At 52.3% G+C, this 115,343-nt stretch carries 92 protein-coding genes, 4 tRNA genes, 2 pseudogenes and 2 riboswitches (1 of these 100 running past the window's edge); of the genes and pseudogenes, 49 read left to right on the forward strand and 49 right to left on the reverse strand.

Translation table 11 applies throughout. The features are described from left to right. The coding region (locus tag C3F13_02975; protein PWB55654.1) for an oxidoreductase at positions 1–300 on the forward strand (300 nt) is incomplete at its 5' end. A 466-nt stretch (positions 301–766) separates the two neighbouring features. Continuing rightward, complete coding sequence (holA, locus tag C3F13_02980; GenBank protein PWB55655.1) at positions 767–1,969, forward strand: DNA polymerase III subunit delta; 1,203 nt, start codon at positions 767–769, stop codon at positions 1,967–1,969. Here holA and C3F13_02985 read toward each other — a convergent pair. The 5 genes and pseudogenes from C3F13_02985 to C3F13_03005 all read right to left on the reverse strand — a co-directional run bounded on the left by C3F13_02985 (position 1,959) and on the right by C3F13_03005 (position 6,063). Continuing rightward, entirely contained in the window at positions 1,959–2,204 is a 246-nt protein-coding gene (locus C3F13_02985; protein ID PWB55656.1) for a hypothetical protein, read from the reverse strand. The two genes, holA and C3F13_02985, sit on opposite strands and share 11 nt — an antisense overlap. Before the next feature lie 419 nt (positions 2,205–2,623). Further along, positions 2,624–2,725: pseudogene (locus C3F13_02990) on the reverse strand (pyridoxamine 5'-phosphate oxidase). After that, positions 2,710–3,444, reverse strand: coding sequence for an SAM-dependent methyltransferase (locus C3F13_02995; GenBank protein PWB55657.1), 735 nt, complete (start codon positions 3,442–3,444; stop codon positions 2,710–2,712). The pseudogene C3F13_02990 and the gene C3F13_02995 overlap by 16 nt, the downstream one beginning before the upstream one ends. Positions 3,445–3,625: 181 nt before the next feature. Then, positions 3,626–4,864, reverse strand: coding sequence for a hypothetical protein (locus tag C3F13_03000; protein ID PWB55658.1), 1,239 nt, complete (start codon positions 4,862–4,864; stop codon positions 3,626–3,628). A 65-nt stretch (positions 4,865–4,929) separates the two neighbouring features. Further along, positions 4,930–6,063 (reverse strand): aminotransferase, encoded by a 1,134-nt coding sequence (locus tag C3F13_03005; protein PWB55659.1) that lies wholly within the window; start codon positions 6,061–6,063, stop codon positions 4,930–4,932. Here C3F13_03005 and C3F13_03010 point away from each other — a divergent pair. Next, on the forward strand, positions 6,024–7,808 hold the full coding sequence (locus tag C3F13_03010; protein PWB55660.1) for a hypothetical protein: 1,785 nt from the start codon (positions 6,024–6,026) through the stop codon (positions 7,806–7,808). The two genes, C3F13_03005 and C3F13_03010, sit on opposite strands and share 40 nt — an antisense overlap. A 24-nt stretch (positions 7,809–7,832) precedes the next feature. On the opposite strand, the gene C3F13_03015 is transcribed toward C3F13_03010, so the two are convergent. The 5 genes from C3F13_03015 to C3F13_03035 form a co-directional block, all read right to left on the reverse strand. Continuing rightward, positions 7,833–8,303 carry a hypothetical protein gene (locus C3F13_03015; protein PWB55661.1) on the reverse strand — a complete coding sequence of 157 codons (471 nt, stop codon included), beginning with the start codon at positions 8,301–8,303 and terminating at the stop codon, positions 7,833–7,835. Between the two features lie 10 nt (positions 8,304–8,313). Then, the gene (locus C3F13_03020) at positions 8,314–8,967 is read right to left on the reverse strand and encodes a hypothetical protein (protein ID PWB55662.1); all 654 of its coding nucleotides are present in this window, start codon (positions 8,965–8,967) and stop codon (positions 8,314–8,316) included. A 101-nt stretch (positions 8,968–9,068) separates the two neighbouring features. Then, positions 9,069–10,415 carry a hypothetical protein gene (locus C3F13_03025; protein PWB55663.1) on the reverse strand — a complete coding sequence of 449 codons (1,347 nt, stop codon included), beginning with the start codon at positions 10,413–10,415 and terminating at the stop codon, positions 9,069–9,071. Positions 10,416–10,651: 236 nt separating this feature from the next. Beyond that, positions 10,652–11,287, reverse strand: a complete 636-nt coding sequence (locus tag C3F13_03030) for a hypothetical protein (GenBank protein ID PWB55664.1) — start codon at positions 11,285–11,287, stop codon at positions 10,652–10,654. A 79-nt stretch (positions 11,288–11,366) separates the two neighbouring features. Next, positions 11,367–12,275 (reverse strand): signal protein PDZ, encoded by a 909-nt coding sequence (locus C3F13_03035; protein ID PWB55665.1) that lies wholly within the window; start codon positions 12,273–12,275, stop codon positions 11,367–11,369. A 235-nt stretch (positions 12,276–12,510) separates the two neighbouring features. Between C3F13_03035 and C3F13_03040 the strand changes: the two genes are divergently transcribed. Further along, the gene (locus tag C3F13_03040) at positions 12,511–14,730 is read left to right on the forward strand and encodes a hypothetical protein (GenBank protein ID PWB55666.1); all 2,220 of its coding nucleotides are present in this window, start codon (positions 12,511–12,513) and stop codon (positions 14,728–14,730) included. Between the two features lie 41 nt (positions 14,731–14,771). On the opposite strand, the gene C3F13_03045 is transcribed toward C3F13_03040, so the two are convergent. Both C3F13_03045 and C3F13_03050 read right to left on the reverse strand, forming a co-directional pair. Then, a complete protein-coding gene (locus C3F13_03045; protein ID PWB55667.1) occupies positions 14,772–16,952 on the reverse strand; it encodes a hypothetical protein in 2,181 nt (726 codons plus the stop codon). Positions 16,953–16,987: 35 nt separating this feature from the next. Continuing rightward, complete coding sequence (locus tag C3F13_03050) at positions 16,988–17,839, reverse strand: hypothetical protein (protein ID PWB55668.1); 852 nt, start codon at positions 17,837–17,839, stop codon at positions 16,988–16,990. A gap of 192 nt (positions 17,840–18,031) precedes the next feature. Between C3F13_03050 and C3F13_03055 the strand changes: the two genes are divergently transcribed. Continuing rightward, positions 18,032–18,508 carry a heat-shock protein Hsp20 gene (locus C3F13_03055; protein ID PWB55669.1) on the forward strand — a complete coding sequence of 159 codons (477 nt, stop codon included), beginning with the start codon at positions 18,032–18,034 and terminating at the stop codon, positions 18,506–18,508. A 118-nt stretch (positions 18,509–18,626) separates the two neighbouring features. On the opposite strand, the gene C3F13_03060 is transcribed toward C3F13_03055, so the two are convergent. Next, the gene (locus C3F13_03060) at positions 18,627–19,196 is read right to left on the reverse strand and encodes a hypothetical protein (protein ID PWB55670.1); all 570 of its coding nucleotides are present in this window, start codon (positions 19,194–19,196) and stop codon (positions 18,627–18,629) included. Positions 19,197–19,351: 155 nt separating this feature from the next. Here C3F13_03060 and C3F13_03065 point away from each other — a divergent pair, with 155 nt between their 5' ends. The 5 genes from C3F13_03065 (at position 19,352) to C3F13_03085 (ending at position 24,038) form a co-directional block, all read left to right on the forward strand. Continuing rightward, positions 19,352–20,050 (forward strand): lipoyl(octanoyl) transferase, encoded by a 699-nt coding sequence (locus C3F13_03065; GenBank protein ID PWB55671.1) that lies wholly within the window; start codon positions 19,352–19,354, stop codon positions 20,048–20,050. 56 nt (positions 20,051–20,106) lie between these two features. Continuing rightward, positions 20,107–21,120 (forward strand): nucleotidyltransferase, encoded by a 1,014-nt coding sequence (locus C3F13_03070; protein PWB55672.1) that lies wholly within the window; start codon positions 20,107–20,109, stop codon positions 21,118–21,120. Continuing rightward, a complete protein-coding gene (locus C3F13_03075) occupies positions 21,120–21,335 on the forward strand; it encodes a hypothetical protein (protein PWB55673.1) in 216 nt (71 codons plus the stop codon). Before C3F13_03070 ends, C3F13_03075 begins: the two co-directional genes overlap by 1 nt. 14 nt (positions 21,336–21,349) lie before the next feature. After that, the gene (locus C3F13_03080) at positions 21,350–22,513 is read left to right on the forward strand and encodes an aromatic amino acid aminotransferase (GenBank protein ID PWB55674.1); all 1,164 of its coding nucleotides are present in this window, start codon (positions 21,350–21,352) and stop codon (positions 22,511–22,513) included. 238 nt (positions 22,514–22,751) lie between these two features. Continuing rightward, positions 22,752–24,038 carry a glutamate dehydrogenase gene (locus C3F13_03085; GenBank protein ID PWB55675.1) on the forward strand — a complete coding sequence of 429 codons (1,287 nt, stop codon included), beginning with the start codon at positions 22,752–22,754 and terminating at the stop codon, positions 24,036–24,038. Positions 24,039–24,243: 205 nt separating this feature from the next. Here the strand turns inward: C3F13_03085 and C3F13_03090 are convergent, their stop codons facing one another. Beyond that, positions 24,244–25,983, reverse strand: coding sequence for a hypothetical protein (locus C3F13_03090; GenBank protein PWB55676.1), 1,740 nt, complete (start codon positions 25,981–25,983; stop codon positions 24,244–24,246). Further along, entirely contained in the window at positions 25,980–28,949 is a 2,970-nt protein-coding gene (locus C3F13_03095) for a hypothetical protein (GenBank protein PWB55677.1), read from the reverse strand. Before C3F13_03095 ends, C3F13_03090 begins: the two co-directional genes overlap by 4 nt. Positions 28,950–29,367: 418 nt before the next feature. On the opposite strand from C3F13_03095, the gene dnaN reads away from it, so the two are divergent. The 3 genes from dnaN (at position 29,368) to C3F13_03110 (ending at position 33,681) form a co-directional block, all read left to right on the forward strand. Further along, positions 29,368–30,501, forward strand: coding sequence for a DNA polymerase III subunit beta (gene dnaN / locus C3F13_03100; protein ID PWB55678.1), 1,134 nt, complete (start codon positions 29,368–29,370; stop codon positions 30,499–30,501). Positions 30,502–30,629: 128 nt separating this feature from the next. Further along, complete coding sequence (locus C3F13_03105; protein ID PWB55679.1) at positions 30,630–32,957, forward strand: hypothetical protein; 2,328 nt, start codon at positions 30,630–30,632, stop codon at positions 32,955–32,957. Between the two features lie 64 nt (positions 32,958–33,021). Next, positions 33,022–33,681 carry a deoxynucleoside kinase gene (locus tag C3F13_03110; protein ID PWB55680.1) on the forward strand — a complete coding sequence of 220 codons (660 nt, stop codon included), beginning with the start codon at positions 33,022–33,024 and terminating at the stop codon, positions 33,679–33,681. Positions 33,682–33,782: 101 nt separating this feature from the next. On the opposite strand, the gene C3F13_03115 is transcribed toward C3F13_03110, so the two are convergent. Next, the gene (locus C3F13_03115) at positions 33,783–35,486 is read right to left on the reverse strand and encodes a M3 family oligoendopeptidase (GenBank protein ID PWB55851.1); all 1,704 of its coding nucleotides are present in this window, start codon (positions 35,484–35,486) and stop codon (positions 33,783–33,785) included. A 78-nt stretch (positions 35,487–35,564) separates the two neighbouring features. After that, positions 35,565–36,527 (reverse strand): hypothetical protein, encoded by a 963-nt coding sequence (locus tag C3F13_03120; GenBank protein ID PWB55681.1) that lies wholly within the window; start codon positions 36,525–36,527, stop codon positions 35,565–35,567. Between the two features lie 128 nt (positions 36,528–36,655). Here C3F13_03120 and C3F13_03125 point away from each other — a divergent pair, with 128 nt between their 5' ends. From C3F13_03125 to C3F13_03150, 6 genes are read left to right on the forward strand one after another with little or no spacing between them, the layout of a single operon-like run. Further along, positions 36,656–36,958: a hypothetical protein gene (locus tag C3F13_03125; GenBank protein ID PWB55682.1), complete on the forward strand. Its 303-nt coding sequence runs from the start codon at positions 36,656–36,658 to the stop codon at positions 36,956–36,958. A gap of 27 nt (positions 36,959–36,985) precedes the next feature. Next, entirely contained in the window at positions 36,986–37,942 is a 957-nt protein-coding gene (locus C3F13_03130) for a hypothetical protein (GenBank protein PWB55683.1), read from the forward strand. Between the two features lie 57 nt (positions 37,943–37,999). After that, complete coding sequence (locus tag C3F13_03135) at positions 38,000–39,451, forward strand: hypothetical protein (GenBank protein ID PWB55684.1); 1,452 nt, start codon at positions 38,000–38,002, stop codon at positions 39,449–39,451. Then, the gene (locus tag C3F13_03140) at positions 39,448–40,116 is read left to right on the forward strand and encodes a DedA family protein (GenBank protein PWB55685.1); all 669 of its coding nucleotides are present in this window, start codon (positions 39,448–39,450) and stop codon (positions 40,114–40,116) included. Before C3F13_03135 ends, C3F13_03140 begins: the two co-directional genes overlap by 4 nt. 33 nt (positions 40,117–40,149) lie before the next feature. After that, positions 40,150–40,986 (forward strand): biotin--[acetyl-CoA-carboxylase] ligase, encoded by an 837-nt coding sequence (locus C3F13_03145; protein ID PWB55686.1) that lies wholly within the window; start codon positions 40,150–40,152, stop codon positions 40,984–40,986. A gap of 14 nt (positions 40,987–41,000) precedes the next feature. After that, the gene (locus tag C3F13_03150) at positions 41,001–41,237 is read left to right on the forward strand and encodes a hypothetical protein (protein ID PWB55687.1); all 237 of its coding nucleotides are present in this window, start codon (positions 41,001–41,003) and stop codon (positions 41,235–41,237) included. Positions 41,238–41,280: 43 nt separating this feature from the next. On the opposite strand, the gene C3F13_03155 is transcribed toward C3F13_03150, so the two are convergent. The 4 genes from C3F13_03155 to C3F13_03170 form a co-directional block, all read right to left on the reverse strand. Further along, positions 41,281–43,752, reverse strand: a complete 2,472-nt coding sequence (locus C3F13_03155) for a DNA gyrase subunit A (protein PWB55852.1) — start codon at positions 43,750–43,752, stop codon at positions 41,281–41,283. 177 nt (positions 43,753–43,929) lie between these two features. Then, entirely contained in the window at positions 43,930–45,360 is a 1,431-nt protein-coding gene (locus tag C3F13_03160; GenBank protein PWB55688.1) for a dihydropyrimidine dehydrogenase, read from the reverse strand. A 74-nt stretch (positions 45,361–45,434) separates the two neighbouring features. Then, the gene (locus C3F13_03165; protein ID PWB55689.1) at positions 45,435–46,685 is read right to left on the reverse strand and encodes a dihydropyrimidine dehydrogenase; all 1,251 of its coding nucleotides are present in this window, start codon (positions 46,683–46,685) and stop codon (positions 45,435–45,437) included. 184 nt (positions 46,686–46,869) lie between these two features. Further along, positions 46,870–48,336 (reverse strand): dihydropyrimidine dehydrogenase, encoded by a 1,467-nt coding sequence (locus C3F13_03170; protein ID PWB55690.1) that lies wholly within the window; start codon positions 48,334–48,336, stop codon positions 46,870–46,872. 220 nt (positions 48,337–48,556) lie between these two features. Here C3F13_03170 and C3F13_03175 point away from each other — a divergent pair, with 220 nt between their 5' ends. From C3F13_03175 to C3F13_03185, 3 genes are read left to right on the forward strand one after another with little or no spacing between them, the layout of a single operon-like run. After that, positions 48,557–49,939 (forward strand): hypothetical protein, encoded by a 1,383-nt coding sequence (locus tag C3F13_03175; GenBank protein ID PWB55691.1) that lies wholly within the window; start codon positions 48,557–48,559, stop codon positions 49,937–49,939. A gap of 31 nt (positions 49,940–49,970) precedes the next feature. Next, on the forward strand, positions 49,971–50,660 hold the full coding sequence (locus tag C3F13_03180) for a macrolide ABC transporter ATP-binding protein (GenBank protein PWB55853.1): 690 nt from the start codon (positions 49,971–49,973) through the stop codon (positions 50,658–50,660). Continuing rightward, on the forward strand, positions 50,657–51,883 hold the full coding sequence (locus C3F13_03185) for an ABC transporter permease (protein PWB55692.1): 1,227 nt from the start codon (positions 50,657–50,659) through the stop codon (positions 51,881–51,883). Before C3F13_03180 ends, C3F13_03185 begins: the two co-directional genes overlap by 4 nt. A 6-nt stretch (positions 51,884–51,889) precedes the next feature. On the opposite strand, the gene C3F13_03190 is transcribed toward C3F13_03185, so the two are convergent. Beyond that, entirely contained in the window at positions 51,890–53,068 is a 1,179-nt protein-coding gene (locus C3F13_03190; GenBank protein PWB55693.1) for a putative C-S lyase, read from the reverse strand. A 462-nt stretch (positions 53,069–53,530) separates the two neighbouring features. Between C3F13_03190 and C3F13_03195 the strand changes: the two genes are divergently transcribed. The 4 genes from C3F13_03195 (at position 53,531) to C3F13_03210 (ending at position 58,954) form a co-directional block, all read left to right on the forward strand. Then, on the forward strand, positions 53,531–54,472 hold the full coding sequence (locus tag C3F13_03195) for a hypothetical protein (protein PWB55694.1): 942 nt from the start codon (positions 53,531–53,533) through the stop codon (positions 54,470–54,472). Positions 54,473–54,660: 188 nt separating this feature from the next. Continuing rightward, positions 54,661–56,169: a carboxypeptidase gene (locus C3F13_03200; protein ID PWB55695.1), complete on the forward strand. Its 1,509-nt coding sequence runs from the start codon at positions 54,661–54,663 to the stop codon at positions 56,167–56,169. 45 nt (positions 56,170–56,214) lie between these two features. Next, entirely contained in the window at positions 56,215–57,276 is a 1,062-nt protein-coding gene (locus C3F13_03205; GenBank protein PWB55696.1) for a hypothetical protein, read from the forward strand. Positions 57,277–57,706: 430 nt separating this feature from the next. Next, positions 57,707–58,954, forward strand: coding sequence for an MFS transporter (locus tag C3F13_03210; GenBank protein ID PWB55697.1), 1,248 nt, complete (start codon positions 57,707–57,709; stop codon positions 58,952–58,954). A 227-nt stretch (positions 58,955–59,181) separates the two neighbouring features. Here the strand turns inward: C3F13_03210 and C3F13_03215 are convergent, their stop codons facing one another. Beyond that, the gene (locus C3F13_03215; protein PWB55698.1) at positions 59,182–60,255 is read right to left on the reverse strand and encodes a hypothetical protein; all 1,074 of its coding nucleotides are present in this window, start codon (positions 60,253–60,255) and stop codon (positions 59,182–59,184) included. Positions 60,256–60,556: 301 nt separating this feature from the next. On the opposite strand from C3F13_03215, the gene ablA reads away from it, so the two are divergent. The 5 genes from ablA (at position 60,557) to C3F13_03240 (ending at position 66,191) form a co-directional block, all read left to right on the forward strand. Then, positions 60,557–61,906 carry a lysine 2,3-aminomutase gene (gene ablA, locus C3F13_03220; protein ID PWB55699.1) on the forward strand — a complete coding sequence of 450 codons (1,350 nt, stop codon included), beginning with the start codon at positions 60,557–60,559 and terminating at the stop codon, positions 61,904–61,906. A gap of 421 nt (positions 61,907–62,327) precedes the next feature. Continuing rightward, on the forward strand, positions 62,328–63,260 hold the full coding sequence (cysK, locus tag C3F13_03225; protein PWB55700.1) for a cysteine synthase A: 933 nt from the start codon (positions 62,328–62,330) through the stop codon (positions 63,258–63,260). Between the two features lie 127 nt (positions 63,261–63,387). Beyond that, positions 63,388–64,092: a serine O-acetyltransferase gene (gene cysE / locus C3F13_03230; GenBank protein PWB55854.1), complete on the forward strand. Its 705-nt coding sequence runs from the start codon at positions 63,388–63,390 to the stop codon at positions 64,090–64,092. 69 nt (positions 64,093–64,161) lie between these two features. Further along, a complete protein-coding gene (locus C3F13_03235; protein ID PWB55855.1) occupies positions 64,162–65,316 on the forward strand; it encodes a molybdenum cofactor biosynthesis protein MoeB in 1,155 nt (384 codons plus the stop codon). Beyond that, positions 65,316–66,191, forward strand: a complete 876-nt coding sequence (locus C3F13_03240; protein ID PWB55701.1) for a GlcNAc-PI de-N-acetylase — start codon at positions 65,316–65,318, stop codon at positions 66,189–66,191. Before C3F13_03235 ends, C3F13_03240 begins: the two co-directional genes overlap by 1 nt. Positions 66,192–66,272: 81 nt before the next feature. Here C3F13_03240 and C3F13_03245 read toward each other — a convergent pair whose 3' ends face one another. The 6 genes and pseudogenes from C3F13_03245 to C3F13_03270 form a co-directional block, all read right to left on the reverse strand. Continuing rightward, the gene (locus C3F13_03245; GenBank protein PWB55702.1) at positions 66,273–67,664 is read right to left on the reverse strand and encodes a DNA repair protein RadA; all 1,392 of its coding nucleotides are present in this window, start codon (positions 67,662–67,664) and stop codon (positions 66,273–66,275) included. A gap of 136 nt (positions 67,665–67,800) precedes the next feature. Further along, positions 67,801–68,796, reverse strand: a complete 996-nt coding sequence (locus C3F13_03250; protein PWB55703.1) for a hypothetical protein — start codon at positions 68,794–68,796, stop codon at positions 67,801–67,803. 816 nt (positions 68,797–69,612) lie between these two features. Beyond that, positions 69,613–69,714 (reverse strand): annotated as a pseudogene (locus C3F13_03255) (halocyanin). Positions 69,715–69,970: 256 nt separating this feature from the next. Continuing rightward, positions 69,971–71,815, reverse strand: coding sequence for a hypothetical protein (locus tag C3F13_03260; GenBank protein ID PWB55704.1), 1,845 nt, complete (start codon positions 71,813–71,815; stop codon positions 69,971–69,973). 246 nt (positions 71,816–72,061) lie between these two features. Next, complete coding sequence (locus tag C3F13_03265) at positions 72,062–74,563, reverse strand: NDP-hexose 4-ketoreductase (protein PWB55705.1); 2,502 nt, start codon at positions 74,561–74,563, stop codon at positions 72,062–72,064. 207 nt (positions 74,564–74,770) lie between these two features. Next, positions 74,771–76,174 (reverse strand): 30S ribosomal protein S1, encoded by a 1,404-nt coding sequence (locus C3F13_03270; protein PWB55706.1) that lies wholly within the window; start codon positions 76,172–76,174, stop codon positions 74,771–74,773. A 129-nt stretch (positions 76,175–76,303) separates the two neighbouring features. Here C3F13_03270 and C3F13_03275 point away from each other — a divergent pair, with 129 nt between their 5' ends. From C3F13_03275 to C3F13_03285, 3 genes are all read left to right on the forward strand, one after another. Then, complete coding sequence (locus C3F13_03275) at positions 76,304–76,765, forward strand: hypothetical protein (GenBank protein ID PWB55707.1); 462 nt, start codon at positions 76,304–76,306, stop codon at positions 76,763–76,765. 98 nt (positions 76,766–76,863) lie between these two features. Continuing rightward, positions 76,864–77,829: an ABC transporter ATP-binding protein gene (locus C3F13_03280; protein ID PWB55708.1), complete on the forward strand. Its 966-nt coding sequence runs from the start codon at positions 76,864–76,866 to the stop codon at positions 77,827–77,829. Next, complete coding sequence (locus C3F13_03285) at positions 77,816–78,607, forward strand: hypothetical protein (protein PWB55709.1); 792 nt, start codon at positions 77,816–77,818, stop codon at positions 78,605–78,607. The genes C3F13_03280 and C3F13_03285 overlap by 14 nt, the downstream gene beginning before the upstream one ends. A 70-nt stretch (positions 78,608–78,677) precedes the next feature. On the opposite strand, the gene C3F13_03290 is transcribed toward C3F13_03285, so the two are convergent. The 4 genes from C3F13_03290 to C3F13_03305 form a co-directional block, all read right to left on the reverse strand. Further along, positions 78,678–80,270 carry a GMC family oxidoreductase gene (locus tag C3F13_03290; GenBank protein ID PWB55710.1) on the reverse strand — a complete coding sequence of 531 codons (1,593 nt, stop codon included), beginning with the start codon at positions 80,268–80,270 and terminating at the stop codon, positions 78,678–78,680. A gap of 61 nt (positions 80,271–80,331) precedes the next feature. Beyond that, positions 80,332–81,177, reverse strand: a complete 846-nt coding sequence (locus tag C3F13_03295) for a 3-hydroxybutyryl-CoA dehydrogenase (GenBank protein PWB55711.1) — start codon at positions 81,175–81,177, stop codon at positions 80,332–80,334. A 180-nt stretch (positions 81,178–81,357) separates the two neighbouring features. Then, the gene (locus C3F13_03300) at positions 81,358–82,563 is read right to left on the reverse strand and encodes an acetyl-CoA C-acyltransferase (protein ID PWB55712.1); all 1,206 of its coding nucleotides are present in this window, start codon (positions 82,561–82,563) and stop codon (positions 81,358–81,360) included. Positions 82,564–82,661: 98 nt separating this feature from the next. After that, positions 82,662–83,147 carry an HIT family hydrolase gene (locus tag C3F13_03305; protein ID PWB55713.1) on the reverse strand — a complete coding sequence of 162 codons (486 nt, stop codon included), beginning with the start codon at positions 83,145–83,147 and terminating at the stop codon, positions 82,662–82,664. A 315-nt stretch (positions 83,148–83,462) separates the two neighbouring features. Between C3F13_03305 and C3F13_03310 the strand changes: the two genes are divergently transcribed. From C3F13_03310 to C3F13_03325, 4 genes are all read left to right on the forward strand, one after another. Beyond that, a complete protein-coding gene (locus C3F13_03310) occupies positions 83,463–85,436 on the forward strand; it encodes a hypothetical protein (protein ID PWB55714.1) in 1,974 nt (657 codons plus the stop codon). 170 nt (positions 85,437–85,606) lie between these two features. Further along, on the forward strand, positions 85,607–86,821 hold the full coding sequence (gene xseA, locus C3F13_03315; protein PWB55856.1) for an exodeoxyribonuclease VII large subunit: 1,215 nt from the start codon (positions 85,607–85,609) through the stop codon (positions 86,819–86,821). A 72-nt stretch (positions 86,822–86,893) separates the two neighbouring features. Then, positions 86,894–87,154, forward strand: a complete 261-nt coding sequence (gene xseB / locus C3F13_03320) for an exodeoxyribonuclease VII small subunit (GenBank protein PWB55715.1) — start codon at positions 86,894–86,896, stop codon at positions 87,152–87,154. Beyond that, the gene (locus tag C3F13_03325; protein ID PWB55716.1) at positions 87,151–87,603 is read left to right on the forward strand and encodes a hypothetical protein; all 453 of its coding nucleotides are present in this window, start codon (positions 87,151–87,153) and stop codon (positions 87,601–87,603) included. Before xseB ends, C3F13_03325 begins: the two co-directional genes overlap by 4 nt. Here the strand turns inward: C3F13_03325 and C3F13_03330 are convergent. The 8 genes from C3F13_03330 to C3F13_03365 all read right to left on the reverse strand — a co-directional run bounded on the left by C3F13_03330 (position 87,578) and on the right by C3F13_03365 (position 95,993). After that, complete coding sequence (locus C3F13_03330) at positions 87,578–88,591, reverse strand: nucleoside-diphosphate sugar epimerase (GenBank protein ID PWB55717.1); 1,014 nt, start codon at positions 88,589–88,591, stop codon at positions 87,578–87,580. The genes C3F13_03325 and C3F13_03330 overlap by 26 nt on opposite strands. Positions 88,592–88,681: 90 nt before the next feature. Continuing rightward, positions 88,682–91,264 (reverse strand): hypothetical protein, encoded by a 2,583-nt coding sequence (locus tag C3F13_03335; protein PWB55718.1) that lies wholly within the window; start codon positions 91,262–91,264, stop codon positions 88,682–88,684. A 64-nt stretch (positions 91,265–91,328) separates the two neighbouring features. After that, a complete protein-coding gene (locus tag C3F13_03340) occupies positions 91,329–92,846 on the reverse strand; it encodes a hypothetical protein (protein PWB55719.1) in 1,518 nt (505 codons plus the stop codon). A 46-nt stretch (positions 92,847–92,892) separates the two neighbouring features. Next, positions 92,893–93,570 (reverse strand): DNA-binding response regulator, encoded by a 678-nt coding sequence (locus tag C3F13_03345; protein PWB55720.1) that lies wholly within the window; start codon positions 93,568–93,570, stop codon positions 92,893–92,895. 25 nt (positions 93,571–93,595) lie between these two features. Continuing rightward, positions 93,596–94,390 carry a hypothetical protein gene (locus C3F13_03350; GenBank protein PWB55721.1) on the reverse strand — a complete coding sequence of 265 codons (795 nt, stop codon included), beginning with the start codon at positions 94,388–94,390 and terminating at the stop codon, positions 93,596–93,598. Further along, on the reverse strand, positions 94,353–95,294 hold the full coding sequence (locus C3F13_03355) for an FAD:protein FMN transferase (GenBank protein PWB55722.1): 942 nt from the start codon (positions 95,292–95,294) through the stop codon (positions 94,353–94,355). Before C3F13_03355 ends, C3F13_03350 begins: the two co-directional genes overlap by 38 nt. Further along, positions 95,295–95,549, reverse strand: coding sequence for a hypothetical protein (locus tag C3F13_03360; GenBank protein PWB55723.1), 255 nt, complete (start codon positions 95,547–95,549; stop codon positions 95,295–95,297). Positions 95,550–95,621: 72 nt separating this feature from the next. Then, a complete protein-coding gene (locus C3F13_03365; protein PWB55724.1) occupies positions 95,622–95,993 on the reverse strand; it encodes a hypothetical protein in 372 nt (123 codons plus the stop codon). Positions 95,994–96,254: 261 nt separating this feature from the next. Between C3F13_03365 and C3F13_03370 the strand changes: the two genes are divergently transcribed. Beyond that, positions 96,255–99,638: a hypothetical protein gene (locus tag C3F13_03370; protein ID PWB55725.1), complete on the forward strand. Its 3,384-nt coding sequence runs from the start codon at positions 96,255–96,257 to the stop codon at positions 99,636–99,638. A gap of 594 nt (positions 99,639–100,232) precedes the next feature. After that, entirely contained in the window at positions 100,233–100,766 is a 534-nt protein-coding gene (locus C3F13_03375; GenBank protein PWB55726.1) for a hypothetical protein, read from the forward strand. 96 nt (positions 100,767–100,862) lie between these two features. Here the strand turns inward: C3F13_03375 and C3F13_03380 are convergent, their stop codons facing one another. The 3 genes from C3F13_03380 to C3F13_03390 are packed head-to-tail and all read right to left on the reverse strand — an operon-like array spanning position 100,863 to position 103,838. Beyond that, positions 100,863–101,495, reverse strand: coding sequence for a hypothetical protein (locus tag C3F13_03380; protein ID PWB55727.1), 633 nt, complete (start codon positions 101,493–101,495; stop codon positions 100,863–100,865). Between the two features lie 10 nt (positions 101,496–101,505). Then, the gene (locus C3F13_03385) at positions 101,506–103,014 is read right to left on the reverse strand and encodes a hypothetical protein (GenBank protein PWB55728.1); all 1,509 of its coding nucleotides are present in this window, start codon (positions 103,012–103,014) and stop codon (positions 101,506–101,508) included. Positions 103,015–103,034: 20 nt separating this feature from the next. Continuing rightward, positions 103,035–103,838, reverse strand: a complete 804-nt coding sequence (locus C3F13_03390; protein ID PWB55729.1) for a hypothetical protein — start codon at positions 103,836–103,838, stop codon at positions 103,035–103,037. Between the two features lie 265 nt (positions 103,839–104,103). Between C3F13_03390 and C3F13_03395 the strand changes: the two genes are divergently transcribed. The 4 genes from C3F13_03395 (at position 104,104) to C3F13_03410 (ending at position 107,823) form a co-directional block, all read left to right on the forward strand. Then, on the forward strand, positions 104,104–105,015 hold the full coding sequence (locus C3F13_03395) for a hypothetical protein (protein ID PWB55730.1): 912 nt from the start codon (positions 104,104–104,106) through the stop codon (positions 105,013–105,015). A gap of 2 nt (positions 105,016–105,017) precedes the next feature. Continuing rightward, positions 105,018–105,860, forward strand: a complete 843-nt coding sequence (locus C3F13_03400) for a metal ABC transporter permease (GenBank protein PWB55731.1) — start codon at positions 105,018–105,020, stop codon at positions 105,858–105,860. Positions 105,861–105,863: 3 nt separating this feature from the next. Beyond that, positions 105,864–106,664, forward strand: a complete 801-nt coding sequence (locus tag C3F13_03405; protein PWB55732.1) for a metal ABC transporter ATP-binding protein — start codon at positions 105,864–105,866, stop codon at positions 106,662–106,664. A gap of 85 nt (positions 106,665–106,749) precedes the next feature. Then, positions 106,750–107,823 carry a hypothetical protein gene (locus C3F13_03410; protein ID PWB55733.1) on the forward strand — a complete coding sequence of 358 codons (1,074 nt, stop codon included), beginning with the start codon at positions 106,750–106,752 and terminating at the stop codon, positions 107,821–107,823. Positions 107,824–107,945: 122 nt separating this feature from the next. Here the strand turns inward: C3F13_03410 and C3F13_03415 are convergent. The 3 genes from C3F13_03415 to C3F13_03425 form a co-directional block, all read right to left on the reverse strand. Beyond that, positions 107,946–108,019 (reverse strand) — tRNA-Cys (locus C3F13_03415). A gap of 84 nt (positions 108,020–108,103) precedes the next feature. Continuing rightward, positions 108,104–108,176: transfer RNA gene (locus C3F13_03420), tRNA-Gly, on the reverse strand. Positions 108,177–108,196: 20 nt separating this feature from the next. Further along, positions 108,197–108,272: transfer RNA gene (locus tag C3F13_03425), tRNA-Phe, on the reverse strand. 351 nt (positions 108,273–108,623) lie between these two features. After that, positions 108,624–108,705, forward strand: a riboswitch (cyclic di-GMP riboswitch). Further along, a riboswitch (cyclic di-GMP riboswitch) is annotated at positions 108,706–108,795 on the forward strand. It begins immediately after the preceding riboswitch. A gap of 232 nt (positions 108,796–109,027) precedes the next feature. Here C3F13_03425 and C3F13_03430 point away from each other — a divergent pair. After that, positions 109,028–109,975, forward strand: coding sequence for a hypothetical protein (locus tag C3F13_03430; protein PWB55734.1), 948 nt, complete (start codon positions 109,028–109,030; stop codon positions 109,973–109,975). A 639-nt stretch (positions 109,976–110,614) separates the two neighbouring features. On the opposite strand, the gene C3F13_03435 is transcribed toward C3F13_03430, so the two are convergent. After that, positions 110,615–110,890: a cyclase gene (locus C3F13_03435; GenBank protein PWB55735.1), complete on the reverse strand. Its 276-nt coding sequence runs from the start codon at positions 110,888–110,890 to the stop codon at positions 110,615–110,617. Positions 110,891–111,404: 514 nt separating this feature from the next. Further along, a tRNA-Glu gene (locus C3F13_03440) sits at positions 111,405–111,477 on the reverse strand. 123 nt (positions 111,478–111,600) lie between these two features. Here C3F13_03440 and C3F13_03445 point away from each other — a divergent pair. The 4 genes from C3F13_03445 to C3F13_03460 all read left to right on the forward strand — a co-directional run. Next, a complete protein-coding gene (locus C3F13_03445) occupies positions 111,601–111,876 on the forward strand; it encodes a 30S ribosomal protein S20 (GenBank protein ID PWB55736.1) in 276 nt (91 codons plus the stop codon). Positions 111,877–111,983: 107 nt separating this feature from the next. Continuing rightward, positions 111,984–113,801 (forward strand): arginine--tRNA ligase, encoded by a 1,818-nt coding sequence (gene argS / locus C3F13_03450; protein ID PWB55737.1) that lies wholly within the window; start codon positions 111,984–111,986, stop codon positions 113,799–113,801. Between the two features lie 69 nt (positions 113,802–113,870). Further along, positions 113,871–115,190 (forward strand): GTPase, encoded by a 1,320-nt coding sequence (locus C3F13_03455; protein PWB55738.1) that lies wholly within the window; start codon positions 113,871–113,873, stop codon positions 115,188–115,190. A gap of 28 nt (positions 115,191–115,218) precedes the next feature. Further along, positions 115,219–115,343, forward strand: the start of a protein-coding gene (locus tag C3F13_03460; GenBank protein ID PWB55739.1) for a hypothetical protein. 1,126 nt of this gene lie beyond the right edge of the window; the window shows 125 of its 1,251 coding nt (coding positions 1–125); it begins with the start codon at positions 115,219–115,221; the stop codon falls past the right edge of the window.

The raw sequence follows: 115,343 nt of genomic DNA on the forward strand, positions 1-115,343 counted from the left end.
TTCTCTTTGGGTCAGGATGAGCTTCTTCAACGCTTCATTCCTTCCCTGGCCCGCATCAATCCCAAATTCGAGCCGGGCTGGGTGAACAAGACCTGGCTGTACCGCACAAAGTATGCCCAACCCGTCCCATTACTGAACCACTCGCGCAATATTCCCGCCATCCAGACCCCCATTCCAGGCCTTTATTTCGCCAGTATGAGCCAGGTCTATCCATGGGATCGTGGTACGAACTTCGCGGTTGAGATCGGCCGTAAGGCTGCCCACATCATGCATGAAGGTCAAGTTTCGCTCACCAGGTAATCAAACCTCATAAAAGTTAATATCATCCTTTCTGACGTACCAGCCTGCTGGTCAATTTGATCTTACCTGTCGCCAAATTAAGGCTCACCTGACCGGACTGGTATAATCAGCCTGGATTGGAGGTTTTCATGGCCGAACCGCTGAGTAACTCAAAACCTGGTCTCCTCGAAGCGCCTGTGCTTTCTCGTATCCGCCGTAATCATGCTCTTGAACATGCCACATTGCACGTTTTATCCTCTCGTTTACCCCACACCGCCCTGATGGGTCACTCTGATATGGGTGGTTTTTGGATCATTGGTGAAGTCTCACCTGAAGACTTACATGCAGCTGTCCAGGAAGCGCTCACCCGCCTGCGGGCAGGTGAAGCTGATCTGGCAGTCCATCCCAACTGTGGTACGAATTATGTCACTGCGGGGGTTCTGGCAGGATTATCGGGAGCTGCTGCCATGCTGACAGCCGGCAGGCGATGGCAGGACAAACTTTCGCGCTTGCCATTGGCGGCTTCCCTGGCTACGCTTGCCCTGATCGCTGCGCAACCTCTGGCCCTATCCATTCAACGCCACATCACCACTTCGGGTCAGCCTGGATCCCTGGAGGTCGTGGCGATCACGAACAAAACCCAGGGCCGCATGACTTTGAACCGCATCGAAACAAGAGGCTAGATTTGGCTGACGAAGGACCCGAGATTTACTTGTTTGATGGCGATGATGAGTTTGCCATCAACGCCTCTATCGCCAAGATCATCAGCCATCTTGGCGAGCCAAGCATCGCCGACATGAATACCATCCGCTTGGATGGCAGGTTAGCCAGCTTGGCGCAGCTCAAAGATGCCACGGCCAGCGTGCCTTTCCTGGCCTCCAGGCGCCTGGTGATACTCACCCACCCCACTGCCCGTTACAGGGAAAAAAGTGAGCAGCAGGAATTTATCGGTTACCTGGCAAATCCAAAACCGACCGCGAAGCTGCTCCTGGTGGAATATGATTTTTTGACTAAAGATAAATTCCGTAAGGTAGGCAAGCTGCACTGGTTGGAAAAATGGGCTCTTTCACCAGAACAGGCTCACCGGGTATTTGTCCGCCACCATTCCCAACCTGGAGGGGCCTTGATGGTGAAGTGGATCCAGGATAATATCAAGGCTGCAGGCGGGCAGATCACCACCCCTGGTGCGGTGGCCCTCGCCAGTCAGGTCGGCGATGACACCCGCCTGGCTTCGCAGGAAATCGATAAACTTTTAACCTACACGAGCTTCTCCCGCCCGGTGGATGAAGACGATGTCGAGCACCTCACACCCCTGACCGCCAGGATCGGCGATTTTGATCTGGTGAATGCCATTCGCGATCGCGATCAACGCCGTTCCCAGGCCCTGCTTCACCGCAGCCTGCAAGACGAAGATCCCTTACGGATATTTTCAAGTATTATTTTTCAAATTAGGGCGTTGCTTGTTGCCAGGGAGATCCTGGACGAGCATGGCACGGTGGATGAGTTCCCCAGGTCGTTAAAGATCAGTTACTACCCTGCAAAAATCGCCATGGAAAGTGCCAATCGATTCTCCGCAAAATTCCTTGAGCATATCTATCATCGTTTACTGGATTTTGATGAAGCGATTAAATCGAGCCAGATGGAGCCGGATTTAGCACTTGAGCTTCTCGTAGTTGAGCTTACGAGCTAGCCGGACCATTACTTGTATTTACCCCCAGCCAGAAATGATTCGGTAATACCGAGCGGGTGACCCTGATCTCGATACCCGAGCCTTTCCAGGCGGTCTCACCCAGTGTTTTTGGGTGCACGAGACACAGGTTAGGTGCTTTTCCATATTTAGTATTGTAATACTCAACCGCCTTTTTGATTTTGGTGGTTAGGTCAGAGTGCTTATCATTGTCATACCACAGCATCCCAATGTTCATTACAACACCTCCATAAACCTCTCATCGTTCTTTTTACCTGTAATCAGTATAACAGAACATATGTTCTATGTCAAGAGGTTTTTAGAATATATGTACTGATTATGCAGGATGTGTACCAGCTTTTTAAAAATTTTGCTTGGAATATTAGGAATTCTTTCCCCTTATATGGAAATTCTCCCCAAACATATCGACACCAATTACTACTCTTCTGGCCGAATTCACCCTTCTTAGTTGTGAAACGAAAGGATCAATTTGATTCCTTGTTTATTTTTTTAACATATTTCCGTCAAAGGGAATACGACCAAATAAGGTTTACTGTGACTTGCCCAGTTTCTTTCCCTCATCTATCGTCTCACACTTTTGGCGCTTGGAGGTCAGGGCTGTCTTGTCTTCCTCCAATTCTGCTCTTACAAAGCTTGTCATATCGTAAAATTCTCACTTTTGAAATTACTGTAATGCAATCCGCTTCGCGCCGTAAACTTCAACACGCAATCGTCCGGTTCGGTCACACCACCGGAGTAGTCTGTCCTTTAATAGCGCTCATGACAATTAGCGCAATGTCATTATTGGTATCGGAATTCAAAAATTCCACATCCTTAAAACCGAGATGATCCTTTGCCCATTTTGCCCACGGTTGCCATATTTCTTTAGGTTCTTCCATATCATAACAAGCGGTGATTTCTACAATTCCGGTCTTTTCCCAAAGATGCCGCCACCAATTCTTGCTGTGAAAGCTGAACATATCCCCCTCCCAATGCTCTTTAAGCGTTTCGGGATAGCCTTTATCAAATTCTCTCGTCAAACCCGGAACCACGATGCCAAATTGACCACCGGGTTTTACCAACTTTGAGTATGTGCAAGGGAAATACGTTTCATCCGCTCCATAATATTCGTAGCTATCTATTGATATCGCAGCGTCGAAGAATCCCTCGGCATAAGGCAGGGCATGGGCTTCCGCATGGATGGGAAACACCAGTTCGGCTACGCCGGCTTCCTCAATGCGTTTGAGGTTCTCTGTCGCACTAATCCACAAGTCGTTGGCAAATACCGTTACGTTAAATTCTTTCGCCAGAAATACTGAAGTAATGCCCTTTCCGCAACCCATGTCAAGAACCTTCATACCCGGGTTTAATTCTATGTGTTCGCACAATTCCTCAAGCAGCCACAGTGGATTAGGTCCCATCCAGTTTTCACTAACCCAGTTACTATCGTATTTTTCTGTTCTCGGATATTTTTTCATCCCGTTATCCTCCTCGTCTTGTCTATAAACAGTATCCCATCACGTAACTAAAACGTAGAGCGCATTGCTTTATTTTAAGTCTAAGGGCAGAAACAAAACAGTACGACATTTTTACGATTTTCACACATTGGATATTTACTCTTCAACTTCGAAAAGCTTTATCTACTGGATTTTCATACCCTCACTCTTTTACCCTTGACATCAATGCTACCGTCTCAACGTGATATGTCTGGGGAAACATGTCAAAGAGTGTTAGGTTATTGAGCTGATATCCCCCTGCAAGCAGTTGTTGACTGTCCCGCGCCAGGGTCGCTGGGTCGCACGACACGTAAGCTAAGCGCTTGGCCCCTTGTGCCAGCACCCCCTCCACTACTTTAGATCCCAGCCCTGCCCGAGGCGGGTCGAGTACGACCACATCTGGATGAAAATTCACCGATGCAAGCACCTGTTCTACAGGAGCTTCATATAACTCCACATGATCAAATTCATCCAGGTTGATCGTGAAATCCTCACATGCCTGTGGAGACACCTCGATTCCTACCAGGCGCTTCACTTTCAAGGCCAGAAAAGCGCTGAATAGGCCCACGCCGCTATACGCGTCCAGCACGGTCATCTCTTTTTCCAGCGGCAGGTGACCCAGCAGGTGCTGCACCATAGCCTGAGCCTGCAGGCTGTTAACCTGGAAAAATGACCCCGCTGAAACATGGAACTGCCGATCCAGCACTGCCATCATTACATGGATGCTGCCTGCGAGTACGGTAAAACCACTCTGTCCTGCCTGGACGATCGAGACCGGCAGGTTTTCTATGCTGAAATCGACTTCTGCCGCATCGTTACTTTCCAAGATGATCATCAGCTCTTCATCTATACCCTGGCGGATGCTCACCCGCTCCAGGCCAGCGATGGGCTCCAGCTCAATCTGTGGCCATAGCAAATTGATACCAGCTTCGGGCAGGTAGCATTCCACAATGACGAAGGTCTGGTTGGAACGCGCTTTCTGGAACCCGAGCCTGCCATCCTGTGTCAGATGGAATTGGATCGAGTTCCGGTAGTTCCATGCCACTGGAGCAGGTACCACGTCGATCTGCGGTAAATTGTGCAAACCTCCAATCCGTTCCAGCTGTTCCTGCAGGATCATTTTTTTAGCTTCCACTTGGGCGGCATAATCCATGTGCTGGTAATGGCAGCCTCCGCAGGTATAAAAATGCTGGCAGCGCGGCTCCACCCTACCTGGGGATGATTCCAGAACCTCGAGCAGCTGGGCTCTGCTAAACTTGGGTTTATCCTCAACCAGCCGTATCTTCACTCGCTCACCCGGGATGGTATATGGCACAAATGTCACCCTGCCGTCTGGCAATCTCCCCAGCCCATCCCCACCATACGCCAGGCTTTCAATCTTCACCTCAAACGTATCCGGCATCTTCTCCCAGCCCTTTAAACACAGAGACGCCCCTCTGGGGAGCGTCTCTGTATAGTAAATTTTGTCTACTTGCCTACCATGAATTCATCGATCCCGCCCAGCAGGTTCTCCAGGTCGCTCATCTGGATTTCCGCCATGTGGGCGATACGGAAGGTTTTGCCTTTTAGGTCACCGTATCCATTCGCCAGCCTGAGGTTGCGCGGCCCGACAAACTTATTGAACTCGGCGCAGTCGAAGGTCGGTGGGTTGACAACCACGGTGATGGTCTGTGACCGGTAGCCTTCTGGGGCGAACAGTGGCCAGCCTTTCTTCGTTGCCCATTCCTGTGAGAACCTGGCCATCGCGCTGTGGCGGGCGAAGCGATTTTCAATCCCCTCAGACAGCATGCGGTCAATTTGATAATCCAGGGCGAAGATCAAAGACATGGCGGGTGTCATCGGCGTGGTATCTTTGAGGCGGTGCTTCTCCAAAAGCAGGTAGTCAAAATACCAGCCCCTGAACGGCACTTCCGCAGCACGCGCCATTGCCCGGTCATTGACGCCGACCAGGGCGATCCCGGGTGGCAGGCCTAAGCATTTTTGCGAAGAGGTGAACAGCACATCCAGCCCCCAGTCATCCATCTCGATTCTCGTACCAGCCAGGCTGGATACTGCATCGACCGCGATCAAGGTATCCGGGCTCACCCGGTGGACCACTTCAGCGATTTCCTTGACCGGGTTCTGCACACCGGTGGACGTCTCGTTATGTACGATCGTGATCAGCTCGTACTTTTGTTTCTTGAGGGCTTCTTCCACCATCTCGGGCAGGATGGCTTGCCCCATGGGTACTTCCACCTTATCTGCCAGCTTGCCGTTGGCAATCGACACGTCATACCAGCGCTTGGCGAAAGAACCATTCACACAGTTCAAGACACGCTCTTTAGCCAGGTTACGCACCGCCGATTCCTGTGCACCACTGCCTGAATTGGTCATGATGAAGATGCGGTATTGGGTGAAGAAAATCTGGCGTAACTTATCAGCTGCCCGCTGAAAAATTGCCTCAAAATCTTTACTGCGGTGAGGCATCATCGCTCTCGTCTGTTGCTGGAGAACATCCGGCGAAACATCTACCGGGCCAGGTACGAACATCGGTGACATTATTACCTCCTTAGGATAAAGATGTGAGATTTTTAATAGAAGCAATTTTATTCTACCACCCATGGGTATTTTATAATATATGCATGCGTCGCTTTTTCGGAATGATTTTCATCCTCATTGTAGCCGCGGGTTGTGCTGGCTTACCAATCTCGCTCCTTCCCACTGCCACACCTACCGCCTCCTTACAGCCCACACTTTTTGCGACCGCATCACTAACTGCAACACCTTCACCGGCCGCAACTGCCAGCCTGGTTCCAGCCACAAGCGTACCAGTCACCCCGCCTACGCCGTCATCGGGCACCTTCGAAGTCCTCTACCATCCGGATGATGTGCTCTATGTGGGTGATCAAATCAGCTTCGAGGTGGTTTCGCTTCCTGGAGTGAATGTACAGGGTTCTTCTCTGCGGGTGCAGATCGATCCACCCTCTGAGACAATCCTCGGGCCTGTTGATTTCGGTCCATGGGGCATTGCAGGCCGTTCTGAAGCCTCCATGATTTGGGCCTGGGATACGAGTAATCTCCAACCAGGCTACCATAACCTCGAATTCAGTGTCCAGCCTCAAGGGATTACCTGGTCTGAGCGGGTTAACTTGCTGCCTCGTGAGGATATGCCACCCGACCAGGCGGCTGCCCATTGGGTGGAGACACGCTCCGCATGTTGTGCCATTAATTACATCACTAACACTGCCTCTGAGCGTGATCTTACACAGCTCACCACATCAATAGATTCCCAGGCTCAGGACGCCATGCAAAAAATGAGTGCCAGCTTTACTGAGCCTATCACCATAACCATCCTGCCCCGCTTGCTGGGGCATGGTGGTTTCACCGCCAGCGAGATAAGCGTATCCTATCTGGACCGAAATTACGCTGCAAATTTATGGGAGTTCGTGGTGCATCACGAAATGATTCACGCCATCGACGCCCACCTGGAAGGTGATTTCCGCCCAACTATCTTCGTGGAAGGCCTGGCAGTCTACATGACTGGGGGGCATTATAAGCCTGAACCGCTGATGCCCCGCGCGGCTGCATTGTTACCTGTCTACACCAATATGTATATCCCCCTGATTACCCTGTCTGACGATTTTTATGCCCAGCAGCATGAAATTGGTTATCTTGAAGGGGCTGCACTAATCGAATATATGGTTAAAACCTATGGTCAGGAAGCCTTCTTAGCTTTTTACCGTGATATCCATACCCGTTCTGGGGAGGCTCAATCGGCTTCAATTGACGCGGCTCTCCAGGCTCACTTTTCAATTTCCTTCGCTCAGCTAGAGCAGGATTTCCTGGCTGCCCTGCAGCAGGAGCCTGACACCTCCGCTTGGGTGGATGACATCACCCTGACTGTCACGTATTATGATACGATGCGCCGCTATCAGCAGCTGCTCGACCCGTCTGCGTATTTCCGCACGGCGTGGCTGATGGATAACAAAAGCATGCGCGAACGCGGCATCGTTGCCGATTACCTGCGCCACCCGCACACTCCCACCAACCTCGCCCTTGAAACCCTGTTCATCACCGCCCATCAGCACATGTCCAACCAGGATTACACCTCTGCCAGGCGCATGCTGGAGTATATCAACCTGGTACTGGATGGCCTCGTGCGCGATGCGTTTGAGCCCTTCTCCATCTCTCAAATAGCCTCCGACTACCTTGCGATTGTAAATACACTTTTGGAATCAGGTTATGAAGTGCAACGGCTCAACGTAAGTGGGAATACTGCGTCGTGTGAGGTCACAACATCCACGGGGCCAACATTGACGACCGTGAATCTGTCACGCACCAATGGCGCGTGGATGATCACCCCGTAAACACCAAGAAACCGTAATCTAATTTTATTGAGGCTGATTGCTGAGCGTGATGATCGCCATCAAGATTGCCAGGTTGCCGATCGATCCGAGCATGAGCATGCCAAAACTTTCCAGCCATTTTGCCTGGTAGCGTATGGCGATGATCACCGTTGAGAAGACAAACAGCAGGAAGGTGAGCATTACCACCATACCAATCGAAAATGCACCCAGGATTGCGATGGGGATGAATGTCCCCGTGATGATCCAGGTCGTTCGAAACCAGCCAGCCGTCTTCATTCGCAAGCAAGAAAAGGCGGTTACGAAACCAATCGTTCCCAACAAAGTCCAATCGACCAGTACCAGACCCGGCAGTGGCCAGAGTGGTGCGGATCCGATCTGTGCCTGGGAGAGGTAGGTGAGCACTGCCCCAAAAAATGTGATGACTGCCGCACTAAATGCCAGTAACAAGGCGATCAGGTCTGGCCAGGGTCTCTTTGGCCTCAGATCTGTGTTCATCGTGTCACCCTTATCGGCAATAACCCAACGCAGAGAAGATGATATCGAATGGCGACACACAGTACAGGCCTCCACCAGGGTTCCAGGGCTGGTCGATGAACACCAGCAAGGCGATCACCAGCACCAGGATCACTAGCAAGCACCCGCATCCCGCCAATAACCACGAGTTTATCGGCTTCCTTTCAGCCTCTTCAACGGGTGTTGCTTCCATTACCCGCGGCTGCGGAGCAGCCACGCCACTCGTTTGAGGCTTCTTGATTTCAACTGGTGCTTGGTAACTCTCTACCGGTACAGGAATGGCAGCTACCGGAGTTCGCCCTATGTCAGCTGCGCTCGGCACAGTGAGGTCGACCATGGAGGGCTCACCCTCAAAGACCATGCCCACGTTATCCCCGAACATCAAAATCTCACCCACTGCCAGCACATGCGGACCGATCAGGCGCTGCCCATCAATATAGGTCCCATTGGTTGAATTCAGATCTTCAATCGTGTAGCGCCCATCTTCCAGTGTCAAATGAGCGTGCCTCCGCGAAACTTCAGCATCATTGATCACGATATCATTGGTAATATCTCGCCCGATGGCTATCTCGGTTTTCTTCAGCTCATAAATTTGGCCAGGGTTAGGCCCCTGTCTGACCACCAGCCGGTACTGTGCCTCTGCCATATCTGCCTCCTTGCTGATCTTGCTGGATTAACTGGTATCGTGATCCTGCTACCAATATTAATGATTATTACCGGTAATGTCAAACGGGCTAACCTTGGGTTCTAGCTTACCAACTTCATCCCGCAGTACTGGCAGAACTGCGCATCCGCTGAGGATGTTCTCCCGCACTGAGGGCACACCTGCAGGTGCTCTGCAGGAGCCAATTTCTGCCTGCGCTGCAGAATCCGGATGCGTTTGGGCTCCTTGGGCTGCTTTATTCGCTTTCTTGGCAGGTATTTTTCTGCATTGGCTTCTCCGACAGCTGTTGGCAGGAGATCCCCATCGACTTCGACCGCTTCAGCCGCTTGAGCTCCACTGCTCGTGTCGATCACAATTTCACCTGCAGTTGTGATCCACTCATCCGGCACAAAGGCAGGCTCAATTTTCCCTGCTGGTAATCCTTCCTGTTTCTTTCTCGGTTTTCGTTTAGGCAGCTTTGCACTAATCGTCCGGGCGTATTCCTTACCCCGCGTGAATGCCTGCAATGATAAATCGCGCATTTGCTTGGGGGTGAGGTGTTTGCCTCCCAGGTACCAACCCAGGATGGCATGCCCCACTACGTAAGTCCCCGAATAGGCGATCGCTACCTTGGGTATGATCCCCCAGCCTGGCACCAGGCCAACCAGGCTGCGCGCCGCCTGCCTCCACACGAATCCGCCTCCGATGACGCCCCCGAACTCAGTCACATAATCCTGCCAGCGCGTGGAGAATCCCACCAGCAAGCCTAGTTTGTACGCCATAAATGCCTGCGATTTGGTTAAGATCACCAGGTCGGTCAAGTTTAACGGCAGGTCCAGCACGGGCACAATCTCAGCCAGCCCGGTGCTGAAGGAATAGGCGGCGTTCGAAAAACAGGTTTCATTGATCAGCTGGTGGGCAATCGTCAGCCGGAACAAGGGGAACAACCTGCCTAGCGCCAGGTGTCGGTGGGGAAGCATCTCCAGGATTACCGGCACAAATTCGTTAACTAAAAAAGCACTATCATTTGCCGGTCCAGCCAGCAACCTGGCGACGGGCCACTCCTGAGCGGTACTGATTGCCTTGTTTTCATCCGGAAAGCCTATTTGATTAATAAAGACCAGCAAGTTTTTGCCCGCCTCGCTCCATTTTCTAGCTAAGCCCAGCTCTTCTGCCAGATCCTCGTGCCTGGCATCAACCATCAAGATGATCAGGTCAGCGGTAAGTGTCTGGCTGGCCATCTCCACGATGGAGATCATGATCGTCGACTGGGTATGGATATCCGCTCGTTTTGGGTCTGTGCGTAGCTGCTCAGCCAGGGCATGCCTCCCCGATCCCTCCGCACCCACCAGGGCAAGCCTAAGTGGATAGATCGCCGAATCCCTGATTGGCTTCAGGTCGACCTCTTTGATGTTATTCCAGACCGAGGAAATATCCTTTAATCCTGGCACTTCACCTCACCAGCGAATGCATCGCTTATTTTTACTACACTTCTTATATCATTATACCGCTTGAAAGGTTCAGGCTTTGCGATAAGCTGCCTTCCCCGCTCGATACGCGCCGTGCTTGTTGAGCATAGGCGCAAGCTCAACCATAATCTGAACATGACCAATATTTCCCTGCTATGCAATTATTGGAGATCTCTTAGAAAAAAGGGGTGCTGGACGATTCGATTCTCTACTGAAAATTACAGGGCAATCAATCCATTCTGTAAACCGAGTTTGACCGTCTCCAGCCGGTTGGTGGTTCCCATTTTATTAAAGATAATTGACAGATGGAACTTCACTGTATGGGCGCTGATTTTCAGCCTGGCTGCGATCTGTTTATTCGTCAATCCCAACGCCAGTAACTGCAGGATCTCCAGCTCGCGGCTGGTGAGCGGTTCTATCTCATCCCCACTCCGCCTCGTCCTGGCCTCCCCCACGGCATACATCCGGTTGATCCAGGCAGGGCTTGCCACAACCAATCCTTCATTCAATGCATGGATGCTGGCCAACAGCTCCGCCTGGGTCGTTTCCGGATCCAATATGCCCCAAGCCCGAACCTTGAGCTCTTTGATCGAACGTACTTCCTCCGGGTCATCGTGCAGCACCAGGACGGCTGTTGTCTCCGTTATCACCGTCTTGAGATCAACGAACGCTTCGACCTGTTCAACCAGGGATCCAGGCGCCCAGACGATAACATCGCAATCCAATGAAGTTTCATCTATCTCGCCTGGTTTGCCTGCTTCTGCCACGACCCGGATCTGCGGGTCCTCGCTTAATAAGGCCCGTAAACCTGCCCTGATTGCTATCGCTGGTGCAATTATGGTAATGCGGATCAACTTCACCTCGTGGATGTATTATATCTTCCGATACAGCCTCGCCACGCTTGCCCGAGGTACTCCCTTGAAAGCAATAACGCTATTTCCGCTCACCAATCACCACCGAGATCGTCTTGGGTTGCCCGCCCCGCATGATTTGCAGGCTGAGCGATTTTCCGACTTTATCTCCACTCAAGTGGACCATTAATGCATCGTGGTCAGGGGTCGCTTGCCCCTCGATTGCTACCAGGATATCGCCTACGATAAGGCCACCTGTTTCTGCCGGGCTCTCCCTTTCAACGGTGACCAACAACAAGCCTGTCGCTTGCTCCCGTCCAAGGGCTTTGCTCAGTTCAGGCGCCAGCTCCACCTGCTGTGAACGGATGCCCAGGTAACCGCGCTTGATATATCCAAATTTTGCCAGGTTCTCCGCATCCGACCAGACCAGGAAGGCTGGAATGGTGATCGCAACACCATGCGCCAGGCCGGAGGTGTTCAAACCCACCACCCGTCCTTCCGTATCCACCAGTGGACCTCCCGAGAAGCCTGGAAAGGGCACCGCATCTGTACGCAGGTAGCGTTCCAACATTCCGCCTCGCCCGGTTCGCACTGGACCACCGATGGCACTGATGATACCCAGGCTGGCCTCGATCCCCTCCTCGCTCGGTCTACCCAGGGCAATTACCAGCTGACCGATGCGGGTATCCTGGTTTACTTTCTCGGCGGGTGAGGCGGCAGCCTCAGCCAGTCGTATGAGAGCTAGGTCGTTACCCGGATCCCTGCCGGCGATGCTGGCATTAATTTCCCTTCCATCAGCCAACCTCACCGAGATATCCTCATCCCTCTCAACCACATGATCAGCGGTTATGATGAGATCATGAGCATAAACGATGCCGCTGGCTGGCATCCGCCGCCTGGCATTTACCAGCACGGTTGCTTCCCCAGCCTTTTCAACGGCCTTCACCAGGGCGTCAGAGAGCGTATTCAGAGTTCCAGTATCACTTGCCATAAACAACCTCCAATTAACCTTCAAATATTTGTGCATGCATAATTCCATGCTTTCTGCACTTTTTTAGTATATCCATACTCGATATTGCCTGCATCTTCCATCTGGCTAGCTTGCCCCTGTATATCTGGGTAGGTAAGATTACCAGCCTTTGTTCATGCTCCTAACAAAGCTGTAAGCTTGCACTGTTCAACCTTGCTGTTTACCCTAACCTTGGCTACAATTACAGACCAGACCAATGGAACTTCAACATATTGGGCGCTATGATATTAAATCTTTGATTGGGCAGGGCGGCATGTCGACCGTCTACCTGGGCTATGACCCGCGCTCTCAGCGTGAAGTGGCCATCAAGATCCTCCCCCCTTATTATTTACATTCCACCAAATTCCGTGAGCGTTTCGAGCGCGAGGCCTTGATGATTGCCCTGCTTGAACACCCCGCCATCGTGCCGGTCTACGATATGGGTGAGGAGGAAGGCCAGCCGTACATCGTCATGCGTTACATGTCAGGCGGCTCTCTGGGTGACAAGCTAAAAAAAGGTCCCATCCCCCTGCGTGAGTGCATGGAAATGTACCTCCGCCTGGCCCCCGCCATGGACACTGCCCATGCCAGGGGCGTCATCCACCGCGACGTTAAGCCCGACAATCTGCTTTTCGATAAATACGATAATGTTTTCCTTTCCGATTTCGGACTCGCCCGCTTGCGTGAAACCATCGGTTTTGCCAACATTTCTGATGGTAGCATCATGGGCACTCCAGCTTATATGAGCCCAGAGCAGATCCAGGGTGAGCGCGAGATAGACGGGCGTTCGGATATATATTCCATGGGTGTTGTGCTCTACCAGATGCTCAGCGGAGTCGTCCCATATAATGGCGCGACAGCTGCTTCGGTCATGATGATGCACCTGGTCAACCCCGTGCCTCAGGTACGCGACCAGAATATTAGCCTGCCAACAGGCATCCAGGCCGTGCTCGATACCGCCATGGCCAAAAAACCAGAAGACCGTTTTCAGACTGCAAGTGAGTTTGCTAAGGCGATCCAGGCAGTGACTACAGGTGTGCAACGTAAGCCTGCGGTCCAGAGCAGCGCTGCGCCTGCCAGCCGCGCAGCGCGCAATGCTTCAGTACCCGTTTCCACTCCGCCTCCCATGTCTGCCACCTCTAATGTGGTTTCAACCCCAGCCTCAAAGCCTGAGATTGCTAAATCCAGCAAACCCATACCATCTGGCACACCTCCTGGAGGCCAGGTACTTTCTACTCCCCCTGGAGGGATCTCCGCTGCGCGCCCAGGAGCCCAACCAGCTCCGGTCATCAAGCGCCGCTTCATCCTCCCGGTTTGGGGTTGGATCCTGAGCCTGGTGGTGCTTCTCCTTTTAGCAGTTCTCCTGATCCTGTTGTCACGCGGTTATTTTCCTTTTTGGGGCACTCCAACCTTGAATGCTACCACCACCGAAGCTCAAATCAGCCCACCACCGACTGCAGGGCAAACCGTTCCCGCATCATCGCCATCATCAAACACCTTTGGCCAGGCAGATAAGCTTGCTTTTATCCGGTCATCCGATATTTGGGCCTCCAACCTGGATGGGTCCAGCCTGTTGCAGCTCACCACGGATGGCGATCTGAAATCCAACCTGCATTGGACACCCGATGGCCAGTCAGTGATTTATACTTCCGGCAACTGCATCAACCTGGTCGGCTTGCAGACCAGAGAAGTCCTCACCCTCACCTGCTTTCCAGCAGTGACGGCCATTAACGCTTTCGATATTTCCCCGCTTGGCCAGCAGGTCGCACTGGGGTTGGATGGGACCAACCTTTACCTGCTCCCCTATGCCCAGCTGTTCAACTTGCCACAAGAAAGCCAACCTGCCAATGTCCAGGCTCTCGCTAGCTGTGCCAGCTTTGCACCATATACGACCGGTGATGTGATTAAATCAGTGAGTTGGTCCATGGCTGGAAATCAGCTGGCCATGTTGCTTTCCGCCCTGGTGGATGGCATCTCTCGCGACCAGGTCCGTGTACTCGATTTTAATAATTGCACCCCAGTGCCGCCCACAATAAAGGATATCTTACCCACCCATTTCCTGTTTACCCTGCGCGGTTATTTCGACCGCCCACAGCTCACCAGTCTCTCATTGAACAATCGTGGTCAATTATTGCTCAACGGATCAGCGGATAGTGGTTTTGGCGACCTGCAGCTCTACAACCTGGATCAAGGCCAGAGCCAGCCATTGGCCCCCAACGGTGACTGTTGCTACCGCGATGCACATTGGAGCCCTGATGGCTCATACCTTTTCTATTCCCATCAGGCTGAACCTGGGGGTGAGATCAGCTTGTATTACATCCCTGCCGCCAGGTTAGGAGAACCCGCTTCATCTACTACATCTCTGGCTTTACCGGTGGGTTTTCTTGAAGACAGCCAGGCATCACTCCAGCCTGCCCTGCGCGAAATACGACAGTAAAGAATAAACGTATAAGCTTGATTTTTAATATATCTGGCATTTTATTTCTTCGTCAGAGGTAAAAATGTTACACTGTGCCGTTCTATAAGAATCCGGCTACGAGTAGAATTCCCCGCGCGATCATAGGCATATACATATACTTGGTAGATAGAATTTGAAATAAGGTCATTGCCATTAAAAATAACTTGATAAGGTGGAGAAGTCACGCTGCCAATTACAACATAATCAGGTGGCGTTAAGAAATGATCCCATAATTTGAACACCACACTTGCAACTTGATCATTATCGCTGGCTGTTGCTTCGAACTTGATCACACCACCCAAAGTTATGTACGTCACTTCGTTTCCAACTGGACCTACCCAATGTACAGTAGGTGGGATTGCATCTAAAAATACATTTTCATGGTTCGTGTTATTAGTAGTCAAGGGATCATGGGTGTTTGAGTTCACAGTCCCAGTAAAACTAATTTCTCCTGTCGTACTGCTGATCACCTTCACCGAAAGCTGAATGTGAGTTTCCGAACTCGGTGACAATGGAGCGGTAATAGAACAGTTCACGTCATTACCAGACTTAATACAGACACTTGGGTTTGATGACTGATACTCAACTTCTACTGGCAGGTTATTAACAATATTGATCATTTCACCGACGGATGGGCCTTGATTAGTGACTGTTATATCGTAGGTATAAATCGCACCAGGGGGTACTGCATCACGGGAGCTTTTTATGTTTATGGATAGGTCAGCAGAGGGCAGAACAGTAGTTGTCGTCTCAGCGCTATTATTATTCATATCGACATCGTAGCTCGCTGACCCAACAGTTGCAGTAATACTGGTAATCCCATCAACTGTGGGAATGGCAATCACCGTTATATTCGCTGTTGAATTCCCAGGAATACTGCCTAAATCACACACAATTCTATTGTCGCACGTTCCCTGTGAAGGAATGGCACTTACAAAATTAACCCCACTCGGCAGTGTATCCGTAACAACCACCCCTAGCGCGTCGATACTGCTCAAGTTGCTGACGGTTAGGTGGTAGGTTAGTTGTTCACCTGCATATACTGGATCAGGGCTGTCAATTTGGGTAACGCCCAGGTTGACTAACCCTTGCTCAGTGCCATATGTAACCGTCGGTTCTGCAATACGGTACTGGCGCACATACACCCAATCCACCAATACCCTCGCATTCGAACCATAATAACTATAGAAAGTCACCGGCAGTGGACTGGTTGGTACTTGACTTGGAATACCTGAGCTTACACTCGAATTTCCATGGTCGGCATCTGCCATGCTTCGATTGTTGGTAGGTAGCAGATCATCAACCCACCATCGTATCTCAAAAATGTGATAATCGCTATGCCAGTCATTACCGGGAATGCGGGGTAAAAGGTTAATATCATAAGCTGTTACCCGATCCTGTAGAAACAGGTCGTCGTTATCCGGTAACGGTCGGTCACCAATTATCGTACGCGGTCCCCCTGCTGCACTAATAAATCCTCCCCATTCATATCCACCTGTCCCTAATTCAAAATACGCACGGAAGCCTACAGCATTATTCTTGAATTGGTTATTTACCGTTTGAATTCCATCATTTTCTTCCAACTCTACTTTTCCATCTAATACTTCAGGCGAACCGTCAAGTACGGTCCAGGGTAATACTCCACCTGGTGAACATCCCCCTCCTGGGAATTGGCACCAATCATCATCAAAGAAAATAAAAGTCTCTGAGCCGTTGCTTAAATTTTCTGCGGATGTATTTGAAAAATATAGATAGATGGTGGTATTCCCAATTTCTAAAGTCGGTACTTCCACCCAAATGTAAGCCAGCTCACCCGATTTACTCCATGATTCGATCCAGTAGTCGAGCTCAGTAGTGCCATCGCTTTTCGTGAATCGCAGGTCTGATCCGTCGATCTTTGCTTTATTAAAATCAAAATTGCTACTATCCAGCCTAATTAATACCTGGTAATCAGTTAACTCACCGCCGCTATTATTGGTTATTATGATGGATCGTCTATAATTCCACAATGGTGGGCTAATCCACGGAGGCCCGATTTGATCAGTGATGTTTTGCGCATCCCCCATCGCCTGCACATTATCCTGAGCCATGCTGGTGCCCATTCCTGGCTGAAAGATTAAATACACCAGAATGAGCATCAAGATAGGCAAAGTTAGGCCGGTAAGCTTCTTCATCAAAAAAGCGGTCTCCTCACCCTGCATTATACGATAAACCCTCGCTGTGTGAATTTTTATTGTCAGTGAGGGGCTGGAGTGATGGTTGGTATGTCTGGTGGCGGTGTTATTGTAGGTGGTTCAACCGGAGGATTCGTAGGAGGCGGCGGCTGGGTATTTGTCGGGGGTAGCGCCTGTGTCGGTGGGACAGGTGTGTTCGTCGGATATTGAATCGGTGGCTCAGGTGTCCGTGTAGCTGCCCGGGTCGGCTGAATGTACTCATATGTCACTGTGGGTGGGTACTCAACTATGGTTGAGGTTTCAGTCGGTAGGAGGGTAGTTGTCTCGCTAGGCGTGATTGTGGCCGTCTCGGTATCTGTTTCCACTTTTTCTTTCACTCTGGTTGCTGCAAAAGGTAAGGCCGACTTGCACGCCGGCACGCCGGTCATCCCCAGGTTGTACGCTTCCAGCAAGTTTAATAAGCGCTTGCCATCTTCAGCTTCAATCACCCCCACCTGGCTCCCCATGGGGTGTGCCACCAACCAACCGTATGCCTCATAAATGGTCGATTGGATATAGCTCTGGTCTGCCCCCAACAGGATATTCAAATACGCGCTGGCCAGCTGGGCCTGGAGTAAAGCCTGGAGGTCACTCTGGTCCGAAAAAACCGTTTCAAGTTCTGCCGCCTCGTATACATGCTCACCAATCACCACCCGTCCTGGATACAATTCGGGGTGCCTGGTCCAATAACCCACCGGTGAGGCGCAATTTTCTTTTTCCCGCGGGGCATCCATTGTCTCAGTTGGGCTGGCGCTGTCTGGTAGGTTAAAAGGCAGGAAAGTAGCGATCGCCCATAACAGCCCAATGAACACGATCACGGTTCCAACGATCAGGATGACAATAAGTCCACGTTTATCTGTGATCTGGTTACCCATTCTGCCGCTTTTCGCTGCATGTTTAGTGCCGAATCAACCCATAGCGAACCGCCAGCTTCCCAGCAGGTATCGATTGAGAGGATTTCTTACAAATCTCATATTTTTTGTGTATTAAATATTAACAATTTTACTCTATAGTGTGCATTGAATAGAAAATATAAATACTTCGAGAAACAAACGGAGGTAAATACTATGTTAACTCGTTGGGATCCTTTCCAGGAAATGTTAAATCTTCGCCGCACCGTCGATCGCCTTTTCGATAATGCGTCCACCGACCATGAGTGGCAGCCGATGCAGTGGGGCCTGGCTGTGGATGTGGTTGAAAACAAGGACGATTTCGTGGTGAAAGCATCCGTCCCCGGCATCAATCCTGATGACCTGGATGTCTCATATGCAGATGACACCCTGACGATTAAGGGCGAGGTCAAGGATGATCATGAGGTGAAGGAAAATCAGTACCACCTGCGTGAGCGCCGTTACGGCTCGTTCGTCCGCAGCATCAGCCTGCCCACCAAGATCAAGGGTGATGCCATTGAAGCATCCTATCAGAATGGTGTGCTCACCCTTCGCTTGCCCAAGGTGGAGGAAGTCAAGCCGAAACGCATTGCGATCAAGGTTGGCAATCACTCCGATCAGAAGGTGATCGAAGGTAAATCACGCAATAAGTAACCGATAATATTTAGAACGGGTGCCAGGCACCCGTTCTTTTATCTTCTTCACTTCACAAAAAGCATCAATGCGGATGTGCATCTCGATAATGCAATCTGAAAAAAAGCAGTTACCCCAGCTATCTTCGTAAGTACCCCCGTTTTGCTTTTTCCACGATAGCTTTGATGCGTTTCTCTCGCGTTTCAGGTTTTTTTGCGCTTTCCATCCAATACAGGTATTGTTTCTTCAGTGATGGCGGCCAATTTTCAAAATCCAACCAGGCATCATTCTCTTCCAGTGCTTGCACAAGGTCATCTGGCACCGAGCTAACGTCTTCTCGTTCCATAGCGGCTTCCCATTCACCAGATTCCTTTGCTTCCAGGATCTTCTCCATCCCTGCTGACGTCATCCGACCTTCTTTGATCAATTTCTCCACTCGCTGCTGGTTGTTCACCGACCAGATACTGTTGGGTTTGCGGGGTGAAAACCTCAATGCATAAGTTTCTTGATTGATCGGCTCAAGGGCCCCATCAATCCAGCCGTAGCATAGCGCTTCCTCGTTAGCTTCTTCGAGACTCAGATATTGATGTGAAGCCCCTTTTCTGCTGATGAGCAGCCAGGCTTCCTTATCAGTGGCGTGATGCGTTTCCAGCCATGAGCGCCATTCTACCTGGTTACGAAATATCATGGTCCGATCAGTGTGTTTCATTTCTGACTGCTATCCCTTGATTATGCCTTGCCAGGAGTTAATTATATAAGCAAATATTCTGCGTTGTTTCAATCACTAGCTATATCACAGTTCGACGCTCTTCAATAGACTTGCTTACCTTTTAAGGTAAAGCTCCCCAATGTTATACTAGAACAATGCAGGAATGTCATGTGCGTTGGCTGGGCCTGGTTCCCTACCAGCAGGCATGGGATTTACAGGCAGACCTCGCCCGCCAGATCGCCACTGGTGAGCAGCCACCAACTCTGCTCTTGCTCGAACACCCGCACACTTACACTTTCGGGCGGAGTGGTCATGCCTCCAACTTACGCTGGAATAAAGCTGAGTTAGAGCGGCGCGGAGTGCAGGTCTTATGGGTGGACCGCGGTGGCGACGTCACCTACCATGGTCCGGGGCAGCTGGTTGGGTACCCTCTCATTCCACTCCGTATAGATGGCTTGGTCAGCCCTGGGATGGATAGTTCTACACCCCTGCCCCAGGCCGATTATCTCGGTTACCTGCGCAGTTTGGAACAGGTTATCATCCTGGCCCTCAAACAGCTCGGCGTTCAGGCAGGTCGTTTACATAATCTCACCGGAGTGTGGGTGGCTGGCGCCAAGATCGCGGCTATCGGCGTCAAGGTGGATGCCAGGGGCATCACCCGCCACGGTTTTGCACTGAATGTTGCTCCTGATATGTCTTATTGGGATGGCATTATCGGTTGTGGGCTGGAAGGCCACCCTGTCACCAGCCTTTCCCGGCTTCTGCCAGAGCCTCCCCCCATGCAGCAGGTCATCCAGGCGGTCATCGGAGCATTCGCAGAGGTTTTCACCGTCAGGTGTATCAAAGATAGCTAAGGTATAATAACAGCGTTCGCAGAGTTTGTCACAACCATCGCAAATGGAGGGATTCCTTGGGTAATTCGAGCTTGAAAATCGTTATCCCCATGGCAGGCTATGGTGCGCGCCTGCGGCCGATTACTTGGAGCCGTCCCAAGCAACTCATTCGCATGGCCGACAAGCTTGTGATCGACCATCTTATGGATTCCTTCGCCACGATCCCCGACCTGCCAGATGCTGAATTCATTTTTATCATTGGTTACCTGGGTGAAAAGATCGAAAATTACATCCACCAGGCCTATCCGGGCCTAAAGATTACTTTTGTCTATCAACCTGTGATGCTCGGTCAGTCGCATGCCATCTCACTGGCGAAGCAGTTCCTGGGTGGTCCCATGCTGATGGTCTTTCCAGATACGCTGATTGAAACCGATTACTCCTTCCTTTCTAGCGAGACTGCCGGTGGCATAACCTGGGTGAAAGCTGTGCCAGATCCGCGCCGCTTTGGTGTAGCGGAAGTTGGGGCAGATGGCTGGGTCACCCACCTCATCGAAAAGCCCAAGGATTTGTCGAACAACCTTGTCTTGGTGGGAGGGTACTATTTCAAAAGCTCCGCTGACTTATTATTGGCGATTGATGAGCAAATCGAACGTAACATCACACTCAAGGGTGAGTTCTTCCTAGCAGATGCGGTCAATATTATGCTTGAGCACGGTCTGAAAATGCGTACCCATTCCGTAGATGTCTGGTTGGATGCCGGTACGCCCGACGATGTCTTGAGCACCAGCCGCTTTTTACTCGATCACGGTCACATCAGCCTGTCCGATGCGAATCTTGGCCATAATTGCCTAATTATTCCTCCAGTCTTCATCCATCCTACTGCATCCGTGCAAAGTAGCATCATTGGTCCTCATGCAGTAATCGGGGCCAATTGTAAGATTGAGGGCTGCATCATCCGCGATAGCATTATCGAAGACAGCTCAGAGATTTCGAACGTGATATTAGAACACTCGCTTATCGGGCAGAAGTCTCGCGTTTACCACAAGACTAGCCCGCTAAACATCGGCGATCAGACCGAGTTGAATCTCTGATGGCTGAGGCGCAGGTGGAATGCCGTTCCGACCACGATTATATCGGTCGGCCGCTGGCATTCTACTGGCAGGATCAAAGGGTAGTAGTTGAGGCGGTTTTACTTGATAAGCGCATACCCACGGGTTACTCATTTCTGGTGCTGACGGAAAAAGGTGACCGCTTTGAGCTTGACTATGATATCGATAAAGACCAATGGTCTGTTCACCAAAAATAATCTAAGGAGCGCACATGAATGACAGGTACTTAGCCAGCCATGTGGTTGGGTTGAAGCCATCCGGCATTCGGAAATTCTTCGATATCGTCGCCACCATGAAGGACGTCATATCCCTGGGCATCGGCGAACCGGATTTCGTCACTCCTGAGCCGATCATCGAAGCTGGTATCAAAGCCCTGCGTGCTGGGGAAACTCATTACACTTCCAACGCTGGTTTGCTCGCCTTACGCCAGGCCATCACGAGCCACATCCAAAAGACCTACGACGTCAGCTATGACCCCCAGAGCGAGGCGATCATCACTGTTGGCGTCTCCGAGGCCCTCTACCTGACCATGACGGCCTTGCTCAACCACGGTGAGGAAGTCATCATCCCCACCCCGTGCTTCGTCTCCTACCAGGCCGAGGTCATTCTGGCTGGAGGGGTTCCTGTAGAAGTACCCACCTTCGTTGAAGATGGCTTCCAGGTCAAACCCGAGCGCCTGGAGGCTGCCATCACCCCCCACACCAAGGCGATCCTGCTCGGCTACCCGAATAATCCCACCGGTGCGGTCTACTCTCGAGAAGTCTTGTTGGAGATCGCCCGCATCGCTGAAAAACACGACCTGATCGTGATTTCCGACGAGCTCTACGACCAGTTGGTATATGGTGTCCAGCATGTGTGCTTTCCATCCTTGCCCGGCATGCAGCCCCGCACCGTCCTTTTGGGCGGTTTTTCCAAGAACTATGCCATGACAGGCTGGCGGGCAGGTTTTGCCTGTGGCCCAGCCGATATCATCAAAGGTCTGGTACGCATCCACCAGTATACGATCATGTCTGCCCCCACGATGTCACAGATGGCTGCTCTTGAAGCTATCCTGCACGGGCATAAGTTTGTGGTTGAGATGCGCGAGGAGTACGACCGGCGCCGCAAGTTGATCGTGGGCGGTCTGAACAAGCTCGGCTTGCCAACCTTTGAGCCACATGGCGCCTTTTATGCCTTTCCCAACGTGGCAGTCAGTGGCATGGATGACGAGATATTTGCCCAGAAGCTGTTGGAAGAGGAGCGAGTTGCTGTCGTCCCCGGCAGGTCCTTCGGGGCGGGTGGGGAGGGTTTCGTGCGTTGTTCTTACGCCACCTCCTACGAGAAAATCGAGGAAGCTCTGCGTCGTATGCAGAACTTCGTGCAGCGCCATGGGTAAGATATTTTGGCACAATAGCACAATTAACATCACCATCCGGCACACTAAAGCTGTGGCATTCGTCACTTGACGGGTTATCAGACATTGGTTACGCTTAAAGCACACGCCAATGGCCAAACAATTCATAAGGAGGGGTAATCGCCTGCAGTCAAGGTTTCTACCCATCGACACAGTAAATTTACAGGCCTCATCCTGAGCGCCTGAAGCAACTTAACAAAAATACCAACAGGAGTAGATTATGACCGAACAAATTAATGCATTTCAAATGGCACAGCGCCAGTTCGATGGCGTCGCCAAGCAGCTCAACCTTGACCCGCAGGTGGCTGAAGTCCTTCGCTGGCCTGCCCGCGAGTTCAAGTTCACCATCCCCGTGCACATGGATGACGGGTCATTACGCCTCTTCACCGGCTATCGTGTCCAGCACAATGATGTGCGCGGTCCCAACAAGGGCGGCATTCGCTTCCACCCCGCCGAAACCCTCGACACCGTGCGTGCCTTGGCCATGTGGATGACCTGGAAGTGCTCCGTGGCCGATATCCCTCTTGGTGGCGGTAAGGGTGGCGTGCCGGTTGATCCGGCTACCTTATCCGTCTACGAGAAGGAAAAACTGTGCCGCGGCTGGGTTGACCAGATGTGGCGTAATATCGGCCCCCGCCAGGATGTGCCTGCACCCGATGTAGGCACTACGCCCCAGATGATGGGCTGGATGATGGACGAATACTCCAAGCTGGTTGGTCAATTTACTCCTGGTGTGATCACTGGCAAGCCACTTGGTGGCGGTGGCTCTTTAGGCCGCACCGAAGCTACTGGCTTCGGTGTTATCTACACCGTGCGCGAGGCCATGAAGCACCTCAAGATTGATCCCACCAAAGCAGTCGCAGCCATTCAAGGCTTCGGCAATGTCTCTCAATATGCTGCCATCGGCTTTATTGAATTCCTGGGCGGTAAGGTGGCCTGCGTCTCCTGCTGGGATCGCAATGACAAGTGCTCCTACACCTTCAGTCATCCCAACGGCGTCGATCCCAGGTTCCTGCAGTCAATCACCGACCAGTACGGCACCATCGATAAGGCGAAGGCCCGCGCTGCGGGGTATCTGCTCGATGACGGTGACGATTGGATCACCAAGGAAGCTGACGTGCTCATCCCGGCTGCCATTGAAGGACAGGTGACCGGTGAGACGATCAAGAAGATCAGCTCACGCGTTCGCATCATCGCTGAAGGCGCCAACGGCCCCACCACCCCCGAAGCTGATGAGGTCATCAAGGCGAATAACATCTTCGACATCCCCGACTTCCTGTGCAATGCCGGCGGCGTCACGTGCTCCTACTTCGAGGGCGTCCAGAACGACATGAACTTCTACTGGACCAAGGAAGAGGTGCTCGAGAAGCTCGACACCAAGATGACCCAGGCCTTCCACTCCGTGCTCGAGATGTCGGAGAAGGAAAAAGTCTACATGCGCGATGCTGCCTATATGGTCGCCATCGCCCGTGTGGTCAAAGCCATGGAACTGCGTGGCTGGATCTAAATTGCGTAAATAATGTTCTGAAAAGCTTGTAGGGGCAGGTTCATGACCTGCCCCTACATCTTTAATCATACGCCCTTCGGAAGGCAATAATTGAGTGCTTCCATTGTTGAATCAGTATTCAGTTCACATTACCAATCATTTGCCCATTAAGGTCGATTATACTCATCCATACCATCATAAAGATAGCTGCAAAAATAACAGGTTGTCAATGAATGTCGATCTGCTTTTCTTCCATCACAATGTCGGGAACCTTCCATCCTTTTTGATCCATTAATTCTATGAATGCACGCCGGTATAGCAGTTTCACATTCACCGACAAGTTCCCATCCTGTGGTGACTTAAATAGGTACGTACTTGTGTCGCTTTCCAAGGCCTTAAGGCGGTTATCGCTAATGACACGCACGGGATTCCAGTATGCACCAGTGGGGGTAATCTCAGTCCAGATCTCTGATAGCACCTTTGAGAATATTTTTCCAGGCCAGCCAGAGTAGTAACCTTCAACAGGCTCTCCAACCCCCCCAGATATTGGAATTCTAAATCCTTCCACCTGGTCAAGTGGATTACCGTTCGTATCATCCACCCGCACCAATAAGATCATCTGGCGCAAGGGCGAATCAGTGGGAACATCGTGGCCTGTCTTGTCATTGACAAGCGTTACGGTGACGGTAATCCGATTACTGGATCGTGATGTAGTAACATCCATTTCCACAGCGTTTTGAAGCAGCTCCAGATTGGATGCACCTTGGAAAGTGTGGGCGGGGATGGTTTTCGGATCACGTTCTACACCTCCTTTACCCGGAGCTACATTGGTTATCGTCTCGCCGTTTAAAAGTGTAGGCGTAGCCATATGACATTGTTGACATGTCTTACCAGATACTGGATCGCTGTATGGGCTTTCAAGCCATTCTCCATAAGAGTTGTAAATTACCGTGTTCCAGAATACACCATAGTGGCATGGAGCACACCATGAACTTTCTTTGATCAAAGGGAGATAAGTATCCTCCATGGGTACATTATCATCATCAAAAGAGCCAAAGAAAATCTGGTAGCGGTCTTTGTCTTCTGAAAACGGACGCAGGATGATCTGCGAGAGGACACCAGGCATATTCGGAAATGGCAAGTTTGTTGCAGGGTCCAATTTCACATCCGCAACCTTATGGCAATAGTCACAATGGATCCCAAAGGTGTCTACACCTTCAGCCGTGTTCGGATCTGTATCATATGGAGCATCAATCGCTGCACCCGGGAGGTGGCACGCAGCACAATTTCCTGCAGTATTAGGGAAATTAAGCTTATATCCTGGCCCATAATATGGTTGAGACAGATCTGGGAGGAGTGGAACTGCTCCATAATCAGGACTATTACCATACTGCGTCAGTGGGCTTTGGTTACCATTCACGTCCGTCCCGTTATACATGCTCAGGAAACGGATGTTTGTAGCCGATTTTCCATGTGCATCATTGTCCAGCCATACTTGAGTGACCCCCGGCTTGCAACTGTAGCATGAACCGTCTCCGATCGGCGCGATCCACTCATAATTAGCGTTATCTGTAGTCTGCACCTGACGCATCTTAAGTATTATACCTACCACAGGTGGCTTGGCACTTTCATACTTGGCGCAGTAATACCCTTCCTTCCATGCACTCACGGTTATCGCAACCCCGTCTTCAAGACCAGAAAGGATAAAACTTCCATCGTCTGCTGTAAGCGTTTGGTTGGTGGTCGCCTGGATCCTTTCCGTCGCTTGTGATAGGGGTGCGCCAAGGGAATCCACTACCGTACCAGAGATAGTTCCATGGTTACCCAGACTCGACAATCCAGGTGTATTCGATGTGTTGGTGGTAGACAATGTAAAGGTGTTTACAGGTGTCAGTTTACTTGTGCAACCTGATAGCAGTACCAATAAGATTACAGCGACGAGCCTCAAGAATCCCTTCATCGTCATTCTCTTTTCCTGGATGCCTGCCAGATCATCAACCCAAGTCCAATGGGGATGACAATAGCAGAGCCACAGATACCAGGTTTAGCTTGGGTAGTCACGGTTGGTGTATCGTTCGGGATAATTTGGTATACATCAGTAGGGGAAGCACTAGGAATAGTTTCGAGGCTGGGTGTTAAGGTTGTCAAGAAAATATCTTCTGTTTGTAATGGAGCAGGATTATTTACCTCAGGTTGGGGTGGTTGGCCATTTAGATCCATCCGATAAACTCCATTTCCTTCCACCGCAGCGTAAAGGTGCATACCATCGATGGATATCGCCAGCGAGTTGACTGACCGGGAATTCAAACCATTATTGATTACCTCCCAGGTTTGGCCTCCATCTTGAGATCGATATATCCCGCTGAGCAGGTCAGAAAGATAGATTGTGGTTGGAGTAATCGGATCGAATACGATATCGGTGACACTGGCTTCAGGATTAAGACCCGCTGCAGATTTTTGCCATGAAACTCCGCCATCCTCACTCTTAAAAATCCCACCCCGTTCTAAGCCCACAAATAGCTCGTTGATATGGTTAGGTTGAATTGCAACCGATAAAACCGGAGATGATTGAGGTAAACCGCCTCTCAATTGTTCCCAATCTTTACCACCATTCGAGCTTTTTACCAAACCATGATTGGTTGTTGCAGCATATATGAGGCTACTAATAGATGGATCAATTGCTATCATCGTAACATGCGCATCTTGAGTAAGAGCCGTATTTACAGGCCGCCAAGAGCTTCCCCCATCCTCTGAACGGTATATGCCAGCTCCTGGCATGGATGACTCGAACACACCGGCTGAGTAAAAACCACCCATCCCTGCGTATACTAATTTTTGATCAGATGGCACAAAGGCAATCGCTCGCCAGCCTTGATGATCCTCCGTAATTTGTGCAGTAACGGTCCAAGAAGTCCCACCATCATGGCTCTCAGCCAGGCCATTCCAATTTGTCGCCCCCAAGAAGTGCTGTCTGTCATTCGGATCCACAGCGATGACGTTCCACTCCATCGAGGCAACTGGTTCATAACCCAGACCCTGCCATTCGAATCCAGCATCATGGCTAATGAATATCCCACTGCGTGCCGCAGCGAGTATACCCGCGGATGAAGAAGGTAAAATCGCAACATCCCGAACTTGTGCACCCGTATATCCACGGCTCATATCCACCCAGGTCTTTCCGCCATCCGATGACAGGAAATTTCCCCCACCATACTCATTGGCAAATAAGCGGTCAGGGTCTTGTGGATCAACCTGGAAATCTATTGGGAAACCAGCACACACTCCCGGTGGTCCCCAGTTTTGTCCACTCGAAACCTGATGCCAGGTCTGTCCAGTATTATTGCTACGATATATGGCCCGAGGATTACCAGCATAAGCGATGGAAGGAGTAGAGGTGGAAAACTCGACCGCTTCAAAAATATCGTAGCTAACGTTCATTGTATTTATCCAGGTCTCACCACCGTCAGTGGTCAGATAAACTCCACCTCCTGTGTGGTATTGGTTATTTCCCGTGGCCGCGAGTAAGATATCAGGGTTTGTTGGGTGCATGAATAATGATGTAATGTATAGGTTTCTCAATCCACTATTCACTGAAAACCAGGTCTGTCCTCCATCGGTGGATTTCAAGATGCCCTCGCCCCCTGGTATACCTTGATCTGGATCTGAATTAGCTGCTTCGCGGTCAAAAAAACCCGTGGAGATATACAACACATCGGTATCCTGCGGGTTGATCCAGATATACCTGGCAAGATTATCCCCCCGCCACACTGCTTTCCAGCTTTGACCTCCATTGATTGTCTTATAAATCACGCCTGCGGTCAGATCGAATTCTCGACCCATATGTTGTTTCCGGTCACTGCTCCATACCCAAGAGGAGATCTCTGCCGCCGCATAGACAATGTCGGAGTTTGTCGGGTCAACGCTAAATCCTCGGAAAGTTATCCCCTCATCTTCAACCACCCCGTTGTCCATCTTTTGCCAGGATTCACCCCCATTCGTAGATTTAAATATCCCGCGTTGGAACTGAGTACCCACCCACATGGTGTCAGGATTGATAGGGTCAATCGTCAGTGAGAATACTGGGATGGCATCTCCCGTTGGACCGGTCCGGGTGGTTATGCCCTGGTTGGTCGGAAACCAGCTCAAACCACCATCGGTACTAACAAACACGCCTGCCCAGGCATCTGTCACAAACAAATGGTCAGGGTCATCGGGTCTCATACGGATGTCATAACCTAAACCACCCAGAGGTCCACCCGTCCAAACCCACGTGAGCTGCTCCGAAGATGGGGATTGAATTTCCTCAGTTGCCTGTGAAGGTACTATGGTTGGTGTTGAAAACAACGTAACATTGATATCGTCGACATACACTTCAGAATCATCCAGGGTTTCAAAGGCAAAAGAGCCGCCCAAAAGCGGTTCTGCGTCGCTATATTTCATCTCCTCGGCACCATCAACATAAAATGATACTGTGTTCCCCTGGCCAATAACCTCTATCTGGTGCCACAGATTTGGAGTATGGTTTGCAGAATATTTATCCAGGTCTGAATAAAATACTTCAGGCCAAAGTTGTTTATTAAGATAGGCGCCATCAGGGGAAAAACCAATGAAATATCGCCAGGCGGTATTCAGCCGGTATACGAGATGCACAGTCCCCTTTATCAGCTTTAGCCGAAATGACAGCCTGTAATCATCATCAAATTGCTGGTTGGAACGTGCCCAGAAATGCCCCTGCCCAGCCAATACATAATTGGCATCATCAGTAATCACCTGCCAACCCGACTCAAGTTCCCAACCCTGCGCCTGTCCATCCTCAAAATTCTCTTGATAGGCGACACTTTGGGCTGATGCCAGGTAAGGATTGACAGAGGGAGAATTAGCAGACAGAACGATGATCACGAGCACAGCACACACAAATATCCGGTGAGTCATGAACCCTCCGTGATGAATTTATCCAAGTGCCATTTATTTTCCAAATACTTCCTACGAATTACTAATCTCTGTTGATAGCCGGAATTAATATGAGCCCAACTCAATCGGTGAGGGAAATCAATATTAGCATTCGATCCAGGGCAACCCACCCAATAGCATAAAGAAGCCGTCTGATTTTGATTGAAGACAAATATCCAGGGGGGTGTTATTTTCATTCGCTAATCTCCGGTTACACTTTCATCCTGACAGCAGGGTTTTTAGTACCCTCCTAAAACCTGCAAGTTGAATTTGATGACAGCTAAACAGTAGATTTAAGCATATTCATTATAGCAGAAGTAAGTACGCCGGTAATTGAATACTGGATATTTTCCCCCTCTCGTTGTATACTCCAAGTACCCTACCGAGGAGATAGAGTCCCATGAGAGTCACCGTCTTGCAAGAGAACCTGGCGCACGGGCTGAGCATTGTTTCACGCGCCGTATCACCCCGCAGCACCTTGCCTGTGCTGGCCAACGTCCTGGTCGCCACCGATGAAGGTCGTCTGCGTCTTTCCGCCACCAACCTGGAGCTGGGCATCACCGCCTGGATTGGTGCCAAGATCACCGAAGAAGGCTCCACCACCGTCCCTGCGCGCACCTTCACCGACCTGGTGAGCACTCTGCCCTCTGAACAGGTGGAGATGTCGCTCAATGTACGCAACCAGAAGCTGAACGTCCGTTGTGGTTCATCCAACACGGATATTAATTGCATCGACGCCCAGGAATTTCCTCCGATGCCGGTGCCCGAGCTGGCTGATGGCATCGAGATCAATGTCATCCAGCTGAAAGAGATGATCCAGCAGGTCGTTTTCGCCGCCTCAACCGATGAAGCCCGACCGGTTCTTACCGGTGTTTTGATGACCGTGAATGGTAACCTCCTCACCCTGCAAGCCGCGGATGGATTCCGCCTCTCCATCCGCAAGGCTGAGATCTCCTCCTCGTTGCCCCGCCCTGTCAAAGCCATCATACCGGCGCGCGCCCTGGCAGAATTAGCCCGCATCGCCTCTGACGGCGAGAACTCTGTCACCATGGTGCTGCCCCAAGGCCGCGGGCAAGTCATCTTCCATATGAAAGACGTCGAGCTGGTATCCCAGCTCATCGAAGGTTCCTACCCCGACCTGGAACAGGTAATCCCCCGCTCGCACCAGACCCGCACTGTCATCAACACCCCCGCCATCCTCAAGGCCTGCAAGCAAGCCGAGATCTTCGCTCGCGAAGGTTCGCACATCGCCCGCATCCAGATCACCCCCGGTGACGATAACCAGCCCGGCACTGTCGAAATATCCGGCCAATCGGAAGAAACTGGCTTCAACCAGACCGTCATCGATGCTAACATTGAAGGCAATTCGTTGCTGATTGCCTTCAACGTGCGCTTCCTGCGTGAGGTGCTGGACGTGATCAAGACTCCCAACGTGATCCTCGAGACAAACATTGAAACCACTCCCGGCGTGTTTCGCCCGGGAGGTGAGGATAACTTCTTGCATGTGATCATGCCCATGCACCTGGGCGGCTAATCCAAACCTGCCTCTAGGGGCGAAGCATTCGATGAAATGGTGCGGTTACCTATAACGACATCGAATGCTTCGCCCTTACTATTTGTTGAAACGAAGTCTTCGCCATTACAACTAACATTTTGGTTATTATGACCCTGCCATCCATCAGCACCGAAAAGACTTTGCGCATCTACCTGGCACTGGCGCAATACCCCGTCCTGTCCACCCAGATCCGGGCACGTATGCGCCGCCTCATCTTTGAGCATGGGGTTATTTCTCAGCATGATTTCGAGACAGAGGTTCGCCGGCAGGCCATCCACTCACAAACGCGTGAAGCTGTGCACGATCCCTACATCGAAGAGCCCGCTGACGTCTGGGAGCTACGCCTCTCTCGCATCCGCGATCATCTGACTGATTTTTATTTTGCCTATAATCTGCCCTATGAACTGTTTGAGCAGATCGTGCGCGATATCCTGGCCGAGCGTGGCATGCATGTTAATGACCTGATGGTCAGTTTCAACCCTGAGCTTGCCCCTCAGTCAATGTTGTTCGAGCAGGCTTCTACTATCGAGAATCTACCCCCTGAAGAGCGCCTGGCTGCAGAACCTCACCTGCGCGAGATTAAGGTTGTGCTCATCCGCACCCTGATCAGCGACCAGCTTGCTTATGTAAACATCGCCAAGGATTGGTTAACTATCCGCGACTTGCGCGAGATCTACCAGCATAAGATCGGTAGTGGCAAGATCGGCGGAAAGTCTGCTGGGATGCTGTTAGCCCGACGCATCCTGGAGAATGTCGCTTCCCATGAGCTGAAAGCACACCTGAGCATTCCTGAATCATACTTCCTGGGCGCTGACGTCACCTATGCGTTTATGGCGCTCAATAACCTGATGCATTGGAATGACCAGAAATACAAGCCAGAGGAAGCCATCCGGGCAGAACATCCCCAGATCATCCGCGATTTCCTGGCCGGCAAGTTCCCACCTGAAATCCTGAGCGAGCTGCGCGAGCTCTTGGCAAAGATAGGCCAGCAACCCCTGATTGTTCGGTCTTCCAGTCTTTTAGAAGATAACTTTGGCACTTCCTTTGCTGGCAAGTATGAAAGCCTGTTCTGCCCCAATCAGGGCAACCTGGAGCAGAACCTTTTTCAATTCACCCAGGCTATCCAGCGCATCTATGCCAGCATCCTTAACCCAGATGCCCTGCTGTACCGTCGCAGCAAGGGCCTGCAGGATTACGACGAGCGCATGGCGATCCTCATCCAGCTCGTCCAGGGTGAACGGATGGGGAAATATTTCATGCCACACGGCGCTGGTGTGGCATTCAGCCGCAACCAATTCCGCTGGAACCCACAAATTCGTCGGGAAGCTGGTTTCATCCGCATGGTGGTAGGTTTAGGCACGCGTGCCGTCGACCGTTTAGGCAACGATTATCCACGTCTGGTTGCCCTCAGCCATCCCCTGTTGCACCCCGAGGCCACACCCCGTCTCGTCAGTCAGTACTCCCAGCATGAGATCGACCTGATCGACCTTGCAGCCAACGAATTCAGATCAGTGCCTGTCGTTGAAGTGTTGAACTCTCATTTTCCAGGTCTGCGCTTTATTGCCCAGCTATACAGCGAAGAGTCAATCCTTCCAATCCGCAGTAACCTGCTCGACGGTCAGCCATCCCAGCTGGTGGTCACCTTTGATGAGCTCTTCCGACGCACACCCTTAGCGGCGCGATTCCGCGAGATGTTAAGCTTGCTTGAACAACATTATCGCTCTCCCGTGGACACCGAGTTCACCCTGCAGATGATAAATCCCGAGTCATCCCAGGCTGAGGTGCATATCTGCGTCCTTCAGTGCCGACCACAATCACATTTCAAAGAGAACAAGGTCCGCTTGCCTGCCAGCCTGAATCCTGCCGATGTGGTTTTCTCTACCACCCGCCTCGTGCCAGATGGTCATGTGCCAGGCATCACCCACGTTATCTACGTCACCCCTGAAGGATATTTCTCCCTGGGCACCCAGGCCGAACGCAGACACATTGCCCATCTGGTGAGTAAGCTCAACTCCCGCCTGGCCGGGGTAACCTTCATCGCCATCGGGCCCGGCCGTTGGGGAACCATCAACCCCGACCTGGGTGTGCCGATCAACTACGGAGACATCTACAATACACGCGCGCTCGTCGAAATCTCAGGAAATGGGATTGGGGCAGCCCCTGAGCCGTCCTTCGGCACGCATTTCTTCCAAGACCTGGTGGAAGCCAATATATATCCGCTGGGGATCTACCTGGATGACGCCGATGTCCAGTTCAACAGGGCTTTCTTTTATGACACCCCAAACCGGCTGGAAAAGTACCTCCCTGAGGCCAAGGAGTGCAGTGACACTCTACGCTTGATCGAAGTGGCCAGCTTCCGTTCCTCTAACCACCTGGACCTGGTTATGGACGACGACAAAGGCCAGGCAGTCGCTTACTTGGTGCCCAATCAGTAAGGCTGTGCACTTGAAGCATTGTTCAATATCAATTTTTTGTAAACTTGCTTGAGGAGAAATGGCAATGAAAAAATTCGTGGCAGTTGCAGGGAACATCGGAGTTGGCAAGTCCACCCTGGTCACCATGTTGTGCAATCGCCTGGGGTGGCAGCCATTCTTTGAACCTGTGGGCGAGAATCCTTACCTGGCGGATTTCTACCACGATATGCATCAGTGGTCCTTTCATTCACAAATTTTCTTCCTCACCCGGCGTTTACGCTCCCACCGCCAGCTACTCGATCACCCCACCTCAGCCATCCAGGATCGCTGTGTGTATGAGGATGCAGAGGTTTTTGCCCAGAACTTATACATCCAGGGCTTGATGGATGAACGCGATTACCTGAGCTACAATGAGTTATACCGCGTGCTGAGCGAGTTCCTGCCTCCACCCGACCTGGTGGTTTACCTGCGCGCCTCTGTCGACACCCTCATGCAACGCATCTCCCACCGTGGCCGCGATTACGAGCGTACTATCACCCATGAATACCTTGGCCAGCTCAGCAGCCTTTATGAGAACTGGATTGCCAACTTCAGCCTCTGCCCGGTCCTCACTGTCCCAGCGGATGCTCTGGATTACGTCGCCCATCCAGGTCACCTGGACCTGGTGGCTCAGAAGGTCGAGGAGAAGCTCACCGGCAAGGAAGTCGTGATTTTCTCCGCCGACGAGGTGGCAAATTCAGCGTAGCACAGTTATTACACCACTGCCATTACTCTTGCCGCTAACTGAGCAAGCCCAGTAATTCTGTCGAGTATTAGTTTTTGCTCGTCCTAGTAGTGCCTGGAGCGCTACACCCGCTCAAACTCTTCTATCTTTGCTTCAGCCAAGCCAATCACCTCGCCCAGTGTTTCCGCATCGAAGGCGAAGTGGGCACCTGCCGTCAAATACAGCTCAGGGATTGGCACCGTCCCGCCCAATCTCAATGCCCGCCGGTAGGCTGCCACCGCCTGTTTCTGGTCAGTCAGGGCATTACGCCATACCTGTAATGCCCCCATCGATGCCAGACCATACTCAATATAATAAAATGGCACCTCAAAAATATGCTGTTTACGTAGCCAGCCGGTAACCATGATCTCATCCAGCCCGCGCCAGTCGATCCCAATCATGAACCGCCCCCACAAGCGAGCCCATTCCTGGTCACAATTGTCCGGGTTAGCAGCCGCCTGCTCATGGGTGTATGCCCAGTGTTGGAAGGCATCCACCACTGCCATGTAGGGTAAAAAGGTCACCATTTCTTCAAGGTGCTCAATTCGCGCCCGTGCTGCATCCTTCTCGGTGTAAAAGCCACCCTCGCTCGCCAGCAGGTATGGCGATGCCAGCAATTCCATGGATGTCGAAGCTACCTCAGCAAACTCCATGCCTACAGACAGCTGGTGGTAGTATGGCAGGTGTGCTTCTTCGAACACGTGGAAGGCGTGCCCACCTTCGTGGATCAGTGTGGCCACATCTCCATGTAACCCCACTGCGTTTTCAAAGATAAACGGCAACATGACCATGTCGTAATCGCTGCAATAAGCCCCTGGCGCCTTCCCTTTTCGATTTTCCAGGTCGAGTAATTCATTCGTCCGCATGATATCAAAATATTTGCCCAGCTCATCATCCACCCGGTGGAAAATCACTGATACCCTGTCCACCAGCTCTTCAATCGTCTCGTACGGCTTCAAAGCCTCTCGGTTAAATGGATCGACGTCCAGGTCCCAGGGTCTGAGCGAGCTGAGTCCCAGCCTCCCTCGGCGTTTTTCATAGATCCGTTGTGAAGCAGGCACGGCTACCGCCTCGATCGCGTTATGGAATGTGGTGCAGTCATCGGGTGTGTAATCGAACCGGTGCAGGTCTTTCCACCGGTAGGCACGGTAATCATCAAACCCTGCATTGCGGGCGATCTTCCCCCGCAGGTCTAGCATAGTCACCCACAAGTCATTCAGCCGTTGGCGATCTGCTTGCCTGCGTTCCATGCTCAACCGCCAGGCTTTTTCGCGCCTGGATCTGTCAGGGCTGAGGTAGACCGGCATCAATTGGGTGGTGGTCACCTCCTGTCCTTCCCACTCGACGGTCTGTGCCCCGATAATCTCATCATACTCATTTACCAGCTTCTTTTCTTCTGTAAGCAGCGGCAAATTTTCATCGCGGTAGATCTCAGCTTCAACCTGCATGTTCAATAGCGGAATCTTAAATCCCTTGGGTTTCAATCCACTCTTCAACAACATTTCCTTATAAGCCTGGTTGGCCACCAGGCTGGGTGTCAGGGTTTCATCCAGGAATGTGTTAAAACGCATTTTAAACTCAGGGTTGGAGGTATCACGCGTGGTAGCTACCCATAAGCGAGCGAATATCTCCGATACCACCCGGTTTATATCCGACCAATCCATTACCCATTCATCAACGTTTGCCTGGGTTAGTTGCCTTTTGCTTAAGTCATCTGCATAAGGCTCTAGCTTCTTCCAGTTCCATTCCATGAATATCCTGTGGTCCTTGGGGAGTGTTTTGAACATGTTCCTGCCTTTCATCGCTTTGTCATCAAATGAAATCTCTGCCTTCCCGGCAACCATGTTTTTCCTGTGCAGCTAGTTTTACCATTCATTAGTATACCAGCGCAGGTAATCCTCTACATGTAACCGCCAGTATTCTTCCTCGTGCTCACCCACAAACATGTGCCACTCGTGCGGGATGTTGAAACGGGTCAATAGATTCTCCAACCAGCGTGCACCTTCGGTGATCTCCGGTCGATCAGAATTGCCGATGTCCATATAGATCCGCGGGGTCATCCCTTCAGGGATAGCATTCAGCCATTGGTAAATGGGTTGTACATCAGAATAAAACGCAAAGCCGCTGTGCACCCCCACTGCTCCAAATAACTCCCAGTGTGAAAGCCCCAGGTGGGCAGCCCAGGCACCGCCCCGCGACAACCCACCGATAGCCCGGTGATCACGATCAGGGATCGTCCGGTATTGTGTATCGATCCAGGGGATGAGTGTCTGTTCAACCGCCAGACCAAATTTGTCCTCCGTTGGCTCAAGCCATACCCTGTCCCTGGGCATCACCACGATGAACGGAGGCACCTGGCCGAGCCTGATCAATCGGTCCGCCATCTCTGGAACGCCCAGGCGGTCCCACTGCGTATCTGAATACGTCTGTCCATGGATCAGGTACAGAACAGGGTAGGCTTGGTCGGTGTCTTCTTCGTAGCAAGGCGGCAGGTAAACTCGATATACCAGCGGGGCAGGCAGTATCACCGTGGAGATCTCCCGCACGTCAACACTCCCGCCCATAACCGTGCATGCCCTGGGCGTGGCAGTTGGAGTGGGAGGCACGCTTGTTTGGGTGCTTGTGGGAGTCACGGTTGCCTGAGTAGGGCTGGCTGTAGCTGTCTGAGTAGCAATTGGAGACGGCTTGGCAGTTTCAGTGACCGGTTGCTCCTTTACTAGCTGCATCTCAGATTCAATCGCATGGGCCGGCTGCGAAGTTGAGTCGACCGGTAGACAGGCCTGGAGAAATAAAATAAAAAATAATGCGATCGCAGCAATCCTGGGCACGTCGTGAGTTTACCACAAGAAATCCTCATATGCTTCACATTAAGCTCATGTGAGTAACCAGCTCCGCCAGATAAAATCTGTACTTTCACTGGTAAAATTAGCCGACATATTCATCTATGGAGAAGTGCATGCGAAAGTTCATCCTTTTTTTACTGCTTCTAGGAGCGGTTGTCCTGGCTGGCTGTCTGCCTCAAACACAGGCGGCACTTCCCACGGCAACACCGACAGAACCTGTTAAACCTGCTCCTAACAAGGCATTGGTTCTTCCAACTCAGGCAGCTCTCTTTCCCGACTCCGGTTGTACCGTAGTTGCTAAAAATCCAACCTCTCCAACTGCGGAACCTGGCTACCCTCCCATCACGGATCAAGATTGGACGAAAGGACCCGCAGATGCCAAGGTAACCATTGTCGAGTATTCTGATTTTCAGTGACCATATTGCGCTCAGCTTGCTCCCGTGATGGAGCAACTCCTCAAACAATTTCCTGATGATTTCCGCTTTGTCTACCGCAATTATCCCCTCATCGGTACCCCTGAGCAACCTTTCCATGATAAAGCCGCCCTTTCCACCCAGGCTGCTGAAGCAGCCGGTAAACAGGGCAAGTTCTGGGAAATGCACGATGTTCTGTTTAATAATCAATCCGAATGGTCTACCCTTAGTGTGACTGATTTCCAGCAGTGGCTGATTGCGAAAGCTGGTGAGATCGATCTGGATGTGGACCAATTCACTGCTGACCTCAACAGTCCTGAGCTGGTCGCTCTGGCGCAAAAAGCCTGGGACGACGGTGGGAAAATGCGATTATCCGGTACACCGTCCCTCTTTCTCAATGGTGAGACATGGCCAAGTAACGTTCCCATGAGCGAGTCCAACCTGTCCTCGGTCATCAAGCTCACCTTGATTGAAGATCGCCAGTTCACCCAATGCCCGCCCATGAAAATCAATACCACTAAGCAGTATCTCGCTACCTTGCACACTGAAAAGGGCGATATCGTCATCGAGCTATATCCTGATAAGGCTCCCCTGGCTGTCAACAGCTTTATCTTTCTGGCTCAAAACGGTTGGTTTGATGGAGTCACTTTTCACCGTGTCATCCCCGATTTCGTTGCCCAGGCTGGAGACCCAAGCGGGACCGGTTACGGAACTCCGGGCTATGCCTTCGAGAATGAGATTTCCGACGATCTCAAGTTTGATGCTCCAGGGATGGTCGGTATGGCCAATGCAGGTGCTGATTCGAATGGAAGCCAATTCTTTATCACCTACAGCGCGCAGCCCACACTGGATGGAAAATACACCATCTTTGGTCATGTCCTCCAGGGGATGGATGTGGTGAAAAACCTTGCGCCGCGCGATCCTTCCCAGAGTGCTGAGCTTCCCCCAGGGGATAAGATCCTCAGTGTAACCATTGAGGAAAAATGACATCTAATTACCCTGGAGCTGGCTGATCAATCGGCCGGCGGGGGATTTTTATACTGAATGATCGCTTCTGGTATTTCTAACAAGCCCAATAAGGCGCCATTAGACCGGCCTTTGCTGATCCAGCTGGTGCTGAGTGTGCTGTTTTCATTTATCCTAATTGCTGCTGCCGGGGTTTTCGTAATCGCCGGCATTTACCAATTCTATTCTCAGGGTTCAGCCGGGCAGAATGTCACCCAGTCATTTATGCTGGCAGGTAGCCTGGCATTTGCTGGAGCACTTGTCATTCCATCCGCCTGGTATGCCTGGAAGCACATCGCTTATCCCCATGCTCAGCGAGCAGAGAAACCTGAACCACGCAGGTTTGGTTTGATCCTGACCTTAATCACCTTGATCGGTTCTGGTTTGGCATTGATCATTGGCAACCTGGTCGCGCAAAACGACCAGATCGCCTGGTTGATCCTACCACCACTCAATATCATCGCCACGGGTCTGCCTGCAATATGGGTGATATATTTTGGCACCCGTGGCTTGCTTCCAAATATTCCCCGCTATAAGTGGGGTGTATTTGCTAGCGGCCTTGTACTGGGACCCTTGATCATCCTGATCATCGAGCTGGCGATGCTCATCGGTGTGGGTATCCTGGCAATCGTTTGGATCATGCTGGACCCCACCCTTGCCCCTCAATTCAGTGGCTTCTTACACCAGCTGCAGACCATGGGTACTAATCCTCAAGCCATCTTGAATAACCTGCCAACTTTCCTGCTGAATCCGGGCGTGTTGTTCATCGGCTTTGCCTTTGTGGCTGTGCTGGTTCCAATCGTGGAAGAGACCTTCAAACCGATCGGGGTGTGGTTCATGGCAGGTCGAAAAATCACCCCCGCCCAAGGCTTTGGCTTCGGTGTATTGAGTGGAGCCGGTTTTGGCCTTTTTGAGAACCTCGGAAACACCAGTGCTGGAGGCGAAAGCTGGGCTTTGCTCGCAGGTTCACGTATCAGCACATTGTTATTGCATAGTTTTACTGCTGGGTTAGTCGGCTGGGCTCTGGCGTACGCCTGGAGTGAGAGGCGTTTTCTCCGGCTGGCAGTCTGTTTTGGCATTGCCATCCTGATACACGGCTTATGGAATGGCATGGCAATCCTCAGTACCGCATCATCCCTGGAAGGGTTGGTACCCATCTCCTTGCCCACCTGGCTCCAAACCCTGGCTACCATCGCTACTCCTGGCATTTTCGTCCTGGGTTTGGCTGTGGTAATTGGTTTCTTCCTGTTCAATGCCTCCCTCAGGCAAAACCTGGCTACCGCCCCGCTTCCTGCAGCAGAGAATGTCAATAATGCTTATCCGGAAGCTGCCTTACCATCACCAGAGACTTCACTTCCTGCATCCACACCCGGCGGTCCGCTCACTCCACCCCTTCAAGCAGCAGTAGATAAGCCTTCCTCTACTGTACACGAGCTACCTCTTCAGACTTCGCCTGAAATTCCACCAAAAAAATCGGAAACTAAACCATGAATATCATTAAGCAAATCATAGACCTGATCCTGCACCTTGATAAGTACCTCGGGCAAATCATCCAGAACTATGGTGTCTGGACCTATGCCCTCCTGTTCTTCGTGATCTTCATGGAGACTGGTTTCGTAGTCACCCCATTCTTGCCTGGCGATTCGCTAATTTTCGCGGCGGGTACATTTGCCGGTATGGGATATCTTAACTTTTGGATCTTGTGGATCGTCCTGTGTGCAGCAGCCATTCTTGGCGATACCGTGAACTACTGGATCGGGCATTATATTGGCCCTCGTGCTTTTAGTGGGAGTGTCCGTTTCTTAAAGAAGGAATATCTCGACCGCACACATGCTTTCTATGAGAAACATGGCGGTAAGACCATCATCATCGCCCGTTTCATCCCCATCATCCGCACCTTTGCCCCCTTTGTAGCCGGTGTTGGCGCCATGACCTACCCCAAATTTATTTCCTACAACATTATCGGGGGTGTTGCCTGGGTGTCGCTGTTCTTACTTGGGGGGTATTTCTTTGGTGGGCTGCCTTTCGTCCAGAATAATTTCTCCTTTGTAATTGTAGCCATTATCTTAATATCCCTCCTGCCAGCGGTTATCGAGGTGATTAACAGCCGTCTTCAAGCTCGTAAACAAACCGAGCCACCTGCTAGCATTTCGTAATAATCTGGTTGTTTGGCGAGGTACAATCGATCCATGGATCAAGCCTCCCTGGAATCGTCCCTGGCAGACCTGGAGCTGCCAGCTGTTCGATATTTTCAATCGATAGACTCAACCAATGATGAGGCCTGGCGATGGGTGGAGATTGGTGCTCCACATGCAGCCCTGGTGGTTGCTGATGAACAGACAGCCGGACGAGGTCGTTATCAGCGCCGCTGGATCACCGCCCGCAACACTGGCCTGGCGTTCAGCCTGATCCTTCGCTCACCTGCCTTCCAGGTGCATCAGGTTCATTTGCTCACTGGGTTGGGTGGTCTGGCAGTCTGCCTGGCATTGCAAGACTGTTATTCCATACCTGCACAGGTGAAATGGCCTAATGATGTCTTGCTTGGTGGGGGCAAGGCTGCGGGCATCCTGGTAGAAGCTCGCTGGGAAGGTGAGAAATTAAATGCCGCGGTCGTGGGGATTGGCATTAACATTGCACCTGAATCCATCAATCCGGATACCCTGTCCTCGGCAGGATTGGATGTCCCTGCCACTTGCGTTGAGTGCTTTGTGGATCATCCGGTGGATCGATTGGAATTATTGCATGCTATCCTTGGTGGATTCCTCAGCTGGCTGCCTCGCCTCGCCATCTCTGCCTTTATTAATCTGTGGGAGGCAAATCTGGCTTACCGTGACCAGTGGGTTGTAATTCTTCCGCCCTCTCCAGGCCACCTCACTGGTCGACCCGTGGTTCACCCGCCTATTTATGCTGGAAAACTGGTCGGCCTCACCATGGATGGCTCCGTAAAAATATTGACTGCATCGGGTGAGTTGGTGACCGCTCAGGTCGGTGAGCTTCACCTAAGACCTGTTGGTCCACCCGGATGAGCTGGAGGGTCGGCATGTTTGAAGATTTTAGAAAACAAATCGATGACCAGGGATTCCCTGATGACGAGACGCCTATTGCCCCATCGCAGCACACGCCTGTCACAGATCGCGATCATTTCATGGGCATGTCGCCAGTCCAGCGTTTTATTGTTGCCCTCATGCTCCTGGTGATGGCGGTCATCCTGGGAATTCTTTTCCTGATGGTGACCTCCAAGATTGCCCTGCCAGCCATGGCGTTACCTTCTGTCTGAACCCAAAGGCAATCGCCTCCTACAGCCAGCTCCTATCTTCCCCCTACTCGCCCTCTTTTACCCCTGCTCGTAGTAAGTCGGCTGTGGAGATCCTGGCCAGGGATGCCACTGAATCCTCTTTCTCCAATGAGATCAGCAGGTCGCACTTGGCCACCCGGCCGCCACGCTTGATATCTTTCACCCGCGTTCTCAACACCACCCCTCCTGCCGAGATGATCGTCAGCTCATCCACCGCCTGAACCACCCGTGCTGCTGAGATAATCCCCACCTCCTTCAAGCTCTTCGGGTCGATGGACCGCACGCCACCCGTGGCCCTACCTTTTGGAGGATAATCGTTTAGCGAAGTACGTTTTCCGTAACCACCGGTGGTGATCACCAGTAGCTCTCCCCCTTCTTCCACCAATTCCATGCTTGCCACATGGTCGCCCTTGGCCAGGCTGATCCCGTTCACTCCTCCTGCTGCCCGCCCCATGGCGCGTACGGAGGCTTCTGAGAAGCGTAATGCCTGCCCTTGTTCCGTCACCAGGATAATTTCATCTTCCCCGTCGGTGAGCTTAGCCCATGCCAGCTCATCCCTTTCCTCGAGTCCAATGGCGATCAACCCCGATGGCCTGACTGAGCTGAACTCCGCCAGCTCCACCCGCTTCACTTTGCCATTGCGGGTTGCCATCGTGCAGTATTCAGCAGCCACAAAATCGGGCGCCGCCACTGCCGCTGTGATTGTCTCACCTGCACTCAACGCCAGGATATTGACAATCGGGATACCTCGTGCGGTGCGGTCAGCATCCGGGATTCGGTAAGCTTTTTCTGAGTACACCTTGCCTTTATCTGAGAAAAACAGGATGGTATCCAGTGTGCGAGCCGGGAACAGGAACATCACTTCGTCTTCCTGTTTCGTGGTGTGCCCAGTCACGCCTCTCCCACCCCGGCTTTGTGGTTTGAAGGTCTTCGCCGCCACTCTCTTCACGTACCCGCGCTGGGTGATGCTGATCAGCACTGCCTCATCCACCACCAGGTCCTCTTCGTTGAATTCTTCCCTGGCTTCGTGGGCGATGCGTGTACGGCGGGGGTCTGAGTACTTCTTCGTCAACTCTCCCAGGTCGCTCTTGATCAGCTCAAGCACCTTGCGGGGGTTGGCCAGCAAGTCTTCCAGATACGCGATGCGTTCCAGGATCTGCTTGTGCTCATCCTCAATTTTCTGCCTCTCCAGGGCTGCCAGTCGCCTCAGCTGCAGGTCAAGGATAGCCTGGGCTTGAAGCTCACTCAATTTAAAGCGGCTTATGAGCCGTTCCCTGGCTTGGTCGGCATCCGCGCTTTCGCGAATCGTCCGGATCACCTCATCCAGGTTCGCCAGGGCAATCAATAACCCTTCCAGGATGTGAGCCCTGGTGCGCGCCTTGTCTAGCTCAAAGCGCGACCTGCGTACGATCACTTCCTGGCGGTGATCGATATATACCTGTAACATCCGCTTGAGTGAGAGCAGGCGTGGTTCTCCATCTACCAGTGCCAGCATCTGCACTCCAAAGGTGGATTGGAGCGGGGTGTATTTGTAAAGCTGATTCAAGACCTTCATCGGCTGAGCCCCGCGTTTCAGCTCGATGATGATGCTCATCCCCCGCCGGTCAGACTCATCCCGCAGGTCGGATATGTCGTTTAATTTCCCCTCTCTCGCCAGCTCGGCGATGCGCTCGAGCAAGCTGGATTTATTCAGCAGATAGGGGATTTCTGTGATTACGATGCGTTGCCTTCCAGCAACCATATCTTCGAAATGCGCCAGGCCGCGCAACACCAGTCTCCCCCGCCCGGTGCTGTATGCCTGCCGGATGCCTTCGTTGCCCACAATCTCCCCACCGGTTGGGAAATCCGGCCCCGGAACCATCCTGAGCAGCTCTTCGTTGGGGATCTCTTCCAGTCGCTCATAATTGTCGATCAGGTAGAAAATCGCTGCAGTCAGCTCACTCAGGTTGTGCGGAGGGATGTTGGTCGCCATGCCCACTGCAATCCCTGACGAGCCATTCAAAAGCAAGTTGGGCAGCCTGGCGGGTAACACACTGGGTTCTTTGAGCGATCCATCGAAGTTATCGGTGAAATCCACCGTGTCCATCTCGATATCCGCCAGCATTTCTTCGGCCATACGCGACAGGCGTGCTTCGGTATAACGCATTGCCGCGGGTGCATCCCCATCCACACTACCAAAGTTACCCTGCCCATCGACGAGCAGGTAACGCATCGAAAAGTCCTGCGCCATGCGTGCCATTGATTCATATACCGCGGCATCACCATGCGGATGGTACTTCCCCAGTACCTCGCCCACGATGCGGGCTGATTTTTTATAAGCCGAGCCTGCCCCGATCCCCATATCATGCATGGCGAATAATATCCGCCGGTGAACCGGTTTGAGCCCGTCACGTGCATCCGGCAAAGCGCGAGCCACGATCACGCTCATGGCATAATCCAGGTAAGCCGCCCGCATCTGCTGGTCGATATCCACTTGTTCAATGTTTCCGATTTCCATCCAGGCCTCGTTCCTTTTTTCCACCGCCATCTTGCTGATCACTTATCCACACTACCAGCCACTGTATCCTTCCACATAATGGAAAGTGGAAATTATGGTGATGGGTAGAATTCAACAAAAAAGATGTGCACGCCAATGGCGCACACATCTGAATTATAAACCAGGAATTTTATACCGTTACCAGCCCAGGTAGCGGTCTATCGCTGCTGCAGCCTTCCGCCCCGCCACCATGGCGGTGACTACCAGGTGCGGTCCGGTGACCATGTCACCCCCACCGAAGATGCCCCGCCGGTGTGTGGCACCGGTATTCTCGTCCGTCATCAGCAGGCCAGATGTGTGGGTTTGTATCCCCGGGGTGGTCTCACCGATCACTGGATCGGGTTTGTAGCCGATCGCCATCACTGCCGTGTCTGCTTCGATGATGAAGTCGGATCCCTCAACAGTCATGAATGAGCGGCGTCCATTCTCGTCAGGTTCACCCAGCTGCGTTCGTACGCATTCAATCTGCGCCAGACGCCCGTTTGCTCCAGCGATGAAGCGCACTGGTTGAGTCAAAAAGTGGTACTTGGCTCCCTCTTCAACTGCCATCTTGCGGTCTTTATAACCGCCGGGCATTTCCGCCTCGCCCCGCCTGTACAGGCAGGTCACTTCCTGGGCATTCATCCGTAAAGCGGTCCGCAAACAGTCGGAGGAGGTATCCCCTCCGCCGATCACTACTACCTTCTTGCCTACTTCTGGTCGGCTGCACATCTCATGCGGCAACAGGTCCATATCCACGTTCGAGCGGATCAGAAAATCTGTCGCTTTATACACCCCTGGTAGCAGTTCCCCTGGGATGTTCATACTGGCATCCACCGTGGTTCCCACCCCCAAGAACACCGCGTTATAGCCTCCGCTGAACAGCTTATCCACGGTGATCTTCGGCCCGATATAGGTGTTGCATACAAAGGTCACCCCTGCTTTAAGCAAGTCATCCCAGATGTCAAACACCACTTTCTTGGGTAGCTTGAAATTGGGAATCCCATAGATCAGCAAACCACCCGGGGCCGGTCGCGCATCGAAGATCGTTACCCAATGGCCACAACCTACCAGCTGCTTGGCACACGCCAATCCGGCCGGCCCTGCCCCGATGATGGCCACCTTCTTCCCGGTAAATTTACCCACCGAAAGTGTAACACCCACCTTGCGCCGCTCATAATGGGTGGCAAACGCCTCCAGCACGCCCGTCGGCACGGGTATTTCGCCCTTCTTTCCCCGCACGCAGGCTCCCTCGCACAGCTTTTCCTGCGGGCAGATCCGCCCGCACACCTCAGGCAGGCTGCTGGTCTCCCGGTACACGCTTGCCGCTTGAAGGAACTCACCCTGCTCGATCAGCCACATGGCATATGAAATGTCATTTTTTGCCGGGCATGCCTTCTGGCAAGGGGCAGGGTCTGGGCAATGGATGCAGCGGCTGGCTTCATATCTGGCCCACTCCTCGTCGATGCGGATAATAGCCTCATCCCAATCTTTAACCCGTTCTGCAGCTGGGCGCGTGGGCAGCCCGCGCGAAGGGATCGCCATTCGTGCTTTTCGATCTACACCCGAAAAATCCCTTGGGATTTCCATCTAGTCCACTCCTCGGAAAATGTTGGACATTCTCTAATTATTATGAAGGAGCCTTTTGAATAATTGTAGTCGTATCAACCGAGGTATGCATCGATCGTATACCCGGCCTTACGCCCCGCTACGACGGCGGTTACCACCATATCAGGTCCGGTGACCACATCTCCACCCGTAAACACCCCGAACCGGCTGGTCGCCCCGGTCTCGCGATCCGCCACGATCATGCCCCACTTCTGTGTTTTCAAGCCTGGTGTCGTAGCAGTCACGATCGGGTCGGGGTAGTATCCCATAGCTACAATGGCAGTATCTGCATCGATAATAAAATTTGAGCCTTCTATGATCTCGGGGTAGCGCTGGCCTTCCTCATCCGGCTCGCCGACCATGATCTTCACACAGTCGATCCATGCCAGGTCTCCATCTGGGCCAGGGATCAATCTCACTGGTTGGCAAAGGTATTCGAATTTTACACCCTCTTCGATCGCCAGTATCCTGTCCCGGGCTCTGCCTGGTATCTCATGCTCAGTATAACGGTACAAACATGTGACTTCCTTTGCACCCAGCCTCAGGGCAGTTCGTGCACAGTCAGTCGCCGGGTCTCCGCCCCCAATCACCACTACCCTCTTTCCCACTTCGGGATTAACCCGCATCCTGGGAGGCAGATGCGTTTTATCGGCGTTAGCCCGGATCAAAAACTCTGTGGCCTTGTAAACGCTCGGCAGATCCTCTCCAGAAATTTCCAGCGGAGCATCGATTCCGCTTCCCACGCCCAAAAAGACGGCTTCGTACCCTTCCTCAAACAGGTCGTTGACCGTCTTCTTCTTCTTACCGACCAGGGTGTTGCCCACGAAGGTCACGCCGGCCTGTTTTAATCCGTTCCAAATATCTGAAATCAGTGCATGGGGGAGTTTGAAATTCGGGAACCCGTAGGTCAAGGCTCCCCCAGGGTATGAGCGGGTGTCATAGATCGTCACCCAGTGGCCCATGCGAATCAACACATCCGCACACGCCAGCCCCGACGGACCGGCACCCACGATCGCCACTTTCCGGCCGGTCAGATCGCCGGGTTGGATTTCAACACCCTTTTCCCGGCGCTCATACTCACACGCGAAAGATTCGAGCACGCCAATAAGAACGGGGTCACCGATTTTCTTAAGCACGCATGCCCCCTCGCACAATCTTTCCTGGGGGCAAACCCTTCCACAGATCTCGGGCAGGAAGTTGGTCTTCCTGAAAATGCCCGCCGCTTCGATGAATTTACCCTTTTCAATTAAAAAGAGCGCTTGAGGAATATCACTCCCGGCCGGGCAGGCACGGCGGCAGGCTGCCATCTCATGGCAGTGGATGCAGCGCGATGCCTCGTATTTCGCCCATTCTTCGTCGAGGGGTGCCCTGCCTTCATTAAAGTCCTTTACGCGCTCATCAACAGAACGGGTAGGTAGCCCGCGCGACGGCAGGTGGATACGCGCTTTTCGGTCAATTACCGAAGAGTCAAGCTGGGAATCCGTCTGTACCTCACTTACTCTGTAGATAGTGATCGATCGCTGCGGCCGCCTTGCGTCCAGCGACCATGGCCGTCACGACCAGGTCCGGACCGGTAACGTCGTCACCACCTGCAAATACGCCCGGCCGTGTGGTTGCACCGGTCTCGTGGTCAGCAACAATCAAGCCGTATTTCTGGGTTTTAAGCTCAGGGGTGGTGTCACCAATTATCGGGTTAGGCCAGTACCCCAGCGCCAACACTGCCGTATCAGCTTCAACGATGAAGTTTGATCCCTCAATCGGGACAGGCTTGCGCCGTCCCTTTGCATCAGGCTCACCCAGCTCCATGCGGATGCATTCAATTTTGGCCAGGTGGCCTTGCTCATCTGCAATGAATTTTACTGGCTGTGTCAGGAATTGGTAATGCGCGCCTTCTTCTAGAGCCAGCTCACGGTCCTTCACGCCGCCCGGCATTTCCTTAATTGTACGCCGGTACAGGCAGGTTACTTCCTCTGCCCCCATGCGCAGCGCTGTCCGCAGACAGTCTGAAGCGGTATCACCACCACCGATCACCACTACCTTCTTGCCGATCTCCGGTCGTGAGCGCCAATCTTCAGGGAGCAGATCCATATCCACATTGCTGCGTGCCAAAAATTCTGTGGCCTTGTAAACACCGGGCAGGTCTTCACCGGGTACTTCCATCGGGGCATCCACATTGGAACCGACTCCAACAAATACCGCGTCAAATCCGTTCTCAAACAGTTGGTCGATGGTAATGTCCTTGCCAACGTAAGTGTCATACGAGAACTTTGCCCCGGCTGCTTCCATGTCTCCCACCCGACAGAAAACGATTTCTTTTGGGATCTTGAATGGTGGGATACCATACACCAATAATCCTCCCGGGGCAGGCTTGGCTTCGATCACGGTTACATCGTGACCTTTTTGCAGCAATTGTTCTGTGCAGGCTAAGCCAGCCGGGCCTGCGCCTACAATCGCCACTTTCTTACCCGTCGGAGCCCCCACCGGCACCTTCACTCCCACTGTTCGCCTCTCATAGCAGGTTACATAAGCCTCCAACGGCCCCGTCAATACGGATGCATGGCTCTTGATATGTGAACACGAGCCCTGGCAAAGCTGCTCCTGTGGACACACACGCCCACAGATTTCAGGCAGGCTGCTGGTATGGCGGTATAATTTAGCGGCTTCCAGGAATTCACCTTGCTCAATCAGCCACATCGCTGACGGGATGTCATTATGGGTAGGGCAAGCTTCCACGCAGGGGGCTGGATCGGGGCAATGCACGCAGCGCGACGCCTCAAACATGGCCTCTTCAGGTGTCATCGGGATGCAGATATCATCAAAATCACACACCCTCTGCGAGACGGTGCGATGGCTGATATCCAGGCTAGGTAGCCGGGCACGCGCCTTGCGATCGATCGCTAATGAATCACTTGAGATTTTTTCCATCCTGCACCTCCTGCACGAGAAACGTATTTTCATATTATCGGGGTTAAACCGAAAAAATTAGTCCCTATTGTCATATAATTTTGTGACGGTTGTCACATGCTATTTGGTCAGATTCTTGCACGTTTTGAAGCACATTCTTTCATTTCTAATGCAGTTCTTACAATGTTTTGATAAGATGGTCTCTTGCACTCAGCAACAAATATCTTCTCAAATTGTCACCTCTTTGGGGCTGCCTCAGGAGGAGGGTTAAATCATGCGCAAATTCATTATCATCGTACTGAGTCTGGTCGCCCTGGGTATCATTGGTTATTTTGGCTACCAGGTGGTTAAAAATCGCCAGCAAGCCAGGTCCATCAGCAATTTGGAAACCGTCACTGCCAGCCAGGGTAGCCTGACGGCTACCGTCGGAGCGACCGGCACAGTTCGCCCTGATCAATCTGCCCTCATTGCCTGGCAGACCACTGGCAATATCGACCAGGTGTACATACAGGTAGGTGAAGTGGTCACCTCAGGCCAGGTACTTGCCAGTCTGGTCAAGACCTCTCTACCCCAAAATATCATCCTGGCCCAATCCGATATGATTGCCGCTCAGAAACAGCTGGATGACCTGCAGAACAACCAATCCGCCTCCAAGCAAGCCTTGCAGGCAATAAATGCTAGCCAACAGGCAGTCTATGATGCGGAACGGGCGATGGTCAGGTTTGACCAAAAAGCGTATAAGGATGAGCTCGAAAAAGCCCAGAACACAGTGGTGGACAAAAAAGACGCCCTTGATGAGGCCCAGAAAGATTTTGATCCCTACAAGGATTGGGACCCCAACAATGCTACCTATCAGAAATATGAGCAGCGCCTGACGGATGCTCAGATCGCCTACGATGAAGCTGTCCGTAAGGTCAATGAGCTTGAGCTGCAGCAACAGGCTGCCCAGGCGAACCTCGACGCAGCCCATGCCGCCCTGGCTGATGCCCAACGCGCTTTTGATAAGGTCAAGGATGGACCAAACCCGGATGACATCACTGCGTTGCAAACCCGTATCGCGGCTGCACAGGCAACCCTGGATAACGCCAGCCTGACTGCCCCGTTTAACGGAACAATCACCGAGATTGACATTAAATCTGGCGACCAGGTCGCTCCTGGCCTCACAGCGTTTCGCCTGGATGACCTCGGCCGCCTGCTCATTGATGTGCAGGTTTCAGAAGTAGATATCAACAGCATCAAGGTCGGTCAGCCGGTCACTTTGAGCTTTGATGCCATTCAGGATAGGCAATTTGCGGGTGTGGTCAGTCAGGTGGCACCTGTCGGGAATATTGTCCAGGGCGTGGTTAATTTCGAGGTCACCGTGGAGCTAACCGATGCCGATGAAAATGTGAAACCTGGGATGACTGCTGCGGTGAATATCATCATCGATCAGATTACCGATGCCTTGCTGGTTCCTAACCGCGCTGTGCGTGTGGTGGATGGTAAGCAGGTTGTGTACATCCTGAATAACGGGCAGTTGCAGGAAGTTGAAGTAACCCTCGGCGCTTCCTCTGATAGCATGAGTGAAGTGACCGGCGGTAGTTTGCAGGCAGGTGATCAGATCGTCCTGAACCCGCCTCAAGATTTATTGACGATGGGGGGTCCCTTTGGAAGGTAACATGGCTGGATACGCTTTCACAACTAATCCCATGCCCCCTGCCAACGGGTGGGTCATTCATGCTGACAACCTGACCAAGATCTATAAAATGGGCCAGGTGGATGTCCATGCCCTCAATGGGCTGTCTTTAAATATCTCCCGCGGTGAGATTGTCGCCATCATGGGCCCTTCCGGTTCTGGTAAATCGACCCTGATGAACATCATCGGTTGCCTAGATCGGCCCACCTCTGGGGAATATATCCTGGATGGTGAGAACGTCTCGCGTCTCACCGATGACCAGCTAGCCACGATCCGTAACCGTAAAGTAGGTTTCGTCTTCCAGAGTTTTAATTTGCTGAACCGCGCCACTGCCCTGGCCAATGTTGAGCTTCCATTACGTTATTCAAGTCAGGATAAAGGCCGACGTGAAAGGGCACTCCATGCCCTCGAATCCGTCGGGCTGTCTGATCGTATCGGTCACCGCCCAAACGAGCTATCTGGCGGGCAACAACAGCGCGTGGCTATCGCCCGTGCCCTGGTCAATGACCCTGCCATTATTCTCGCCGATGAACCGACCGGTAATCTTGATACCAAATCAGGCCTTGAAATTATGGAACTCCTGTTGAGCCTTAACCGCGAGCAGGGCACTACCCTGATCATCGTCACCCATGCTGCAGATATCGCTTCCCAAACACAGCGCATCATCCGCATACGCGATGGTGTGGTGGAGGCAGCTCAATGAACATCGGGCAGGCCGTCCTCGAAGCATTTGAAAGTCTGGCAGCCAATAAGTTGCGCGCTGGGTTGACCATTCTAGGTATTGTCATCGGTGTGGGAGCTGTTATCGCCATGGTTTCGGTTGGCCGTGGTGCCCAGGCTACTATCACCGAATCGATCAACGGCATTGGCACCAACCTGATTTTCGTTTTCCGCGGTGGCTCGGAGGATGTACGCAATCCCAAGCACATCACGCTGCAGGATGCACAGGCCATCGCCGATCCTTTTCAAGCTCCTTCTGTCAGTGCAGTCGCTCCAGTCATCCAGGATTCTGGTAAAGTAACCTTCGGGCGGGAGAGCACAACTACCAGCATCACTGGCGTTACGCCGGAATACCAGAGTGTGCGTAAGTACGGCTTGACCGAAGGTGAATTCATCAACCAGGAACAGCTGCTCGGCCAGGCTTCTGTGGTGTTGTTAGGCTCCGAGGTGGCTGATAAGCTCTTCGGTCGCCAGGAAGGCCTGATCGGCGAGACCGTGCGTATTGAAGGGCAACCCTATCGTGTCATTGGCGTCCTGGAGTCTAAGGGTGGCTCTGGCTTCTCCAATGCCGATAACCAGATCATGGTACCTTTTTCCACTGCCCAGGCCCGCCTCATCCGTCATGCTGTCACCGACCAGGTGGATCTGCTTCTTGTAGAAGCAGTCAGCCCCAAAGCCGTGCCCGCTGCCAGTGAAGAAGTCGCCCAGATCTTGCGCACACGCCACCGCACCGCCATCGGTGCCGACGACTTCACCATCCTGACCCAGCAAGATTTCTTGTCAACAGCCAGCACCATCACCAATGTGCTGACCATCTTCCTGGGTGGCGTTGCAGCCATTTCGCTGCTTGTGGGTGGCATCGGCATCATGAATATCATGCTGGTCTCGGTCACCGAGCGTACCCGTGAGATTGGTTTACGGAAAGCGGTTGGTGCTCACAAAAGTGATATCCTGATCCAGTTCCTGGCCGAGTCTTCCGTGCTCAGCCTCATCGGTGGTGTCATCGGCATCATCCTCGGTTATGCCATCGCGATTGTCGTATCACAGATTGCCAAGGCGAGTAATGCCAACATCGCCCCCACGATCAGCCTCGATATCATCTTGATCGCCACCTTGTTTTCCACAGCTGTGGGACTGTTCTTCGGTCTATATCCGGCCAACCGCGCTGCCAACCTCGAGCCGGTTGAAGCACTACGCTACGAATAAACTGGATCAATCTCCCAGCTTATCAAGCGCAGTCTTCATCCGTTCCAGGGCATGAGTCAGCGTCACCCAAGAGCAGGCGAAGTTAAGGCGAACAAACCCCTTCCCACCCGTCCCAAAGGTTGCTCCGTCATTCAATCCCACGCGGGCTTCCTTTATGAAAAATTCGCATGGATTCCCCTGGATACCAGCTTTCCGGCAATCCAGCCATCCCAGGTACGTACCTTCTGGTTGCATCATATGTAGGCTGGGCAGCTGCTCTCGCACATATTGCGTCAAATAATCGCGGTTGCTTTCCAAATAATTTAATGCCTGATCCAGCCATTCCTGGCCATCCCGGTATGCAGCCAGAGTCGCCCGCAGGCCCATCAAGTTTACCCACATGACCAGCCCCCGCATGCTTTCAACGAATTTCCTGCGCAGCTCCTGATTTTGGATGATGGCAAAGGAACACTGCAATCCGGCAATATTAAATGTCTTGGTCGGTGCCATCAAGGTGATCGTGTTCTGAGCGACTTCCCTACCCAATGTTGCAATGGGGATATGTCTGTGCCGTTTAAACACCAGGTCACAGTGAATCTCATCGGAGCAGATCACCACCTCTTTACGCAGGCAGATTTCTGCCATGCGCTCCAGCTCATCTTTGCGAAAAACACGCCCTACAGGGTTATGCGGGTTGCACAAGATGAATAACCTGGTACGCTCCGTGATCGCCCTTTCAAAGGTCTCCCAGTTGATTTCATAATACCCATCGCGACCCTGTTCTAAAACAGCTTCGTGTCGTTTCATGTTCGCATTTTGGGCGGTGCCCAGGAATGGAGGGTAGACCGGTGTCTGCACCAATACACTGCCGCGTGAAACGGCAAGGCTCTGGCAGGCAAGGTTCAACCCTACGATCACCCCTGGCAAGATGACCACCTCCTCGGTTGCCACCTTCCAGTCATACAACCTTAACATGCGTTCAACGATCACCTCTCGCAGCTCGGCGATGGGTTTGTGGTTGGAAAAAACATCCGGGTAGCCATAAATCGCCTCGTCAACACGTTCCCTCAGTGCCCGCCTGATCGGATCGGCCACCGGGTAATCCATGTCTGCCACCCATAACGGAAGCACATCTGGCTCAAATTGGTTCCACTTGACGCTGTCCGTTAACCGCCGGTCTGGTAGGTGATCGAAATCGTATCGCATGTTACCCCTTCATGAGCATTGATGAAAGCTTCAAGGTCAGATTTTGTAGGTTGGGTTGAGCAAACGACTTTTTGTAAAACCCAACACCGCTTCGGATTGGGTCAATCCGTTTTACTTTTATTTACCTGCTTGTATGTTGGGCCTGTCCGTTTCGCTCTTTTACCGGATTATGCGTGTGATCTTTCACGCGAAACCCAACAAAATTAAGATGATTACTGTCACAATCCTACACGAAACCCGCTAACTCAATATTTCTTGCACCTACGACACATTAATACAATTTCGCAATTAATCATGCAGAACCACGCATAGTCTAACACAATCTCAAAAAAAATACCCCATTAAATAGTGCCCATTTTCATAATTCCCTCAAGCAAAAATCACCCTTCGCCTGCCCGTCTTCCTTTTGGTGTAAAATTAGCTTACCAGTACCCATCAGTTTACATTCTAAGGAGGTATGCTATGTCTAACTGGAAAGTCCTTATCACCGATGGTCTTTCTGATAAGGGCATCTCGATCCTCAGTTCCGCCGCGCAGGTTGATAACAAACCCGATATCGCAGCCGACGACCTGTTGAAAATCGCCGGTGACTATGATGCCATGGTCGTGCGTGGTCGCACTAAGGTCACCCCAGTCGTTTTCGATGCAGCTGTCAAGCTTAAAGCAGTGGGGCGCGCTGGCGTGGGGGTAGATAACATTGATTTGACCGCCGCCCGCAGCCACGGGGTGACGGTGGTAAACGCCCCCATATCCACCTCATTGGCTGTCGCAGAGCTGGCTATCGGCCTCATGTTTTCGCTGGCACGCATGATTCCCAAGGCAGACACCACCATGAAACAGGGCCAATGGATCAAGAAGCAGCTCGAAGGGATTGAGCTTAATGGCAAAATCCTCGGCATCGTGGGAATGGGCAATATCGGCACCGCCCTGGCCTCCCGCACTGCAGGCCTCGGTATGAAAGTCATCGGCTATGATAGCCTGGTCCCCGCGGAAGAGATCAAGAAGCGTGGAGCACAGCCAGTTTCAGCAACCGACCTGTATGCCCGGTCCGATTTCATCTCCTTCCACCTGCCGCTCACCCCCGAATCAAAGGGCATGGTCAACGGCCAGGTGCTTGCCCAGATGAAACGTGGCGTCCGCCTGGTGGATGCCGCCCGCGGGGGTATTATGGACGAAACAGCCCTTTTGGCAGCCCTCGAAACCGGCCAGGTTGCAGCGGCCGCTTTGGATGTTTTCGCAACCGAACCCCCCGGTCTCACTGCCCTGGTCGCCCACCCCAATGTGGTTGCCACACCTCATATCGGTGCCCAGACTGAGGAAGCCCAAGACCGCGCCGCTGAAGACATTGCCTCTGAAGTGCTTAATGTCTTGCGCGGTGAAACCTTGCGCTGGAAGATCGTCTAGGTCACAAACATTGCCTGGGCAGGCTGTACCGTCGCTTCAGAACTCAGCCTGCCCAACTGATGATCCCTGGCGAACAATACCGTGATAACCGGTGTGTACCGAACCGGATTAGTTCGATACAGGTATAATAATTGACTGCACGACGATTAGTTATTTTATGATAAACCGATATGATTTAGAGGAGCACTATGCAACCTGAACAACAACTCCAGGAACTCAAGACCCACCTCGGTGAGGTTTTCGACCTCATGCATGCAGCCGCTTTGCTCAGCTGGGACCAGCAGACATACATGCCTCCTGGCGGAACAGAGAACCGCGGTCAGCAGCTGGCCACTCTCCAACAGATCGCCCACAAAAAATCAACTTCTGAAGAAGTAGGCCGTTTGCTGGATGACCTCCAGCCCTATGTTGCTCAGCTTGACCCCGACTCTTTCGATGCGCGCCTGGTAAAGGTGACCAAGCGCGCCTACGACAAGGAAGTAAAAATCCCGGTTGATTGGGTGATGGAATTTGTCATGGTCACCACTGCTGCGCATGAGATCTGGGCCAAAGCGCGCGCTACCAACGACTTTCCCCTTTTCCAGCCCCATCTGGAGAAGATCCTCGAGCTCACTCACCGGTATGCAGAGATTTTCGCACCTTATGATCACCCTTACGATCCCGCGGTCGATGTTTTTGAGCCAGGTTTGAAAACCGCGGATATCAAGGCGATCTTTTCCGCTCTCCGCCCCCAGCAAGTCGAGCTGATCCGCCAGATTGCCAGTCGCCCACAGGTAGACAACTCCTTCCTTTTCCTCACTTACGATGAACAAAAGCAGTTGGACTTCGGTGTTGAGATCATCACCAAGATGGGCTATGATTGGAACCGCGGCCGGCAGGACAAAACTGTTCACCCCTTTTCCACCTCCTTCGGCTGGGGAGACGCACGCATCACCACACGTGTCTACCCCAATTTCCTATCACCTGCTCTCTTCGGCACCCTACACGAAACCGGGCATGCCATGTATGAGCTTGGTTCCGATAAATCCCTCGACCGCACGCCGTTATTCGGCGGGGTCTCTTCCGGGGTTCATGAATCCCAATCCCGCATGTGGGAGAACCTGGTTGGGCGTTCCATGCCGTTCTGGCAGCATTTCTATCCCCGTCTGCAGGAATACTTCCCCTCCCAAATAGGTAATCTCTCCCTCGAGAATTTCTACAAGGGCATCAACAAGGTCCAGCCCTCATTAATCCGCGTCGAAGCTGATGAAGCCACCTATAACCTGCACATCATGTTGCGCATGGAGCTCGAGATTGCTCTTATGGAAGGCACCCTGGTAGTAAAAGACCTGCCTGATGCCTGGAATACCCGTTCGCAGGAATATCTGGGCATCACACCTCCGGATAATAAACAAGGCGTCCTTCAGGATGTTCACTGGTCTGGTGGGATGATCGGTTACTTCCCCAGCTATGCGCTTGGCAACCTGATCGCCTCCCAACTTTGGGAGCTCATCAACCGCGACATCCCCGACCTGCCTGACCAGATCCGCCGTGGAGAATTCGCTCCATGGGTTGCCTGGCTGCGCGAGAAGGTCCATGTCCACGGATCAAAATTTGAGCCTCAGGAACTTATCCAACGCATAACGGGTAGTAAGATAGATCCTGCCCCGTACATGCGTTACCTTACAACCAAATTTAGCAAGATATACGACATTTAATCAACCGAGAGGACGAGGCTCTTTCGAAACAACTTCGCCATCGTTATGTACCGGTTCACCCTCGTCCTCTCCTTTATCCTACTGATCCTGCTTGGTGTGGGTTGTTCCAGGTTGCAGGAAACAACCGTACCCACCCCTCTCCCTTTAGATTACATCCCCACGGCCGTACAGCTCACCCTGCAGGCAGCCCAGACAGATACACCTGACGATATTCCCACCTCGACCTCCACTCCAACAAATATCCCATTTGCTTTTCCCACCATTCCTCAGCTGGATTCCCCCACGCCAGGTGGACCATTGCCTACTTCCCCGGCGAACAACCAGACCGTTACCTTAAGCCCAACCCCCTCAGCCACAGCCACATCGAACCCAAACGCCACAGCCACCCCGCGCCCTTCTCGCGCTCCCAGCCTCACCCCCACGCCTACCCTCCCCCCGGCAGGTGTGCAAATTAACTCACCCGGTCCCATGTCGCGTGTAGCCTCGCCTCTCAAGCTCACTGCCAATTTGCGTGCCGTGGCTTCTGGTTCCTACAATGTCGAGTTGTGGATCGAGCCTCTCCAGCCTGGTGGTGACCCACGCCTGCTCTATCGTGAGGTCGAACGGTTGATCAGCAACCCTGTGGAGTGGCTATACCTGGATCAGCACATCGAGTTCGAGCTCGACCGCGTCTCTGAATATGGACAGCTGCGTATCACCGTCCTGGATTCCTTCGGAAGGGCGGTTTCCATCAACTCAATCAACGTTATCTTGCTCCAGTTGGGGCAGAGCAGCCTCACCCCAGCCGGCCTCAAGACCGAGTCGCTCGTCATCAATGAACCGACCCCTAACCACCTCATCCAGGGTGGAGTGCTCATTGTCAGCGGTATTGCCCTTCCCACCGAAGATTTCATTCATGCCCAGCTGGTTACCGCCGATGGACGGACCGTTGGTTCAGCCGATTATGCTGTCATCCCTTCATCCGATGGCTCTTATGTTCCATATTCCGTTGAAGTTCCCTACCAAGTGGAAATCCCTACCTGGGTACGCCTGCAGGTGTCAGAATCAAGCTCCCGCATTGCCGGCATCGATCATCTCTCATCCGTTCAGGTGCTCCTCAGCCCCTAGCCGAAATCTCCAACCCAATAAGCACGCCTCAATCTTTGGTGAGGGGTCGTTTTTTCCTCCCCTAAATCCCGATCTGTGGGATTTGGGGGAGGTAGGAGGGGGTCAGAGAAATCGTAGGTTGGGTTAAGGTCACCTGGTCACCTGGTCATCTGCACGAATTTTGTGCGGCACGAATTTCGTGCGGCACGAATTTCGTGCGGCACGTTTTACATGCGGAGTGGGTCATTTTCTCCTCCCCTAAATCCCGATCTGTGGGATTTGGGGGAGGTAGGAGGGGTCTGAAAGCTAACCTTAATCGCTGGTTCATGCAGAAAATCTATTTTTCCATTATCTACCTGCTCTTGTCCTTCACATAATATTCCCCACGACTCATATTCCACTTAGCTATTTCATCTCTTTTCTTGGTTAAAATGCGAGTATTATCAAACCCATGAGTCAGCTATCCGTCACATTTAAACGCCTGACCAACGAGACGTTCACATCCTTCGCCGTTCGTAATTACCGGCTGTACTACATTGGGCAGATTATCTCTACCTCGGGCACCTTCATGCAGAGTGTCGCCCAGGCCTGGCTGGTGCTTAAGCTGACCAACTCTGGCACTGCACTGGGGATCGTCTCGGCCTTGCAATATATTCCCATCCTGCTGTTCGGCACTGTGGGTGGTGTCATGGCCGATCGCTTCCCCAAGCGCACTGTGCTTTACTTCACTCAGGCGGCAGCCGGCCTGCTGGGCTTAACCCTGGGGGTGTTGGTAGCGACCAACCTCGTCACCCTGTGGATGGTCTACATTCTGGCCTTTCTGCTGGGTTGGGTGACCGTGTTTGACAACCCGGCTCGCCAGACTTTTGTTTTGGAGCTGGTGGGAGAGAGTCGGCTGAGAAACGCGGTAACTCTGTACTCCACGCTGGTGAATCTCTCGCGCGTGATCGGCCCCACCCTGGCGGCCTTATTGATTGCTTCCATTGGCCTGGCTCCCTGTTTTATTCTCAATGGCCTCTCTTATGGGGCCGTGGTAATCATGCTCTCCCTGATGCGTGCCAGTGAGCTCCATGTCACCCCACCAATAACCGCCACGAAAGGGCAGCTGCGTGAGGGTATCAACTACGTGCGTACCACACCCATCTTGTTGAACACGTTGCTGATGCTGTTCGTTGTGGGCATGTTGACCTTCGAGTTCCAGGTGAGCCTGCCCCTCCTTGCTCAATATACGTTTAACAGCGGTGCTAGCGGTTATGCCTTTCTATCCGCCTGCTTGGGCATGGGGGCTGTCGTCGGCGGTTTGGCTGTTGCCAGTCAGCGAAAGTATTCACCGGCTTTGTTGGTAATTGCTGCTTTCCTGTTCGGGGCAACGGTGTTAACTGCAGCCATCATGCCTACCCTTTACCTCTCAGGATTGTTGTTGGTGTTAGCCGGCGCCTGTTCAATTTACTTCACCTCACTGGGGAACACCATCCTGCAGCTATCCAGCTCACCCCAGATGCGCGGGCGGGTGATGTCCTTCTGGTCGATGGCTTTCCTGGGCTCCACCACCATCGGCGGCCCTCTGGTTGGCTGGTTTGCCCAAACCTTTGGCGATCGCTGGGGACTGGCAATCGGTGGACTTGCCGGCCTTGCTGCCGGGCTCCTCGGATTGATCAACCTGCGTAATTCACATTCGAAAGCAGACCATCCTGATTGAGAGCGACTCCTGAATCATCTATGGGCGGATTGCATCCGCTCGAGGTGGTAACCCCAGATTATGGTGCACACTCTTCAGCCCTAGAAAGATGTGCAGGTCTGCCCTTCCTTTTTAGACAGTCTTATACGTCTCTTTACCTCCCCGTAAATGGTATTAAACAATCGGGGCTGTCTACCAAATGCTAGACAGCCCTATGAAGAATTTTTGATGATATTGAGTCAGGATGATTACTTCGGAACCACCTGTAATATTGCCTCCATCCCACTGGTATCATGCAGGATACACACGTACAAGATATTACCGCTGATGTCCCCTATCGTCACGGTGTACTCGTAAGGTCCAGGGCCAAGGGGGTTCAACAAGCCTGAGCTATAAATTCCACTGCGGGTCAGGGGTTGGCCAGGGTTGATCGGTGCCAACACCTGGGGGTTGATCAACAGCACTGGTGGACCAGGCGGGTTCGGGATGGGTGTGATGAAGCTGATATCATCTGCACCGTTCAGGAATGTCACCGTATGCGGGGCTTCGGTGTTCGTCGGGCTGAGCGCAAACGTGACAGTATCGCCTTGATGTACAGCAAGATTATTCGGGATAAAGTCCATCAGATCATATTGGCCCTGTGACCAGCCGATCAAGACAGTATAGTTGGTTGAGCCATCTGGGTTCTTCTTCGGCGCTGGCACTTTGCCCAATGCTGCGCCATACAATGCATATGAATTAGCTAGTTGCGCACTCATAGCTGCTTGTGCCTGGATAGACACCACTGCTGGTGATGGGATTGATACTGATGAAGCCTCAACCACCACAGTGCCTGACATCATCATCCCGTGGATGACGCAAACATACGGGAACGATCCCTGCTTGGTAAATGTCAAGTTGAACTGTGTTGGCTGGCCAGGATCAATTGACATCACACCTGAGTTGGCATAAGTTGAGCCATCATACATCCCATCTTGTGGCATAGCCGGGAACGCAACTTGCGGATTTAACATCAACCCTGCAGGCGTAAAGCCAGACGGGGTTGGCACGAGCGTCTGCGGCATAGCAGCCCCTGCCAGGAACGTGACTGTATGGATTTCATGCGTGTTCTGTTTCCAGATCACGGTATCGCCCACATGGATATGCAGCGTTGCTGGAAAATATGCCATCACGCCGGTCCTAAGGGCAACATTCTCTGCGCCTACCAGAACAGTATAGGTCTGTGCTGTGCTGGCTGAGGCCAGGCCAGGCATCGCCAGTCCAATTGCAGAAATTAATAAAGACAAAGCGATTACTAGCCTAAATACTGGTAACCTTTTCATTCATTTCCTCCTATTTATTTGTTAAAGATATTTTAGTTTGTGTAGATTACATCCCCAAATCGACCTAATTCTACCTTGTTTATCCGGTTTGTCAAATTAAGGTCTGCTCATTATCAAACCGAACGACAGGCAACCTCTGATTAATTCCTTATCGAAATTTTGAGCTGACGAAAAATGATGTTTATGCCTGTTTCAGGATAAATATCCACTTATCTATGCGGTTAAATCTATTCAAACCTCACCAATCTTGATATACTCCTCCTACTTCTGGAGGACATCACTCTGACTGGAGGTATACCATATGTCCAACCACCCCTTCCTTTCCAAACGAGCTCCGATCTATAAAGACATTCCCGACGACCAGTGGAACAATTGGCGCTGGCAGCTTTCCAACCGTCTTAATACCGCCGAAGAGATCGGCAAGGTGCTCACCCTCACCGAAGATGAGAAGAACGCCCTTAATGCCCCGCATCTTTTCCGCGTTGATATCACCCCTTATTACATTTCCTTGATCAATCCCGACGACCCCGAAGACCCCATCCGCAAGCAAGTCATCCCCAACGACTGTGAGATGCAACCCTTCACCGCGGAAATGGCCGATTCTCTCTCAGAAGACGCTCACTCCCCTGTCCCGGGTCTTGTACACCGTTACCCTGACCGTGTCCTCATGTTGGTCACCACCCAATGCGCGTCATACTGTCGCTACTGCACACGCAGCCGCATTGTGGGTGACCCATCCGCCACCTTCTCTCGCCATGAATTTGAGCTCCAGCTTGAATACCTGCGCAATACACCCCAGGTCCGTGATGTCCTGCTCTCGGGCGGTGACCCGCTCGTCCTGGCCCCCAAGATCCTTGAAGAAATCCTTACCCGCCTGCGTGAGATCCCTCATATCGAGATCGTCCGCATTGGCTCGCGCGTCCCAGTTTTCCTGCCCATGCGTGTTACCGACGAGCTGTGTGACATGCTCCAGCGCTTCCACCCCTTATGGTTGAACATCCATGTCAACCACTCCAATGAGATCTCTGCTGAGCTTGCTCAGGCTACCGATAAGCTCACTCGTGCTGGGATTCCCCTAGGCAACCAGTCCGTTCTCCTAGCCGGTGTCAACGATAACGTCCATGTCATGCGCCAGCTCGTGCAAGACCTGATCCGCATCCGCGTTCGCCCCTACTATCTCTACCAATGTGACTTGGTCCACGGTGCCGGGCACTTCCGCACTCCGGTTGCCAAAGGCATCGAGATCATGGAGGGATTACGCGGCCACACCTCCGGCTTTGCTGTTCCCACTTACATGATCGACGCTCCTGGCGGAGGCGGCAAGATCCCTGTTATGCCCAACTATCTCATCAGCATGTCAGATCACAAGATCATCCTGCGGAATTTCGAGGGGTACATTACCACTTATGAAGAACCCACCGATTACACCCCCGCGAAAGCTGCAAAATTCCTGGGTGACAAACGCCCCGAACCCGGCCAGGAGGGCCTCACCGCCCTATTGGATGGCGACCAGATGTTCATCAAGCCGGAGGGCTTCGAGAAAACCCACGAGCGCGGCGGTCTGCAGCATCGTCTGAAGGATCCCACCAAGTGGAAGCCACTCGGCATCGGCTCTGGTGAGCCTGCCGAACCTACCGACCTTCCAAAATAACGTCCAGGTTTAGTCGTATTATTTATTTGTAGGTTGGATTGAGTAGATTTGTAGGTTGGGTGGAGCACTGATTTTCCGTTCTCCACCCAACTTTTTTCTGTAATTGTTAGGAGGGCGACCTTAAGATCCTTCAAGTACCCATACTCCATACACCCCTTGACAATCCTCCTTTTCCAGCTATAATTACCCCTTAATCTATCTATTATGTCTACTTTTGGAGTGTTTACCTTTTTCGTTTGCACATGTCCGAGGCGGGGTTCCTAGCCGCCTCTGCGTCATGACCTTCTCCCTTACCGGACGACTGACAATCTGACGTAAATGGTGGCAGCACCCCGCTTGCCGACCTTATTTTTCGTGGTTATCATGCCACTTTTTTGTGTAGTTATCCGTCGTTCAAATTTGCAGAAAGGGAAAATCATCCATGAATATCGCCAGCAATATTACCCAGCTGGTCGGGAACACACCCCTCGTCCGGCTCAACCGCCTCACTGCAGGCGCGAAAGCCGATGTGCTAGTTAAGCTGGAATCATTCAATCCCGCCCACAGCATCAAAGACCGTATCGGCGTCGCCATGATCGATGCCGCCGAGCAAGCCAGCCTGATAAATCCCGGCAGCATCATCCTTGAGCCTACCAGCGGTAACACAGGCATCGCCCTGGCCATGGTATGTGCTGCTCGCGGTTATCGCTGCACCCTGACCATGCCCGATACGATGAGCCGGGAAAGGCGTATGCTCTTACGCGCCTACGGTGCCGAGCTGATTCTCACCCCAGGTAGCGAAGGCATGTCCGGCGCCATCCGTAAAGCGGAGGAATTGGCTGCCTCCGACCAACGCTATGTCATCCCACAACAGTTTAATAACCCCGCTAATCCCGAAATCCATCGCCGCACCACTGCCGAAGAGCTTTGGCGTGATACTGATGGCAAGCTGGATTTGTTGGTTGCTGGTGTAGGAACCGGCGGTACTATCACCGGCGTCGGGGAGGTGATCAAGGCTCGCAAGCCCTCATTCAAGGTTGTGGCTGTCGAACCACGGGGGTCTTCAGTGCTATCCGGTGGCGAGAAAGGTCCCCATCAGATTCAAGGTTTGGGTGCGGGCTTCATCCCCCAGGTGCTCAACACCCATATCTACGACGAGGTCATCAGCGTGTCGAATGATGATGCGCTGCAGACTGCCCGGCGGATGGCAAATGAAGAAGGATTGCTGGTAGGCATCTCATCCGGAGCAGCGGTTTGGGCTGCTTTACAAGTGGCGCACCGATCCGAGAATGACGGCAAGCTGCTGGTGGTCATCGCCCCCGATTTTGGCGAACGCTATTTGAGCACCCCGCTCTTCGCCGACCTGGCAGACTAGCCACGTACCTTTTTTTATTCCATCTATCAAGCCGCAAGGATAAATTCCTGTAGCTTGACGATTAGGAGCCATTATGGAAATTAATACCTACCGATCCACTACTACAAGGACAGCCAGACCTGCAGGTATTTTGGAAACCTTTCGTCAGGATGTGCACTCAGCCTTGAGTCGCGACCCGGCGGCAAGGTCTGCCCTGGAGGTGATCCTGGGTTACCCAGGCCTGCACGCTTTATGGGGTTACCGCATTGCCCACTGGTTCTGGCGGCATGATCTCAAGCTATTCGGGCGGCTTCTCTCCCAGCTCGTGCGCGCGATCACCGGCATCGAGATTCACCCGGGTGCACAGATCGGCTCAGGTCTGTTTATTGACCATGGTATGGGGGTGGTTGTTGGTGAGACCGCTGAAATTGGTCAGGATGTCACCCTTTATCACGGCGTCACCCTGGGTGGCACCAGCCTGGAAAAAGGAAAACGCCATCCCACCCTGGGTGACCGTGTTGTTGTGGGTGCCGGCGCTAAGATCCTGGGTCCCATCACCATCGGGCCCGACAGCCGTATCGGCGCCAACGCCGTGGTGGTGAAGTCTGTCCCCGCCAACGCAGTGGTCGTGGGCGTCCCGGGCCAGAATATCGCCCGCAGCAAGCCCCACCGCCAGAGTGATGCGCCTGATCTCAACCACACCTCCCTGCCCGACCTGGTGGGTGTGTCATTGGTTGACCTGATCAAGCGCGTGGAAGCCTTGGAAGCCGAGGTGGATGGGCATGCCAATGGTAAGCCCCACGTGCACGCCCCCACTGACGGTACCTGGTCGGGTGAGGATTTCTCAATCTAGTTAGCCACAACCCAATGGGTTTCATAAACCTGCCGGGTCTTCAGTAGGGAAATGGATTATACTCTGCGCATGTTACCTGATCTTTCTCATGAGGAAATCCTGCGTTATTCTCGTCACCTGCTCATCCCCGATGTTGGTCTCGATGGGCAGCGTAAGCTGAAGGTTGCCTCGGTGCTGATCATTGGCACGGGTGGTCTGGGTTCACCAGCCGCTCTATACCTTGCTGCTGCAGGGATTGGGCATATCGGGCTGGTCGACTATGACGTGGTCGACCGCACAAACCTGCAGCGCCAGGTGATCCATGGCACCTCCACGGTAGGCAAGCTCAAGGTAGAATCCGCTCGCGACCGCATGCACGATTTGAACCCCGACATCCAGGTAGATATCTACAACGAGGTTTTCACCTCCACCAATGCTGAGGGCATCGCTGAGCCTTACGATCTGATCATTGATGGCAGCGATAACTTCCCCACCCGCTACCTCACCAATGACCTATGCGTGCTTACCAGGAAGCCTAATATCTACGGCTCGGTTTACCGCTTTGAAGGCCAGGTGAGTGTCTTTGACGCCCGCGTGGGCCCTTGTTACCGTTGCCTATTTCCCGAGCCACCCCCACCTGGCCTGGTGCCATCCTGTGCCGAAAGTGGTGTTCTGGGCGTGTTACCTGGGACAATTGGTACCCTGCAAGCTACCGAAGCCCTCAAGCTGCTGCTTGGCACAGGTGAGCCATTGATTGGCCGGCTGCTGCTATACAACGCCCAGGATATGAGCTTTGAGTTTGTCAAGCTGCGCAAGAACCCTGCCTGTAAGGTGTGTGGCGAGCACCCCAGCGTGACCGCTCTCATCGATTACGACGCTTTCTGTGGAGTTCCTGGTCACCAGGTGGAAACCGGCTCAGCAGGTGAGCAATGGGATATATCTCCGCGTGAGCTTTCAGCTCGGCTTAACTCAGGTGCTTCACTTTGCCTGGTGGATGTTCGTGAGCCTCATGAGCTGCAGATTTCCCGCATCGAGGGCGTACGCAATTTCCCCTTGGGGCAGCTTGCAACACGTGGTAATGAGCTGGATCCTCAAGATGATATCGTGTTGATCTGTAAGGCCGGTGTGCGTTCCACGCGCGCCTTGCATATCCTGCTTGGGTTGGGTTTCCGCAAGCTCCACAATCTGCAAGGAGGGATGAATGCCTGGGTCAAAGATATTGACCCAAGGCAGCCGATCTATTAATGGCCCCTGACGTGTCTCAACCCTTCACAATGCTGGTTTGCCTGGCTCACCCCGATGATGAGACCTTTGGGATGGGCGGTACCCTGGCGTTGTATGCTAAAAAGGGGGTGCAGGTGCATCTGGTGTGCGCCACACGTGGCGACGTGGGTGATGTGGATCAAGACCTCCTGCAGGGCTTCAGTAGCGTGGCTGAGCGCCGCGAATCCGAGTTACGTTGTGCAGCCGGTATATTGGGCTTGAGCGGGGTCTACTTCCTGGGTTACCGCGACTCCGGCATGCCTGGCACCCCCGATAATCAGCATCCCAACGCCCTGGCTGCCCAGCCAGTGGATGAAGTCGCTGCCAGGGTGGTGCACTACATCCGCTTGCTTCGTCCGCAGGTGGTGGTCACCCATGATCCAATCGGGGGATATAAGCATCCGGATCATATCGCCATGCACCACGCCACACTGCGCGCTTTCCAACTGGCTTCACAGGCGAGCTACCCTTCCGATCTGCCACCTTTTCAGCCGGACAAGTTGTATTACCAGACCATGCCGAAGGCGATCATGCGTTGGGCGGTCAGGCTGGCCCCCTTGTTGGGCATGGACCCGCGCCACTTTGGCCGTAATCGTGATATCGATCTGGTGGCAGTGGTACAGGAAGGTAGCTTCCCCACCCACGCTCGCATCAATTGCCGCAGTGTCAGCGAAATCAGGGACCAGGCTACTGCTTGCCACACCAGCCAGCTGGGTGGAGCTATCGGTCGCAAAGGACCCATGACCATATTAAGGCGCTACCTTGGGGGCACTGAATCGTTCATGCGTGCATATCCCGAGCCGGTGAATGGATTACATGAGCGCGATTTATTTGCTGGCATTGCATCGGTGACGTAATTACTTCAGGCCAGTGCGATAGATCGCCTGGACCCCTGATTAATTTTCCAGTTTTCTTACAATTTAACTGTCTATCTGTCCTTATTCCCTGCCAACCAACGCCCTCTCAATCGCTTCCCTCAGCGAACGTACTTCCACCACTTCGATCCCCTTGGGCCACGGTTCGGCCTTGCGGATGCTTTTCGGCACGATAGCCGTTTTGAAGCCCAGCTTAGCCGCTTCTCGCAATCTGGCAGGCATCTGTCCCACCATGCGCAGCTCACCAGAAAGCCCCACCTCGCCAATCAACACAGTATCGGCTCTCACCGCCACGTCGCGCATCGATGAGGCAATGGCTGTTGCCACTGCCAGGTCGGCCGCTGGTTCCTCCACCTGTATGCCCCCCACAACATTCACGAAAATATCCTGGTCTCCCAGGCGCAAGCCCATGCGCCGTGCCAGCACTGCGCTTACCAGCAGCAGCCGGTTGAAATCTACCCCATTGGGGGTCCGGCGGGGGTTGCCAAATGCTGTGGGGCTGGATAATCCCTGTACTTCCACCAGGATGGGCCGCGTGCCTTCCATGGTGACGGCAATAGCGCTCCCAGGGGCATTCACCATCCGTTCAGCCAGGAAAGCCTCGGATGGGTTGGTCACTTCCACCATACCGCGCTCGCGCATCTCGAACACCCCCACTTCCGAGGTTGCCCCGAAGCGATTTTTGACTGACCTGAGCAGGCGATACGACTGGAAGCGGTCACCCTCCAGGTAAAGCACGGTATCGACGATATGCTCAAGCACCCGCGGGCCGGCGATCGCCCCTTCCTTGGTTACATGCCCGATCAGGAAAACCGCTATACCTGAGCCCTTGGCCAGTTCGCGCAACCTTGAAGCACACTCTCGCACCTGGGTCACGCTACCGGCTCCTGATTCAAGCTCTGGCATGTAAGTGGTCTGGATGGAGTCCACGATTACCAGGGATGGTTTTACTGCAGAAACATGTTCCAGGATAACCCCCAGGCTGGTCTCTGTAACCAGCAGCAGCCCATCTGGCATCTCCTCTGGAGTGTCTTTTAGCAGGCGCATGGCCCGCATCTTAATCTGCCGCTCCGATTCCTCTCCCGAGATGTACAATACCAGGCCTGTCTGTGCCATCTCAAGCGCCACCTGCAGCAGTAGCGTGCTCTTGCCGATACCTGGGTCACCTCCAACCAGCACGATCGAGCCGGGGACGATGCCACCTCCCAGCACGCGGGCGAACTCCCCAATGGATAACCCCCAGCGCTCATCCACATCGCCATCAATCTCGGTCAGCTTGAGCGGCGTCGAGATACCCGTCAAGCCACGGCCAGCTGCGTGCACAGCCTTTGTTGGCGCGGCGATAATCTCCTCCACCATTGAGTTCCAGGCACCGCACTGCGGGCAGCGCCCCATCGGGCGGGCAGCGGTACGCCCGCATTGCTGGCAAACGTATTGGGTGTGTGTTTTCGGCATGGAAAGATTATACCTTTGAAGATTGTCCTGAATGAAAACGAATTGAGGTTCCGGCTAATGTGTTTAGCCCCGGTGCGAAGCTTTAAATGTTATTACCGGGGAGAGAGCATACCCTGCCCCTCATGTTGTAAAAAGCCTATACGGGGAAGGTTGGTGTGGCGGCATACTTAACCGGCCTGGCCAGTTTGATTTTCAAAAATAGCCTAGGCGCAAAAAAGAAAACCCACAACATCACCAACGAGGCCTCCAGGTACCGCAGAGCATACCCTGGAGCAGAATCAACAATAGGAAGCTGTTGTTCCAACCACTCAAAACCGAAATATATAAATAATACCCCGGCAATTCCTGATATACACCGCCAGATCTTTCGTGGAAAAGTTCCTCCGGTTCGAAAATCCGAGCTGGAAGTCATCAACCTGGCACCGATTACACCGCCGAGCAGCACCCCAGCGCAAGCAAAATAATCTCCCATGGAGCGGGCTTGTGGAGTAAAAGCTGCCCATGAAACTGGATCCACCACAGGAGCAATCCAGGCATGCACCAATAGCCCGATCCCAATCACCCCGAGCGACAGTCCGAAAGCCACTCCCACCTGCCACTTAATCGAATGGGTGTTCCAGGCATGCAGTGGAAAAGAATGCGCTTTAATAAGTGTCACCAGCACTGCCAACCCTAATAGCCAGCCAGTCAAAATATCCAGGGGGAAATGCAGGCCAAGGTACATGCCTGAGATACCGATGAGAATGATCAGCAGGCCTGCAGAAGCCCATAGCCAGGCTTTATCCAGACGGTAAGCTAGGTAACCCATTACTGCCAGTGAAATCGCCGCTGCGCTGGAAGGTAGGGCATACGAGCTTGCCTGCGCTAATACCTGCAAGCTGCCTGACCAATAAGGCCGGGGCAGGTGCAAGAGCTGCCGAAACGCTATACTCACTATCGTAGCTGAGACAAACACCATCAGAGCTGTTACTCCAACATTACGGTTGACAGTCCAATAAATGATCGGGATGAGCAAGACGTAAAAAGCTGGAGTTCCAAACAGGTAAACGAACCTGAACAACCCATCCAGCATGGGGCTAAGCGTCTGCAGCATCTGGATCAGATCGATACTGAGACCTTGAAAATTCTCCATTTACATCCTCCTGGCAATCCAAACCAATTTTCATCCAGCCCCTTTTTGGCATAGCACCAGGGTGATTTCCATTTCCTTAACTCTGCCAGACGAGAGGCAAGGGCATTGTCTCTCGTCTGGCAAATCTTTGAAGTGGGGATCTTATTTGATCAGCTCCCAGATCGTGGTATTGGTGAATTTACAATAAGTTCCAAAATCCTTGTTGGTCCCCGAAAGAATGGTGTAGCCGATATCTCCGGGACTGGTCAGGGCCACATACCACTGGTAAATCCGCTGGCCATCAATGTAGGCTGTGACGAATTCTTTTTCAGCCACCACGGTAAAGTCTGAGCTACCGCTTGACGGTGGAGTCAGGCCGGCATAGTTCGGTAGGTCAGGATTCTTCCAGCGGATGCTTTGAGTTTGGTAGCCATTAACCGTCATGGCACCCAGCTCGGCATCTCCACGCGGAGCAAGGAAGACTACCAGGTGGTTGTCGTTATCCTTTAAGCGCAAGACAAAACCGCATCCACCATTTCCGTAGCTTGCCTCGGCAGTTTCCCACTCAATCTGGGTGGATATCACAAAATCTGCCATGCTATACCCGAACCACCACCATTGGTACCAGTTACGCTGAGCCCAGCTCTCCTCGAAATCGTCGATCTCATACATCTCACCCTGGTTCATCGTAATCGTCCCATCGGCCACCATCTGTGCCCAGAAGGCATCTTGCGCCTGCTGGGTAGCCTCCACCGATAACGCCTCAGCAGTCTGCACCGCCTGCTGGGTCTCTAAGCGAGCGGTTTGGGTGCTGGCTGCTGATGTTGCTGCCAGGTTGGGCGTTTCAGTCGGGAGGGGTGTCTCGGTTGGTGTGGAAGTGGCAGTTGCCGTCGGCTCAGGCGTGCTTGTCGCGGTGGGGGCTAGGGCCGTTTGAGTCGCACCCAGGGTGATTGCATCCGATGTGGGCGTGGCAGCTGGAGCCTTTGGCCCGCAGGCAGTCAAGCTGGTGCTGAGCAGCCACAAAATAAGTAATATGAATACCCGTGTCTTCATTTTCATCTCCTCTCTGGTTTCAGTATTGCATAATTGGACTGCCAATTCAAGTGGAATAACCGCCAAAAGACGCCAGATTGGTAAGATATAGAGATAGATTGTTTGCCCGCATGTTGCATCCCCAATATGCGGCTTGATTAACTTATGAACTTGATGTTTCCATTTCTCCTATTGCCCGCGCCACAGAACGGATGGCAGTACGGCGCGTGCGATTAAACGTGCCCTCAGAGATGTACAGCTTCTGCATGATGTCGCGGTTGGACGTTTCTTCGACGTAGGCTTCTTGCAAGATGATGTATGGGTACCATTCGCGGGTCGGTGTTTTTGTTGGTGGCACAGCCCCCGGGCGTAGTTTTTCCAACGCTTCCAGTAGGATCGCATTGACAGCCTTGCCGCGCTCCAAATGAGTTATTTGCCCAGCAGGAAGGCGGTCTCGCACCAGGTTTATCTCAGCCAGAGGTGTATCAGCAAGGTATGGATAATCATACAAATTGCGTAAGGCCTGCTCGATACATTCATTCGATACGGGGGGGTGATTATCTTGATGGTGAAAATTATGTTCTTGGATCAGCTCAGAGATTTTCTCCATATATCGGCGGTTTCGCCACGCAGTCTGGATCGTCTCGCTGAATTCATCGGTGACCTCTAGGATCGGTTCAGTATCATCCAGGGCGTATTGCAGACCGTTCTCTGGCTCACCCAGGATCAGCGCACCCAGTTGTTCAGTCTCGCTATACAGCGGAACCAGCAAAGAAGCGTGATCCAGGGGTGGTGGGAGCTGACCAGATTTTAAATAGACCAGGTCATCAATAGTCAGTTTTTTGATCTCAATATCAGGTAGTTCAGCATCAAATTTACAAGAAATTATCTTCAAGGGAGTCTCACTCCCAAAGATCAGGATTAAGCCATAAGTAGCCTCAACGTAGCTACATAAGCTCTCGAGGGAAGGTTTAAGCAACATTTCTAGTGGAGCGTTCACACCCACCTGGCGGGATAATTTTCTCAATTCCACACGCAGCATGCCTGTATCTTTTGAATAAAAGATACGATCGCGTAAACGGTCGATAGCGGTCATGGATGAATGCGTGATCACAGCCATCGGAGGAAAAACCGCCAGGAGCACCATCGGGGCATGGTATTGCATAATCAGGATCAAGCTGATCGGAACATAGATCAAAAGCACGAGGCTGAGCAGGAAGAAGCTATATACAAAATCTTTCTGGATGGTACGTCCTTCCATCAACGCACTGTACCGCGCCACACTATATCCAATCAGGGCCACCGGAATCGCTTCGAGTAGCGAAATGACCAGGATGGGGATAGGTATCCTGAAATAGGAAGCAGCAATCGACACAAATCCCGCTAAACCGGCAGCTAGCGATGCCCATGCTAGTATTTTGAGTTGATTGCGAGCAACACTCGATGACGCGCTACGTGCCGCAAGGATCAAGTTGTAAACGCAAGTCCAGGTTAAAACGACCAGGGCAACCGCAAAAATCGGGTACCATGGGCCTGCAAGCAGGCTGTTCAAGAAAAGCGGATTTCCACCTTCTGTTGTGAATAAAATCGGGGCATTGATCTGCACAATAACCGCAATTATGGCAACCAGGTATGCCAGTAGTATTCTCACCCAACGCCAGATGGTGGTTCTTCCTGGCAGGAGCAGTATGGTCACATGGTGCCAGATCGCCAGAGCGGGTGCTATCGACCAACCCTGCAACCAGTTGTTGCTGGCGCCTAAAAAAGTCTCGCGCGGCCAGAATGGAAAAAATATCCTTAGCCAGGTCAGCTTGAGCAGGACCACTGGGGGCGGGTTGATCGCCAGTAGCACGTTTTGGAATGCAGCAGCTATTAGCCATAAGGTTAAAGCGGTCATCCAGGCAATCAGGTATTTGGGGCTGCGCGACACCAGGAACAGCCCCAGCCAGATCGCCAGAACAACTGCAGTCAGGTTCACTGCGATAGTCGCACCAAGTATAAAAGACAAGGTAGCCCCTCCCACTATCTTTCTTATAGTCTGATGCGTCGCCAGGGGATGATCGAAGCATTAACCCAGACAGGCAACGAAAAGCTTTATTCGATTTCCACTTATAACGTCGATAAATTAATTATATCGCCGGAACAACAGGATGCAAGCAATTTATAGGAAAAAATTCCCGAGGTCGTAATCGACCTCGGGAATGATAGTGTGTTTATAGGTGTCTTCTAAATGATCCCAATACCAGGATCGGCTCTACACGCTTGCGGGCGTAGGTTCCCCTTCTGGCTCGCGTCGCAAGACAACCTCATCTTCGCGGTAATCCACAATGATCGCATCCCCATCTGCGAAGGTGCCAGAAAGCAGTGCATCGGAGAGCACATCCTCCACCTTCTGTTGGATGACCCGCTTCAAAGGTCGCGCACCCATCTCTGGGTCGTAACCCAGCTCGGCCAGTTTTTCCAGGGCTATGGGTGTGGCCACCAGGCTGATGTCATGCTCCTTCAAGCGCTCAGATACCTTGTTCAGCTCGAGATTGACAATCTCTTTGATGTCTTCCTTGGCCAGGGCACGGAACACGATCACCGAATCCAGGCGGTTGATGAACTCAGGCCGGAAAACCCGTTTGAGCGAGTCCATCAGTTTCTTACGCATCTCATCATAAGCTAGCTTTTCTTCGGTCTCTTCATCGCGCTGTAACGAGAACCCCAGCGATGTCTGCCGCTTGATCATCTCGGCTCCAATATTCGATGTCATCACCACGATGGCATTGCGGAAATCCACCTTGCGCCCGCGCGCATCCGATAGATGGCCCTCTTCCATGATCTGCAGCAGCATGTTGTGCGCTTCAGGGTGGGCTTTCTCCACTTCATCGAACACCACGATCGAGTACGGCCTTCGTCTTAATGCCTCGGTTAGCTGGCCCGCCTCTTCATACCCCACGTATCCCGGTGGGGCACCCACCAGCCGGCTCACCGTATGGCGTTCCATGAACTCCGACATATCCAACTGGATAAGTGCATCTTCGCTGCCGAACATGAAGCGCGCCAGGGCTTTGGTCAGCTCGGTCTTCCCAACCCCGGTTGGGCCAAGGAACATGAACGATCCGATTGGTCTGCGGGGGTCTTTTAAGCCTGCCCGGGCACGACGTACCGCTTTGGAGATTGCCTGGATGGCTTCATCCTGCCCGATGATGTGTTTCTGCAAGTCGTCTTCCATCTGCAGCAGGCGTTCCGATTCTGCCTGGGCAATCTGCATCACCGGCACACCCGTCCACATCGCCACCACCTCGGCGATATCTTCGGATGTGACGGTTGGGCTGGTTGCCCGGTCCCATCCTGTCCGCAGGTATTCGAGCTGCCTTTCCAGCTCATCCATGCGCTCCTGTAAATCCTGGGCGTCATCGGCTCGGCCGTCTTCCAGTGCCAACGCATGGTCCTGCCGCAAACCCTTAAGTTGGGTCATCAATTCTTTGGCGGTTTTCGCTGCCGGGCTCTTATACATCCTTACCCGTGATGATGACTCATCGATCAGGTCGATTGCTTTGTCGGGTAGAAAGCGTTCGGTGACGTAACGCGCCGATAGGTGTGCTGCCGCATTCAGGGCTTCATCGGAGATAGTCAGGCGGTGGTGCTCTTCATACGCCGAGCGTACCCCGCGTAGGATCTCAATCGTCTCGTCTATGGTAGGTTCATCCACCATGATGGGCTGGAAACGCCTTTCCAGGGCGGCATCACTTTCAATGTATTTTCGGTATTCATCCAGGGTCGTGGCACCGATCACCTGTAGCTCACCTCGTGAAAGGGCAGGTTTCAAAATGTTCGCCGCATCAACCGAAGATCCAGCTGCCCCAGCTCCCACCAGCATATGCACCTCATCGATGAACAGGATCGCCCCCGAAGCCTTCAGCTCATCGATGACCCTTTTCAGGCGTTCTTCGAACTGTCCTCGGTACATCGTGCCCGCCACCAGTGAACCGACGTCAAGTTGCATGACGCGCTTGTTCATCAGGGGAGCCGGCACATCATTTTCGACGATCCGCTGGGCCAGGCCTTCCACGATAGCCGTTTTGCCCACACCAGGTTCACCGATCAAGGCGGGATTATTCTTATTGCGTCGTGCCAGGATTTGTATCACCCGTTCGATCTCCATCTGGCGACCGATTACCGGGTCAAGCTTACTCTCTTCAGCCAGGGTGGTCAGGTCCGTTGCCAATTGGTCCACCATGGGGGTCTTGGTCTTACCGGTCTCTTTTGAAACTTGCTCGCCTGCGCCTACCGCAGAGCGTCTCGCGTTCGATTCAGACGAAGCCGACGTACTGCTCTCATCTAACACCCTGCGCGTTTGCCGGCGAATTTGCTCGGCTGACACGCCCATCTTGCGTAAGACGTCCAGCGCCACCCCCTCACCTAATCCTACCAGGCCAAGTAACAAATGTTCGGTGCCGATGTAATGATGTCCCATCTTGCGGGCTTCTTCCACCGAATTCTCAAGCGCACGCTGCACGCCAGGTGATAGGTCGAGCTTGGCTGAAGTAGATTGACCGGTTCCTGTGATACGGAGGATAACTTCCTCCATCCGTGCAGCATCTAAACCCAGTTCGCGCAGCACCCGGCCAGCCACTCCGCCTTCTTCTTTCATCAAGCCCAGCAGGAGATGCTCAGTGCCAATATAATTCTGGTGCATCCGCTCTGCTTCTTGGTGTGCCAAGCTCAAAACCCGTCTGGCTCGCTGTGTAAAACGTTCCATTCCTGCCATCACAATTGCCTCACAACTGTTATAAAAGGATATATATTGTCCGATTGACTATTCTACCAGAATTTACTTCCCCCGCATGTATGCATTGTGTTAGAGTCCTTTAACCAATAAAAAGCAAAGAGCGGGGTTATTATGCCCCGCCCGGTTAATTAATCAGGAAAATTAAACCTTGGTAGCGGCTGTTTGAATTCTCGCCTTTACCTGGCCTCACTCATCGGCCGGGGTTTCAGGTTGTTCTTCGGTTGCTTCTTCAGCTATGTCCTCGGTATTGACCTCGGCTAAATCCTCGGCTACGTCCTCAGTCTTGTCCACAGCTATGTTCTCAACCTTGTCCTCAGCTATGTCCTCAGCTACGTCCTCAGCGATGTCCTCGGCTTTACCAGGCTCGCTGGTTTGCTTGCCCGATAACATCATCTCGTAATCCATGTTGGCATATGCCATCGAATCGACCTTGCGCAGCGATAAACCAATGCGCCGTCGTTCGGTATCCAGCTTGATGATGCGCAGGGTGACGACGTCACCCTCCTTCACCACCTCTTTGGGATGGTTTATGCGTTGCTCACTTAGCTCAGAAATATGGATCAAACCTTCCAGGTCTTCGTCCAGACGGGCAAAGGCGCCAAATTTCGTCAAGTGTGTGATCGTGCCTTCCACAAGCTGGCCTTCCTTCAGGTTCGAGACCTTCACCACCCAGGGATCAGCTTGAAGCTGGCGGATCGAGAGACCAATGCGCTTGCGTTCCTGGTCCACCGCGATCACTTTCACCTTAACTTCCTGTCCAACCTTCAGAACTTCGCTTGGGTGATCGATGCGTTCCCAGCTGATCTCTGATAGGTGCACCAGGCCGTCTGCGCCATCGATGTTCACGAATGCACCAAAATCTGCCAGGCTGGTCACGCGCCCGGTCTTGACCGTTCCTTCCTGGAGCTCATCCAGCAGGCGGTCTTTGATTGTCTCACGCGTTTCTTGCAAGGCAGTGCGTTCCGAAAGGATCAAGCGATGACGGGCACGGTCCACCTCGATCACCGCAACTTTGATCGGCTCACCAACCATTTTGCCCCAACGCGAATCCGGGCTTTCATCACCTTCCACACGCCTCATCACGCTCACCTGCGAAGCGGGGACGAACCCACGCAACATACCGATCGGTACAATCAAGCCGCCCTTGTTATATCCAATCACTTGGGCGTCAATCGCTGCGCCTGAGGCTTTCAAAGCTTCCGCTTCCTGCCAGTCGGTTTCTTCGCGGGCGCGCATGTAGGAGAGCACCAGGTTTCCGCTGGTATCTTCAGGTGTGAGCACATATACGGGAATTTCCTGGCCAACTGTGAAGCTCGCTAGCACTTCGGCAGGGATTTGTTCTTTTTCCTTGCCAGAGATCACCCCCTCTGATTTGGTTCCAACACTTACCAGGATTTCACTATCGCCGAGACTGGCGATGACACCAGTGCGTATCTCACCCTGCTTCGGAAAATCAATATCCAAACCCTTTTCCTGAAGCAACGATTCCATTGAATCCATTGAAGCTGTCGGGCGTTCGTCTGTGTCCTTTGGGTTAACCTCCCCTTCTGGTACTTCCTCCTGCCCAGCCTGGGCATTTATCTGATCCATATGTTTACTCCGGTTAAATTTATTTGCAAACAATCATTATACACTAGTTTTTTGGTAATTCGCCTGGTGAACTAATTAATGAAGATGAGCCTCTTGACTCTCAGGTATGAATGGGTGGACAATTAGGCGGTGGAACAACCCCTCTCTCCTCAGCAGTTTACTCTCCGCCCGGCAACCGCAGGAGATGCCAGTACGATTCGGCAGATCATTTCGTCGGTGCACATCAACCCTACAGGACTAAACTGGCGGCGTTTCATCCTGGCTGTCGATACTCATGGCAGCCTCATCGGATGCGGCCAGGTCAAATCTCACCGCGATGGCTCTCTTGAGCTGGCCTCGATTGCCGTCGTGCCAGCGTGGCGCGGCAGTGGCATCGCCCGGGTAATCATCGAACACCTGCTTAAAGAGCACCCCGGCAGGCTTTATCTCACCTGCCGCGCACCCTTGGGTGCCCTCTATCAGAAATTCGGTTTTATAGCCATGAGTTCCAATGAACTGCCCCCTTATTTTCGACGCTTGCGTCGCTTGGTATCTTTATATCAACGGTTATTCCGTCAGCCTGATCAATTGCTGATAATGAGGCGGCATTGAACTGCCAATCACCAGAGTTAATTCCAGGCTTATCATGCTGCTATGATCGGATTTTGTAATTACACGACACAAAATTGGAAAAGAAGAAGGAGGATTTAATGGATCGACCTGACCCTGATGTTATCGTGACACATGGGCTAAGCAAATCATATAAAAATCTGCTCGCCCTCAAAATGCTTGACTTGCACGTCCATCAAAACTCGATTTTTGGTTTCCTCGGCCCGAACGGAGCAGGCAAAACGACAACCATCAAGCTTCTGTTGGGGCTAACACGACCGACCTCTGGAACAGCAACCGTCTTTGGTCTTGATAGCGTCACTCAAAGTGTCGATATTCGTGCCCGCATCGGCTACTTACCTCAGGAGCCGCACTTTTATGAGTATATGACCGCTCGCCAGACTCTCCACTTCACCGCTGAGTTCTTCTTCAGTGGTCCGAAGAAAGCCATCAATGACCGGGTGGATGAAATGCTCAACCTGGTAGACCTGGACGGTAAATCGGACCGCCCAATCAGGACTTTATCCGGTGGAGAAAGACAAAGGCTGGGAATTGCCCAGGCTCAGGTGAATTATCCTGATTTACTCATCCTCGATGAGCCGGCTGCTAGTTTGGACCCACTTGGGCGAAGAGACGTGCTGGAAGTGATGTCAAAACTACGCAAATACGCCACCATTTTTTATTCAACCCACATACTAGATGATGTTCAGCGGGTCAGCGATACGGTTGTCATCCTCAACAAGGGTGAGCTGGTTGCCCAGGGGCCCATCGAAGAGTTATTAGCAGGCAGTGAAGGCGTGATTTATATTATTCACCTGAAGGGGGAAGTGGATGCGGTCCTCAATAAAATTGAGGCCTTACCCTGGGTGAGTGCCGTCAAAACCAGCCAGCATAACTCCGAGTATATCTGGCAGGTAAGCGTCAGCGATCCCCTGACGGCGGAGCAGCATCTGCTCAAGCTGTTGGTGAATGAGCCTGTCACCGTAAATGAATTCCGCCGTAAACAATATGAGCTTGAAGATGTGTTTATGCAGGTGATTGAGGGAGGTCAAAATGTCGGGAAATGAATCCTTTGAGCTGGTATCCCAGCGGGGCTGGACCCGCGGATTACCCACCATGCTGCGTAGCGGCATGGCACGCTGGTTCAAAACCCACATGTGGTGGATTCAATGCCTCATTTGGGGAGGCATGATTGGCGGAGTCTTGGCGATGATCGCCTTCAACCCCCAAGACATATCTAAAGAGGATTTGTTCATGCTGTTTAGCGTGTTTGCTGGCCTGTTCCCGGCAGTTGGAGTGATAATTATCATGCAGGATGCCCTGGTGGGTGAGAAGCGCGAGGGTACAGCTGCCTGGGTTCTCTCCAAACCCCTTACACGCCCAGCATTTGTGCTTTCAAAAATCATTGCCAACAGTGCCGGCATCCTACTGACCATGGTCCTGGTGCCTGGCATCCTGGCGTATATTATCTTCAGTATACGCGGCTTCCAACTTAACCCACTCGGTTTTCTCGAAGCTCTGGGGGTCATATTTGTCAGCCATTTTTATTTTTTAGCGCTCACCCTTATGCTTGGAGCCTTTTTCAACCAGCGCGGGCCAGTGATCGGCATCCCTCTGGGAATCCTGTTCCTCCAGCAGAACCTGATTGGGTTTCTACCCGCATTGCAGTTCGTTCTGCCCTGGATGTTGGTGATTCCTCTGGGAAGCAGTCCGTCTCTCGTTTTTTCACTGATAATGGGTATTGGCACCCAGGTTGATCTGCTGATCACCCTGGCGATCATATTTGGCCAAAGCATCTTATTCATCTTGCTCAGCCTGTGGCGCTTCAACCGTGAAGAATTTTAACGAGGAAAATAGACAACCCAACTCAATAAGATAGGCTAATCCAATCCATCTTTCGTCATTGCTGAATTTATTATTTCGGTGGAATTTTGCTCATCGCATACTCAGCCAGGGCGGTGATAGTCAGGCTCGGGTTCACCCCTGGGTTACCCGGCATGATTGCCCCATCCACCACGTATAAACCAGGATAGTTGTGCACCTGGAAGTTGACATCCACCACGCCTTCTTGCTCGTCCCGTCCAACAGGCACGCCACCCATGAAGTGGGCCGTGATGGGAAAATTAAACAAGCTATCCATCACGCTGGCTTGAGGAATGCCGTTGATTTTTTGGGCGAATTGCCGGGTGAATTTGTTGCACATCGCTGGCCCTTTGGGCAGCTTTCCACCTTTTGTATCAAACATTACCCCCTTGCGGAACAGGGTGAAGATGTTGCGACCCAGGCGCACATTCAGGATCTCCTCTACCGGCCGCATGAACAATAATATCGTGGTATGGAATGCCCAGCGGGAGAAGAAGCGAGCATAAAAGAAATCGATGGGGTGACGCAGGATCTCAAGCCCGGTGTTCAATAATCGGCTCGGGATCGTATCACCATCCACCAGGGGGGCAGTAATATTTCTTATGAGTGATGACCCATCTGAAAACCGCACTGGCTCAACATTCGTGTCTTCCCTGGTGTTTATGATTGAGGTAATAGCGATACCCTTTGAATAATCGATACCCTTATTACGGCTGCCAGCGCCCTGTAGGTTTTCACTGTTGGTGCGTACGTTTTCACCCAACCGCCCAGATAGCTTGGGTAGAGACCGCTCTCGCGAGCGGCAGCGCAGAAGCAGGTCTAGTGTACCTAAGGCACCCGCAGCGACGATCACATTACGTGCCTGAACAACCTGTCGTGGATGATAAAACCATGCCGTTGTTTTATGGTAGGCTACTTCGTAACGCACCTCTCTGCCAGGCTGGTTTATTAAAGGCCGAATGTCCTTGACCGTGACTTCCGGCTGAATACGCACACCCAGCTTTTCTGCCAGGTACAGGTAGTTTTTAGGGAGCGTATTTTTCGCATTGTAACGGCAACCCACCATACACCCCCCACAGAAATTGCATCCTGTACGCTCAGGCCCTTCCCCATTGAAATACGGGTCAGGGTAAGTCTCATCTTCCTTGCCAAAAAATACCCCCACTTCTGTTGGATGGAAGCTGTCTGTTGCTCCCCAGTCAGCAGCAAGCTGCTTCATTATCTCATCTGCAGGCCATAAGCGGGGGTTGGTTGTCACCCCCAGCATGCGTTTAGCGGTATCATAATGAGGCCGCAAGACAGCTTTCCAGTCCGCTAGTTGATGCCAGCTGGATGCTTCGAATAACCGGTCATCGGGCTCCATCAGCACGTTGGCATACATCAGGCTGCCCCCGCCTACCCCACTCCCGTGCATGGCGACTGCCCCGTTCATGAAGGTTAATTCCCAGGTTCCAAAGCAGCGTAATAATGGCACCCAGAGTGATTTTCCAAGATTCCAGTTTGTCTTGGGAAAGTCAGCGTCTTCGTACCTTTTCCCCCGCTCCAGCACCAGCACTGAATATCCTTTTTCAGCCAGGCGCAGGGCAGATACACTGCCCCCAAATCCAGAGCCAATGATCACATAATCATACACTTGGTCATCCATGCATCACACTCCTCCCTCCACTTTACGCCCACAATTTCCACTCCCAAAAAATGATGGGAAATCAGTATTGGTAGAAACCTCTGCCAGATTTTCTACCCAGGTAGCCGGCGTCTACCATCTTGCGCAGCAACGGGCATGGGCGGTATTTATCGTCACCCAGGTCGCGCTGTAACACTTCCATCACAAACAGGACCACATCCAGCCCAACCAGGTCAGCCAGGGCCAACGGGCCCATTGGGTGGTTCATGCCCAACTTCATCACCGTGTCAATCGCCTCCGGTGTGCCAATGCCTTCCTGCAGGGCAAAGATTGCCTCGTTGATCATCGGGCACAGGATCCGGTTGGATATGAATCCGGGCGAATCATTGGCTTCCACCGGTTCCTTACCCATCTTGCGGCACACTTCCATGGTAGTGGCAGTCGTTTCATCCGAGGTCGCCAGCCCTCGGATGACTTCCACCAGCTTCATTAAGGGGACCGGGTTCATGAAGTGCATCCCGATCACATTTTCGGGCCTTTTCGTGGCAGCCGCGATCTTGGTGATGCTGATCGACGAGGTATTGCTCGCCAGGATTGCCCCTGGTTTGGCAATCTGGTCCAGGTCGCGGAATAATTTCAGTTTGAGCTCCGGGTTTTCAGTGGCAGCTTCAATGACCAGGTCTGCCTCTCCGACACCATCCAGGGTCATGCTAGTTTTGATCGCCAGGGCAGCTTGCTTCTGTTCTTCGGTGATGGCTGCCTTGCTGAGCAGCTTCTCAACTGACTTGGCAATCGTAGCCTGTGCCCGTTCCACCTGCCCTGGCACCACGTCCATCAGCGTCACCTGGTAGCTTGAAGTGGCTGCCACCTGTGCAATCCCATTGCCCATCGTCCCAGCCCCCACCACAAAGATTGATTTTATCTCCATGCCGTTCTCCTCCATGTTGTCATCGAGAGGCGGTTTTTGCCGCAGCAATCTTCCTTTTGCCAATATTCACAATGAACTTTCTGTTTATAAAGACAAGAAAAGTTCACGTAAGCTGGTAGATCAGCCACGTAGATTAAGGAAGTATTGGATAGTTCACCTACCTCACAACGGCATCCAACCTCATTCGATTTCGATCGCCATCGCCACCGCTTCAGAGCCGCCCAGGCACAACGAAGCGATGCCTTTAGTCAATCCACGGTCTTTAAGGGCGTAGATCAGCGTAGCCAGCAGTCTCGCCCCGCTGGCACCAATCGGGTGCCCAAGGGCGATCCCGCCGCCATTGACGTTGACTTTAGCCCAATCCCACCCCTGGCTGGCCAGCTCGTAGCCGTTGGCCAGCACCTGGGCTGCAAATGCCTCATTCAACTCAACCAGGTCAACATCCGTAAGCTTCCATCCCACCTGCTTCAGCACCACCGGGATGGTCTTGGCAGGGGCAGCGAACAGGTATTTGGGCTCCAGGGCTACGTTCCCATACCCCAAGATGCGTGCCAGTGGCTTTACCCCCATGTTTTCCGCTTTTGCCCGGCTGGCTATCACCACGGCTGCCGCACCGTCATTTAAGCCGGGGGCATTCCCCGCCGTTACCTTGCCTTCCTTCTGGAAGGCAGGCCGTAGCTTGGCCAACCCTTCCAGGGTCGTATCTCGTCGGGGTGTTTCATCCGTGTCTACTACGGTCACCTGTCCTTTGCGACCCTTCACCTCCACGGGGACGATTTCCTGTTTAAACTTCCCCGCATCAATGGCCGTGATGGCTTTCATGTGGCTGTGATAGGAATATTCATCCATGGCTTCGCGACTGATGTTATACTCGTTGGCGATGAATTCGGCGGCATCGCCCATTGACCAGTTTTCAAGTGCACACCATAAGCCGTCTTTAAGCAGGGCATCCGTCAGCTGGCCGTGCCCGAAGCGCAAGCTGCCGGTCCGTCCATCCACCAGGAAGGGTGCCCGGCTCATGCTCTCCATGCCGCCTGCCACGAACAGCTCACCATCTCCCGCCCGAATGGCTTGGGCAGCCAGCATGGCCGCTTTCAAAGCCGAACCACAAACCTTGTTAATGGTGAAAGCACCCACTGACGCTGGTAGTCCGGCATGCATGGCTGCCTGGCGGGCAGGGTTCTGCCCCAGGCCCGCAGATACCACATTCCCCATGATCACCTCATTGATGTCAGCCGGATTTGGAATTGACCCGCGCTCAACCGCCGCCTTCACAACGCAGGCTCCCAAGTCAACGGCGGATAGGCTGCCGAATCCACCCTGGAAGCTCCCTGAAGGTGTGCGCACTGCACTCAAGATTACGGCTTCAGTGTCCTTGTTGCTCATCGTTTTCTCTCCTGGTTTCTACATTTCTGTGTTTTGCGTAGGTTGTTTTGGATCGTAATGAGCCTTATATTACATTTTTCTTTTTTAGTGGAATAGATCTATTCGGTGCTCCAGACCTGCCGAATTCGCTGGTAGGTCTCTTCCAGCAGTTCAGGCAGCACCCGTGTCTGCGATACCGCTGACATGAAATTCGTGTCACCCACCCACCGGGGTACCACGTGCAGGTGCACGTGCTCTGTAATCCCCGCTCCGGCTGCATTCCCGATATTCATTCCCAGGTTGTACCCTTGCGGCGTGTAAAGTACATTCAATACCTTAATCGCCCGGGCCGAAAGGTCCATGATCTCGAGGCGTGACGCCTCATCCAGATATTCCAACGAAGGCTGGTGATCGATGGGCACAATCATCAGGTGCCCGCTGGTATATGGGAAGCGGTTCAGCATTACGAATGCATTCGGACCGCGGAAGACAATCAGATTGCCAGGACCATCCTCCTGTTTTAGCCCCTCACAGAATATACAACCTTCGCTAGATTTGGTAGATCGAATGTATTCCATACGCCACGGCGACCAAATGTAATTCATATACCCATATAATTTTAGCAAAGAATCAGCCTTTACGGAATTGTATCACTACGATGGAGTTAACATCGCACCATATTTCATGTGTGTCTCGACGTATGTATTACTCTAGGTTCAGCAGGCTCTTAGCGCCAGATTAGCTACGATCCTGTCTCGCATTTTGCGTATGTACGCACTTGCTTTAGGATATTATTTTGCTATACTACATATATATCCAGTTACAGTTAATTTACCTTTTCTTACAGTTGTCGCCTGATACAAGAATTCCATCGGTTTTCTGCAATATGGCTAACTAGCCGGGAAAGGAGATTTTTCAGGATGAACTATAAAAAAGTTGGGCGTATTTTCGGAATCGTGTTAACGCTTCTTGTGGTTACTTTGGTAGCCTCTCCGTTTCAAGCGTCATTTTCAAGTAATGGGTCAGTGGGTTCGGGTAGTTCATGGGAACAGGCACCGTTGCTCGGACCTCAGCATGATGCCGATCCGACTCAAGGTCCACCCGACAATAATGGCGGTGGGGTACCGCCCGTGGCGCCTGGAGGTACAGAGCCGGTAGCACCTCAGGACATCCCCGGTGATAATTTCGAAGGCATACCACCCCAATTGCCCCTACCTGCTGAGCAAGTCGTTCCCCTTCAAACATCACCCGATGATAACCGCGGAGTTGTGGAACCACTGCAACAGCCGATTTCTCCCCAATCCCCTACAGACAGCATTCCAAATACCGGGGAACAGTCGAAGGAGCTGCCCTCTCAAGAAGGCGCAGCTCCTTCGACTTCTGTTAGCTTCGATTTTCCGGCAACTGGTGATACATACACCGTGTTGCATGATCCAAACTGGTGGAATACCGGAGATCGTGTAGATGGATACCGCCAGCCTGGGCTGAATTGGGTCAACAAGCTTACATACAACCTCCAGATTTCTGATAATGTACTCTCTGGAGGCGGTCACGTTGACCTGGATTTATCCATTAACGGTATTATCGTTGGCAACTTTACCATCCTGCCCGGCCAGACAAGCAAATCCCTCACCTTCTCTTTCCCAGCCATCAGTGGGCCTGGTTATTCTATACGCTTACGAGAAACGAATACAGTTGGCCCTGGTTTAGGCTCGATCGAATTACCAATAAATACTTCGTCGCTCACGTTGATTGGGAATACCTTTCCTGCCACTGGTGATTCTCTAGTCCTCGAAGATTCTCCCGACTGGTTTTGGTACATTGGAGATCGTGCGGTCGGTTACCGCACACCTGGGATAGAATGGATAGATGGCTTAATATTCGACCTCCAAATTGGAAATTACCTGTCCGCACCTGGCCATGTCGATTTCAATTTAACCATTAATGACATTCTGGTGGGTAGCTTTACCGTCCTGCCTGGCGAGACGAGTAAATCGGTTACCTTCTCATTCCCCCAAATCAGTGGACCTGTATATCAAATCTGGATGGAAGTGACAAATACAGTTGACCCAGGTAAGGGCTCAATTGAAATACTCCTGGATTCTTCCACCATCACGTTTATTGGCGATGCCTTTCCTGCTGCCGGGGATACCATGATTGTAGCCAATTCTCCTTATTGGTGGACTGCTGGAGATTATGCCCTCGGCACCCGTAAGCCGGGGCTTGATTGGGTTAATAGCGTAAGATATGATCTCCTAATTTCTAGGAATGTTCTTGGTGGTACCGGTCATATTGATTTCGAATTATCCATTAACGGTATTATTGTAGGTCAATTTACGGTGTTACCAGGCACTAGTTCTATGAATGTCACATTCTTCTTCCCCAAAATTAATGGACCGAATTATGTCATCAAGCTTAAAGAATTAAACACAGTTGATCCCGGCATGGGCTCGGTCGTTATTCCTCTGAATATCTCCACCATCCACCTGTTCGGAAACAAGTTTCCCGCAGACGGTGACACAATGTCTGTTACGACCCTTCCCTACTGGTGGCATGTCAATGATAATGCGACAGGTTCACGTAGGCTCGATATGGGGTGGGTGACTGGTGTAACCTATAACCTTCAGGGAATCCAGAACTTCCTGAGCGGCACCGGTCATATTGACCTTAAAATGTACATCAACAATATCCTCGTTGGTAGTTTTACCATACTGCCGGGTGAAGTCACAAAGACGGTTTCCTTTACCTTCCCTATGATTCGCGGTCCGAATTATGCCATCAAGCTTAAGGAAACGAATTTAGTAGATCCTGGCATGGGCTCGATCGTGATACCGTTTAATAAAAGCACCATCACATTCAGGACAGGCATCTATACTCCCAACCTTGCGAAATAAGCCCGTGCAGAAGTAATAGTCTCAACCATAAGTTCAACAATTTCTAGAGATTTTAGCCTGGACGACAAAGATACCGTCCAGGCTAAAATTACTTTGAGGCAAGCACATCAAGGATGAAGAGATTGTTGACATCCTACATTAATACAGGTATGCTAAGGTCCATGTCGCAAATGCCGCTCTTCAACCAGCAGATCCCAGCTTCCTGGTCTGTGACCGACCTGACCCGCTATCTCCGTGAGCTGCTCGAATCCGACGAGGCACTCCAGGATGTTTGGGTGAAGGGTGAGGTATCCAATTTTTCACGCCCCGCTTCCGGCCATATCTACTTTACCTTGAAAGATACCAGCGCTTCCTTGCGCTGCGTCATGTGGCGTGGAGCTGCCATACGCCAGCGTACCATGCCCCGTGATGGTGATGCCGTCGAGGTGCACGGCGCTATCAGTGTTTATGAGTTGGGTGGGCAGTATCAGCTTTATGCAGACGTCATCCGTCCGGCTGGAGAAGGTGCCCTCTATCAGGAGTTCTTACGCCTCAAGGCAGGGTTGGAAGCTGAGGGTTTATTTGCCCCCGAACGCAAGCGCCCCATCCCGGCCAGGCCGCAGCGGATAGGCATCATCACCTCTCCCACTGGGGCTGCCTTGCAGGATGTGCTCAACACCTTGCGCCGCCGCTATCCCCTCGTGGAAGTCGTGCTGGCCCCCACTCCAGTCCAGGGTGATGAAGCACCACCAGGCATCATCGCTGCCTTGCGTGATGTAGCCCAGGTAGCCAGGCCAGATGTAATCCTCCTAGTACGCGGGGGTGGCTCGATCGAAGATCTGTGGGCCTTCAACGATGAACGCGTGGCACGTGCAATCGCCAGCTGCCCAATCCCGGTCATCACCGGTGTGGGCCACGAGACCGACTTCACCATCGCCGATTTCGTGTCCGACTTACGTGCTCCTACCCCCACCGCCGCAGCCGAGCTGGCCACACCCAATCAAGCAGACCTTCGCCTGGACCTTTCCGAACTCAGCGATCGCTTGAACCAGCGAGTCCAGGCTTTCACCAATGAGCTCCGTTGGACCTTCCATGATCTGCACAACCAGCTGGAGAGAAACTCACCTCTGAGCCAGATCCAAACCAACATTCAGAGGGTGGATGAGCTGGACCATCTTCTTTCAGCGACCACATACCATCTTCTCCAGCTGGCTCGCTCTCGAATGGCGGGGTTGATGCAGCATATGGCCGCCTTGAACCCGCAAGCCGTTCTTGAGCGTGGCTACGCCATTGTCACCAACCAGTCTGGTTTGAACATCACCCACATCGGCCAGGTCAGCCCAGGGGAAGCACTGAATGTACAAGTCAGTGATGGTGATTTCGGTGCCCATGTGGACGTTCCATAGGCCATTGCGACGAGTGTTGATTACAGTGAAGCAATCTGAACTTTATAGACAAAATAGGATCTACTAACCCTTATGACACCAACAAAACCTAAAGAAAAAAACGCTCTTCCTCCAGTGACCGACTTATCTTACGAGCAGGCATTGGCAGAGCTGGAATCGATTGTCGCTTCTCTCGAATCCAATCAGCTCCCCCTGGAGGCAACAATGGCCCTGTATGAGCGCGGCCAGCAACTCACCAGGCACTGTGTCGAATTGCTGGACAAGGCTGAGCTGCGCCTCAAGCAACTTTCAGGTGGCACTCTGCTGGATATAGCCACTACAGAAGAAGGCTGATTGTGGCCATATTTCACAATTATGTCTTTATCGCTGCCCTGATCGCCTGGGGAATCGCCCAGACGATAAAGGTACCTATCGAATATTTACGGACCCATAAATGGAATTGGGCTCTGTTGATTCAAGCTGGGGGCATGCCCAGCTCTCACTCCGCCCTGGTAGTGGGGGTTGCCCACGGGATAGGCCTGTCGGTTGGATTCGATTCCGCATTATTCGCTCTGGCATTTGCTGTGTGCATGGTTGTCATCTATGACGCCACCGGCATTCGTCGCCAGGCTGGGAAACATGCCGAGCGCATCAATGCGATGATTAGCGACCTGGCTGCTGGACATCCATTAAAACAGGATCAATTGGCTGAGGTGCTGGGTCATACGCCAGCAGAAGCACTGGGTGGGATAATCCTTGGTTTGCTGGTTGCCCAGCTCACCTGGATATTCTGGGCAAAGTAGGTTCTTTGCTGTGTTTGAGTGCCTGCTCGCGCTCGTACAAGATCACCCTTCGCAGGATGTCATCCAGCGTAAATTGGGGTTCGTACCCGATCAGGCCATGGATCTTGCTTAAATCCGGCACTCGACGGCGCATATCTTCGAACCCTGGGGCGTAAGCCTCCTCATAAGGCACATAAGCAATTTCCGATGAGCTTCCCGTGGCGTTAATCACCCGTTCAGCCAGCTGCCGGATGGTCACTTCCTCGGTCGAGCCAATGTTGAATACCTGGCCGATCGCACTGGGTTGGTCAGCAAGTTTAACGACTGCCCCGATAATATCGGCGACATCGGCAAAACACCGGCTTTGTTCGCCGTCACCATAGATGGTAATCGGATCGCCTGCCAGTGCCTGTCGCACGAAACGTGGCAGCACCATGCCATAACGGCCGGTCTGGCGCGGTCCTACCGTGTTAAAGAAACGCATCACCACCACTGGCAGCCCGAACTGGTGGAAATATGCCAGTCCGAGGAACTCGTCAATGGCTTTTGACGTGGCATATGACCAGCGGCTATGGCTGGTGGGTCCCATCACGCAGTCATCTTCTTCGTTAAAAGGCACTTTATAACCCTTGCCGTACACCTCTGATGTAGACGCCAGCATTACTTTACAGTGGTAGCGGTTGGCGGTGGTCAGCACTGCTTCGGTGCCCATGATGTTCGTGGCAATCGTGTTGACCGGGTCCTCAACGATCAGCTGCACCCCCACTACCGCCGCCAGGTGAATCAGGATGTCCGCCTCGCTGGTCAACCGGTCGAGCACCTGGCTGTTGGTGATGGTCTCGCGCACGAACTGAAAACCCTGCATCGGCAGCAGGTGTTGGATATTTTCCAGCCTGCCCGTGGATAGGTCATCGATTGCCACCACACGGTGCCCGTTATGGATCAGCAGCTCACACAAGTGGCTGCCGATAAAACCTGCTCCGCCGGTTACCAGAATCTTCTCTTTCATGTGTGTATCTCCGTTAAGTAGATGGAATAAATTTAGCAAATTGCCATGCCTATGATTTTAATATAAAAACTGGAAACCAATTTTATTTCGCTATTTAAACGTCAGGCTGGTGTACGCCTGGCTGGTATTGCCATCCAGGTCCGCCACCATGAAGCCCACCAAATATTCTCCTACCGGGGTAAACACTGCCTCCCAGGTAAAGGGATTGCCATTCCCAAACGTCAGGGTTTCTCCTGGAACATCAACTGCCTGGCTGACATTTCCGCTTGAATCCAGGTCCAACCACTTTTGCAAGATGGTGAAAGTATCGCCTTCCGAAGGAGTGATCTCTGCTGGAGCACCACTTTGTTCGCCTCCCTGGTAGCCAACGACCTGGACCAGCCTGCCGTCCATGAACCTGAGCTTGGCAGGCTGTTGGTCGCCTGAATCTGCGAAGGTATATGTCCCCGACAAGCTGTATACGGCATCCTGAGCAGACACGCCGTAGGTCTCTGGCTCGAGTAGTGCCACTACCGAGGTAGTACCATCTGACACACTGAATACCGATCCATCCCACTCGAAATTGAGCTTGAAGGAATCTGCCTGTGGCCAGGCTGGGTAATATACCCCATTCAGCTGGTGGGTGTCGGGGCTTTCCAGAAAATCGGTATCTGCCACAAAGATCGAATTGGCTGCTGGATCATAATAGCCAATAAACAGATAGATATAGCCGATATTTTGCCCGCTGATGCTGGTGCTCAGCTTTACTGTCTCGCCGGGAGAAAATGATTCACTTGTAGTGCTGATCGATGAAATATTAACCGTACCTGCACCTGGTGCCCGGCTGGGCATTCCAGGGCCTGGCGCAACCACTTCGACCGCATCGGGTTGGAAGGTTCGGTCGTTATAGTGGTACGCCAGGAAATCATCCCACAGCGACGTTTGAACAAAGCGCCCAGCGATTGCGTTGTAAGATTGTGGACCTGTGTAGGCTGACCGGTACATGGTGGAGTTGGGAAAGTAGATGGCAATCCCCGTCGAACCAGGCTTTCCCGAGCCATGTTTTTCAGCAATCACAGCTTTTTGGATAGACTGCATAACCTCATTGGCAGCTTCATCCAGGCTGTTATTGTTGGCTTCTCTGGCGACCAGTTGCACGAAGTGACCCATATCGATATACGAATTGGTTGCCTGCTTGCCGAATACGCTGGTATATGCCTGGGCATAATCGCGAGCTGCAGCCACTATTGCCTGGTCTTCAGACTGTAGCCGATATACGAACCGATTAAATTGAGCCATCAGCTCTGGCAGAACATCCAGGTCAACTGCGGTCAGTGTGCCATCCCGTCCGATTTGCCGGGCAAGTTGGTCAGCCGTGACGCTGCTCACGCTGAAGAACCCTCCCATTGGGCTCCCCTGTCTCAAGAATTCCTGCCTTGCCTGGTCATCAACAATACGTAAATCTTGTTGGACGTAAGAACTGACGATATCGCTGGCCAGCTGCTGGCTGCTCATGTCTGGATTATCCACCAACATCTGCAAAAAGCCGGCATATGCCCAGCCCAAGGATGGTTCCACCTCTTCTGAGGCCAGGGCGATATGAGCATATGGCTGTAAGGCTGCATAAACCTCCAGCTGGCTCATTAAGCAGGCATCCATACCGATGATATCCAATTTATCCACCCCGGTCTGAGATGTGATCTGTGCCAATGCATCGTCGATTTCTGAAAGAAAAAGAAAATCGCTGTCTAAAGATAAGATGAGCGGCGCATCACCACGATCCCGGCTGGTAGGGTCTTTGTCGCTCCAGCCTCCAGGCCATCCCATGCCATGATCAGAGACCACCAGCACATAGCGATCAGCAGGATAATTCTGCATTGCCCAGGTGGTAAAATCCACCAGGCTGCTCCCAGCCGCCATGTCTACTTCACCCAGGTCTTCTACCATTTGTGAGTTCACGTGGTTCAGGTCTTCATCCTGGCTCACCAGATAGCGGTGGGCCGAGGTCCAATTGCCATCCCCCTGAAACGCACCTTTGTACCGGTCCAGCTGTGCCACGATCGTTACCCGGTCGGTCGATCCAGCTCGCTCAGCTTCGTTCAGATCCAGGAATATATCCTGTTCAAGCACCTGGTCATCCGCATCCTGGTACAGCATCACCAGCCACTTCTGACCGGTTTGTCCAGCAACAGGGGCACGAGTTGGCCGAGGTGTGTAGGTAGCCAGGTCTTGGACGATAGGAGCCGCTTCAGTCGGTTGTTCATAGATTGGCGCTTCGCTCTGCAGATCACTACCCCCACCCTGAGATAACAAGACATACATAATGATGACGACAATTACCAGAAAACCACCACACCCGCCTAATTTACCGCGGGTGGGGATATTAAAACCTCCCCCACCTGATGGAAAGATACCTCCTCCCGAGCCTCCAGTTGGTCTTCTTTGCGGAGCTTCGGCGCGTTGCGTGGGTTTTTCGGCTTTACGTCGACGCTGGACGTCAATTTCTGGTTGATTGCTCATCACATTTCTCCTCAAGGTCTGCTTGTGATTATCGACCGTCAGATAAACATTCTGACGTGTCGCGTCCTGATACCCGTGCTCCCCCCATGAATGATTGAGCATTTTTACGTTTTTTTTATTATACGACTCTTCAGCCAGGCAGTTTTTTAGAACCTGTGAACAGGCATTGATCAACGAAGTGCCTCATTTTCAATTTTTGGGTATTCTGGGAGTTTTCTTATTTGGAAGCTGATCAGGCTTACCCCATAGCAGGCAGCCTCACTTCAAAAGTCGAACCCTTGCCGATCGCGCTTTGCACGTGAATTTCCCCCTGGTGCGCCTCGGCGATCCACTGCGCGATTGCCAATCCCAAACCTGTTCCGGACGACTCCGGTGCGTTAACCCCATCTTCCCAACCGCCTTCTCTGGTGCGTGCAGCATCCACCTGGTAAAAACGATCGAAGAGGTGGGTCAGGTGTTCGCTGGCAATGCCGATCCCATTATCCTTCACTTGCACCCAGGCTACAGGGCGCTGGTCTTCTGTTCGGCTGCCCACAGTCACCATAACTTGCGGTACCTCCGCATTCGCAGAATACTTGATGGCATTTTCCACCAGGTTGGTCAGCATCTGGGCCAATAGGGCGCGGTCTCCCCTCACCTTCACTTCCGGAAGGTCACCCAGGCCCAGAGATACTCCACCCGACTTTGCCAGTGGTTCCAGGCGCTCCACCACTTCAGACGCCAGCTCGCTTAAGTCTGCAGGCTCCGCTTTGATATTTGTTTGCCCGGCATCCATGCGTGCCAGGGTGAGCAGGTTGGTCACCAGCCTGATCATGAACTTGTTTTCCGAGTTTATCGTGCGGAGCACGCGCTCATATTCATCCAACGAACGGTGACCGGCAAGCATTCGGCTGGTCTCCAGTTCGATAATGGTCAGCGGGGTGCGTAGCTCGTGGCTGGCATCGGCAGTGAATTGCTTCTGCCGCTCAAACGCAGCCTGCAAGCGGTCGAGCATCGCATCGAAGGTATTACCCAGCTCAGACAGCTCATCCTGCCCTGCCATACGCAGGCGTTTGTTCAAGTCAGTCTCGCCGATTTCCCGGGCAGTCTGGGTGATGGTTTTCACCGGTCGCATCGCCCGGTCAGCCAGCCACAGACCACCCACCAGGGCGATCCCCATTGTCAGGATAATGCCACTACTCAGGGAAACCAGCAATCGGTTGAGCTGGTTGTCGGTATCCAGGGGTACGCCCACCAGCAGGTATCCGGTGGTTTGTCCATTTTGGGCAATGGCGCGATTTAAGAACAAGTAGCGATTGTTGACCTCTGCCACACTCTTTGGCACCCGTACCTGCTGCACTCCGCTCCATCCCGCAGCAGGAAAATGAATCTGCTGGAGTTGTACAACACTCAATACGCCTGCACTGTCCAGTATGGATCCATCTACAGTCTGCAGAGCCAGTACTGTACCTTCCTGGATGTTCGTATCGGACGCGGGATTACTGCCCTGTAACCCTTGGAAGATCAGCAGCCCACCTTCGGCAAAATGCTCAGCTTCACCCTGCCCGCCCAACGCATGCTCGAGGGCGACATTCAAACGCAGGACCGCCGCCGATCGTAAATCCTGAGCCTGGCGCCAGTAAATAAACGCACTGAAAATGACCATGACCGCGCCCAGGATCAAAACAAACCACACCACCAACCGGAAGCGGATGCTATGGGTGAGCTGGATGATGGATCGTGTTGAAAACTTGGCTGGTTTTTTTTGCTCTTGCATGCTTTCTTCCCCCAAATTTACCTGGGTTCCTGGATATCAGGGGTCTTCATGCCTCTGGCTTATTCAAACGGTAGCCATAGCCGCGTACAGTTTCGATCAACTTAATCTCAAAGGGGTCATCTACTTTACGCCTCAGCCGCCGGATATATACATCCACCAGGTTTGATCCGCTCGCTCTGCCGTAATCCCACACATGTCTTTCGGCCATCTCACGCGTGATTAGCCAGTTAGGGTTGCGAATCATATATTCGAGCAAGGCAAATTCCTTGCCGGTCAGCTCGATTGGCACACCCGCTCGTTGAGCAGTATGTGCAGCTGGGTCCACCTCCAGGTCCGCTGCGCTCAACACTCCCATCTTGTCGGGAGCATCGCGCCGCATGACCGCCCTCAGGCGTGCTTGAAGCTCATCCATCGAAAAGGGCTTGACCAAGTAATCATCAGCGCCACTGTCCAATCCCTTCACCCGGTCATCCACTGTATCCCGCGCAGTGAGCATGAGGATCGGGGTGCGCAGGCGCATCTTTCTTAGGTTCCGGCATACCTCCAGGCCATCAAGTTCGGGCAACATGATATCGAGAATGATTGCATCGTAAGGTGTCAGCTCAGCCAGCTCTTGCCCTTCAGCGCCGTCGGCTGCGCTATCAACCACATAGCTCGCCTCTTCCAGGCTGAGCCGGATCGTATTTCGCAGGCGGGCATTATCTTCGACCAGGAGCAGGCGCATAAGCAGATTATACAACCATCAAAGCTTAGTGTTTTACAGGCCTATGTGCTTGATGGAGCACATTCTGTTGTTCTTTTTCTGCCCTGAGTTGCTTGGCATTGATCAGCCAGTATGCGGTCAGGAATACCACCACCAAAAAAGTACCAAGATAGATCAGCTGTGCCACAGGCAGAGCTGAATCACTGCCGGAGAAAAAGGCGTGCAAGACCACACCCAGGTAGCCTGCCATACTCAAGGTATGGATGGCCTTGAACCGCTTCTGCCCAATCCGCTTGCGCAGGTAAAACGTGATCGTCACCAGCAAGCTCAGGTATGCCCCAATGGTACCCAGGCCTACCCAAAAAGGTTGGTAAGTTGCTGCAAACGGGACGAGCACCTGGGCCAGGGTGAATGGCAGGTATTGATCGATTAATAAAACCCCAACATGGATGACCACGAAACCAATCGCCAACAAGGAGATGTACTCGTGAAAATCTACCACGAAGGTGGGAGACAGCAGGCGCTGGAAAAATTTGGTTGGAATGGCGAGTCCCCATAGCATCGAAAACCACAACAAGAAATACGCCACCCAACCCGCTGCTCGTGTGACATACCAGGTGGCATGGCTGCTGTTGGTGGCGAATAACCAGGTGAACAGGTTGGAAACAATCTGTCCCATTGGCAAGGTTCGCATTAAAAGGTATCCGACTGCCCCTGCAGTCAGGGCGGCTGCAAAAATAAATACTCCGAGCAGCCAGGAAAAGGCTTTCTTATGCTCAGCTTCGTGTGTAGTGATCCTGCTATCAGACATGAAACACCTCGTGATAATTCTTGGAGCCATGCACCCAGCCGGTTTTATCGACGGCCAGGTACGTTAATTTTGAATAGTGTCCGATCAATTCATCCGCCGATCGGGGTCCAGCGATCAGCAAGGCTTTGGCAAACACTTCCGCTTCCACCGACTGCTCAGCCCAAACGGTCACGCTCAGCCAATCCGTCTCGGCAGACCGGCCGCTGCGTGGGTCAATCAGGTGATGCTGCACCCGCCCGTTATGTTTCCACTGCCGCTTGACTATTGAAGATGTAGCAACCGCCCCCGGTGGTACACGCAAGACTGCCAGGTCTTCTTCAGGTTTCAGCGGATTCTCCAGCCCCACCTCCCAATCATCCTGCCCTCGTGGCAGGTTGACCAGGAACATATCCCCACCGGCACTGACAGCACATGCCTCACTGTATTTTGCCAGTCTCTGCGCGGCTTGTTCGGCAATCCATCCCTTAGCGATGCCTCCCAGGTCGATCTGCATCTCTCCCGGCAAGTACACCAATTTACGCAATGGATCGAGCCGGATTTGCCTGAAATCCTGATTGATTTCCGCCTCGTAGTTTGCGTTCTCAACCAAATTTTCTTGGCTATCGTCTTTCCGGATATCATCCATGCTGCGGTTATAACCCAACCTCTTTAATGCTGGCAGGATTGCCGGGTTAAATAATCCCCCAGTCACCATTGCTAACTTGTGGGCTTCATTGATTACCTCGTACATCTTATCTGAAGCCTGGAACCACGTGCCTGCGGAATGATTAAGCTCCACCAGCTCACTGGTCTCTGAGAATCGCGTGAACCGTTGCTCACTTCTGGCAATGAGCTCGCGTACCTGTGCGAATCCATGGGCGATCACTTCAGCGTCTGCACCCTCGGCAGCCACCACGATATCCGAGTTCATTGCCCGGAATTCATCGTACTTCATTTATGAGCCACCTGTCCGCAGGCGCGGGCTAAAGGAGTTAAACTTGTTCTGATTCAAGAATTGAAAGCCGTTGGATGGGGCGTTTTGGTTGAATGATCGACTAGCCGAGTTAGTCGTTGGTGAGCTGATCACCGGCTGGTTGATCTGGAGTGGTGCCGGTTTGTTGGAATGGGATAATAGAATGTAACCACCGATAAAGCTGAACAGTGCTGCGATCGTAAAGTACACGCGCAAGCCTTTCTTGACGATTTTCATGATCAAAGCCTTTCTTTTATGCGCAGATAAGGGTTTGCATCCCCACTGGTGAAGGACAGATATAGCATTTGTTTAGTGGAAAGAAGACGAGCTACCTTGTGGCAGGAAGATGTTTCCATTCTCGTCGATGCTGATCACACCCCGTTGCTGCAGTACCAGCAAGAGGTTCTGGTATTGCTGGATAGCCTGACTCGCTTGCTGCAGCTGAGACTGCAACGCATTTACTTCTTGTTGTAGCTGCTGCACCTGAGCTGGGTTTGCTGCAAGGTTTTGGGAGGCGCTGGTATTATTGCTAAGTCTGTTGCTAGTTAACCCGGTGTTCGGAGTGTTTTGCAGTGGAACTGTATTGGTGTTGGTGAAGGCGCTTACCCCGATCACCACGATTCCCAGGCCGAGGACGGCGGTGATGATCAAGGCAGTGGTAATGGCTGAGAAGTGTTTCATGTTCATTTCCCTTCTAGAAACAAGATATTGTGTATCTAATTGACATAATATATCAAGTTAAGATGACAATCAGATGAACTTGGAAAGAATATTATTTATAAAATTTATTGGATGAGAAGTCAGATTTTTATGTGCCTATCAATTTTTCCTACAAAACACTTGTAAACTCCATGATAAAAGGATATGATTTATGGAACCAATTTTCTTCATCTGGGTAAACGTAAGCCTGTCGCGTCAATTGCTGGATAGGGGAGATCAGCTATGGCAGAGTCACTGCAAGCTCAGCTCGAGAAATTACGCCTCTCAATCAAAGGTCTGGAAGCACAACGCCTTGCCTTGGGTGATGAGGTGGTCGAACCAGCCCTGGCAGCTTTGAGGCAGCAAGAAACGGTTCTGGAAGCACAGCTCGCTGTCCAGGCAGTACCAGTCGAAGAACGCCGTATGGTCACCATCCTGTTCATCGACATGGTGGGCTCCACTGCCATGGCCGAAAAAATGGATCCTGAGGAGTGGCGCCAGGTGGTTTCAAGGTTGCATACCTCCATGGGAGCAGCAATTAATTCGCACCATGGGTCCATCGCCCAATACCTCGGAGATGGATTGTTGGCATTCTTTGGCTCACGGCAGGCAAGTGAGAACGATCCAGAAAATGCCATCCGGGCTGCCCTGGATATTCAGGCTGCTGCAGACAACCAAAATTTCCCTGAGAAGATCCAATTACGCGCTGGCATTCATACCGGCCTTGTAGTGGTGGGCGAGCTTGGGGATGCCACCCACAAGGAATTTACTGCCAGCGGTGACGCCATGAACCTGGCTTCCCGACTACAGTCTGCCGCACCACCCGGTGGAATCATGATCTCGAATGACACCTACCACTACGTGCGTGGTGTCTTCGATTTGACCCCTCAACCGCCATTGACAGTAAAAGGTAAACGAGAGCCTGTCCTGACCTATCTCGTTCGTCGCGCCAAGCCACGTCCATTCCGTAGTGTGACACGTGGAGTGGCAGGTGTGGAAACTCGCACAGTCGGGCGTGACCTGGAAATGCAGTCACTCTGCCAGGCATATCTTAAGGCATACGAAGGACACGGGGTGGTGTGGGTCCAGCTTTTAGGCGAGGCAGGGATAGGGAAAAGCCGCCTGATGGAAGACATGATGGATTGGATCGACCTGCGCGAGGAGACCACCCGTTTGATGCGAGCGCGTGCCTTCCCAGATGATGCCAACCAGCCATTTGCACTGGTACGCCGTCTCTGGTTTGACCGCTTCCAAATCGCAGAAGATATTCCCCTGCAACAAGCCGAGGCGCGCTGGGTGGAGCGCTTCTCCGAATTTTATGGTCGTGAAGATTGTGACGAACCTGCCCATGCCTTGGGCTTGTTGGTTGGTTTGCCATTTGAAAACAGTCCATATATCAAGGCCATGCGCACTGATCCTACCCAGGTCAAAGGGCGAGCGTTTGTGGTTAGCCGGGAGCTAGTCAATGCCGTCCGCAAATACAACCAGGTGGTGATCTTGCTGGAAGACCTGCAATGGACCGACCTGGCTTCATGGGATTATCTGGCGGAGGTTTTCTTTGATCCGTTCACGGGAGCACAGCCGAACGGAGTATTCATCCTTGCGGCAGCGCGCCCAGAATGGCACCCACCCAAAGGGCTGGCCGACCTGTTGGGCTCGAGCAGCTCGGTAAGTGAGACCAGTGCACCATGCGGTACCTTGGTGGATCTGTCGCCATTGAGCGACCAGGCTGTCCGTGAGATGGCAATGGAATTATTACAGCGCGTCCCAATCGTCCCGGAACAGGTGATTGAGCTACTGGTGGAGCGCTCTGAAGGTGTACCTTATTTTGCTGAGGAGATGGTCAATTGGTTTATTGACCATGGCATCCTGGATACCCAGGGCGAGCAATGGTGCATCTACCCCGAAAGATTGAAGGAGCAGCCCCTACCAGCCACTTTACAACACCTACTCCTGACCCGCCTGAGCAGCTTATCCACTGCCGAGCGGGTAGCTCTGCAACGAGGTGCGATCTTCGGTCGGCGCTTCTGGTCGGGGGGCGTGGAAGCCCTGGGCATCGCGGCTGGTACTGAGGTGTTCGGTCACCTGCAGCCGCGCGGTTTCGTGGAATCCCAGCCTGAATCTGCCTTCCAGGGGGAGACAGAATGGAGTTTTCACCAAAATATGCTCCATGAAGTGACCTACGAGAGTGTGCTGAAGCGCGAACGGCTCGCCCTGCACAAAGTAGCTGCCGGCTGGCTGGAAAAGCAAGCCCGTAACGCCGGCCGCTTGGAAGAATTTGCCGGCCTGTTAGGCGAGCACTACCAGCGGGCTGGTGAGCTGGGCAGTGCGATCGATTGGTTCATGCTGGCGGGTCAGCGTGCATTACTCCAAGGGGCGGCACGCGAGGCAGTAGGTTATTTCACGCAGGCATTGAGTTTATTGCCTCCCGTGGACAAGGAGCGACGCTGGAAGACGCTACTCGGGCGGGAGAGTGCTTACAATGTGCTGGGTGAAGCCGAACCGCGCAAGGCAGATCTTGATGCGATCCTCGACTTGGCGCGTGACTTTGAAGATGAAAATTACCTGGCCGAAGCCTATCTGCTCACAGCAGGCTTTTCTGCCCAGATAGGAGACGATCGCTTCGCCCGCCAGTATGCACGCGATGCACTTGCTACATCCAGACAATGTGGTAACCAGGCGGTTGAAGCCAAAGCTCTCTCCCTGATGGCGTTAGCGACCGAGTTTAAACCAGAACTGATCGAGCCAGCCATCCGGAATATCGAAATTGCGCAACAGTTAGCCCGTACACTAGAAGATAAGAGCATTCTGGCAATGGTGCTCTTCCGTGCAGCAATTTGCTATGCTGCCCTTGGCGACTTTGTTAAAAGCGTCGATATGATGATCGAGCAGGTTGACCTGCATCACAAGCTGGGAAATCGCGCTTTGGAAGCAGTCGGCCTGAGTAACCTGGCTGGTGTTTATATGCGGATGGGATTGAATAAACAGACCAGGGCTGTGATTGAACAGTCGCGCCGATTAAATGAGTCGCTCGGTGCCCATCGTGGGATTGCCTACAATATGATCGGCTTGGGGGAGCTAGCACTTTACACCGGTGACCTGCGAACGGCTCATGCCATGTTTGACCAGGCCTTGCTGCAAATAGTCCCTAGCAATGATATTTTTGCTAAATGCGTAATATTGACCGGTTTAGGGTTTGTCCAATTGGGGATGGAGGATGCCCCCGGTGCGCACAGGCGATTGACAGAAGCCTATGAGCTGGCAACGAAAATCGAGCAGCCCCCACAGATTTGTATTGCTTCTGCAGCCCTGGCGCAGTGTACGGTCATGCAAGGCCAGTTAGAAGAAGCCTCAAAATACATAAATCCAGCCTGGGAGCATCTACAGGCACTCGGTATCGTAGGTATAGAAAATCCATCTTTAATTTATCGGCTATGCGCAGAAGTCTACGATGCCCTGGGTGACGAGGCAAACCTCCAGGCGGTGCTGGAGGGTGGCTACAAGATGATCATGGATGTGGCGGAGAAGATCTCTAAACCTGAGTGGAAGCAATCGTTCTTGGAAAACGAGCCACTCAACCGGGCGTTCTTAGAGCTGTGGGAGCGAAGAAAACGAAACAGCTTGTAAGGTAATCCGGCTTTCGCTATTTTCTGTTTTCTAGCATATTCATCACTCTGAGCTGGTGTGCAAACCAACATCTGTTTTTCGGTCATTGCGAGCGAGCATCGCGAGCGAAGCAATCCGTTCTTCATTTTCTACGCAGTTATATTTATCAGGATCTTACCTAATTGCAAAATCCACAAATCAGCGACCATCTGCAGGGCGGACATTTTTTAGCATGTCATCTTCCTTGCAAGCACTTATGCACCAATTCTTTCAATTAAGTAAAGAAATACTCCGCATTAATAAAATCATCGTCATGTAGAAGCGCTATTTATCAGAGCACCTGGCTGCTGGTCGATGGTGGGATCTCCTGAATTAACCATCTTAGGATTGACTTTTAGGACAAAACTATCTGTTCATGTTTGAGGACAATTGCTTAAGGAGATTTCGGGATGTGCCATTAACTGCGATTCAAAAATCGTCCCCTCCGCAATAACAATACTCTTGCAAATTAGAACGTTTGTGCTACAATTGGGTTATGGAGCACATATCCATTTTTACTTTGAGCACTGCCTCATTCCACGATTTGTTTTATAAAACAGCAAATCGAGTGAGCTTATGACCACCCTCTCTAGCTTCCCGCCACGTGGCATCTTGGTGCCTACTTCGATGATCTTCAACCAACAGCTACCCGCTGCCGTGCTCGTCACCTGGATCCAGCTACGCGCCTTGGCGTGGAGGGGTTGGTCCACACCTGCCCTGAGCTTGGCAGAAATGGCTTCAATCCTTGGCATTCATCCCACCAGGCTCGAGAAGCATCTCTACCATCTGCAGCATGCCTCGGCCCTAAGCTTGCATGCTACTGGGAGCGGCAAGCTCATCCTGTCCTTTCCCACTCAGCCTGTGGTCGCACCCGATGAACAACCCGAACCAATCCATTTGGATACTGTCCCACCTCCACTCGCCCAAGAACGACACACACTCAAACCGCCATCCTATTTCCCCCACCAGATACTTGGTTACCTCACCTATGACGCATCACAGGAATCGCTCGCCAGACAAGAAACACCCGTCAGTGTGAGCCTTGAATCAGATGAGGCGCTGTTGAGCCTGGATCGCATCACGACATTGTGCTCCCAGGAATTAATATGATTATTCAAACAGTACTATTATTAATTAAAAGATCCGGCAGCCAGGCTGTTCCATGGCTGCCGTAATCGTAATCCAGAGGTTTATCGGCTTTCCTTTCTAGCCAGTCGCTTGGCTAAGTGTCTTTAACATCTGGATCAATGCTTGCAGGACCATAGGGCTGACCTGTATGGAAGCCGTGTTGTTCACGGATTGCGTTGCCACCGGTGTGCTCTGGGTCGTGCTTCCAGTGCCTTCGATCTGGCTCATGATACTGTCACCTCCCGGGCCTCCCAGCATACCACCAGGCCCATTCTGAGGTGTATTCTGGCTGCTGCTCGTTGAGCTGCCGGATGTGCTTGCTGGCTGGCTGGCAGCATTGTTCACCGCTGACAATTGCATGATCTCGCTCAACACCTGTTCGCTAAGATTCATGTCATTGATTGCCGTGAGCTGCTCGGAGGTCAAGGCACCTTCAATCTGGTCGACCAGCGCATCTTCTTCTACCTGTGAAGTGGTGTCACTGTTACTCAAGGATTGGTACGCTTCCCACAGGGTCAGCAGTTCTCCTGCCTGGCTGCTGGTTACAGCCTGGTCGGTACCTTCCAGTTTGAGAGTACCTGCAGCCAGTTGGGTGATTGAGGATAGCCTGTTGCTTTGTGTTGCTGCTGGTGTGCTGCTGCTGGCACATCCGCTGAGTATCGCAGTGATGATCCCAATAATCGTGATCAGGATGAAGATTCTTGCTCTCATAATTTACTCCTTATCCGGCTGGTTTCAAATACCCACCGCCAACCAGGGTGTAAGTCTGCCCGCCCAGTGCACTGCAGGCGCTGGCATTGTAATAGACCGTATGACCATTACCGATGATGTTAGTCATCGTGGTGCCAGAAATCCCATCCGCATCATTCAGGCAAGTGATGTACGAATCGGCTGTGACGGTCCAGCTGCTGGTCTTGTCCAGGGTGATATTAGCTGATTTGGCGCTATGCTCAGCGTTGATGGTTCCTTCGAGTGTCGATCCGTTCTCAAGGCTGATCGTCAGGTTGCTAATGCTATCCGCCACCAGGTTGCCGGTCAGGGTCTGCTTATCGGCGGTCAGGTTCACTGTGCCTCCATTAGACCCGCTGGTTCCCCAACGGTCAGTGCCGGCTACCTGCACCAGTACGCCTGACCCTGCGCTCAACCTAACCGCGCTCAAGTTGATGTAAGCGGTCGTATTGGTAACGAAGAACAACGGGCCAGACGAAGCACTGTTCGTAAGCGAGCCTCCTGTCATGTTGAACTCACCTTCTGTCCCCTGGGCATCCCCCGACATGCTTTGATAGATCATGACGCCCCACTTATCCTCGATGCTGGAAGTTAAGCTGCTGACCGTCAGGGTGATCGAGTTTGCTCCTTCGATCACTACTGATTCTGATCCAGTGGCAATGCACGTCAGGTTCGTGCTAACCAGCCTCCCTGTGGAATACAGGCAGGGTGAATCTGCCCCGCTGGAGGTTACCGTACCACCGCTTGAAGTGATCGTCCCGCCGCCACGGTCGGTAGCGATGGAGGCCGAATTGGCACCCGCCGTGGTAATATCCACGTTAGTGAGGTTCATGCTTCCACCCTGGGTTGCCATCACACCATGCCCTCCCCCTCCCGTGGCATTAATGGTCACGTTGGATAAAGAAACGCTACTGCCTTCACCTGTGGCAAACACCCCATTGGCTCCCGATCCCGTGGTGCTCACCGAGCTATCCGCCAGCTTGATCGTGCTTCCGCTGGTGGCCAGGACGGCTGCGTTGAGTCCATAAAAGCTGCTATTATCGTTGGATGAGCTATTCCCGCTGGTGTTTATTGTGACATTGTCCAGGGTCAGGTTACCCCCGTTGATCACATAGACCGCAGATTGGTCCTGCTCACTTGCGGTATAGGTCTGGTCTGTTTCACTGGCGGTTTGCCCATCCAGGGTGTATGCACCAGTGGCTGTTGAAAGCCCCTGATTGGAGCTGGTGCTACCCGAGCTACCACTGGGAGGGTTACCGCTCGGAGGCGATCCGCTGGGTGGGCTGCCATTCGGTAGTGCCCCGCTGGGAGGGTTGCCACCGGTGGGTGCCGCAGAGACCTGGCTGGTACTCGTTTGGCTATTGGTGCTGGTCTGTGTGGCTGTGGCTGACACCGTGGTGCTTGGTTCAGTGGCTATGGGTGTGGCTGATGCACAGGCACTCAGTAGCAGGATGAGTACTGCCAGGATGCTTATATTGAACAACATGGTTCTCTTCTTCATCTTAATCTCCTTTACATCTGTTATGAACATTCACCGAGATCGCAATAGTTATCGCCATCTGCATCCGTGTAGCGCCTGCAATGACCCGGATATGCACAACGCTTGCCGCATTGTATGCTGCAGGATCCCGTTCCGCTATAGAAGCTCGAACTGAACTGTGAATATGAAGAATTGTCAGACACAGATGACAGGTTCGCGTTCGTTGAACTCAAAACGCTGCTGGTTGTAACATCACTTTGCAATCCAGCCAGGCTCTTCGTGGCACTGAGCAGGGCAAACATCGAGGCACCCCCTGCCACGCCCATCACGCGCAGAAACGCACGCCGGTCCATTCCCTGCATTGTGGCTGGAACTGGCTGCAGCTGGGTGGGCTTATATGCCACAGCAGGCTGCCTCTTCAAAGCTATTTGAACAGCTCGTGCAATCCACTTCCAGTGCATGGCAAGCTTGATCACCAATACCAGCAGGGTGATGATGGAAGCCAGGATGTGTACATATAACCAGGTACTGTAATTCGTGAGTGCAAGCTTCAGCCAGCTCGAGATGACCAGGCCGGTGCCAACGATGCCGCTAAACCCGGCTAGTAAAGTTCCGTCGATGAGGTACTTCAGCTGCACGTTCCCGTTTGCTGATTTTAAGAACCGTTGGCTGACCGCCTCTACCCAATCCATATGGAGTAGCAGATGATATAAGGCAAGCAATCCACCGATTACCCCGATCCATTGGTGCAGCTCAACCCCGGTGAAGCTCAGGAAGAAAGCCACCAAAAATCCAGTGAATAGGATTGCATCGATCCACCAGTAAGTTCTCTGCTTTGATTTCATAGTTCCTCTCTGTTTTGACATTGTCCAAGGATATTCAAAGTATCCAGCATTGATTATTTCCTTGTGAAAATATTATCAAAGAGATATTTCAGAGGTATTCAGATGTTATTTAGAAAATATAAAGATTGTTGGATGCCAACCACCCTCAGCTGACGTCCTGCAAATATATTCTTTTACATGAACGAATTCGCCGCTCAGGATTATGAATCAACCCATGCTATAATGAAATTTATGACAATTCTATGGAGGAATCCGGTCAAGCCTCATGCGTAAAGCCTTATTCATCATCCTTGTGTTTTCTTTGCTGCTCTCAGCCTGCCAGAGTACTTCACCCACTGCCGCGACTGATAAAAAAAATATTGTCGTTACCTATTCGATCTTGGGCGCATTGGTCAAAGAGTTGGTGGGTGACCAGGCTAATGTGACGGTCCTCATTCCCAATGGGCAGGATCCACACGAGTGGGAGCCTTCCGCCAAAGACATTGAAACCCTCATGAACGCCGACCTGATCGTGCAGAACGGTTTGGGGTTGGAGGGCGGCCTTGAGAAGACCCTTTCCCAGGCAGCCAAGGCCGGGGTTAAGATGTTCATTGCCTCGCGCTACATCACCGTGCGCAAGGTGGGACGGGGAGAAGGCATCCCCAATGCCTCGGCTGACCAGGCAGTCGGATCACCCGATCCGCACATCTGGACCGACCCATTGACCATGAAACAGATGGTAATCGGCCTCTCAGAATTCCTAAATACCGCCCTGAGCATAGACGTCTCCGCGCAGGCCCAGGACCTGGAAAACCGGCTCGACAGCCTTAATAATGAAATTTCGAAAGATATCAGCAAGCTACCTGAAGCTGACCGCAAGCTGGTCACCGGGCACGAATCCCTGGGATATTTTGCTCAGCGCTATGGCTTTCAGTTGATTGGTGCCATCATCCCTAGCTTGAACTCGCAGGCAGAAGTCTCCGCTGCAGATATGGCTGCCTTGAAAACTCTCATCGAAGATAATCAGGTAAAAGCCATTTTTTCTGAGCTTGGCACACCCCCGTCCATCACTGACGCCATTGCCAGGGAGACTGGGGTGAAGGTGGTTCAATTGTCAACCCATATCCTGCCCGCTGACGGCTCATACTTTACGTTCATGCGTAATCTGGCTCAGACCATTGTAGATAATCTGCGCTAAACATGGATTTTTTCATTACACCTTTCACCTCCAACTCCTTCTTGCTCAATGCCCTGGTGGCAGGTGTATTGGTGTCTATCGCCTGCGGGGTCATCGGCACCTTTGTTGTGCTGCGCGGCCTGGCATTCATCGGTGATGCCCTTGCACATGGTGTTCTTCCCGGCATCGCTCTGGCATTGTTGTTGGGTTTCCCGGGTCTTTTAGGCGCGGTCGTTGGGGCTGTGGTGATGATTGGCGGAATCAGCATGATCACCCGCCGGACGCGCCTGAGCTCGGATACGGCCATCGGCTTGCTTTTTGTGGGAATGTTGGCCCTGGGTGTGGTGATTGTCTCGCGTTCCAGCTCGTTTAGCGGTGACCTGGTACGTGTGCTGTTTGGCGAGATCCTCGGCATCGACCCGAGCGCATTGCTGGTACAGTTGGGTGCCACTATCATTGTTTTGATCACCGTGATCATCTGTGCCCGGCCTTTCCTAATGCTTTGCTTCAGCTCTGAGCAAGCTCAGGTGGCTGGGTTTTCTGCCAGCCTGTATCACAATATCATGCTAGCCCTTATCGCTCTGACAGTGATCACCTCATTTCAAACAGTGGGGACCTTGCTGGTTTTTGGCATGCTGCTGGCACCTGCTGGTGCAGGCGCCTTGATTGCCCGCAGGGTGACCAGTATGATGGTGTGGGCTTGCGTATTCGGCACTCTCTCCGTTTACCTGGGATTGCTGGCCAGCTACCATTTAAACCTGGCTGCCGGGGCTTCCATCGTCCTGGTAGCCACGGCTATCTTTTTCATTGTCTTCTTCCTGCGTAACCGTCCAATTTCAGCTTTCGGTTCACAGCATCAAGGCTAAACCATGCAGACTGCCGTTCCAACCTCCGTTGATTATTCCTCTTCCTGCGTCATTGCTCATGGCATGGATATTGGTTATCAGGGAGAGGTGGTTGTCCCGGACGTTAATTTCGAGCTGACCTGTGGCCAATCGCTTGCATTGGTGGGGATCAACGGCTCAGGGAAAAGCACCCTGCTTAAGACGATCGTAGGGCTCCTTCCGCCCATCAAGGGCGAGATCACGGTTCTGGGAAACCCGCCCGGGAAAAACCCTCACCAGCTGGCCTATCTGAGCCAGTTTCACGATTCAAGCTTTATCCTTCCCCTGCGTGTTAAGGATGTGGTGGAGATGGGCCGTTATACCGAGCGAGGCTTGTTCGGCCGCATGACCCCCGAAGACCGCACCATTATCACAAAATCAATAGAACGTATGGGCATCCTTGATTTGCAAGATGCGCCTCTGCGTTTGCTTTCGGGAGGGCAACAGCAGCGCGCCTACATGGCTCAGGTGCTTGCTCGCCAGGCAGACTTGATCGTGCTGGATGAGCCTACCTCGAGCCTGGACGCCTCCGGACGTGAGCTGTTCTCACGCATCCTAGACGAGGAGCGCGACCGAGGCGCCATGATTGTTGTGGCAACCCATGACATCCAGCTGGCTTCCGAATGTAACCAGGCCATGCTGCTAGCCCACGAGGTCGTAGCTGTCGGCCCGGGCACCGAGATCCTGACACCCGAAGCCTTACTAAAAACGTTCGGCATCGTCCTGCTATACCAGGGTGAAGACAAGGGCGTGGGTATCGTCGAACGCGAACACGGGCACAATTAGTGCACGTAGATCATTGCCAATACAATCAACAAACGAACAATGACCTTGGCAGGCTGGTATAACTATTTCATAAGGAGCTGCACTCGTGACGCAAAAAGAACTTGGTTATGTTGAGCTGGAATGGACCTGTAAACATTGCGGGACGATCAACCCAGGGATGAACCGCATTTGCTCCAATTGCGGCGCACCAATCGCCCAGGATGACAAATTTGAGCTGCCTGACCAGCAGGTGTTGATCACCGATCAGCAAAAACTGGATGAAGCCAAGACGGGTCCAGCCATTCAGTGCCCGTACTGTAATGTGCTCAATCCGGCTGGAACGCAAATCTGCATCCAATGTGGTGGAGATATCCAGGCTGGCCTTGCGCGCCAGGCTGGTGAAGTGCTGGGAGCTTACAAGGCCGATTCAGTCCCTGATAAGCCCTGCCCTTCCTGTGGGCAGCCAGTGAAAGCCAATGCCCAGCGCTGCCCACATTGCGGCGGCAGCCTTGTCGAAAGTGCGAAACCACCCGCAACACCCGCTGGATCAAAGAAGACTCCCCTCTGGCTGATCATCGGCGCCATTGCCTTGGGTCTGCTATGCGTCACCTCGATCATCGTCCTGGTAGTCTTGGGCAATAAGACCAGCGATGTCACTGCCAGCGTGTCGGACGTACAATGGCAGCGTTCGATTGAAATACTCGCCAGGCAGCCGGTCCAAAAAAGCTCCTGGAGTGAAGATGTTCCTACGGATGCAGAAAATATCTCCTGCCGTGATGAATATAAAGAGACCCGCAGCGATCCAGTACCTAATGCCACCGAAGTATGCGGTACACCCTACACCATCGATGTTGGTAGCGGTGCTGGTAAGGTGGTCCAAGACTGTCAATATCAGGTATATGCCAGCTACTGCGACTATACCGTGCTGGATTGGGTCGTAGTGAGCACTGCTTTAGCTGAAGGGACTGACTTGAACCCCTCCTGGCCTCAGGTCAGCTTACAGGCTGGTCAGCAGGAAGGTGATCGCAGCGAAACCTACCAGGTCACTTTTACCACTGCTGGAGAAACCTATGCATACACCCCGGCTGACCTCACAGAATTCAGTCAATATGATCTTGGGTCACAATGGCTACTAAGCGTCAATACGTTTGGTCAGATCAAGCAGCTGCGTAGCAAATAGCCTAACCGCTATGCTAATAATCGCTGGGTGTCATGCTTTCTGTATTCTACCTGGCGGTATACACCCATAAGAATTCGCAGGATATCCGCTTACGTAAAAAAACTACCCATCTGGGTAGCTTTTAGAGGCGTCGACGGGATTTGAACCCGTGATCAGGGTTTTGCAGACCCTTGCCTTGCCACTTGGCCACGACGCCATTTCAATTTATATTGAAAATTGCTGATTGGTGATTTTGATGGCAAATTTCAATAAAAATCAACAACCAGCAACCTTCGTTGAGAGCGGGCGATGGGATTCGAACCCACGACCTTCTCCTTGGCAAGGAGACGTTCTACCAGCTGAACCACGCCCGCAGGGCTGACCATTCGGTCAGTAGTGCCGAGAGTCAGGATCGAACTGACGACCCCACAATTTTCAGTCGTGTGCTCTACCTACTGAGCTATCTCGGCCTGTTCAGCAGATTTTCAAGAATGCTAATTTTACCAGATGCAAGCACATTGTCAAGCATCACCCTCCCACCCGCCTCTTATTGGAGATTAACTTGCCTTTTCTTCAAATTTATGTCATAATAATTATGCGAACATCTGGGTGCCCCCCTCACCCAGGTGTTCGCACTTTAAACCACCAGGAATTCCACTTTTCCTCAATTTTGTAGCAAAATTCACTATCATTTGGCTTGACTTATTCATCCATGTCTCTATAATTAAAGTGCAACGCTCCGAAAAGGCTCGTCAGGTGAAAGTCTGATGCGCAGAGTCATGGGTCTACATCCATTTCCCCTGGTGGACACGATTCCAGACCGCCGACAATAGCAAACTAAGTGAAAACTTAGGACGCAAAGTACTGGGTCTAAAACCGGTTCTGCCGGTCATGATTGCCAGACCTCCGAACAGGCAAAACCAGTGAAAACTGGCGACGCAAAGTTATGGGTCTAAAATCGGTTTTTCCGGTCATGACTGCCAGACTACCGAAGAGCGTCGCACATTTTAACCACCATGAGCAGTCACCTGCTCATTTTTTCTTCCAGTCGGTTAATTGCGAATTTATTACGGACTTCGATGCAAGGATGAATGATCCAGTTTTGACAGGATTGTTGTGCTCAGCTTATTATTTTATATAATATAACTGAGAGTAGGAGAGGCTGTTATATGTCACTCTTCCTGCGGTAAAACCATCGATAAAATATCAGTACTGCTTCATTGGCATGGAGGGTTCAACAATGGATGGAGGAAGTAAACGTAAGCTCACTTTTGGGATTATGCTGGGACCGTTCCCCCCATGGGAGAAGGTCGTAGGCTGGGCGAAGCTGGTCGAAAGCCTTGGGCTCGATAAGCTCTGGCTACCCGATCATTATGTCAATCCAGACGATAAGGATATGGATTGGTTTGACTGCTGGTGTACGCTTTCAGCCCTGGCGACCCAAACCGATAAGATCAAGCTTGGGACCTTGGTCTCAAGCATGACTCTGCGTAATCCAGCAGTCCTGGCCCACATGTCCATGGCTGCAGACCACATCTCTGCCGGGCGCTTCGAGTTAGGGGTTGGTGCAGCTGGCACCCGAAAATGCCACGAGATGACCGGTGTACTGCGTTGGGAGCCGAAAGAACGTTCGGAACGCTACCGTGAATTTGTTGAAATCCTGTATTCGATGCTCAATAATGAGGTAACCACCTATCCAGGGAACTATTACAATATCCAGGGAGCAGTGATGCATCCGGGATTCATCTCCAGTCCCCATCCAACGCTTAGCGTCGCTGCACACGGACCAAAGGCTCTCCGCCTGGCCGCTACATATGGTGATGCCTGGAACACCCTTGGACCGTTAAAAGAGCTGACGCCCAGGCAAAGCAGCGATGAGATCCATCAGAGTTATCAAATGCTCCGTGAGTTTGCCGCTGCTGCTGGTCGTGATCCGGATAACTTCGATCGGACAATCCTATTCGGGTGGACCTGCGAACGCCCTTGTGCCTCAGTAGATGCCTTTTATGACGTCATCAGTCGTTATGCAGAAGCAGGCATCAATGATTTCTGCTTTATTTACGCCCCAGGGGTCGACCTGTGGAAAGATCAATCCATCAATAATGAGGACCTGCTATACAGGATTGCACTGGAAGCCATCCCTGCCATACGGAGCAGTAGTCTGAATAAATAAAATCACATATAACTGATATCACAATCTATCAAGAATAGGGCTTAACATCCATAGAAGCAGAACGTCGCCAAGAATCCTCGCTGATAGCATTCATGTGGGGATAGTAACACTGACAGTTCTTATCACATAACCCCTGAACTGACCTGGGTGTTAGTCTTCTGTTCTGCGGAAAAGTCAATTTTAAGAAAATACGAGTTACATCATACCATCAATCAAAATGTGCTTCAGCCATTCAGAGTACCATCCAATCAAACGTCAGCGATTTGAGCTTCTAGTAGACGTTTTAGGAGGTTTTGTCAAGAGGATATTTTTAATCTCACAATTCATCCATAGAGGTTGTTAAAAACCTAGTCTCACAAAAATCAATGGTTCGGCTTTTTGCTATGCTCCTACCCGGTCAAGCACAGGTTTCAACCCTGAAAGCTAGGGTCCTGTCCACTAGACGATGGGGATACTGCCATTTTAGCCTCTATAAAAATATGGGGGTTGCCATCTCTGTTTCGTCTAAACAAAAAATCCCCGCTCGAGCGGGGATCGATATTTCAGTTACCTATTATTGATTTATATATGAGGTAAATTCTTTTTTTAACGCCTGCCAGGTAAGAAACCAGTCAGTATTCGCGTTGCATTTATCGATATCTAACTTCGCGACACGATAGAGACCAAGGCGGGCTGCCCTATCACGCCTGCCTTCATCATCACTTCCCCAAGTCCCGGATCGTTGGCGAACTTTAGAGCATTTTCCGGTTTATCCCACTCCATAATCGCTATGGTAGTGTTAGGGTCATTCACATCTCGATAAACCTGGCTTACGCCTGTTGCACCAAAAGATCGACGCCTGGCATCGTCTTCATCATAAAATGGGCGCCATTTTTCATAATCAGCAACTGTGTGACGAACAACGAGGTAGCACATAAGTATATCCTTTCGCAATTTTCGATATGGTGTATGCCTCTTTTGAAGCATACGATGAATTCGTACTCAACAATGTTTAGGAAGCCGATATTATCTCTATCATTACAATTCGATAGAATGAATAAGGGCATTCTCACAACAAAGTACAGACACTATTGTTGAGGTAAGTAGCCATGATGCTTTTCTGGCTGACTTTGTAAATCAATATCCCCATATAAGGTAAAGTATATCATATTATTCGTAATTTCTTTTGCCAGTTTTATTAATATAAGCTCAATGGTTTACAAACAGTTACGTATGGTAACGATAGTCTCGAATATGGATGGAGTATCTTTTATAAAGTCAATCACTCGTTCATGAGAATCCAAAGAGTAATCCTATTTACTATTACATGAGCGAATCCAAAAGTGTGCCCCCAGCCGGTCGAACTGGCGTTTTAGCGATGAGTCCCCTCAATGGGGATTGAAAGGGCTTAATTAATCAAAGAGCACCGTATATCACGGTGCCTTTGCGTTGCCCCCAGCCAGATTCGAACTGGCGTTTTAGCCTTGAAAGGGCTGCGTCCTGGTCCCCTAGACGATGGGGGCGGGTTCCAAGCGCACGGATTTTACCATCAGCGCTGATTCGGGTCAAGTAAATCTGGACAAATTCCCCGCCCTCAAGTAAAATAGCCTGCCGTGATCTAGAAGGATATTTTTTGGAGGACCAAGTTGGCTAATACCAAATCTGCAATCAAGCGCATAAAACAAAACCACAAGCGACGGCTACGCAACCGCTTGTTCACCGGTGGTGCTCGCACGTATGTCAAGCATGCCCGCACAGCCATCGAAGGTGGCACACCTGAAGATGCCCGCACCGCCACTATGGCAGCCATCAGCGCCTTGGATAAGGCCGCTGAAAAAGGCGTCATTCACAAAAACAATGCTGCCCGGCGCAAAAGCCGCCTGATGCGTCGCCTCGCACAGATGGACAAACCCGTCGCCTAATATTCCACGGGCTGATCTTGCCAACCATGCAAGACCCAGCATTCTCTTAATGTAAATTCTCCAGCGGGAGTATCAGGTACTCCCGCTTTTTTGCTACAATAAGGCATATGTTCGAATCGCAGCAGCAGGCCGCCACACAAAAAATCCGCTCCTACATCACCGAGCATCACCTTCCTTTACCCGGTGATATCGCCTGGAGCCCCATCCCGTTTTCAGGCGAATGGGGCATCACCACCTCATTCTTCCAGCTGGCTGCCCTCGAGGCCCGCACGATCAAGGAAGCTACCGGCCAATCCTTCAATGTTGCAGCTCGTGCCCAGGAGTTGGCTGCCAAGATCGCACTTTACCTGGGCGACCTGCCGGGTTTCACCCGTAAGGAAGCTGTCAGAGGTTACCTGAACTTATATTATTCTCCCGCTGAATTCTCAAAGCAGGTGGTAGATGCCATCATCGAACAGGGGGTTGATTTCGGGCGCGGTCAACCCAAAGGCGAGCGGGTGATGATCGAGTATGCCCAGCCCAACATGCTGCACTCCTTTCACATTGGCCATTTCCGTAATGCAGTCCTCGGTGAAGCCCTGGCCCGCCTGGTGGAGTTTGCGGGGTTTGATACCATTCGTGCCACCTACCCGGGTGACATCGGCCTGGGTGTCATCACTGTGGTGTGGATCTACCAGAAGTTCTACAAGGGTATGGAACCATCAGGCATCCATGAACGCGGCCAGTGGTTGCTGAAGATCTATGTCGAAGCTATCGCCATGCTCGAGGCTAAGGAAGATGAAACATCCGAGCAGGTAGCCCAACGTGAAGCCTACGACGCAGAACGGCGGGAACTTTACCTCCGCTGGGATGCCAAGGACCCTGAGGTACGCTCTTTGTGGCTGAAGCTCCGCCAATGGAGCCTGGATGAGCTGAACGACATCTTCCGCATACTCGCCATCAAGATGGACGTGTGGTTCTATGAAAGTGAAGTAGACGATCCGGCTAAGGAAATTGTTGATGAGCTGGTCGCCAGAGGTATCGCTGATGATGAACGCCCCCAGGGTGGTCCGGTAATTGTGCACATCGACGAAAAGCTCGGTCTTAAAAAAGAGAAGTACCGCAGCAACATCATCCTGCGCAGTGACGGCACCACGCTTTACCTCACCAAAGACCTGGCGCTGGCCAAGATAAAGTTTGAGACTTATCATGTAGACCGCTCAGTCTACGTGGTGGATGTTCGCCAGGGGATGCACCTCCAGCAAGCCTTCAAGATCCTCGAGCTGTGGGGCTTCCACCAGGCAGCCAAATGCTATCACCTGGGATATGGATTTGTTAGCCTGCCTGAGGGTGCCATGTCTGCCCGCAAAGGCAGGTTGGTCCTGTTCAAGGATGTGGCTGACGAAGCCATTCGCAGAGTGTTGGTTGAGATCGAGCAGAAGAATCCCGATTTAGCCCCGGAGGAACGCCAGCCTGTCGCTGAGCAGGTGGGCTTAGGGGCGATGACTTATGCCATGTTAGCCATCGACAACAACAGGGATATGGTCTATGATATGGATACTGCCTTGAATTTTGACGGGCATACGGGTCCATACATCCAATACACCCATGTACGCGCCAATGGTATCCTCAAGAAAGGTGGCGGCATTCCACAGGCAGCTGATTTCGATTACCCGCTCGCCAATCATGAAGTGCAATTGATCGACCTGATGTCACGCTTCCCGTCCACGGTTCAACAAGCCGCTGAAGAATACCGGCTGCTGGTCATCGCTAATTATGCTTATGAGCTTGCCAGCACTTTCCATAGTTTTTATCATGTTGTTCCGGTGATCCAAACCGATGATCCCGTTATTCGTGCGGCCCGTTTACGCCTGGTGGCTGCTGCCCGCCAGACCCTTGCCAATGCCTTGCAGATCCTGGATATTGAGGCTCCACAGGTGATGTAATTACAGGGAGATTGGAATCAACCAATCTCCCTTTTTAAATAAAAAAACAATTAGGAGAAGAACCAGCCAATGACAGCCATCCGAACCCTCATCATGGGCGCCGCCGGGCGCGACTTTCATAATTTCAATGTTTTCTTCCGCGATAACCCCGATTACGAAGTGGTTGCCTTCACAGCCACCCAGATTCCCGACATTGAGGGCCGCACCTATCCAGCCGCCCTGGCCGGGAAGCTCTACCCTCATGGAATCCCCATCCACGCTGAATCTGACCTGCTAAAGCTGGTTAAAGAATTGAAGGTAGACCAGGTCATATTCGCTTACAGTGACGTCCCACACGAAGTGGTCATGCACAAAGCATCGGCGGTGTTGGCAGCCGGCGCAGATTTTCGCCTGATGGGCACCCGCACCACCCAGCTCAAATCGAGCAAGCCTGTCGTCTCGGTCTGTGCTGTGCGTACTGGCTCAGGCAAGAGCCAGACCACCCGTCGTGTTTCCCTGATCCTACGCAGCATGGGGTATAAAGTGGCTGCGATACGCCACCCCATGCCCTATGGAGATCTTGTCAAGCAGGCTGTCCAGCGCTACGCTGACTATTCGGATCTGGATCGGTACGAGTGCACCATCGAGGAACGCGAGGAATACGAACCCCACCTGGATAATGGCGTGATTGTTTATGCGGGTGTGGATTACGAGAAGATCCTGCGCCAGGCTGAGCAGGAAGTAGACATCATCTTGTGGGATGGCGGCAACAATGATTTCTCATTTTACATCCCAGACCTGCAGATTGTTGTGGCAGACCCGCATCGGCCCGGTCACGAGCTCCGCTATTATCCCGGCGAAACCAATGCTAACTCTGCGGACGTGTTTGTCATCAACAAGGTTGATACCGCCGATCCGGAGAACGTCATCAAAGTCCGCGAAAACCTGCGCAAGATTAATCCTGACGCCGTGGTGATCGAAGCCGCTTCTCCCCTGTTCGTTGATGACCCGGCTGCCATCCGCGGAAAACGCGTGCTGGTGATTGAAGACGGACCCACCCTCACCCACGGCGAGATGGCCTATGGGGCAGGTTATGTTGCTGCCCGTCGTTTCGGTGCAGCTGAGATCGTCGACCCGCGCCCCTTCGCAGTAAAATCCATCAAAGCCACCTTTGAAAAATACCCTAAGACTGGCCCCATTCTGCCCGCCATGGGCTATGGTGAGGCTCAAACCAGGGACCTGGAAACCACCATTAACAATTCTGATGTGGACATGGTGATCATTGGCACACCGATTGATTTGAATCGAGTGATAAAGATCAACAAGCCTGCCCAACGCGTGCGTTATGAGCTACAGGAGATCGGCCAGCCAACCCTTGAGGACATTTTAAAAGCGAAATTCGGTAAGTGATTGTGCGGTTAGAGTAGATAAAAAGCTGATGCCCTCCTTTACCTGGGCTTCGAAATCACTACCAAACCTGCCAGCGACTGCCCTGGAGATGGACTCGATTGTCTATCCCCAGGGCTTTGGTTATCCTGAAGCCTCTCCCCAAAACCAGCTGAT

This window comes from Anaerolineales bacterium, from assembly GCA_003105035.1.
Classification (GTDB): Bacteria; Chloroflexota; Anaerolineae; order Anaerolineales; family UBA4823; genus FEB-25.

What these genes read in the sequence shown, in the direction of transcription:
- holA (PWB55655.1), top strand. Translation starts at nt 767, where the DNA reads ATGGCAGGACAAACTTTCGCGCTTGCCATTGGCGGCTTCCCTGGCTAC.
- C3F13_02985 (PWB55656.1), bottom strand. Translation starts at nt 2,204, where the DNA reads ATGAACATTGGGATGCTGTGGTATGACAATGATAAGCACTCTGACCTA.
- C3F13_02995 (PWB55657.1), bottom strand. Translation starts at nt 3,444, where the DNA reads ATGAAAAAATATCCGAGAACAGAAAAATACGATAGTAACTGGGTTAGT.
- C3F13_03000 (PWB55658.1), bottom strand. Translation starts at nt 4,864, where the DNA reads ATGCCGGATACGTTTGAGGTGAAGATTGAAAGCCTGGCGTATGGTGGG.
- C3F13_03005 (PWB55659.1), bottom strand. Translation starts at nt 6,063, where the DNA reads ATGGGTGGTAGAATAAAATTGCTTCTATTAAAAATCTCACATCTTTAT.
- C3F13_03015 (PWB55661.1), bottom strand. Translation starts at nt 8,303, where the DNA reads ATGAACACAGATCTGAGGCCAAAGAGACCCTGGCCAGACCTGATCGCC.
- C3F13_03020 (PWB55662.1), bottom strand. Translation starts at nt 8,967, where the DNA reads ATGGCAGAGGCACAGTACCGGCTGGTGGTCAGACAGGGGCCTAACCCT.
- C3F13_03035 (PWB55665.1), bottom strand. Translation starts at nt 12,275, where the DNA reads ATGGCAAGTGATACTGGAACTCTGAATACGCTCTCTGACGCCCTGGTG.
- C3F13_03040 (PWB55666.1), top strand. Translation starts at nt 12,511, where the DNA reads ATGGAACTTCAACATATTGGGCGCTATGATATTAAATCTTTGATTGGG.
- C3F13_03045 (PWB55667.1), bottom strand. Translation starts at nt 16,952, where the DNA reads ATGCAGGGTGAGGAGACCGCTTTTTTGATGAAGAAGCTTACCGGCCTA.
- C3F13_03050 (PWB55668.1), bottom strand. Translation starts at nt 17,839, where the DNA reads ATGGGTAACCAGATCACAGATAAACGTGGACTTATTGTCATCCTGATC.
- C3F13_03055 (PWB55669.1), top strand. Translation starts at nt 18,032, where the DNA reads ATGTTAACTCGTTGGGATCCTTTCCAGGAAATGTTAAATCTTCGCCGC.
- C3F13_03060 (PWB55670.1), bottom strand. Translation starts at nt 19,196, where the DNA reads ATGAAACACACTGATCGGACCATGATATTTCGTAACCAGGTAGAATGG.
- C3F13_03065 (PWB55671.1), top strand. Translation starts at nt 19,352, where the DNA reads ATGCAGGAATGTCATGTGCGTTGGCTGGGCCTGGTTCCCTACCAGCAG.
- C3F13_03075 (PWB55673.1), top strand. Translation starts at nt 21,120, where the DNA reads ATGGCTGAGGCGCAGGTGGAATGCCGTTCCGACCACGATTATATCGGT.
- C3F13_03080 (PWB55674.1), top strand. Translation starts at nt 21,350, where the DNA reads ATGAATGACAGGTACTTAGCCAGCCATGTGGTTGGGTTGAAGCCATCC.
- C3F13_03085 (PWB55675.1), top strand. Translation starts at nt 22,752, where the DNA reads ATGACCGAACAAATTAATGCATTTCAAATGGCACAGCGCCAGTTCGAT.
- C3F13_03090 (PWB55676.1), bottom strand. Translation starts at nt 25,983, where the DNA reads ATGACGATGAAGGGATTCTTGAGGCTCGTCGCTGTAATCTTATTGGTA.
- C3F13_03095 (PWB55677.1), bottom strand. Translation starts at nt 28,949, where the DNA reads ATGACTCACCGGATATTTGTGTGTGCTGTGCTCGTGATCATCGTTCTG.
- dnaN (PWB55678.1), top strand. Translation starts at nt 29,368, where the DNA reads ATGAGAGTCACCGTCTTGCAAGAGAACCTGGCGCACGGGCTGAGCATT.
- C3F13_03105 (PWB55679.1), top strand. Translation starts at nt 30,630, where the DNA reads ATGACCCTGCCATCCATCAGCACCGAAAAGACTTTGCGCATCTACCTG.
- C3F13_03110 (PWB55680.1), top strand. Translation starts at nt 33,022, where the DNA reads ATGAAAAAATTCGTGGCAGTTGCAGGGAACATCGGAGTTGGCAAGTCC.
- C3F13_03115 (PWB55851.1), bottom strand. Translation starts at nt 35,486, where the DNA reads ATGTTCAAAACACTCCCCAAGGACCACAGGATATTCATGGAATGGAAC.
- C3F13_03125 (PWB55682.1), top strand. Translation starts at nt 36,656, where the DNA reads ATGCGAAAGTTCATCCTTTTTTTACTGCTTCTAGGAGCGGTTGTCCTG.
- C3F13_03130 (PWB55683.1), top strand. Translation starts at nt 36,986, where the DNA reads ATGGAGCAACTCCTCAAACAATTTCCTGATGATTTCCGCTTTGTCTAC.
- C3F13_03135 (PWB55684.1), top strand. Translation starts at nt 38,000, where the DNA reads ATGATCGCTTCTGGTATTTCTAACAAGCCCAATAAGGCGCCATTAGAC.
- C3F13_03140 (PWB55685.1), top strand. Translation starts at nt 39,448, where the DNA reads ATGAATATCATTAAGCAAATCATAGACCTGATCCTGCACCTTGATAAG.
- C3F13_03145 (PWB55686.1), top strand. Translation starts at nt 40,150, where the DNA reads ATGGATCAAGCCTCCCTGGAATCGTCCCTGGCAGACCTGGAGCTGCCA.
- C3F13_03150 (PWB55687.1), top strand. Translation starts at nt 41,001, where the DNA reads ATGTTTGAAGATTTTAGAAAACAAATCGATGACCAGGGATTCCCTGAT.
- C3F13_03155 (PWB55852.1), bottom strand. Translation starts at nt 43,752, where the DNA reads ATGGAAATCGGAAACATTGAACAAGTGGATATCGACCAGCAGATGCGG.
- C3F13_03160 (PWB55688.1), bottom strand. Translation starts at nt 45,360, where the DNA reads ATGGAAATCCCAAGGGATTTTTCGGGTGTAGATCGAAAAGCACGAATG.
- C3F13_03165 (PWB55689.1), bottom strand. Translation starts at nt 46,685, where the DNA reads ATGGCAGCCTGCCGCCGTGCCTGCCCGGCCGGGAGTGATATTCCTCAA.
- C3F13_03170 (PWB55690.1), bottom strand. Translation starts at nt 48,336, where the DNA reads ATGAAAATACGTTTCTCGTGCAGGAGGTGCAGGATGGAAAAAATCTCA.
- C3F13_03175 (PWB55691.1), top strand. Translation starts at nt 48,557, where the DNA reads ATGCGCAAATTCATTATCATCGTACTGAGTCTGGTCGCCCTGGGTATC.
- C3F13_03180 (PWB55853.1), top strand. Translation starts at nt 49,971, where the DNA reads ATGCCCCCTGCCAACGGGTGGGTCATTCATGCTGACAACCTGACCAAG.
- C3F13_03185 (PWB55692.1), top strand. Translation starts at nt 50,657, where the DNA reads ATGAACATCGGGCAGGCCGTCCTCGAAGCATTTGAAAGTCTGGCAGCC.
- C3F13_03190 (PWB55693.1), bottom strand. Translation starts at nt 53,068, where the DNA reads ATGCGATACGATTTCGATCACCTACCAGACCGGCGGTTAACGGACAGC.
- C3F13_03195 (PWB55694.1), top strand. Translation starts at nt 53,531, where the DNA reads ATGTCTAACTGGAAAGTCCTTATCACCGATGGTCTTTCTGATAAGGGC.
- C3F13_03200 (PWB55695.1), top strand. Translation starts at nt 54,661, where the DNA reads ATGCAACCTGAACAACAACTCCAGGAACTCAAGACCCACCTCGGTGAG.
- C3F13_03205 (PWB55696.1), top strand. Translation starts at nt 56,215, where the DNA reads ATGTACCGGTTCACCCTCGTCCTCTCCTTTATCCTACTGATCCTGCTT.
- C3F13_03210 (PWB55697.1), top strand. Translation starts at nt 57,707, where the DNA reads ATGAGTCAGCTATCCGTCACATTTAAACGCCTGACCAACGAGACGTTC.
- C3F13_03215 (PWB55698.1), bottom strand. Translation starts at nt 60,255, where the DNA reads ATGAAAAGGTTACCAGTATTTAGGCTAGTAATCGCTTTGTCTTTATTA.
- ablA (PWB55699.1), top strand. Translation starts at nt 60,557, where the DNA reads ATGTCCAACCACCCCTTCCTTTCCAAACGAGCTCCGATCTATAAAGAC.
- cysK (PWB55700.1), top strand. Translation starts at nt 62,328, where the DNA reads ATGAATATCGCCAGCAATATTACCCAGCTGGTCGGGAACACACCCCTC.
- C3F13_03235 (PWB55855.1), top strand. Translation starts at nt 64,162, where the DNA reads ATGTTACCTGATCTTTCTCATGAGGAAATCCTGCGTTATTCTCGTCAC.
- C3F13_03240 (PWB55701.1), top strand. Translation starts at nt 65,316, where the DNA reads ATGGCCCCTGACGTGTCTCAACCCTTCACAATGCTGGTTTGCCTGGCT.
- C3F13_03245 (PWB55702.1), bottom strand. Translation starts at nt 67,664, where the DNA reads ATGCCGAAAACACACACCCAATACGTTTGCCAGCAATGCGGGCGTACC.
- C3F13_03250 (PWB55703.1), bottom strand. Translation starts at nt 68,796, where the DNA reads ATGGAGAATTTTCAAGGTCTCAGTATCGATCTGATCCAGATGCTGCAG.
- C3F13_03265 (PWB55705.1), bottom strand. Translation starts at nt 74,563, where the DNA reads ATGGCAGGAATGGAACGTTTTACACAGCGAGCCAGACGGGTTTTGAGC.
- C3F13_03270 (PWB55706.1), bottom strand. Translation starts at nt 76,174, where the DNA reads ATGGATCAGATAAATGCCCAGGCTGGGCAGGAGGAAGTACCAGAAGGG.
- C3F13_03280 (PWB55708.1), top strand. Translation starts at nt 76,864, where the DNA reads ATGGATCGACCTGACCCTGATGTTATCGTGACACATGGGCTAAGCAAA.
- C3F13_03285 (PWB55709.1), top strand. Translation starts at nt 77,816, where the DNA reads ATGTCGGGAAATGAATCCTTTGAGCTGGTATCCCAGCGGGGCTGGACC.
- C3F13_03290 (PWB55710.1), bottom strand. Translation starts at nt 80,270, where the DNA reads ATGGATGACCAAGTGTATGATTATGTGATCATTGGCTCTGGATTTGGG.
- C3F13_03295 (PWB55711.1), bottom strand. Translation starts at nt 81,177, where the DNA reads ATGGAGATAAAATCAATCTTTGTGGTGGGGGCTGGGACGATGGGCAAT.
- C3F13_03300 (PWB55712.1), bottom strand. Translation starts at nt 82,563, where the DNA reads ATGAGCAACAAGGACACTGAAGCCGTAATCTTGAGTGCAGTGCGCACA.
- C3F13_03305 (PWB55713.1), bottom strand. Translation starts at nt 83,147, where the DNA reads ATGAATTACATTTGGTCGCCGTGGCGTATGGAATACATTCGATCTACC.
- C3F13_03310 (PWB55714.1), top strand. Translation starts at nt 83,463, where the DNA reads ATGAACTATAAAAAAGTTGGGCGTATTTTCGGAATCGTGTTAACGCTT.
- xseA (PWB55856.1), top strand. Translation starts at nt 85,607, where the DNA reads ATGCCGCTCTTCAACCAGCAGATCCCAGCTTCCTGGTCTGTGACCGAC.
- xseB (PWB55715.1), top strand. Translation starts at nt 86,894, where the DNA reads ATGACACCAACAAAACCTAAAGAAAAAAACGCTCTTCCTCCAGTGACC.
- C3F13_03330 (PWB55717.1), bottom strand. Translation starts at nt 88,591, where the DNA reads ATGAAAGAGAAGATTCTGGTAACCGGCGGAGCAGGTTTTATCGGCAGC.
- C3F13_03340 (PWB55719.1), bottom strand. Translation starts at nt 92,846, where the DNA reads ATGCAAGAGCAAAAAAAACCAGCCAAGTTTTCAACACGATCCATCATC.
- C3F13_03345 (PWB55720.1), bottom strand. Translation starts at nt 93,570, where the DNA reads ATGCGCCTGCTCCTGGTCGAAGATAATGCCCGCCTGCGAAATACGATC.
- C3F13_03350 (PWB55721.1), bottom strand. Translation starts at nt 94,390, where the DNA reads ATGGCTCCAAGAATTATCACGAGGTGTTTCATGTCTGATAGCAGGATC.
- C3F13_03355 (PWB55722.1), bottom strand. Translation starts at nt 95,294, where the DNA reads ATGAAGTACGATGAATTCCGGGCAATGAACTCGGATATCGTGGTGGCT.
- C3F13_03360 (PWB55723.1), bottom strand. Translation starts at nt 95,549, where the DNA reads ATGAAAATCGTCAAGAAAGGCTTGCGCGTGTACTTTACGATCGCAGCA.
- C3F13_03365 (PWB55724.1), bottom strand. Translation starts at nt 95,993, where the DNA reads ATGAAACACTTCTCAGCCATTACCACTGCCTTGATCATCACCGCCGTC.
- C3F13_03370 (PWB55725.1), top strand. Translation starts at nt 96,255, where the DNA reads ATGGCAGAGTCACTGCAAGCTCAGCTCGAGAAATTACGCCTCTCAATC.
- C3F13_03375 (PWB55726.1), top strand. Translation starts at nt 100,233, where the DNA reads ATGACCACCCTCTCTAGCTTCCCGCCACGTGGCATCTTGGTGCCTACT.
- C3F13_03380 (PWB55727.1), bottom strand. Translation starts at nt 101,495, where the DNA reads ATGAGAGCAAGAATCTTCATCCTGATCACGATTATTGGGATCATCACT.
- C3F13_03385 (PWB55728.1), bottom strand. Translation starts at nt 103,014, where the DNA reads ATGAAGAAGAGAACCATGTTGTTCAATATAAGCATCCTGGCAGTACTC.
- C3F13_03390 (PWB55729.1), bottom strand. Translation starts at nt 103,838, where the DNA reads ATGAAATCAAAGCAGAGAACTTACTGGTGGATCGATGCAATCCTATTC.
- C3F13_03395 (PWB55730.1), top strand. Translation starts at nt 104,104, where the DNA reads ATGCGTAAAGCCTTATTCATCATCCTTGTGTTTTCTTTGCTGCTCTCA.
- C3F13_03400 (PWB55731.1), top strand. Translation starts at nt 105,018, where the DNA reads ATGGATTTTTTCATTACACCTTTCACCTCCAACTCCTTCTTGCTCAAT.
- C3F13_03405 (PWB55732.1), top strand. Translation starts at nt 105,864, where the DNA reads ATGCAGACTGCCGTTCCAACCTCCGTTGATTATTCCTCTTCCTGCGTC.
- C3F13_03430 (PWB55734.1), top strand. Translation starts at nt 109,028, where the DNA reads ATGGAGGGTTCAACAATGGATGGAGGAAGTAAACGTAAGCTCACTTTT.
- C3F13_03435 (PWB55735.1), bottom strand. Translation starts at nt 110,890, where the DNA reads ATGTGCTACCTCGTTGTTCGTCACACAGTTGCTGATTATGAAAAATGG.
- argS (PWB55737.1), top strand. Translation starts at nt 111,984, where the DNA reads ATGTTCGAATCGCAGCAGCAGGCCGCCACACAAAAAATCCGCTCCTAC.
- C3F13_03455 (PWB55738.1), top strand. Translation starts at nt 113,871, where the DNA reads ATGACAGCCATCCGAACCCTCATCATGGGCGCCGCCGGGCGCGACTTT.